At 41.9% G+C, this 99,884-nt stretch carries 82 protein-coding genes, 3 pseudogenes and 1 riboswitch (1 of these 86 only partly in view); of the genes and pseudogenes, 31 read left to right on the forward strand and 54 right to left on the reverse strand.

Features of this window, described 5'->3' with window-relative positions:
* On the forward strand, positions 1-1,350 hold the 3' portion of the coding sequence (locus tag BSCG_RS26655) for a transglycosylase domain-containing protein (RefSeq protein ID WP_008774588.1). It extends 600 nt beyond the left edge of the window; the window shows 1,350 of its 1,950 coding nt (coding positions 601-1,950); its start codon lies off the left edge, out of view; its stop codon occupies positions 1,348-1,350.
* Positions 1,351-1,380: 30 nt separating this feature from the next.
* Here BSCG_RS26655 and BSCG_RS0127055 read toward each other — a convergent pair whose 3' ends face one another.
* The 4 genes from BSCG_RS0127055 to BSCG_RS26640 all read right to left on the reverse strand — a co-directional run bounded on the left by BSCG_RS0127055 (position 1,381) and on the right by BSCG_RS26640 (position 5,078).
* On the reverse strand, positions 1,381-2,727 hold the full coding sequence (locus BSCG_RS0127055) for a hypothetical protein (RefSeq protein ID WP_032849257.1): 1,347 nt from the start codon (positions 2,725-2,727) through the stop codon (positions 1,381-1,383).
* Positions 2,728-2,741: 14 nt separating this feature from the next.
* The gene (locus BSCG_RS26650; RefSeq protein WP_004306992.1) at positions 2,742-3,425 is read right to left on the reverse strand and encodes a DUF4476 domain-containing protein; all 684 of its coding nucleotides are present in this window, start codon (positions 3,423-3,425) and stop codon (positions 2,742-2,744) included.
* A 26-nt stretch (positions 3,426-3,451) separates the two neighbouring features.
* Positions 3,452-4,123 carry a DUF4476 domain-containing protein gene (locus BSCG_RS26645; protein ID WP_008774592.1) on the reverse strand — a complete coding sequence of 224 codons (672 nt, stop codon included), beginning with the start codon at positions 4,121-4,123 and terminating at the stop codon, positions 3,452-3,454.
* A 115-nt stretch (positions 4,124-4,238) separates the two neighbouring features.
* The gene (locus BSCG_RS26640; protein ID WP_004311957.1) at positions 4,239-5,078 is read right to left on the reverse strand and encodes a S1 RNA-binding domain-containing protein; all 840 of its coding nucleotides are present in this window, start codon (positions 5,076-5,078) and stop codon (positions 4,239-4,241) included.
* Between the two features lie 185 nt (positions 5,079-5,263).
* On the opposite strand from BSCG_RS26640, the gene BSCG_RS26635 reads away from it, so the two are divergent.
* On the forward strand, positions 5,264-6,265 hold the full coding sequence (locus tag BSCG_RS26635) for a malate dehydrogenase (RefSeq protein WP_004296217.1): 1,002 nt from the start codon (positions 5,264-5,266) through the stop codon (positions 6,263-6,265).
* Positions 6,266-6,554: 289 nt separating this feature from the next.
* Here the strand turns inward: BSCG_RS26635 and BSCG_RS26630 are convergent, their stop codons facing one another.
* The 8 genes from BSCG_RS26630 to rpoN all read right to left on the reverse strand — a co-directional run bounded on the left by BSCG_RS26630 (position 6,555) and on the right by rpoN (position 16,478).
* Positions 6,555-6,977, reverse strand: a complete 423-nt coding sequence (locus BSCG_RS26630; protein WP_004296218.1) for a Fur family transcriptional regulator — start codon at positions 6,975-6,977, stop codon at positions 6,555-6,557.
* Between the two features lie 7 nt (positions 6,978-6,984).
* Positions 6,985-8,931 carry a heavy metal translocating P-type ATPase gene (locus BSCG_RS26625; RefSeq protein ID WP_004311956.1) on the reverse strand — a complete coding sequence of 649 codons (1,947 nt, stop codon included), beginning with the start codon at positions 8,929-8,931 and terminating at the stop codon, positions 6,985-6,987.
* Positions 8,932-8,997: 66 nt separating this feature from the next.
* Positions 8,998-9,633, reverse strand: a complete 636-nt coding sequence (locus BSCG_RS26620; protein ID WP_004306987.1) for a porin family protein — start codon at positions 9,631-9,633, stop codon at positions 8,998-9,000.
* A gap of 1,769 nt (positions 9,634-11,402) precedes the next feature.
* Positions 11,403-13,244: a 4-hydroxy-3-methylbut-2-en-1-yl diphosphate synthase gene (locus BSCG_RS26615; RefSeq protein WP_008774594.1), complete on the reverse strand. Its 1,842-nt coding sequence runs from the start codon at positions 13,242-13,244 to the stop codon at positions 11,403-11,405.
* Positions 13,244-13,753, reverse strand: a complete 510-nt coding sequence (purE, locus tag BSCG_RS26610) for a 5-(carboxyamino)imidazole ribonucleotide mutase (protein WP_008774595.1) — start codon at positions 13,751-13,753, stop codon at positions 13,244-13,246. The genes BSCG_RS26615 and purE overlap by 1 nt, the downstream gene beginning before the upstream one ends.
* A 91-nt stretch (positions 13,754-13,844) precedes the next feature.
* The gene (gcvH, locus tag BSCG_RS26605; protein WP_004296232.1) at positions 13,845-14,225 is read right to left on the reverse strand and encodes a glycine cleavage system protein GcvH; all 381 of its coding nucleotides are present in this window, start codon (positions 14,223-14,225) and stop codon (positions 13,845-13,847) included.
* Between the two features lie 29 nt (positions 14,226-14,254).
* Positions 14,255-14,926 carry a phosphatase PAP2 family protein gene (locus tag BSCG_RS26600; RefSeq protein WP_004296233.1) on the reverse strand — a complete coding sequence of 224 codons (672 nt, stop codon included), beginning with the start codon at positions 14,924-14,926 and terminating at the stop codon, positions 14,255-14,257.
* Positions 14,927-14,990: 64 nt separating this feature from the next.
* Positions 14,991-16,478: an RNA polymerase factor sigma-54 gene (gene rpoN, locus BSCG_RS26595; RefSeq protein ID WP_004296234.1), complete on the reverse strand. Its 1,488-nt coding sequence runs from the start codon at positions 16,476-16,478 to the stop codon at positions 14,991-14,993.
* Between the two features lie 138 nt (positions 16,479-16,616).
* Between rpoN and BSCG_RS26590 the strand changes: the two genes are divergently transcribed.
* Together BSCG_RS26590 and BSCG_RS26585 are read left to right on the forward strand one after the other, a co-directional pair.
* Positions 16,617-17,990 (forward strand): aminopeptidase P family protein, encoded by a 1,374-nt coding sequence (locus tag BSCG_RS26590; protein WP_004311953.1) that lies wholly within the window; start codon positions 16,617-16,619, stop codon positions 17,988-17,990.
* A 218-nt stretch (positions 17,991-18,208) separates the two neighbouring features.
* Complete coding sequence (locus BSCG_RS26585; protein ID WP_004311952.1) at positions 18,209-19,519, forward strand: acetylxylan esterase; 1,311 nt, start codon at positions 18,209-18,211, stop codon at positions 19,517-19,519.
* 4 nt (positions 19,520-19,523) lie between these two features.
* Here BSCG_RS26585 and BSCG_RS26580 read toward each other — a convergent pair whose 3' ends face one another.
* Both BSCG_RS26580 and BSCG_RS26575 read right to left on the reverse strand, forming a co-directional pair.
* Positions 19,524-19,925 (reverse strand): hypothetical protein, encoded by a 402-nt coding sequence (locus tag BSCG_RS26580; protein WP_004306977.1) that lies wholly within the window; start codon positions 19,923-19,925, stop codon positions 19,524-19,526.
* Positions 19,926-20,142: 217 nt separating this feature from the next.
* Positions 20,143-21,816: a nucleoside kinase gene (locus tag BSCG_RS26575; protein ID WP_004296239.1), complete on the reverse strand. Its 1,674-nt coding sequence runs from the start codon at positions 21,814-21,816 to the stop codon at positions 20,143-20,145.
* 82 nt (positions 21,817-21,898) lie between these two features.
* On the opposite strand from BSCG_RS26575, the gene BSCG_RS26570 reads away from it, so the two are divergent.
* On the forward strand, positions 21,899-23,596 hold the full coding sequence (locus BSCG_RS26570) for a Na/Pi cotransporter family protein (protein WP_004296240.1): 1,698 nt from the start codon (positions 21,899-21,901) through the stop codon (positions 23,594-23,596).
* A gap of 89 nt (positions 23,597-23,685) precedes the next feature.
* On the opposite strand, the gene BSCG_RS26565 is transcribed toward BSCG_RS26570, so the two are convergent.
* Positions 23,686-24,408 carry a hypothetical protein gene (locus BSCG_RS26565; protein ID WP_032849287.1) on the reverse strand — a complete coding sequence of 241 codons (723 nt, stop codon included), beginning with the start codon at positions 24,406-24,408 and terminating at the stop codon, positions 23,686-23,688.
* Between the two features lie 115 nt (positions 24,409-24,523).
* Positions 24,524-24,688: a rubredoxin gene (gene rd / locus BSCG_RS26560; protein WP_004306971.1), complete on the reverse strand. Its 165-nt coding sequence runs from the start codon at positions 24,686-24,688 to the stop codon at positions 24,524-24,526.
* Positions 24,689-24,910: 222 nt separating this feature from the next.
* Here rd and BSCG_RS0127065 point away from each other — a divergent pair.
* The 5 genes and pseudogenes from BSCG_RS0127065 (at position 24,911) to BSCG_RS26540 (ending at position 31,336) form a co-directional block, all read left to right on the forward strand.
* Positions 24,911-26,087: pseudogene (locus BSCG_RS0127065) on the forward strand (sensor histidine kinase).
* Between the two features lie 90 nt (positions 26,088-26,177).
* Positions 26,178-28,883: a calcium-translocating P-type ATPase, PMCA-type gene (locus BSCG_RS26555; RefSeq protein ID WP_004311947.1), complete on the forward strand. Its 2,706-nt coding sequence runs from the start codon at positions 26,178-26,180 to the stop codon at positions 28,881-28,883.
* Positions 28,873-29,496 carry an HAD family hydrolase gene (locus BSCG_RS26550; protein ID WP_004296245.1) on the forward strand — a complete coding sequence of 208 codons (624 nt, stop codon included), beginning with the start codon at positions 28,873-28,875 and terminating at the stop codon, positions 29,494-29,496. Before BSCG_RS26555 ends, BSCG_RS26550 begins: the two co-directional genes overlap by 11 nt.
* A gap of 10 nt (positions 29,497-29,506) precedes the next feature.
* On the forward strand, positions 29,507-30,454 hold the full coding sequence (locus tag BSCG_RS26545) for a bifunctional riboflavin kinase/FAD synthetase (protein WP_004311946.1): 948 nt from the start codon (positions 29,507-29,509) through the stop codon (positions 30,452-30,454).
* Positions 30,455-30,556: 102 nt separating this feature from the next.
* On the forward strand, positions 30,557-31,336 hold the full coding sequence (locus BSCG_RS26540; protein ID WP_004311945.1) for a CPBP family intramembrane glutamic endopeptidase: 780 nt from the start codon (positions 30,557-30,559) through the stop codon (positions 31,334-31,336).
* Between the two features lie 13 nt (positions 31,337-31,349).
* Here the strand turns inward: BSCG_RS26540 and BSCG_RS26535 are convergent, their stop codons facing one another.
* The 4 genes from BSCG_RS26535 to BSCG_RS26520 form a co-directional block, all read right to left on the reverse strand.
* Entirely contained in the window at positions 31,350-31,775 is a 426-nt protein-coding gene (locus tag BSCG_RS26535; protein WP_004296248.1) for a SufE family protein, read from the reverse strand.
* Positions 31,776-31,884: 109 nt separating this feature from the next.
* Positions 31,885-32,880 (reverse strand): M20 family metallopeptidase, encoded by a 996-nt coding sequence (locus tag BSCG_RS26530; protein ID WP_004311944.1) that lies wholly within the window; start codon positions 32,878-32,880, stop codon positions 31,885-31,887.
* A gap of 70 nt (positions 32,881-32,950) precedes the next feature.
* On the reverse strand, positions 32,951-33,859 hold the full coding sequence (locus BSCG_RS26525; RefSeq protein WP_004311943.1) for an LD-carboxypeptidase: 909 nt from the start codon (positions 33,857-33,859) through the stop codon (positions 32,951-32,953).
* Positions 33,860-33,867: 8 nt separating this feature from the next.
* Complete coding sequence (locus BSCG_RS26520) at positions 33,868-34,671, reverse strand: glycoside hydrolase family 16 protein (protein ID WP_004311942.1); 804 nt, start codon at positions 34,669-34,671, stop codon at positions 33,868-33,870.
* 179 nt (positions 34,672-34,850) lie between these two features.
* On the opposite strand from BSCG_RS26520, the gene BSCG_RS26515 reads away from it, so the two are divergent.
* The 3 genes from BSCG_RS26515 to BSCG_RS26505 all read left to right on the forward strand — a co-directional run bounded on the left by BSCG_RS26515 (position 34,851) and on the right by BSCG_RS26505 (position 39,596).
* Positions 34,851-35,810 (forward strand): phosphate acyltransferase, encoded by a 960-nt coding sequence (locus tag BSCG_RS26515; RefSeq protein WP_004296252.1) that lies wholly within the window; start codon positions 34,851-34,853, stop codon positions 35,808-35,810.
* A 25-nt stretch (positions 35,811-35,835) separates the two neighbouring features.
* Complete coding sequence (gene buk, locus BSCG_RS26510) at positions 35,836-36,897, forward strand: butyrate kinase (protein ID WP_004306947.1); 1,062 nt, start codon at positions 35,836-35,838, stop codon at positions 36,895-36,897.
* Positions 36,898-37,313: 416 nt separating this feature from the next.
* Positions 37,314-39,596 (forward strand): GH92 family glycosyl hydrolase, encoded by a 2,283-nt coding sequence (locus tag BSCG_RS26505; RefSeq protein WP_004311940.1) that lies wholly within the window; start codon positions 37,314-37,316, stop codon positions 39,594-39,596.
* A gap of 215 nt (positions 39,597-39,811) precedes the next feature.
* Here BSCG_RS26505 and BSCG_RS26500 read toward each other — a convergent pair whose 3' ends face one another.
* Entirely contained in the window at positions 39,812-41,569 is a 1,758-nt protein-coding gene (locus tag BSCG_RS26500; protein ID WP_008649769.1) for an ATP-binding protein, read from the reverse strand.
* A 29-nt stretch (positions 41,570-41,598) separates the two neighbouring features.
* Positions 41,599-42,072 (reverse strand): helix-turn-helix domain-containing protein, encoded by a 474-nt coding sequence (locus tag BSCG_RS26495; protein WP_004316645.1) that lies wholly within the window; start codon positions 42,070-42,072, stop codon positions 41,599-41,601.
* 219 nt (positions 42,073-42,291) lie between these two features.
* Between BSCG_RS26495 and BSCG_RS26490 the strand changes: the two genes are divergently transcribed.
* Positions 42,292-42,555, forward strand: a complete 264-nt coding sequence (locus BSCG_RS26490; RefSeq protein WP_008644935.1) for a hypothetical protein — start codon at positions 42,292-42,294, stop codon at positions 42,553-42,555.
* A 698-nt stretch (positions 42,556-43,253) separates the two neighbouring features.
* Here BSCG_RS26490 and pnp read toward each other — a convergent pair.
* The gene (gene pnp, locus BSCG_RS26485; RefSeq protein WP_008774598.1) at positions 43,254-45,380 is read right to left on the reverse strand and encodes a polyribonucleotide nucleotidyltransferase; all 2,127 of its coding nucleotides are present in this window, start codon (positions 45,378-45,380) and stop codon (positions 43,254-43,256) included.
* Positions 45,381-45,576: 196 nt separating this feature from the next.
* On the opposite strand from pnp, the gene BSCG_RS26480 reads away from it, so the two are divergent.
* The 3 genes from BSCG_RS26480 (at position 45,577) to BSCG_RS26470 (ending at position 47,818) form a co-directional block, all read left to right on the forward strand.
* Positions 45,577-46,728 (forward strand): TlpA disulfide reductase family protein, encoded by a 1,152-nt coding sequence (locus BSCG_RS26480; protein WP_004316642.1) that lies wholly within the window; start codon positions 45,577-45,579, stop codon positions 46,726-46,728.
* A 181-nt stretch (positions 46,729-46,909) separates the two neighbouring features.
* Positions 46,910-47,374 (forward strand): transcription elongation factor GreA, encoded by a 465-nt coding sequence (gene greA / locus BSCG_RS26475; RefSeq protein ID WP_032811363.1) that lies wholly within the window; start codon positions 46,910-46,912, stop codon positions 47,372-47,374.
* A 51-nt stretch (positions 47,375-47,425) separates the two neighbouring features.
* A complete protein-coding gene (locus BSCG_RS26470) occupies positions 47,426-47,818 on the forward strand; it encodes an HIT family protein (protein WP_004311936.1) in 393 nt (130 codons plus the stop codon).
* A gap of 52 nt (positions 47,819-47,870) precedes the next feature.
* Here BSCG_RS26470 and BSCG_RS26465 read toward each other — a convergent pair whose 3' ends face one another.
* Both BSCG_RS26465 and BSCG_RS26460 read right to left on the reverse strand, forming a co-directional pair.
* Positions 47,871-48,770 (reverse strand): DMT family transporter, encoded by a 900-nt coding sequence (locus tag BSCG_RS26465; protein WP_004296266.1) that lies wholly within the window; start codon positions 48,768-48,770, stop codon positions 47,871-47,873.
* A 3-nt stretch (positions 48,771-48,773) separates the two neighbouring features.
* On the reverse strand, positions 48,774-50,024 hold the full coding sequence (locus BSCG_RS26460) for an MFS transporter (RefSeq protein ID WP_004323288.1): 1,251 nt from the start codon (positions 50,022-50,024) through the stop codon (positions 48,774-48,776).
* 661 nt (positions 50,025-50,685) lie between these two features.
* On the opposite strand from BSCG_RS26460, the gene BSCG_RS26455 reads away from it, so the two are divergent.
* Both BSCG_RS26455 and glsA read left to right on the forward strand, forming a co-directional pair.
* Complete coding sequence (locus BSCG_RS26455; protein ID WP_004311934.1) at positions 50,686-52,128, forward strand: glutamate decarboxylase; 1,443 nt, start codon at positions 50,686-50,688, stop codon at positions 52,126-52,128.
* A gap of 8 nt (positions 52,129-52,136) precedes the next feature.
* Positions 52,137-53,102, forward strand: coding sequence for a glutaminase A (gene glsA / locus BSCG_RS26450; protein ID WP_008774599.1), 966 nt, complete (start codon positions 52,137-52,139; stop codon positions 53,100-53,102).
* A gap of 562 nt (positions 53,103-53,664) precedes the next feature.
* Here glsA and BSCG_RS26445 read toward each other — a convergent pair.
* From BSCG_RS26445 to BSCG_RS26400, 10 genes and pseudogenes are all read right to left on the reverse strand, one after another.
* Entirely contained in the window at positions 53,665-54,087 is a 423-nt protein-coding gene (locus BSCG_RS26445; protein ID WP_004309698.1) for a pyridoxamine 5'-phosphate oxidase family protein, read from the reverse strand.
* A 92-nt stretch (positions 54,088-54,179) separates the two neighbouring features.
* Entirely contained in the window at positions 54,180-55,058 is an 879-nt protein-coding gene (locus BSCG_RS26440) for a helix-turn-helix domain-containing protein (RefSeq protein ID WP_008648609.1), read from the reverse strand.
* A 123-nt stretch (positions 55,059-55,181) separates the two neighbouring features.
* A pseudogene (locus BSCG_RS26435) lies at positions 55,182-55,729 on the reverse strand (Crp/Fnr family transcriptional regulator).
* Between the two features lie 40 nt (positions 55,730-55,769).
* Positions 55,770-57,134, reverse strand: a complete 1,365-nt coding sequence (locus tag BSCG_RS26430; RefSeq protein WP_008648610.1) for an MATE family efflux transporter — start codon at positions 57,132-57,134, stop codon at positions 55,770-55,772.
* Between the two features lie 237 nt (positions 57,135-57,371).
* Positions 57,372-58,937 (reverse strand): STM4011 family radical SAM protein, encoded by a 1,566-nt coding sequence (locus BSCG_RS26425; RefSeq protein WP_032849288.1) that lies wholly within the window; start codon positions 58,935-58,937, stop codon positions 57,372-57,374.
* 11 nt (positions 58,938-58,948) lie between these two features.
* Positions 58,949-60,226, reverse strand: a complete 1,278-nt coding sequence (locus tag BSCG_RS26420) for an STM4012 family radical SAM protein (protein WP_008648612.1) — start codon at positions 60,224-60,226, stop codon at positions 58,949-58,951.
* Positions 60,223-61,077: an STM4013/SEN3800 family hydrolase gene (locus BSCG_RS26415; protein WP_008774602.1), complete on the reverse strand. Its 855-nt coding sequence runs from the start codon at positions 61,075-61,077 to the stop codon at positions 60,223-60,225. Before BSCG_RS26415 ends, BSCG_RS26420 begins: the two co-directional genes overlap by 4 nt.
* Positions 61,064-62,074 (reverse strand): STM4014 family protein, encoded by a 1,011-nt coding sequence (locus BSCG_RS26410; RefSeq protein ID WP_004309702.1) that lies wholly within the window; start codon positions 62,072-62,074, stop codon positions 61,064-61,066. Before BSCG_RS26410 ends, BSCG_RS26415 begins: the two co-directional genes overlap by 14 nt.
* Positions 62,075-62,077: 3 nt before the next feature.
* Complete coding sequence (locus tag BSCG_RS26405; protein ID WP_004321288.1) at positions 62,078-63,151, reverse strand: STM4015 family protein; 1,074 nt, start codon at positions 63,149-63,151, stop codon at positions 62,078-62,080.
* A gap of 201 nt (positions 63,152-63,352) precedes the next feature.
* On the reverse strand, positions 63,353-64,489 hold the full coding sequence (locus tag BSCG_RS26400) for an OmpA family protein (protein WP_008774604.1): 1,137 nt from the start codon (positions 64,487-64,489) through the stop codon (positions 63,353-63,355).
* 430 nt (positions 64,490-64,919) lie between these two features.
* Positions 64,920-65,141, forward strand: a riboswitch (cobalamin riboswitch).
* Positions 65,142-65,270: 129 nt separating this feature from the next.
* Between BSCG_RS26400 and nrdD the strand changes: the two genes are divergently transcribed.
* Both nrdD and nrdG read left to right on the forward strand, forming a co-directional pair.
* The gene (gene nrdD, locus BSCG_RS26395) at positions 65,271-67,364 is read left to right on the forward strand and encodes an anaerobic ribonucleoside-triphosphate reductase (RefSeq protein WP_008774605.1); all 2,094 of its coding nucleotides are present in this window, start codon (positions 65,271-65,273) and stop codon (positions 67,362-67,364) included.
* Entirely contained in the window at positions 67,348-67,833 is a 486-nt protein-coding gene (nrdG, locus tag BSCG_RS26390) for an anaerobic ribonucleoside-triphosphate reductase activating protein (RefSeq protein ID WP_004297064.1), read from the forward strand. Before nrdD ends, nrdG begins: the two co-directional genes overlap by 17 nt.
* Before the next feature lie 79 nt (positions 67,834-67,912).
* On the opposite strand, the gene BSCG_RS26385 is transcribed toward nrdG, so the two are convergent.
* The 6 genes from BSCG_RS26385 to BSCG_RS0127075 all read right to left on the reverse strand — a co-directional run bounded on the left by BSCG_RS26385 (position 67,913) and on the right by BSCG_RS0127075 (position 73,599).
* The gene (locus BSCG_RS26385; RefSeq protein ID WP_008774606.1) at positions 67,913-69,073 is read right to left on the reverse strand and encodes a MalY/PatB family protein; all 1,161 of its coding nucleotides are present in this window, start codon (positions 69,071-69,073) and stop codon (positions 67,913-67,915) included.
* A 3-nt stretch (positions 69,074-69,076) separates the two neighbouring features.
* Positions 69,077-69,940 carry a DUF3737 family protein gene (locus BSCG_RS26380; RefSeq protein WP_004309705.1) on the reverse strand — a complete coding sequence of 288 codons (864 nt, stop codon included), beginning with the start codon at positions 69,938-69,940 and terminating at the stop codon, positions 69,077-69,079.
* A gap of 11 nt (positions 69,941-69,951) precedes the next feature.
* Positions 69,952-70,503: a cyclophilin-like fold protein gene (locus BSCG_RS26375; protein ID WP_032844245.1), complete on the reverse strand. Its 552-nt coding sequence runs from the start codon at positions 70,501-70,503 to the stop codon at positions 69,952-69,954.
* A 17-nt stretch (positions 70,504-70,520) separates the two neighbouring features.
* Positions 70,521-71,552: an alpha/beta hydrolase gene (locus tag BSCG_RS26370; RefSeq protein WP_004326669.1), complete on the reverse strand. Its 1,032-nt coding sequence runs from the start codon at positions 71,550-71,552 to the stop codon at positions 70,521-70,523.
* A gap of 129 nt (positions 71,553-71,681) precedes the next feature.
* Positions 71,682-72,887, reverse strand: a complete 1,206-nt coding sequence (locus BSCG_RS26365; RefSeq protein WP_004309707.1) for an MFS transporter — start codon at positions 72,885-72,887, stop codon at positions 71,682-71,684.
* Between the two features lie 16 nt (positions 72,888-72,903).
* Complete coding sequence (locus tag BSCG_RS0127075; RefSeq protein WP_004309708.1) at positions 72,904-73,599, reverse strand: flavodoxin family protein; 696 nt, start codon at positions 73,597-73,599, stop codon at positions 72,904-72,906.
* A 190-nt stretch (positions 73,600-73,789) separates the two neighbouring features.
* On the opposite strand from BSCG_RS0127075, the gene BSCG_RS26360 reads away from it, so the two are divergent.
* Together BSCG_RS26360 and BSCG_RS26355 are read left to right on the forward strand one after the other, a co-directional pair.
* A complete protein-coding gene (locus tag BSCG_RS26360; RefSeq protein ID WP_004297072.1) occupies positions 73,790-74,695 on the forward strand; it encodes a helix-turn-helix domain-containing protein in 906 nt (301 codons plus the stop codon).
* Between the two features lie 141 nt (positions 74,696-74,836).
* On the forward strand, positions 74,837-76,594 hold the full coding sequence (locus BSCG_RS26355; protein ID WP_008774607.1) for a 1-deoxy-D-xylulose-5-phosphate synthase: 1,758 nt from the start codon (positions 74,837-74,839) through the stop codon (positions 76,592-76,594).
* Positions 76,595-76,768: 174 nt separating this feature from the next.
* Here the strand turns inward: BSCG_RS26355 and BSCG_RS26350 are convergent, their stop codons facing one another.
* Positions 76,769-77,659, reverse strand: coding sequence for a helix-turn-helix domain-containing protein (locus BSCG_RS26350; RefSeq protein ID WP_004304051.1), 891 nt, complete (start codon positions 77,657-77,659; stop codon positions 76,769-76,771).
* Positions 77,660-77,814: 155 nt separating this feature from the next.
* Between BSCG_RS26350 and BSCG_RS26345 the strand changes: the two genes are divergently transcribed.
* A complete protein-coding gene (locus BSCG_RS26345) occupies positions 77,815-78,486 on the forward strand; it encodes a YczE/YyaS/YitT family protein (RefSeq protein WP_008774608.1) in 672 nt (223 codons plus the stop codon).
* Positions 78,487-78,642: 156 nt separating this feature from the next.
* Here the strand turns inward: BSCG_RS26345 and BSCG_RS26340 are convergent, their stop codons facing one another.
* The 3 genes from BSCG_RS26340 to BSCG_RS26330 form a co-directional block, all read right to left on the reverse strand.
* A complete protein-coding gene (locus BSCG_RS26340) occupies positions 78,643-82,002 on the reverse strand; it encodes a S41 family peptidase (RefSeq protein ID WP_008774609.1) in 3,360 nt (1,119 codons plus the stop codon).
* A 17-nt stretch (positions 82,003-82,019) separates the two neighbouring features.
* A complete protein-coding gene (locus BSCG_RS26335; RefSeq protein ID WP_004309713.1) occupies positions 82,020-82,841 on the reverse strand; it encodes an MBL fold metallo-hydrolase in 822 nt (273 codons plus the stop codon).
* 405 nt (positions 82,842-83,246) lie between these two features.
* Complete coding sequence (locus BSCG_RS26330; protein ID WP_004297080.1) at positions 83,247-83,786, reverse strand: flavodoxin family protein; 540 nt, start codon at positions 83,784-83,786, stop codon at positions 83,247-83,249.
* Between the two features lie 194 nt (positions 83,787-83,980).
* Between BSCG_RS26330 and BSCG_RS26325 the strand changes: the two genes are divergently transcribed.
* From BSCG_RS26325 to BSCG_RS26300, 6 genes and pseudogenes are all read left to right on the forward strand, one after another.
* Positions 83,981-84,670 (forward strand): Crp/Fnr family transcriptional regulator, encoded by a 690-nt coding sequence (locus BSCG_RS26325; protein WP_004304055.1) that lies wholly within the window; start codon positions 83,981-83,983, stop codon positions 84,668-84,670.
* A gap of 136 nt (positions 84,671-84,806) precedes the next feature.
* Entirely contained in the window at positions 84,807-85,643 is an 837-nt protein-coding gene (locus BSCG_RS26320; RefSeq protein ID WP_032849259.1) for an AraC family transcriptional regulator, read from the forward strand.
* Positions 85,644-86,019: 376 nt separating this feature from the next.
* Positions 86,020-87,092, forward strand: a pseudogene (locus tag BSCG_RS26315) (alpha/beta hydrolase).
* 9 nt (positions 87,093-87,101) lie between these two features.
* Positions 87,102-88,295 carry an MFS transporter gene (locus BSCG_RS26310; protein ID WP_008774612.1) on the forward strand — a complete coding sequence of 398 codons (1,194 nt, stop codon included), beginning with the start codon at positions 87,102-87,104 and terminating at the stop codon, positions 88,293-88,295.
* The gene (locus tag BSCG_RS26305) at positions 88,292-89,131 is read left to right on the forward strand and encodes an aldo/keto reductase (protein WP_004309718.1); all 840 of its coding nucleotides are present in this window, start codon (positions 88,292-88,294) and stop codon (positions 89,129-89,131) included. Before BSCG_RS26310 ends, BSCG_RS26305 begins: the two co-directional genes overlap by 4 nt.
* 40 nt (positions 89,132-89,171) lie before the next feature.
* Entirely contained in the window at positions 89,172-89,933 is a 762-nt protein-coding gene (locus tag BSCG_RS26300; RefSeq protein WP_004297088.1) for an NADPH-dependent oxidoreductase, read from the forward strand.
* Between the two features lie 66 nt (positions 89,934-89,999).
* Here the strand turns inward: BSCG_RS26300 and BSCG_RS26295 are convergent, their stop codons facing one another.
* The 9 genes from BSCG_RS26295 to BSCG_RS26255 form a co-directional block, all read right to left on the reverse strand.
* Positions 90,000-91,280, reverse strand: a complete 1,281-nt coding sequence (locus BSCG_RS26295; protein WP_008648626.1) for an alginate export family protein — start codon at positions 91,278-91,280, stop codon at positions 90,000-90,002.
* A gap of 29 nt (positions 91,281-91,309) precedes the next feature.
* Positions 91,310-92,101, reverse strand: a complete 792-nt coding sequence (locus tag BSCG_RS26290) for a cytochrome c biogenesis protein (protein WP_004309720.1) — start codon at positions 92,099-92,101, stop codon at positions 91,310-91,312.
* Positions 92,098-93,333 (reverse strand): cytochrome c biogenesis protein ResB, encoded by a 1,236-nt coding sequence (locus tag BSCG_RS26285; RefSeq protein ID WP_004309721.1) that lies wholly within the window; start codon positions 93,331-93,333, stop codon positions 92,098-92,100. Before BSCG_RS26285 ends, BSCG_RS26290 begins: the two co-directional genes overlap by 4 nt.
* A 12-nt stretch (positions 93,334-93,345) precedes the next feature.
* On the reverse strand, positions 93,346-94,827 hold the full coding sequence (gene nrfA / locus BSCG_RS26280; RefSeq protein WP_004304071.1) for an ammonia-forming cytochrome c nitrite reductase: 1,482 nt from the start codon (positions 94,825-94,827) through the stop codon (positions 93,346-93,348).
* A gap of 39 nt (positions 94,828-94,866) precedes the next feature.
* Entirely contained in the window at positions 94,867-95,466 is a 600-nt protein-coding gene (gene nrfH / locus BSCG_RS26275) for a cytochrome c nitrite reductase small subunit (RefSeq protein WP_004309722.1), read from the reverse strand.
* Between the two features lie 162 nt (positions 95,467-95,628).
* Entirely contained in the window at positions 95,629-96,120 is a 492-nt protein-coding gene (locus tag BSCG_RS26270; RefSeq protein WP_004309723.1) for a DUF4625 domain-containing protein, read from the reverse strand.
* A complete protein-coding gene (locus tag BSCG_RS26265) occupies positions 96,117-98,276 on the reverse strand; it encodes a TonB-dependent receptor (protein WP_004304076.1) in 2,160 nt (719 codons plus the stop codon). Before BSCG_RS26265 ends, BSCG_RS26270 begins: the two co-directional genes overlap by 4 nt.
* An 87-nt stretch (positions 98,277-98,363) precedes the next feature.
* Positions 98,364-98,678, reverse strand: coding sequence for a hypothetical protein (locus tag BSCG_RS30835; protein WP_004297096.1), 315 nt, complete (start codon positions 98,676-98,678; stop codon positions 98,364-98,366).
* 145 nt (positions 98,679-98,823) lie between these two features.
* The gene (locus BSCG_RS26255) at positions 98,824-99,444 is read right to left on the reverse strand and encodes an HU family DNA-binding protein (protein WP_004309726.1); all 621 of its coding nucleotides are present in this window, start codon (positions 99,442-99,444) and stop codon (positions 98,824-98,826) included.
* Between the two features lie 320 nt (positions 99,445-99,764).
* Here BSCG_RS26255 and BSCG_RS30975 point away from each other — a divergent pair.
* On the forward strand, positions 99,765-99,884 hold a 120-nt coding region (locus BSCG_RS30975), incomplete at its 3' end, for a transposase family protein (protein WP_139016488.1).

Below are 99,884 nucleotides of genomic sequence, written 5' to 3' on the forward strand. Positions count from 1 at the left end.
GAAGATACACTGCCTCAACAACTATGGGAAGCCACCGGCGAACTAAACAGAAGAGACTATACATTAAAAGCATCTGTCTTTGCCCCGGAAAAAAGAAAAATCTCACTACCTTATATTACCCGCCGTTTTGGAGCAGAAGTCACTTTCGACACCCTATCTTATAATATGACTAAAGATAAGCGTGCATCCAATCAACTGCTCCTCAAAGGAAAAGCGAGAGTGAACGGACTTGACGTATTTCATAAAGCCCTCTCTCCTGAAGTAATTCATCTCGATCGTGGACAACTCTGTTACGAGATGAACATTAGCGGGCACTCACTCGAACTGGATAGCACGACCATCGTTGATTTCAACAAACTCCAGTTTCATCCTTATTTGCGAGCCGAGAAAGAGAAAGGAAACTGGCATTTCACTGCTGCGGTCAACAAATCCTGGTTTCCGGCAGATGATCTGTTCAGCTCTCTCCCCAAAGGATTATTCAGCAATCTGGAAGGCATAAAAACAAGTGGCGAGTTGGCCTATCATTTTCTATTAGATATTGATTTTGCACAACTAGATAGTCTCAAACTGGAATCCGAACTGAAAGAGAAAGACTTCCGCATCACAAGCTATGGAGCCACTTCACTCTCCAAAATGTCCGGCGAGTTCATTTATACAGCTTATGAGAATGGAATACCGGTGCGGACTTTTCCTATTGGTCCCTCGTGCAAACACTTTACACCATTGGATAGCATTTCACCCATCCTAAGAATGTCCGTTATGCAAAGTGAAGATGGAGCATTCTTTTACCATCGCGGTTTCCTGCCCGATGCCCTACGGGAAGCATTGATTTACGACCTGCAAGTGAAACGCTTTGCACGTGGAGGAAGCACGATCACCATGCAACTCGTAAAGAATGTATTCCTGAACCGTAATAAGAACTTTGCACGTAAATTGGAAGAGGCATTGATTGTATGGCTAATAGAAAATGAAAGATTAACTTCTAAAGAACGCATGTACGAAGTATATCTGAACATTGTTGAATGGGGACCGCTCGTTTATGGTATTCAGGAAGCTTCTGCTTATTATTTCAATAAACGCCCTTCACAACTGAACACGGAAGAAAGTATTTTCCTGGCTTCCATTATCCCGAAGCCCAAGCATTTCCGCAGCTCTTTTGCTGAAGGCGGACAGTTAAAGGAGAATATGGAAGGCTATTATAAGTTGATAGCCAAGCGGCTTGCACAGAAAGGAGTAATAAGTGAAATCGAGGCGGATAGTATCCGCCCCGATATCCAAGTTACGGGCGCTGCCCGGAATAGTCTAGCCGGTGAAAACCCAGAGTCTAGTTCTCCTTCCGCTGAGGAGTAATGAGATTGATATAAATAATAAAGGAATAGGTTATCTTCTTGAACTGCTGCTGTTTCTTTCAGAGGAACGGGAAGAACTTTGAGTGCTATTGCTTCTCGTACTTCCGGAAGAAGAGCGTCTTTCTGTTTGTCCACTAGAAACATTGCTCCGGGTAGAGCTACCGCCGCTTCGAGTAGAGCTCGAGCTACCGCTACTCCGGTTAGAAGTGGTACTGCTGCTACGACTAGTAGTACTACCGCTACTGCGACTGGAGCTACTACGACTGGAACTACCGCGACTGGAACCGGAAGAGCTATTATTTCTCTCGGAACTGTTATTTCTATTATAGGAACCACTATCGTTTCGTTTACTTGAACTTTCTCTCGAACTGCTACTTGTTTTTCCACTTTCACGATTGGAGGAACTGGAACCAGTTGAACTTCCGCTTGTTGGTCTGCGATTAGAGCTTGAAGAACCGGAACCTGTTTCCGGACGACGACCAGAATTACGATCACTTTCTACTCTATTCGTATTCCCATTTTTATCAGGAGCAACATTGTTACCAGGTCTCCCACTTCCGGACGGTGTAGATGGTCTGACAGAAGTCGAAGGCCGATCTCCTCCAGATTCCGGACGGGGACGTGTTGACGTACCAGGTCTTGTTGTCGTTCCGGGACGAGTAGAAGTATCAGGACGAGTAGAGGTACTTGGGCGAGACGTACCAGGACGCGTTGTCGATGAACCCGGACGGGAAGAATTACCCGGACGTGTCGGTGCATTATGCGGACGAGTGGAAGTATTCGGACGGAACCGGACAGAACCGAAATCCGAACGACGATAAGAGTGGAATACTCGCTGATCTCTCACCCGATGCGGTGCAGAATAATGGTTGAAATTAGTATATCTGCCCCGATAATAACTCACATGGTGAAAGTGTGGACGATAATGTGCTCCACAATAAGTACGGTAATGGTAAGGCACACCAAAATAAAACAAACTGCGATTCGGGTAATTAACATAAACCCTGAAACTCCATTTCCCTCCGGTTACATAGATTGGCCGATAGAAATACTCGGCACCGAGGAACCGGCGATACTGTGCATCACTCAATACCCAGCGAAGATCGTCGTTACGGATATCCAACGCTTCATAATAATCATCCAATGCCCATTCGTAACCACGTGCTACGTAATCCATGATATTACGGACAGAATAAATAAAGTCGTAATTAATTTCATACGCATCATTATATTGCTGTGTACTCAAGCTCAATTCATATGCCATCTTATCGGTAAGAAAACGCGTCTCCTTACGTACCTTGCTAGTGCTCATTCCAGCCATTACGGTCATATTGGCAGTCAGACCGACAGCAAAGAGTAAAAACAGTATTCGTTTCATAATTCAATCTCCTATCATTTATTATTCTGATGATATTCCTCAATAAACTTACGCATCTCATCTTTATATGCATTAGAAAATAAAATATCGATCACCTTATTAAAATTTCTTTTATCCCTTACATAAGGATACAGCTTCTTCATCATCTCCACCTGGTCAGGAGTATACGAAATCTCCTTCACTATTTTCACACATTGATTTGAAGTGACATCATACGTTCTCAACATCCGATCGACAAGCTTCTTCTGGTCTTCATTCATAACCGTTATTTTGAGCTTATTGATAAATTCATCAAACTCCGGATCAGTCATCAAACGAGCTTCTTCCACTTGTTCATGATTAGGAAAGACTTCAACGGTAGTGTTCACAGCAGGCGGTACTACAACGGAATGCATCGGTGCAGGTCTGCCATAACCTTTGAACGTATCCATACTAACCACCTCTCTATTTACAAACTGAACGATTATCGTCACAGGTTCCGAAGTAAGTACAGGCGTACCGTTATCACGATGGAATTCCCATTCTTCCATATCACCGTCAAAACGCCGGAAATCAGGTTTTCCTAAAACGGACTCTACCTGCGATTGAGTCATTCCCTGATATATACCCATCATCTGTTTGGTAGATACATAGCTGGTAAAACAGCCACTGACCAATATTCCCAATGCCAAACACAGCATAATATGTATCTTTTTCATAACCGTATCGTTTTTAGTTAATAGTATCAACGTTTACCGTACCCTATGATAAAATCCTTCATCTTTTCCTTACTGGAGCCAAATGTCAGGGTATTAATCACCGTAAAGAAAGCTTCCTTATCTACAATCCGGGGATACATGATCTTCATAATCTCCATCCGGTCATCATCGAATGTATATAGTTTGGTCAGTTGGAGACATTGGGCAGATGTGAAATCAGAACCAGCCAATGCAGCATTGAGCAACTTCATACGGTCATCTTTAAAAGGCTCATTCTTCATCTCTTTATAAAACGTTTGGAAGAGCTGATCGTTCATCACCCTGTTGTAACCATATCCCGGACGATGTTCTCCCTGTTCGGGACGGCTGGGTCTTTCCGGGCGCATGTTATCACGTCCGTCTACCCATATTTCTGTCACTCCTCTCCCATCAAAATAAACGAGATCTTTATATAATTTTTCTCCTTTCCATACTCGCTCTCCCGCACGGGTAAAGCGGGTGGCAAACACTTCAACAGTATAATGTCCGGGATTTAAATTGGCTATAAAGCAGGTAGTAGTAGGTAAACATATCTGGTTCCCTCCCAGGTAAACAAGAATCGGAGTATTCCCGCCATCGATACGGATTCCGTTAACAGACTGCGCTTGTAAGGAGAGGGCAGCGAACAGGATGCAGAAACTTATTATAATCTTACGCATAGCTTATCTAGTTTTTATTATTTATATCTTTAATCTGATAGCACAAAAATAGGGTGAGGAAACTCCCCACCCCAATGATTCTCTCTATTCGTATGTAGGGAAATCCCTATTCTGTTTAGGAATCCGCCAAAGCAATGCCATCCTCATGCAAGGTAATCAGACGTTTCTTATACAAGTCGCCCACTCCTTTCTTAAAGGTTTTCTTGCTAACACCAAACGTGTCATAAATATCTTCCGCAGGACTTTTATCATTCAAGTTGATCCGTCCTCCATGCGCTTTGATATAGTCGAGCAGCGTTTTCGAAAAATCGTCAATCTTTTCAAAACCGGGTTTCTGAAGAATCAGGTCTACCTTACCATCTTCACGCACCTGTTTCACAAAAGCTTTCATCTCCATTCCTGTTTCCAACGGACAGAATATTTCATTTTCATACAGCAAACCGCTATACTTATTATCTATAATCGCTTTAAAGCCCAAATCCGTCTTCTGCCAGATAAGGATATTCACTTCTGCTTCCGGAGTATATTCCGGCTTTTCTTTCAACAGATAACGTTCCACCTTTGCTGAAGCCACAATACGATAACTCTCTTCATCCAAATGCGCATGGACCACATATTTCCGCCCAACCTGCATTTTCATCTTCTGCTCACTGAACGGAACGAACAGGTCTTTCATCAATCCCCAGTTCAGGAAAGCTCCGTATTGATTCACCCAGGAGACTTCCAGACAGGCAAACTGACCTACCTGCACCAACGGAGTCAGCGTCGTAGCAATCAGTCTTTCATCCATATCCAGATAAAGAAACACGTTCAAAAAATCTCCTATCTTACAGTCTTCGGGCACATAGCGGGTAGGCAACAAAATCTCACCTTCTTCCCCACCATCGAGATATACGCCGAAATCTACTTCTTTCACGACTTCAAGCTGATTGAACTTTCCTAATTCGATGCTCATATTCTTATCTATTTATTGTAATAAGACACAAAGATAATCTATTTTGAATAGATCTCTCAAACAGTCAGCCATAACTTTTCGTTATCGGGCAAAACTATTTGCAATGAACAATCTGCTTTCTAATATGTTAACTTTGTAGCGACAAAAAGAAAAAGTAAATTATTCACCTTTAAACATATAAACTTATGGAATTTCTAACCAACGAGAAACTTACGATTGTAGGAGCTGCCGGAATGATCGGCTCCAATATGGCACAAACAGCCATGATGATGAGACTCACTCCGAATATTTGCCTGTATGATCCATTTGCCCCGGCTCTGGAAGGAGTAGCTGAAGAATTGTATCACTGCGGTTTTGAAGGTGTCAACCTTACATTTACTTCCGATATCAAAGAAGCGCTGACAGGAGCTTCTTACATTGTCTCTTCCGGTGGAGCTGCCCGTAAAGCAGGTATGACCCGCGAAGATTTGCTGAAGGGAAATGCAGAAATTGCCGCTCAATTCGGTAAAGATGTTCATCAATATTGCCCAAACGTAAAACATATCGTTGTGATCTTTAATCCTGCAGACATCACCGGATTGATTACTTTGTTGTATTCAGGTTTGAAACCCTCTCAAGTTTCTACACTGGCTGCCTTGGACAGCACCCGTCTGCAAAACGAACTGGTGAAATTCTTCCATATCCCGGCTTCCGACATTCAGAATTGCCGTACGTATGGTGGTCATGGCGAACAAATGGCTGTATTCGCATCTACAACCAAAATAAAAGGAGAGCCTTTGACCGATTTCATCGGCACTACCCGTCTTCCATTGGCAGATTGGGAAGCACTGAAAGTACGTGTCATCCAGGGTGGTAAGCATATTATCGACCTGCGCGGTCGTTCTTCTTTCCAAAGCCCGGCTTATCTTTCTATCGAAATGATTGCCGCTGCTATGGGTGGACAACCTTTCCGCTGGCCTGCCGGAACGTATGTTTCTAACAGTAAGTTCGACCATATCATGATGGCGATGGAAACTTCAATAACTAAAGACGGCGTCACTTATAAAGAAGTAGCCGGAACTCCTGCCGAACAGGAAGAATTGGAAAAAAGCTACGAGCATTTATGCAAACTTCGTGATGAAGTGATTGAAATGGGGATCATCCCAGCTATTAAAGACTGGCACGCATTGAATCCCAATATTGACTAATCAAACAATATTAGCAAAAAGCCGAAAAAGAGAAAATACATCTCTTTTTCGGCTTTTATTCCAATTACTTACATATCACATATACCCCCCACTTAGTCTATAAATCTTTCAAGACTCCAATTCAAATGACTATGCAAAGTTGGGGATAATTCGTCAATTAAAAAAATAGACAAAATGGGGAAAGTACCTAAACTGAAGTTACAGGTACTCAAAGTGCGAAATATAGTGATTATCCTATCCAAATTAGTGAATGGAATAAAACTGCGCATCGAAGTTTATAAAATATCTGTCATTTTTGAGAAGTACATTCGGAACAAACTCCTTTTAGTACATAGTTTATACTATGCAAAGTAAATCCTTTAGGCAAATCAATCACCGGGATATGTGTACCTTCCAGGCAGAATGTACGATGACATTTCTCACAATAAAAATGCGAATGTAAATCCTGTACCACACAATTGCAGGAGTTGTCGCAAACGGCATACTTCAACGAGCCGCTCCCATCGTCTATGCTATGTATGAGGTGATGAGACAAGAAGAGAGCGATGGTACGGGATATAGTCGATTTATCGACTGTATCGAGCAGTGTTTCCAAATCGAGCAATGACACCGCACGCTCTGCCTGCATCATCGCTTTTATCACCAGAAGCCTTATGGCAGTTGGCTTGATACCTCTTCTATCCAACTTATCCAAATAAATATCTTCTTCCATCTTTCTCCTATTTTATCATTTTCTGTATTCTGACAGCATTCATAATGGCAAGTAGCGCAACACCCACATCTGCAAAGACAGCTTCCCAAAGAGTAGCAATTCCACCGGCTCCCAAAATCAATACAAGTAATTTCACTCCAAATGCCAGTGATACATTCTGCCAAATAATTCTTCGTGTCAGTTTTCCTACTTTGATAGCTTCGGCTACCTTCGACGGCTGGTCTGTCTGTATCACGACATCGGCTGTTTCAATAGCCGCATCACTACCCAGTCCTCCCATAGCAATGCCAACATGACTTAGAGCGAGCACCGGTGCATCGTTCATTCCATCACCGACAAATGCGATCCGGTTTGCCTCATCCTGCCGCAGCTCTTCCAGATGATTCACTTTTCCTTCCGGCAACAGGTCACCATAAGCTTTCGATATACCGAGCTTTTCTGCAAAGTTAGTAACAATACTCTGTTTATCACCGGATAGTATCTGGATGTTTTCAATATTTAAAGCTTTTAAATTGTCAATAGCTACCTTTGCGTCCTCTTTCAGGGCATCAGCCAGCAGCAGATAACCTGCATAACGGTTTCCAACAGCACAGACCACGATGGTATCCGTTATTTCCAGCAGTTCTTTTGGATAGGATATATCAAACTTAGACAGTAACCGGCAATTACCGACCAGAACCATAGCCCCGTCTATCGTTGCTTCCAAACCATAGCCGGCAAATTCTTTTGTACCGGTAACAGCTACACATTCAATGTTTTGTTCTTTCGCATAATTCACAACAGCCTTGGCAATCGGATGAGTACTATCACTTTCTACCGAAGCAACCAGTTTCACTAATTCTTCTTCCGAAACCTCGCCTGCACTTTTACAGGCCTGTACTTCAAAGGTTCCTTTTGTCAGGGTTCCAGTTTTATCGAATACCACTGTATTGATCTTAGTGATAGCATCCAGATAATTACCACCCTTGAATAAAATTCCCAACCGGGATGCCGCTCCAATTCCCCCAAAGTAGCCCAACGGAATACTAACCACCAACGCACAGGGACACGAAATCACCAGAAAGACCAAAGCTCTGTATAGCCAATCATTAAATGCAAATACAAATGGAGGATTAATAAGTGAATAAACAAATGGACACAAAACAATTAACACTGCAAGCGCTATAACAATAGGTGTATAAATGCGCGCAAACTTACGAATAAACAATTCAGCCGGAGCCTTACGTTCGGAAGCATTCTGAACAAGCTCCAATATTCGGGCAAGTGCACTCTTATCAAAAGGTCTCGTTACCTCGAGCCGGATAACCTTATCGGTTACAATCATTCCGGCAAGTACTTCTTCACCTTTCCGAATATTACGAGGAACGCTTTCACCTGTTAATGCGGCTGTATTGAAGGCAGCCACTTCATTCTGCATAGTTCCATCCAATGGCACCCGTTCGCCTGCCTTTATTTCTATGATTTCACCGACTTTTATCTTTTTAGGGCTTTCAATAACAAGATTGCCTTCCCGGAGCACTAATGCTTTCTCGGGTCTTACATCCAATAAGGCTCCAATATTACGTTTGGCTTTATCTACCGCTTTATCCTGAAACAGTTCTCCTACTGTATAGAATAACATCACGGCTACTCCTTCCGGATATTCACCAATATAGAAAGCTCCCAAAGTAGCTATAATCATTAGAGTGAACTCACTGAAATAGTCTTTTTCCCTGATACTTTCCCAGGCTTCTTTCATCACTGGAATTCCTACCGGAAGATAGGCCACGATATACCATATCAAGGCAACAGATCCTTCACGGAAGAATGCTAAATCGAGAGCATTCATAATTATTCCACTTGTCAGAAGCAGGAGAGAGAATATCACTTTCCCATATTCATGGAATACCGAAACCTTTGCATCAACCTTTTTTTCTGCTGCGCATGAATGAGCGCCACAACTACAATGTCCCATAACTTTCATCATTTAGTTGATGCAAAGGTAGCAAATGATTTATGCAACAAAGTTGCAAAACCGGTTTTAGAACATATATCCCAACGAGATCATCAGGTTTCTGTTCTTCATTCCTACTTCTTTGATTACCTCAACAAGTCCGAAATCATAGCTTATGGCAACTTGATATTTCTTACTGAACTCAACCCCGGCTTTTAGTCCAAGACCGAAGTCGAATCGTTTTAGACCATCGTCTCCAAATATATCTTCGGACATCGAGTTACCTCCTAATTCCGCAATATCTGCAATATCACCGTCCACTTTCAATTTTGCTTTTCCAAACAGCCCAACAGCCATATAAGGACCTACACTACCAAATAATGAAAAATCATCATTGACGGCATATTTATACCCGACACGTACCGGCACTTCCAGATAGTATGGATTAAATTTTATGCTCGCAAGTGATCCTCCATCAATTTTAGCACCTTTCAATGTAAGCAATGCAGCGAAGTCCATATAGGCACCACTACCATTCGCATCCTGCGACAATCCCAACTCTGCTTTAACACCTGCGTGAAAACCTATCCTGCTATCAAAACCTGTAATGGTGTATTTACTAACATTCATACCTGCCATCACACCCCATTTCAGATTGTCTTGAGCATTGATACTCACCGCACTTATCGCTACTAAAGCGAATAATAATAAGGCCTTTTTCATACGAATAAATAATTTAATTATTGTTTAGAAATTATGTGAGGCAAAAATAACAATAATTCGCATAACTCCGAGAGATTTAGTAAAAATATAAAAAATAAACGATATGAATCTTATGAGGTATAGTCATAGCAAGAGAACCGGACTATTTCAAACGATTTTACGAGATATAGAACAAAAACACTCTGTACAGAGAAAAAATAAAGAATGAAAGACTGCATAACTTGATTAATTGTTATCTTTGCACAGTCAGTCGTAGCGCGACTGTATTGTTTGTTTTAAGAAAAAAAGCGTTTAGCTGATTTCTGTGCCAGTGAAAAGTCCAAATAAAATCAACGCACATGAAACAGATAAATGCTCCTTGCAATATGCGGGGAGTGTTTCCTGTTTGTGCGTTAGGGCTTGGACTCCCTCACTGGCGGATAGGCAAATGCTCTCCGCTTTTTTTGTGCCTATAAATTTGCAATAGATACAAACGACAAATTAGTAATAATCACAAAGGCAAGTCAATTCGGGTGGAGCGGCACCCGAACGACTACAGAGTCGAAAACGTAACATTTAGATGTTACTACTTGCCTTTGAAAATATAAGAGACAGAGGCTAGCTACACCTGCAAGGGGAACAAATGGATTCATCCAGGAGTTCCCCTCTATTTTTGTGAAGATGTGTACTATTGGAAAGACAGATATTAGATCTACATATAAATTTGATGATTCTTATTGTCAACCAAAGCTTTTCCCAAATAGTATAATGATTATCATCGGTTTACATGCTGACAATAAGCCATGACAATAGGCTGACAATAAAAAATTACAACTTCTATTGTCAGCCTGTTCTTTAATCCCTTTGGAGCAAGATTATAAGATTCGTTCCAATGTGTCGATATACTCTGACTTAATTCCCAGCTTGATCCATGTTATAAACTACTGAAGACTATCATTGTTTACAGTAACAATATCATCGGCATAAGGAACACATACGCTTTATAAAATGAATACGCCCTTATTAAATGAATGCTACATAGCCGGTATCTTTCACTTACCAAGCAGGTATTGTTCCATTAAAGTGTCGGTGTTGTTAACTCCCCACGGCCGTGACGAGATCTTCCCACGGCCGTGGTAGGAATTCGTCACGGCTGTGGGAAGAAGTTACCACGGCCGTGGAGAACTAAAGATACCGGTGCTTTAGTGGAACAATACTGATACCCTAGAGGAACTATACTGGCGTGTTAGCGGAACTATATAGGTATATTAATGAAAAGATATCACTTTGGAAAGCTGTTATAAAAATGCGGCATTACTTCGAAACATGTTCATAAAGCTTTTGTTTATCAGGTTATTAAAAGGATCATAAGAGATAAAAATAAGGCTGACAGTAAAAGTAGATATATTTTATTATCAGCATCTATTGTCAGGTGATATAGTATTGATATTCACATACTTAAATACCATTCTGACAGTTTGACAATAAAACAGGTACAAATCAATAGAAACGATCATAAAGTTTTTAATAGGGAAGAAGAACTAAAGGAATTAAAACGAATTCAGCAATCGGCATTTGAGTCGAAGAAGGAAAAATTTGTTGATAGAAGAATTTGGAAAAATTATGGAACCTACTTTTCTATTTTAAGCGCAATTGCGGAGGTAAAAATACAGCAACACCAGGAGAAAAAAACGTAGGTGACTATCTGAAACAGTACTTAGTCAGGCACGGATTACAGATTTTCTATGAGCTTAGTACCCCATCACCTGTATTCCGTGCCCAATATAATATCATTGTTGGTTTTCTTCCCGGTCTGTCCGGATAAACTCCAGAAGTCGTTCTACCGCTTCTTCTTCAGGAATATTTTTCTCTACGCACACCTTGCCTTTATAGAGACTGATTTTCCCCCGTCCTGCTCCTACATAGCCGTAGTCTGCATCTGCCATCTCACCGGGACCATTTACGATGCATCCCATGATGCCGATCTTCAGCCCTTTCAAATGTGAAGTGGCTGCCTTGATACGGGCAATAGTCTTTTCCAAGTCGTAAAGTGTACGGCCGCAACCGGGACAAGATATATATTCTGTTTTGGAGGTGCGGGTACGTCCGGCCTGCAAGATTCCGAAAGCAGTAGCATCAACGACGGCATGGCTCAAGTTACCCTGATTGAACAGGAAGATGCCATCACAAAGACCGTCAAAAATCAAGGCTCCCATATCGGCTGCGGACTTTATCTGCAAATTCTCCGCATCATCTTCCGAATAATGCTGGAAGAAGACAACCGGATTTTGTAAACCTTCCGTCATTAGTTGATGTACCAATGCACGGTGCTCACCCAAACGGTTCGGATGATTGCTTTGGGAAACAATCACTACCTCCGGATGATGTTTCAGACAGGCTATCACTTCATCCGTTTGTGCCATGTAGGGCATAAACAGGAATTTAAGTTCTGCATTGCATTCTCCCATTAAAGGCAGCTGTGCATGATTGAATGCAGGCCAGGTTCCGTCTTCTCCCTGCCATACATCCGCATCAAGAATATATTCTACTCCGTCTTCCCGTTGATCGGGCAAGGTTCTTCCGGCGTAAATATAGTCCGGTGTGAATTGCGGGTTTACCTCTGTCTTCCCGTCCATGCGGTCGGCAATAACCACAGGTACATGTTCACCTCCGATATTACGGACGGCTTTTGTCTTGCGACGTTCGGGAGACAGATAATTGAATTCCGGTGCTTCCAATCCCGGGATATAAGGATGATCCTGCCTCAACAGAACATAATCCACCAGTTTACGAGCCACCGGGATTTCAGCTTCAGGAGCTTCGCTCAAAGATACCCGAATAGTATCTCCCAATCCGTCACTCAACAGCGCACCGATGCCAAGGGCGGACTTGATACGTCCGTCTTCTCCATCTCCGGCTTCTGTCACCCCGAGGTGTAATGGGAAAGCCATCCCTTCTTTTTCCATGACGTCTACCAACAGGCGGACAGTTTTTACCATGACCACCGTATTAGAAGCCTTGATGGAAATCACCACATCCGTGAAGTTTTCCTCTACACAGATACGGAGAAACTCCATGCAGGACTCTACCATTCCTGCGGGGGTATCGCCATAACGGGACATGATACGATCGGACAGAGAGCCATGATTTACTCCAATCCGGATAGCCGTGTGATTCTCTTTACAGATATTCAGGAACGGGACAAACCGGTCATGGATTTTCTGTATTTCCTGCGCATACTCCTCGTCTGTATATTCCAGTTTTTTAAAAGTACGCGCAGCATCTACATAATTTCCCGGATTGATTCGCACCTTTTCTGCGTATTGAGCAGCCACGTCTGCCACTTTCGGATTGAAATGCACATCGGCAACCAACGGAACCATATATCCCTGGCTACGCAGTCCGATATTAATGTTCATCAAGTTTTCGGCTTCTTTGATGCCCTGGGTTGTGAGGCGGACATACTCTCCACCTGCATCAACAATACGTTTCGCCTGTTCCACACAAGCCTGTGTATCCTGCGTAGACGTGTTTGTCATCGACTGGACACGAATAGAATTGGGGCCGCCCAACGGCACAGCCCCAATATTTACTTCTGTGGTTTCTCTTCGAAAATAATTGAATAGATCCATTAGTTCGTTTTATATTCAAACTTCACTTCTTTCAGTTCTTCGTTTGCTTTTATGATTTTCTTTTTCAGTCCTTCCTTGTAAGCAGCAAAAGCTTCTGCCAGTTTCTCATCGCTCAATGCCAGCATCTGGATGGCAAGGATAGCGGCATTCATCGCTCCGTTGATGGCAACCGTTGCTACAGGAATGCCCGGAGGCATCTGAATGATAGAATAAAGTGCGTCCACACCATCGAGCACGGAACCTTTTACAGGTACTCCGATTACCGGCAATGTAGTGTTAGCCGCAATTACACCGGGAAGGGCGGCAGCCATTCCGGCAGCAGCGATAATTACTTTAATGCCACGGTTGCGGGCATTCTTCGCAAACTCTTCCACAGCTTCGGGCGTGCGGTGAGCAGAAAGAGCGTTCATTTCGAACGGTACATGCATATCATTCAGCAGTTGTGCAGCCTTCTCCATAACAGGAAGGTCGGACGTGCTGCCCATGATAATACTTACAATTGGAGTCATAGAATAAAAATTAAAAGCCTCTTCACAGCCCTTTCACGAAGAGAGGGGGTTCAGCTACATTCAACTTATATTAGTTATATTTCTGTTTGCACTATCCGTTTACCACGGCTTTATACGCTTCGGCATCCAGTAGATCTTCCACCGCTTTTACATCCGCCGGCTTCACTTTAATCAACCAACCTTCGCCATAGGGATCTTTATTAACCAGTTCCGGGTTTTCTTCCAATGCTTCATTTTGTTCGAGCACCTCACCTGCTATCGGCAGGAAAAGATCGGAAATAGTTTTCACTACTTCAATCGTTCCGAAAGTTTCACCGGCTTCCAACGTTTCACCAACAGTCGGGATATCTACGAACACAATATCGCCCAATTGTTCCTGTGCATAATCGGTGATACCAACGTATGCAATGTCTCCGTCAACGCGAATCCATTCGTGTTCGTTCGTGTACTTCAAATTCTGTGGAAAGTTCATAATGATTAGTTTTTAGGATTTATACTGTTTTAAAATAAAAATACTCGAAATAAGATGTTACTCACCGGATGAAGTACCAAAAGGGCACATATCAGACCGACAGCAAAACCGGAAAGCACCTCACCCAGCGTGTGATGTCCCAGAACAATGCGTGCAGAACCCAATATACCGGCAATCAAAATAAACAGGCATAGCCATCCGACCGGATTGTAACCGAACAAGGCACTGAAAGAAATCAAGCCTCCGATCACCCCGCCCATTCCTGCCATGTGTTCGCTCAACTTCCATTTCAGGTTTACTGCAATGCAAATGATAGACACTACCAGGGAAGCAAGAATGATACCAGTCATATACCACGGGATATTCAACCTACGCATCATCAGCAGGCAGAACACATACGAGATAATGGTCAGCAGAATAGGTACATAACGCTTCTTACGTTCACTCAACTCCTGACGGGCAAACCCATTGATTTTACGAAACAAGAAAATTGTAATAGTAGGTGTCAGTATGGTGAAGCAGTAAACGATTCCCAACACTATCAACTTATATTGTATCGGCATGATACGAAGATAAGAAAACAGGAATAACACCAGAAACGATAAAAACGGAATAGAAAATGGAGTAAAGACCATCGAAGTGACTCTCGCCACCTGCAACATCGTCTTATCCGCTATGATATGTTCTCTCTCTCTGTCCACTCTTCTTTGATTACTAGTTACTAATTATAAATTACAATTCTCATTCTTCATTGTCAATTATCCATTATTTCCGCAGTCTCGCCACGGGGATATTCAGTTGTTGACGGTATTTGGCTACTGTCCTGCGGGCAATGGGATAACCTTTCTCCTTTAATATATCCGCCAATTCATCATCGGTCAGGGGTTTCTTCTTGTCCTCGCCTTCAATACACTCTTTCAGGATCTTACGAATCTCACGGACAGACATCTCTTCGCCATCTTCTGTGGTATATCCGTCGCTGAAAAAGTATTTGAGCGGATAGATACCGTAATTCGTCTGTACATATTTACTGTTACTCACACGGGAGATTGTCGAAATATCCAATCCCGTACGTTCCGCCACGTCTTTCAGAATCATCGGTTTCAATAGCGATTCATCTCCTTCCAAGAAGAAAGGACGTTGCAGGTCGATAATCGCCTGCATGGTAACCATCAAGGTATTCTGACGCTGACGGACAGCATCGATAAATCCTTGTGCCGCATCCATTTTCTGTTTCAGAAACATCATCGCTTCTTTAGATTCCTTAGACTGGTTAGCCCTGTTTTTTGTATGCTCCTCCACCATTTCCGTGAAGTCACGACTCATACGGAGTTCGGGAACATTGCGGTTATTGAGACTTACATTGATGGTTCCGTCATCATACGTTTCCACAATAAAGTCAGGAACTATTTGTTGGAGATTTCTGCCAATTGCTTCTCCTAAAGAAGCACCCGGACGTGGATTCAGTTTGGTTATTTCAGTAATGGTTTCCTGGAAAGTCTCTTCATCAATATCCAGTTTCTTTATAATCTTCTCCCAATGTTTACGGGTGAATTCTTCGTAACATTCTCTGATAATCCTTTCTTCCAGATTCAAGATAGGACTGGGAGTTTTCTCTTCTTCTTTTTTCCGGCGAATCTGTATCAACAGACATTCCTGAAGACTACGCGCACCGATACCTGCCGGATCGAAGTCCTGTAAGATGTTCAATGCTTCTTCCAGTTCTTCTTCGGTCGATTCGATACCGGCATAAATCGCCAGTTCGTCGCAGATACTTTCCAAAGATTTGCGAAGCAATCCGTCATCATCCAATGAACCGATCAGGTATTCCACCAAGTCACACTGGTGCTCTGTCAGGTTGCGTTCACGCAACTGTTCTTTCAGGATTTCATAAAAAGAGGTGGAGTCGGAAAATGGAATATCCTCCGCTTGTTCATCTTTCGAACGGTTGTTCTCTTGCAATTTATAATCGGGAATATCGTCTTCTGTCAGATAGTCACTCAAAGAATCATAGTCATTGGCATCGCTATCCATGCCATCCTCTGCATTCTCGGTATCGGAATATTCATTATCCGTAGCATTCTCTTCTTTACCTTCTTCAAGTGCCGGATTTTCAAGCAGTTCAGCATGGATACGGTCTTCCAACTCTACTGCGGGAAGCTCCAACAGTTTCACGACCAGAATCTGCTGGGGCGAGAGCGTCTGTACCTGCTGTTGCGCCTGAGATTGTATTTGACGGGAACCTTGTGCCATATTCGTTTTTGCTTTCTACTGTTTCTCGCTACAAAAGTAACTTTTTAACGAGAGATTACACAGATTAGGGAGATAATTTTTAATCCTATAACACAAAATTCGTTATCTTTGTTGCACGAACTTAAAAACTAGGACAATATGTTTGCCAAAGAAACGTATATGCAGCGGAGAGCCCTGCTAAAAAAGAACTTAGGCTCCGGAGTGTTGTTATTTCTCGGAAATGACGAGTGCGGACTGAATTACGAAGATAACACATTCCGTTATCGTCAGGATTCCACTTTCCTTTATTATTTCGGACTTTCATGTGCCGGACTTTCGGCTATTATCGATATAGATGAAGACAAAGAAATTATCTTTGGTGATGAGTTGTCTATCGACGCAATCGTATGGATGGGATCACAGCCGACGTTGCACGAAAAATGCGAACGTGTAGGCGTAAAAAATCTGATGCCGTCTGCTGACATTGTAAGCGACCTCCATCAGTGTGTACAGAAAGGGAAAGCAATTCACTATCTGCCTCCTTACCGCCCTGAACATAAACTGAAACTGATGGACTGGCTGGGTATTCCTCCCGCACATCAGGAAGGTTCTGTTCCATTCATCCGTGCCGTGATCGCTCAACGCAACTATAAATCTGCAGAAGAAATCGTAGAAATAGAAAAGGCTTGCGATGTAACTGCCGATATGCATATTACAGCTATGAAAGTACTTCGTCCGGGTATGTACGAATATGAAGTGGTAGCTGAAATGAACCGGGTGGCCGAATCTAATAACTGCCAGCTATCATTCGCTACAATTGCCACTATCAACGGGCAGACTCTGCACAATCATTATCACGGAAATAAAGTGAAGCCGGGTGATTTGTTCTTAATCGATGCCGGTGCAGAAGTAGAGTCAGGTTATGCGGGTGATATGTCGTCTACCATTCCTGCCGATAAGAAGTTCACCACCCGTCAGCGTGAAGTATACGAGATTCAGAACGCCATGCATCTGGAATCCGTAAAGGCTCTCCGTCCGGGTATTCCTTATATGGACGTATACGAACTGTCAGCCCGCGTCATGGTGGACGGTATGAAGACGCTCGGATTGATGAAAGGAAATACCGAGGATGCTGTACGCGAAGGTGCCCATGCGTTGTTCTATCCGCACGGACTAGGTCACATGATGGGATTGGATGTACATGATATGGAGAATCTGGGAGAGATATGGGTAGGTTACAACGGTCAACCGAAGAGCACACAGTTCGGTCGCAAATCGCAACGCCTCGCTATTCCATTGGAACCGGGTTTTGTACACACGGTAGAACCGGGTATTTATTTTATTCCGGAACTGATCGACATGTGGAAAGCAGAAAAGAAATTTACCGATTTTATCAACTACGAGATAGTGGAGACTTATAAGGACTTCGGTGGTATCCGCAATGAGGAAGATTATCTGATTACAGAAACCGGTGCCCGCCGATTAGGCAAGAAGATTCCTTTGACACCGGAAGAGGTGGAAGCTTTAAGATAAAAAGCCTCATCAAAATAAAAGAAGAACCTTTCTTCTATTCAAAATCAATAGCGGAAGCTTTTCATCCGGATGAAAAACTTCCGCTATTTTTGTCAAAGTACCAAATAGTCCATCTAAAATCACATTTTTTCTACCCTTCTTTTCCCGAATCTTGCGTAATATTGCAACAGAATTAAAATAATTCACTTTTTAATGATATAAAAACAATGAATAACACCATGAAGAGACTACTTTTATCTGTATGGCTATTGTCACTTTCCTTACTGTCCGCCGTAGCTGAAAACTATCCTTATAAAAGCGATGTGCTTTGGGTCACCGTACCCAATCATGCCGACTGGCTTTATAAAACCGGAGAAAAAGTAACTGTAGAAGTACAATTCTATAAATACGGCATCCCCAGGGATAATGTAACCGTCACTTATGAAATTGGCGGTGATATGATGCCTGTTGCCGATACAAAAGGAAGTATAACTTTAAAGAATGGCAGGGGGGTGATTCCTGTGGGCACAATGAAAGAGCCGGGATTCCGCGACTGCCGCCTGAAAGCAACCGTAGATGGAAAGACCTATTCACATCATATCAAAGTAGGATTTTCACCGGAGAAACTTCGCCCATATACAACCATGCCTTCCGATTTCAAGGAATTTTGGGAAAAGGCTAAAGCGGAACAAAAGGAGTTTCCCCTAACGTATACCAAAGAACATGTCGAAAAATATTCCACTGATAAAATAGACTGTTATCTCGTAAAATTGCAACTGAACAAACGTGGACAATGCGTCTACGGATATTTATTCTATCCGAAAAAAGAAGGAAAGTTCCCGGTTGTCTTATGCCCTCCGGGAGCAGGAATCAAAACCATCAAAGAACCTCTACGCCATAAATATTATGCGGAACAAGGATGCATCCGTTTTGAATTCGAGATACACGGCCTCAACCCGGAAATGAGTGAAGAAGAATTCAAAGAAATCAGCAACGCTTTCAATGGCAGAGAAAACGGCTACCTGACCAATGGGCTCGACAGTCGTGATAATTATTATATGAAACGGGTATATCTGGCCTGTGTGCGTGGCATCGACTTTTTAACATCCCTACCGGAATGGGATGGCAAAAATGTAATTGCACAAGGAGGTAGCCAGGGAGGCGCCCTGGCGTTGATCGCTGCCGGACTGGATGAACGGGTGACAGCCTGTGTCGCCAATCATCCAGCATTAAGCGATATGGCAGGCTATAAAGCCGGACGTGCCGGTGGATATCCTCATTTCTTTAGAAATTCGGTGGATATGGATACCCCCGAAAAAATAAAGACAATGGCCTATTATGATGTAGTGAACTTTGCTAAATTGATAAAAGCAGACACCTATATAACATGGGGATTCAATGATGACACCTGTCCTCCGACAACCAGCTACATCGTATACAATGTACTAAACTGTCCGAAAGAAGCACTGATTACTCCCATTAATGAGCATTGGACTTCCAACGATACCGAGTATGGACATCTGCTTTGGATAAAGAAGCATTTAAAGTGAAGTTTTAATCATTCCATCTGGATGCGGGCAATTCTTTTTTCCCGTAACCTTTTTTCCAGGCATACGCTTTCCTCTTCCTGAGATAAAGCGTATCGCCACAATGTTTCATCGCCTCCCAATTAAAGATAGAATGGTGACAGATGATCTTTTCAAACCAATAAAGTATGTGATAAGTCACGAATGGTAACACCATCCACCACCATGAAAACAGTAACGATAAAATAAGTGCTGGTATCAGGGTTAAAGAAAAACATTCCCAATACTGTCTGGCATGAATTCGGAGTTCCATATCTTCCCAGACTTCCAGATATTTATAGCGGGTAAAGAAAAACCAGCCTAACATAAAATAGTGCTTCTTCCCTTTTCCTAAGAACCACTTTGCTAAAAGACTATTATAAAAAATCATATTCACATTTTTTTTGTTGCATGTAGTCCCTTCTTAACAGCAAAAGTAATTAAAGGTTCAATATTTTAAAGTTTTGCATAACAACCATAACATTCTTTCCCTAAATATCACTCAAATATTGTTTATTTTTGTGTTCCCTTGCTTCACTACAACAAAAGGTTTATTTGTATTTTCTGCAAAGGAAACACAATTCACGAATATATCCTAATTTTTCTGCTTAATATTTAAAGCTGCTTCCTCCTAAAAATTCACGCAACAAAGAAGTAGGCGGAATTTCTTTATCCTGTACCGGAACAAAATATTTGATAAACTTCAACAATCGGTAGGCTTCACAATATTCAGGACAGTTACGCGGAACACCCATCAGAATAGGCTCGGCGTGCAAACGAAGTACGGCAAACTCAAAAAGTAGCGCTGAATTAAACATGACATCAGCATTTTCCTGATAAGGGAATATCCATTTGTCTTCACCGGCACGTACACTAGGCCAGCGTGATATGGTTTCACGTGCAGAATATCCCCGATAATTAAAGTCGCGGATGATGCGGCGCAACAAACGGTTGTCAGTAGTTGGAATCCAGTTATGGTCATCCAACGAAATAGTGGTCAATGCTGAAACGTAAATCTTGAATTTCCGTTCGGCTGGTATATGCGGTGTCAGTTCCGGATTCAAGGCATGAATACCTTCCAGAATCAGAATTGTATTATCTTCTATTTTCAGTTTATCACCTTTATATTCCTTTTTGCCAAGAGAGAAATTAAAACGGGGCAATTCCACCTCCTCGCCACGAAGAAGCGCCTGCAGCTGTTGATTAAACAATTCCAGATCGAGTGCATAAAGTGATTCATAATCATAGTTTCCGTTTTCATCCAAAGGGGTTTCTTCACGGTCTACGAAATAATTATCCAAAGAGATCGGGAATGGCTTCAAGCCATTTGTCATCAGCTGAATAGAAAGCCGTTTGCTGAATGTTGTCTTTCCCGAAGAAGACGGGCCGGCAATCAATACCAGTTTTACCCGGTTGCCGTTTTCACCACGATGGAAGATAGTATCGGCTATCTGCGCTATCTTTTTCTCCTGCAATGCTTCCGCCACATTAATCAAGTCAGTGGCATGTCCTTCTTCACAGGCAAGATTAAAATCTCCGGCATTATTAAGCCCCATGATATAACTCCAGTTCAGATATTCTTTAAAGACATCCAGCATTTTTTCCTGCTTCACAACTTCTTCGAGCATACTTGGGTTTTCACGACTCGGAATCCGGAGTAGCAACCCGTCATAATACTTCACGATATCGAACAATTTAAGATATCCGGTGCTGGGAAGCAGATTACCATAATAATAATCAATTGTATCACCCAATGTATAATAATAGGTATAAAGAGAACCGGAAGTTTCAAGTAATCTCACTTTATCATTCATCCCCCGCTCGCTGAAAACCCGTACCGCTTCCGCCGTATGACATTCAATACGGTGATAAGGAATATTTTCTGCAATGATCTCCTGCATCCGTTGCTTGATACGCGTCACATCTTCGAGTTCAATGGGGCGTCCAATCCGCAAATTGCAGAAATAACCTTTTGAAACAGGATGTTCCACAAACAATTTTCCCTCGGGAAAGAGTTCCGTGACAGCCTTAAACAAGACAAAACAAAGCGAACGGACATAAGTACGCATACCGGACTGATCTCTCACATCCAGAAACTCTACATCCTTATTATTATATACTCTGAAATTAAGTCCCTCGGAGCGATTATTGACCTTGGCACTCACTACTTGATAAGGAAAATTAAGATTAAAACCGTAATAAATATCCAAAAGTGAGCTTCCGATAGGGAATTCTTTGGAATTATTGTTATTTTTGCAACATATTTGTAACATCTGTTTCATCGAGTTCGTTAAAAGGTGAATAATTTGGGACTAATATACTTATAATCAGATTGAGAACAAATAACCATTAAAAATATTATAGATGGAATATTCTTTTTATGATTTTTTAAAGCTCATAGGCTCATTGGGACTCTTCCTCTACGGAATGAAAATCATGAGCGAGGGCTTACAAAAGGTCGCGGGTGATAGATTGCGAAGTATTCTAACGGCAATGACCACCAACCGGGTAACGGGAGTTCTAACAGGAGTGTTGATTACAGCCCTTATCCAGTCTTCTTCAGCAACGACGGTGATGGTCGTTAGTTTCGTGAATGCCGGGTTACTTACACTTGCCGAATCCATCAGCGTTATTATGGGTGCCAACATCGGTACTACTGTAACTGCCTGGATCATTTCAATTTTCGGATTTAAGGTCGATATGGCTGCTTTCGCTCTTCCCCTCTTAGCCATTGCCCTCCCGCTCATCTTTTCTGGAAAAAGCAACCGCAAATCCATCGGTGAATTCATTTTTGGTTTTTCTTTCCTTTTCATGGGGCTCTCTTATCTGAAAGCAAACGCCCCCGACCTGAATGCCAATCCGGAAATGCTTGCCTTCGTACAGAACTACACGGATATGGGATTCTTTTCCATTATTCTGTTCTTGCTCATCGGTACAATATTGACCATGATTGTGCAAGCCTCTGCAGCTACCATGGCAATCACATTAATTATGTGTGCCAACGGCTGGATCAGCCTGGAACTGGGAGCAGCACTCGTATTGGGAGAAAACATCGGAACGACTATCACGGCCAATCTTGCCGCACTTACAGCCAACACACAGGCTAAGCGGGCAGCATTGGCCCATTTTGTTTTTAACGTGTTTGGGGTCATTTGGGTATTGATTGTCTTCCATCCTTTCATGGATCTAGTAAACTGGGTAGTAGACACCTTCTTTCAAAGCAGTAATCCAGAGGTTGCTATTTCCTACAAGCTATCTGCTTTCCACTCTATCTTCAATATCTGTAACGTATGTATCTTGATATGGGCAGTTAAACTGATTGAACGTACCGTATGTGCTCTTATCCACCCCAAAGAAGAGGACGAAGAGCCCCGTTTGCGGTTTATCACCGGTGGTATGCTTTCTACCGCTGAACTTTCTATCCTTCAGGCACGTAAGGAAATCCATCTTTTCGCAGAACGTACCCACCGGATGTTCGGCATGGTGCAGGATCTGTTGCATACGGAAAAGGATGACGATTTCAATAAGCTGTTCAGCCGGATAGAGAAATATGAAAATATCAGCGACAATATGGAACTTGAAATAGCCAACTACCTGAATCAGGTGTCCGAAGGCCGTTTGAGTTCTGAAAGTAAGTTACAGATACGCGCCATGTTGCGTGAAGTGACAGAAATTGAAAGTATTGGCGACAGCTGCTATAATCTGGCACGTACCATCAACCGGAAACGTCAGACTAATCAAGACTTTACCGAGAAACAATATGAGCATATTCATTTCATGATGAAGTTGACTAACGATGCACTTGCCCAAATGATTGTGGTAGTAGAAAAACCGGAGCATCAGAGCATTGACATCAACAAATCCTTCAACATCGAAAACGAAATTAATAATTATCGTAACCAACTGAAGAATCAGAATATTCTGGATGTGAACAACAAAGAATATGATTATCAGATGGGAGTTTACTACATGGATATTATCGCCGAATGCGAGAAACTTGGCGACTATGTAGTGAATGTAGTGGAAGCCAGCAGTGATGTGAAAGAGAAAAGAGCTTCTTAACAGATAAAATAAAGAATAAAAAAGGAGAATCAGTAGTATCAATACATACCTGATTCTCCTTTTTATATCTAATAGTATCTTTTATAAAATCAATTATATACGTATGATTCAGCCAAACGCCAGAACAATGTAGATTCCGGAACAGTAGTTGTACGAAGCACTTTTGCAGTCCCGCCTTCCGAGGCCGGATTTATATTGGCAAAAATATTCCATCCCTTATAAAAAGAGCAGTTACTATAATAGTATGATTTGTCACTGCCTGTCAATGTAAAAGAACGGTCGGCATACTGATAACTCACCAATGTAGCTTTTCCGGCAGAAGACCCTTTACCTGACCAGTTGGAAATAGCAATTCGCCCCACCCTTTTATCTCCATTAAAAACAAAGAAATCTCCTAACGTCGCCACAAGAGCGTCCGCATCATCTGAGGTTCCGGTCCAGTAACCACCCATACCATTACGCTGGTCTACTGTCTGAAGCTTTTCCGAAGAAAAACTAGTGGGAAGTGTCATTACTATTTGCCCGTTCTCATAAGGAAAGCTAAGAGTCTCAATCACTTGCCAATCAACACCCGTCACTTTCACCTCAACCCGGTCAAATGTGAAGTCCGCAGGTATATTCTGTATATCTTTTACTACAAGCGTGCTATAATCCGGAACATCCAGAGCAGGAGGTTGCTCTTCATTCTCATCGTCGCTACAACCAGCCATCAAAAGGCTGAATATCAATAATACAAAGATTACAGGGTATGATAGATACCTTAGATCGGTTATGACGGTTGCTCTATTATACATAACTTCCGATTTTTGCATCAAAGATATCACATTTATAATCAGCAGAATAATTTCCAACCATAAAAATAAAAAATGACCGGGTATATATTTATACACCCAGTCATTCTCCTCTTAATAATTCTCTCTCTTGGTTTTATCCTTCGTACGGTTCAAAGTCTTCTTTTCCGACTCCACATAATGGACAAGTCCAATCATCAGGAATATCTTCAAATGCTGTTCCTGGTTCAATTCCACTTTCCGGATCTCCTTGTTCGGGGTCGTAAATATATTCACAGACCGTGCAAATGTACTTTTTCATAACGTTCGTATTTTTAATTGGTTTTCTAAATAATATAACACAAATAGCAAGATATTTGTTCAACACTATTTTTAAACTAAAGAAAAAAACTATCTTTGTAGTCATATTATCAAGCTAAAACAACAATATTATACTATGCTTATAGCACTATTGTCTACCTTAATAGTTTTATGCGCAGTCCTACTAATCAGTTTTTTATTGGAACGTAGGAAATGTCTGCGGATGCAACAACGATTGTTCCGTGAATCCAGAAAGTTGGAACGCACCAGCCATATTGCCGGCGCCATCTTGAAAAATGTGCATGCCTTTATCCTATTAATAGACAATGATTTCAAGGTACTGAAGACTAACTATTACCAAAAAACCGGAACCAGAAAAGGAACAGAAGAGAAAAGAGTGGGCGACTTGTTGCAATGTCGCAATGCATTGGCAGCCGAAGGAGGTTGCGGCACACATAGTTTCTGCGGCTCTTGCCCGATACGTACCGCCATACGACAAGCCTTCGAACAGAGACGAAACTTCACGGATCTTGAAGCCACTTTATCCATAGTTACATCTGATAATACTACCGTGGAATGTGATGCAGTAATATCCGGTTCTTACTTCCTTCTGAATGAAGAAGAGAACATGGTAATCACCGTACACGATGTTACCCGCCGAAAACAAGCTGAAAAGGAGTTACGGCTAGCCAAAGAAAAAGCAGAAAAAGCCGATATTTCAAAATCTGCCTTTTTAGCCAACATGAGCCATGAAATCCGTACCCCTCTCAATGCTATTACCGGATTTGCAGAGGTATTAGGCAGTGCAACTACAGAAGAGGAAAAGGCCCAATATCAAGAAATCATAAAAATGAATGCCGACCTCCTGATGCAACTGGTCAACGACATTCTCGATATGTCAAAAATCGAAGCCGGAACATTGGAATTTGTGCAGACAACAGTTGACTGTCAATCAGTTACTTTCAGATTTACAACAACTTTTTCAAATGAGAGTCGATGACGCCGGAGGAAATATACAAATTATAGCGGAATCATCCCGTTCTTCCTGCATGATTCAAACAGATCGGAACCGGGTGGCACAAGTGCTTTCAAACTTTGCCGGCAACGCCATTAAGTTCACCCATAAAGGTAGCATCCGCCTCGGCTATGAAACTAGAGATACCGAGCTTTACTTTTATGTCAAGGATACCGGAACCGGAATTCCAGCAGAGAAATTACCGGATGTATTCGAGCGCTTCGTGAAACTGAATAAAGATAAAAAAGGAGCCGGACTGGGACTTTCCATATCTCAAACTATTGTCGCCAAACTTGGCGGTCAAATCGGAGCGGATTCCGTAGAAGGTGAAGGCTCTACATTCTGGTTTACAATTCCTTATCGGTCATGTGGTAAACCACGCTAACAAATTCGACTTCATAAAAAGTTTTAATTAAACATTCTATCACAATTTTATGTTGTATTTTTGCGGTTCAAACTAAACGCATGTATCTGCATGAGTACAAATAAAAATGACTATTATCATTTAGGACTTACTGATGACGAAGTCCTACAAAGCAGGGAGAAAAATGGTATTAACCTGTTAACGCCCCCCAAGCGTCCTTCTCTCTGGAAACTTTATCTGGAAAAATTTGAAGACCCGGTTGTCCGTGTATTATTAGTAGCAGCCGCTTTCTCATTAATTATCTCCATCATCGAAAACGAATATGCCGAAACAATCGGAATCATAGCCGCTATCTTATTGGCTACCGGAATCGGTTTCTTCTTCGAATATGATGCCAGCAAGAAGTTCGATCTGCTGAATGCAGTCAATGAAGAAACCTTGGTAAAAGTGGTCCGAAACGGACGCGTACAGGAAATCCCTCGTAAAGACATAGTGGTAGGTGATATCGTCATTCTGGAAACAGGTGAAGAAATTCCCGCTGATGGAGAGTTGCTGGAAGCTATTTCTCTGCAAGTGAACGAATCCAATCTGACCGGAGAACCTGTTATTAATAAAACTACTGTAGAAGCTGATTTTGATGAAGAAGCGACTTATGCCTCCAATCTGGTGATGCGTGGCACTACAGTGGTGGATGGACATGGTACCATGCGCGTGCTGCATGTGGGAGATGCTACTGAAATCGGAAAAGTAGCCCGGCAGAGTACAGAGGATAACCTCGAACCCACCCCGCTGAACATACAGCTCACCAAACTCGCAAATCTAATCGGAAAGATAGGTTTCACCGTTGCCGGTCTGGCTTTCCTTATTTTCTTCGTGAAGGATGTAGTGCTATATTTTGATTTCGGTTCGCTGAACGGATGGCATGAGTGGCTTCCGGTTTTCGAACGGACACTGAAATATTTTATGATGGCAGTTACGCTGATTGTAGTAGCTGTGCCTGAAGGATTGCCAATGAGTGTCACGCTTAGTCTGGCATTGAACATGCGTCGTATGCTTTCCACCAACAATCTGGTGCGGAAAATGCATGCTTGCGAAACAATGGGAGCCATCACCGTGATTTGTACGGATAAAACCGGTACACTGACTCAAAATCTGATGCAAGTGCACGAACCCAATTTCTATGGTATAAAAAATGGCAGTGACTTGTCTGATGACGATATTAGCGCACTTATCGCAGAAGGAATCAGCGCCAATTCAACAGCTTTCCTTGAAGAATCAACCAATGGAGAAAAACCCAAAGGCGTAGGAAATCCAACCGAAGTGGCTTTATTACTCTGGCTAAACAAACAGGGAAGAGATTACCTGCAACTCCGCGAACAAGCTCATGTTCTCGATCAACTCACCTTCTCTACCGAACGGAAATTCATGGCAACTCTTGTTGAATCTCCATTGATCGGCAAAAAAATACTTTATATAAAAGGAGCTCCTGAAATTGTTTTGGGTAAGTGTAAAGAAGTTGTTCTGGATGGACGGCAAGTGGATGCGGTAGAGTATCGTTCTACAGTGGAAGCACAACTGTTGAACTATCAGAATATGGCTATGCGTACACTTGGATTTGCATTCAAGATTGTCGGAGAAAATGAACCGAACGATTGCACGGAACTAGTTTCAGCCAACGACCTCAATTTCTTGGGAGTAGTTGCCATCTCCGACCCGATTCGTCCGGATGTACCTGCTGCGGTTGCAAAATGTCAGTCTGCAGGTATCGGCATCAAGATCGTGACCGGTGACACTCCGGGAACTGCCACAGAAATCGCACGCCAGATAGGTCTTTGGAACCCTGAAACTGATACGGAACGAAATCGAATCACCGGTGTCGCATTTGCCGAATTGAGCGATGAAGAAGCACTGGACAGAGTGATGGACTTAAAAATCATGTCCCGCGCCCGTCCGACAGACAAACAACGTCTGGTACAACTGCTTCAACAAAAAGGAGCAGTGGTAGCTGTAACCGGAGACGGAACGAATGACGCTCCGGCTTTGAATCATGCCCAAGTAGGTTTATCGATGGGTACAGGTACTTCTGTAGCCAAAGAGGCTAGTGATATTACATTGCTCGACGACTCTTTCAACAGTATCGGAACCGCTGTTATGTGGGGACGTTCACTGTATAAGAATATCCAGCGTTTCATCGTTTTCCAGCTAACGATTAACTTTGTGGCATTGCTTATCGTTCTGCTAGGCTCCGTAATCGGTACGGAACTTCCGCTGACTGTAACACAAATGTTATGGGTGAACCTGATTATGGATACTTTTGCCGCTTTGGCTCTTGCCTCTATTCCACCCAGCGAAACGGTGATGCTTGAGAAACCTCGTCGCAGTACCGATTTTATTATCAGTAAGGCAATGCGGTCTAATATAATAGGTGTGGGCTCTATCTTCCTCATCGTATTGCTCGGAATGATTTATTATTTCGACCACAGTACGCAAGGAATGAATGTACACAACCTGACTATTTTCTTCACCTTCTTTGTCATGCTGCAATTCTGGAATCTGTTCAATGCCCGTGTATTCGGTACTACCGATTCGGCATTCAAGGGACTTTCCAAATCGTATGGGATGGAGCTTATTGTACTGGCTATTCTTGCCGGACAATTCCTCATCGTACAATTCGGTGGAGCCGTATTCCGCACGGAACCGCTCGACTGGCAAACCTGGCTTCTTATTATAGGCGTTTCGTCCACGGTGTTATGGGTTGGAGAACTTGTTCGCCTTGTTCAACGTATTATTCACAAAAAAGACAGAAATGAAAAGTAAAGGAATAAAAAACCTTCTTATTGATTTGGGTGGTGTACTTATCAATCTCGACCGCCAACGTTGCATTGAGCACTTTCAGAAGTTAGGGCTCCAAAACGTGGATGCATTGCTGGATATCCAGAACCAGGACGGACTCCTGATGCAACAGGAAAAAGGATTGATAACACCTGCCGAATTCCGTGACGGAGTTCGTAAAATGATAGGCAAAGCAGTTAGCGACAAACAAATAGATGCAGCCTGGAATAGTTTCCTGGTAGATATACCCACACAAAAACTGGATTTATTATTAAAATTACGTGAGAAATATGTCGTCTATTTATTGAGCAATACCAACCAAATTCATTGGGAATGGACATGTGCTCATTTGTTTCCTTACCGCACCTTTAAGGTGGAAGATTATTTTGAAAAAACGTACCTCTCTTTTGAAATGAAAATGGCCAAGCCCGAACCGGAGATATTCAAGGCAATCATAGAGGATGCCGGTATCGAGCCGAAAGAAACGCTTTTTATTGATGACTCTGAAATGAACTGTAAGACAGCCCAAAATTTAGGAATTTCTACCTATACAGCGAAAGTAGGCGAAGACTGGAGCCATCTTTTCAACCTCAAATAATTTTAGAGATATGCAGATTATACGTGACACATCGGCAATTACCCCGGAACCCTGCGTAGCTACCATCGGTTTCTTTGATGGAGTACATGCAGGACATCGCTATCTGATTCAGCAAGTGAAAGAGATAGCCGCCGCCAAAGGTCTACGCTCTGCATTGGTTACTTTTCCCGTTCATCCCCGAAAAGTGATGAATGTGGAGTATCATCCGGAACTTCTGACTACCCCCGAAGAAAAAATAAGTCTGCTTGCAGACATCGGGGTAGACTACTGCCTGATGCTTGATTTCACTCCGGAAATTTCCCGGCTCACTGCCCGGGAGTTTATGACACAGTTGCTAAAAGAGCGTTATCAGGTAAAATACCTGGTTATCGGCTATGACCATCGTTTCGGACATAACCGCAGCGAAGGTTTCGAGGATTATGTACGTTATGGAAAAGAAATTGGCATAGAAGTAATTCGCGCCAAAGCGTATACCAGCAATATAGAAATAGGGAACGAACCCAACATTCCGGTGAGCTCTTCCCTGATCCGCAAACTTCTTCATGAAGGAGAAGTTAGCCTGGCCGCCCATTGTCTGAAATATGAATATTTCCTTGACGGGATCGTAGTAGGCGGCTATCAGGTAGGCAGAAAGATAGGTTTCCCAACGGCCAATTTACGGGTGGATGATCCCGATAAACTGATTCCTGCCGATGGCGTATATGCCGTATGGGTAACATTTGACGGGAAAACGTATATGGGGATGCTGAATATAGGTGTCCGCCCGACGATTGACAATGGTCCGAACCGGACGATTGAGGTGAATATCCTCCACTTCCATTCTGACATATATGATAAATTCATCCGGCTTACTTTTGTTAAACGGACACGTCCCGAACTGAAATTCTCCAGTATCGACGAGTTAATAACACAGCTCCATAAGGATGCTGAAGAGACAGAAACAATTCTTAAAAAATAGATTCTTATGCAAAAGTCATTTATGAGCATCTCTTTGGTGGTAATAGCTATATCCATGTTAGCTATGTTTATCTATAGTTTCTTTACCACTAAATAAAAAACCATGAAAACGGCTATCAAATTAGTATTAATAGACCTTCTCATTGCACAGATTGTCGCCCCTATCCTGATTATGATTCCCTGTACGATCTATTTGTTCGTCACCACGGGAAATCTGGATAAAGTCACTCTGACGCAAATGATTATGATCCCGGCACAACTAGCCGGACAGATTATGATGGGTATTTATCTATGGAAAGCCGGTTATATCAGTAAAAAGAAGACAACATGGTCACCCGTATCAGCTCCATTCCTAATTTGTAGCGGACTAGCTATTCTCACCGGTGGTTTTCTGGTATCCGCACTGATGGGACTGCTAGACTGGATACCCAACATCATGGAGCAATCTTTCGACATTCTCCAATCCGGTTGGGGCGGTATTCTTGCAATAGCTATCATCGGTCCTGTACTTGAAGAACTGTTGTTCCGCGGAGCCATTACCAAAGCTTTGCTGCAACAATACAACCCGACGAAAGGCATCCTCATTTCAGCACTTCTATTCGGTGTCTTTCACATCAATCCGGCCCAGATACTTCCGGCATTTCTGATTGGTATCCTGCTGGCATGGACATACTATAAAACCGGCAGTCTGATTCCCTGTATACTCATGCATATATTGAATAACTCCTTAGCAGTATATCTTAGTATCAAATACCCCGAAGCAGAAAATATGGACGACCTGATTAACGGTACCCCGTATCTCATCGTCCTATTCGGGTCAATCCTCCTGTTTATCGGTATCATACTGACCATGAACCACCTGACTTCCCAAAAGCAGCAATAAAAAAGGGAAGTTTTTACTTCCCCTCTTTCGCTTTGAATGCTAATGCATACATTCGTATTTGTTTTACCATCGACAGCAAACCGTTGCTACGCGTTGGCGATAGATGCTCTTTCAGTCCGATCTTGTCTATAAAATAAAGATCTGCATTTAAGATTTCATCAGGAGTATGTCCGGAAAAGACTTTAATCAACAAGGCAATAATCCCCTTTACAATCAAAGCATCGCTTTCTGCTTTAAAAACGATTTTACCATCCACATCATCCGCTTGAAGCCATACCCTGCTCTGGCATCCTTCAATCAGATTTTGTTCCGTCTTATATTTTTCTTCAAGTGGTTCCTGCTCATTCCCCAGATCAATAAGTAATTGATAACGGTCCATCCAATCGTCGAAGTCACTGAATTCCGCAATCACTTCATCTTGTAGTTCATTAATTGACATTATAGTAATTATTTAATTAGACAATATACCAATGTGCGAATAGCAGATGCCGTATTTAAAACCGGCATATCAATCTATCAACACCTTATTATATTATTTCTCAATTCTATTATTTCTCATTATAAATCACTTCCAATACCGTCTGACCGACTGCTTTCAACGTATTCTTATCAATATGTTCCATATTGTCATTGACAGTATGCCATGTCGGGGTAAAATCACCTTCCTGATTGTAGGGAATGATATCGATCGTTTTAATACGTGCCAGACGATTTATGAACAGATGGTCGTCTGTTACAAATCCTCCGTTTCCATCCATGAAAGTCTTTCCGTAACCCGCTTTCTTTGCCGCTTTCCAAACCTTCTTATTTATGTCCGGAGCAAATTCTTCCGAATACCCTTCTTTCATAAACACACTGCCTTCACCTCCTACCATATCGAGCAGGATACCAAAACGTGCATTATATCCTTGTACATGAGGATTACGTGCCCAATACTGCGATCCCAGACACCAGAATTCCTCCTTATGCTTTCCTGTATAAAACTGTGGCGCACCATAGTCCTCTGCATCCAACAGAATGATATCAATCCCCAATTCCGGTTGTTGCTGATTGACCAGACGAGCTATTTCGAGCAAAGCTCCTACCCCACTGGCACCATCATTTGCACCCAGAATCGGAGTTTTATGGTTCTTCTCGTCAGGATCGTTATCAGCCCATGGGCGTGTATCCCAATGTGCAAACAAAGCGATTCTCTTTTTACTTTCCGGCTTATAAGAACCGATAATGTTTCTCGCTTTCAACAGCGTACCGTCATAAGCAATCAAATCAGCATATTGATTAGTCACTTGAGCACCGAAAGCCTCTAATTGACTGGCAAGGTAATTGCCACAGGCAACATGTTCTTTAGTGTTAGGAACACGAGGTCCGAAATCTACCTGATTCTTTACATACAAATAAGCACTATCCGCATCAAACTGAGGTACATTCACAACTGTCTTTTCGTCTTGTTCACTCGTACTATTTGCCTTGTTACCTCCACCGCAAGAGAATGCTGATAATAACAAAAAGGCACTCATTAATACTATCATAGTTTTCTTTTTCATCGTCCTTTTATCTATTAAAGCCTCAAAATTAGTCATTTTCACCACAGCATCGTTCAGATGGAATGGATTATTAACATATAAACTTTAGTTCCACATTTTTCTTTCCCACCACAAGCTCTACTTTTGCACCGTTGATAAGCGGGAGATTATGAGTCACATGCCCCACCGGGAAATTGAAACAGACGGGATAATCATACTCTTTTACTAAATCTGCCAAAGTAGCATACAGTTCCTTGCCCAACGAACAGTCTTCTTCATATTCTGTAAATTGACCGATAATCAATCCGGACAGTTTTTCTAACACGCCCCCCAGTTTCAAATTATACATCATACGTTCGATGGCATGCGGACGTTCGCTAACATCTTCAATAAACAGTATAGTGCCTTCCGCCGGAATATCATAAGGAGTGCCACGCAAACCGTAGGCTACCGCCATGTTACCGCCATGCAAAACGCCTTGTGCCGTCCCCTGCTTGTTCAGTTTATGCTTCTCGCACATGTAAGAAGGAATATTTCCCAATAGAATATCCTTCAGATAGTTCGCACAAAGATCGTCTTCCGGTTCCACCGTAAGATGACGTGCCATCAATGAATGAAGGGAAGCATATCCATTTTTCTGAAACAAATTGTGCAAAGCGGTTATATCGCTAAAGCCCAGTAACCATTTCGGATGTTCACAAAAGGCCGTAAAATCAATTTTATCGATCAAATGTACCGCCCCGTACCCTCCACGGCTGCAAAGAATAGCCTTCACTTTAGGGTCGTCCATCGCATCCTGCAAATCTTTCAGCCGCTGCTTGATTGTCCCGGCATATCTTCCGGATGAACTTCCGGCATGCTTTCCTATAGCCACTTTCAAGCCCCATGATTCCATCCGTTTCTTGGCTCCTTTTAGGAATTGTTGGTCTATCTTACTCGAAGGTGATACAATAACCACTTTATCACCTTTCTGCAAAAAGGGAGGAAATTGAATATCCATATATGTTCTTATTTTATTGACTTTCGTTGATAAAAACGCACCCAGTCCACTTCCATTTCTACCGGAAGATCCTCGGGAGAGACTGCTCCCACCCACGAACCTCCCAACTGCATATCAATCAGCAGATAAAAGGGCTGAGTAAAAGGGAATTGTCCTTCTTCTTTCGTTTGTATGCGGGGGTAAGTAAACGTATGTACATCATTGACATAAAATGAAAGACTGTCCGGATACATTTCGACTGCAAAAATATTGTAGCGGTCAGGGTGAATCACTCCCGTAGAATGTGATACCGGATGATCCTTGATCCCCAGCGTATAAGTGTAATGGGAATGAACTGTCTGATAAGCAATAGAATCGTTATTCAAACGTTCCATGATATCAATCTCACCGCCGGATGGCCATGCCGCTCCTTCAGGCAACATCCAGATGGCAGGCCATGCTCCTCCCGCCGCATTCAACTTGGCACAAATCTCAATACGCCCGTTCGTAAAAGCCTTTTTGCCTTTTGTATACACACCGCCTGTCAAATAAGGGGCAGTGTCATTGCGTTGGGTATGATTGGCAATACCTCTCAACACCAGTTTGCCTTTACGCATGGCATAGCAGGAATCAAAGTCTGTCATATAGTTATTCCAGTCTGACTTACCTCGTGGAATCTTGCTCCAGACCTGTGAATCGAAACTCTTTTTCTGATTAAAGTTCTCTTCCCAGATCAAAGACCAACCGGAAGACGTCTTGCTGCTTTTACAGGAAACAAGCGTCCAACAAAGGAGAATTAAGCTAAGAAATAATAGATTTTTAAACTGTTTCATGGTGCTTTTATTTTATTGGGGGATTTATTTGCAAAAATACAGGAAAAAACGGTTCCATGCACATCCAACAGCCAAAACAAATAAAATATAGCAAAATGTTACATAATGGATGTAATTTTTCGGGTTATAATCATTATTTTTCCAATCATTTTTCTGATATTTGCTAAAAATCTAACGTTATGGAACCTATTCTAAATTTTGCCCAGTTAACGGCTCATCTTAAAAAACTAAACCATAGAAAACGAATTGCCGTGGTCTGTGCGAACGATCCTAACACTGAATATGCCATCTCCCGTGCTTTGGAAGAAGGGATTGCAGAATTTCTGATGATTGGAGATTCTACCATTCTGAAGAAATATCCCACGCTCAAACAATATCCTGAATACGTAAAAACCATCCACATAGAAAATCCGGATGAAGCGGCGCGCGAAGCTGTCCGCATTGTGCGTGAAGGAGGAGCGGATATTTTGATGAAAGGGATTATCAATACGGACAACTTACTGCATGCCATACTCGACAAAGAAAAAGGTTTGTTACCGAAAGGGAAAATCCTCACGCATCTGGCAGTAATGGAAATTCCTACTTACCATAAACTGCTTTTCTTCTCGGATGCCGCCGTCATTCCGCGTCCTACTTTACAGCAACGTATAGAAATGATTTGGTATGCTATCTGTACCTGCCGTCACTTTGGTATCGAACAACCGCGTGTCGCATTGATTCACTGCACAGAAAAAGTGAGTGCCAAGTTCCCTCATTCACTAGATTATGTGAATATCGTAGAACTTGCCGAAGCGGGAGAATTCGGAAATGTGATTATTGACGGCCCGCTGGATGTACGTACTGCCTGCGAACAAGCAAGTGGTGATATTAAAGGGATTGTATCTCCTATCAACGGACAGGCAGATGTCTTGATATTCCCGAACATTGAATCGGGTAATGCATTCTACAAATCCGTCTCTTTGTTTGCACAGGCAGAAATGGCAGGATTGCTGCAAGGTCCTATTTGCCCTGTAGTACTTCCATCGCGTAGTGATTCCGGCTTGTCCAAATATTACAGCATTGCAATGGCATGCTTACAAGTGTCAGGAGATTGCAAATGCAGAAAACAAGTCAGCCAAGTCACCGGCTCATCATTCTAAATTCACCACTAAAAGCCTACTATTCATGAAAATTCTGGTTATCAATCCCGGTTCTACTTCTACTAAAATAGCAGTTTACGAAAATGAAACTCCGCTGTTTGTCAGTAATATAAAACATTCTGTAGAAGAACTATCCGCTTTTCCCGAGGTGATAGACCAGTTTGAATTCCGGAAAAACCTGGTGTTACAAGAATTGGAAAACAATAAGATACCTTTTTCTTTTGATGCAATCATCGGACGCGGCGGTTTAGTGAAACCGATACCGGGCGGAGTGTATGAGGTAAATGAGGCCATGAAACGTGATACAGTGCATGCTATGCGTACCCATGCTTGTAACTTAGGAGGATTGATTGCCAGCGAACTGGCCTCCACATTACCCGACTGTCCGGCTTTCATTGCTGATCCGGGAGTGGTGGATGAACTGGAAGATATAGCACGCATTACAGGTTCTCCCTTAATGCCGAAGATCACCATCTGGCATGCATTAAACCAGAAAGCAATCGCCCGCCGCTTTGCCAAAGAGCAGGGAACCCAATACGAAAATCTGGATTTAATTATCTGCCATCTGGGAGGTGGTATCTCTGTCGCAGTCCATCACCACGGACGAGCCATTGACGCCAACAATGCATTGGACGGTGAAGGTCCTTTCTCACCGGAACGTGCCGGTACACTTCCCGCCGGTCAACTGATCGACCTATGTTTTAGCGGTCAACTCACCAAAGACGAATTGAAAAAACGTATCTCCGGACGCGCCGGACTGACCGCCCATCTAGGTACAACCGATGTTCCCGCCATTATACAATCTATCGAAGAAGGAGATAAAAAAGCGGAACTGATACTGGATGCCATGATTTACAATGTTGCAAAAGCGATAGGAGCCAGTGCCACCGTACTTTGTGGGAAGATAGATGCCATCCTTCTGACAGGAGGTATCGCCTATTCGGACTATGTGATTTCAAGACTGAAAAAAAGAATCTCTTTCCTGGCTCCCATCTATGTTTATCCCGGAGAGAATGAAATGGAGTCGTTAGCATTTAATGCCATAGGAGCACTAAAGGGGGAATTGCCGATACAAATCTATAAATAGGCGGGCGCACAAAAAGGCTATTCAGTTACCAATCACCAAGCAATCTGATAGTTTCTGTTTCTAATTGGAAACGGCTAACTGTACAGCATCATTCACAATGCCTGCTAATATAAAGTCTTGAGCACATAAATGGTTCGACCAAAAAGAACACTAATACAAATAATAACAGTAAGGTATATTTGTCTATTTCACATAGATAGTTGAATAACATAGTAAAAAAGTACTTTTGCGATAGTTTCTTTAGCGGGGTTAATAAAAAAAGCGCCTATTAGCCATCGCATTAACCACGATTTTAACCACGACCTTAACCACGAAGCTATACCTTTGCCATGTCTCAACCCGTTGGAACATTCAACATTGGCAACACATGAAAACGCTGTGATTACTTCGCAAGCTATAAACTCAAAAAGAAAATTATGAAGAAATGTTGGTTATTATTTTTAGTGCTTAGCTGCACGCTTCTTGCCCAGTCCAAAGACTGGACACAATACGTTAATCCGTTAATGGGAACACAATCATCTTTTGAATTATCAACAGGTAACACCTACCCTGCCATTGCCCGCCCTTGGGGAATGAATTTCTGGACGCCACAGACCGGAAAAATGGGAGACGGATGGCAATATGTCTATACAGCCAATAAAATCCGTGGATTCAAACAAACTCATCAGCCCAGCCCATGGATAAACGATTACGGACAGTTCTCCATTATGCCGATGGTGGGTAAACCTGAATTCGACGAAGAAAAGCGGGCTAGCTGGTTCGGACACAAAGGAGAAGAAGCAACTCCTTATTACTACAAGGTGTATCTGGCCGAATACGATATTGTCACGGAGATGTCTCCGACCGAACGTGCTGTTCTCTTCCGGTTCACTTTCCCGGAAAACGCACATTCGTATATCGCAGTCGATGCATTTGACAAAGGTTCTTTTATTCAGATTATCCCAGAAGAAAACAAAATTATCGGTTATAGTACACGCAATAGCGGAGGAGTTCCCGAAAACTTCAAGAACTATTTTATTATTCAATTCAATAAGCCTTTCACCTATAAAGCCACTGTAAATAATGGAAATATTCAAGAAAATGCAACCGAACAGACAACTGACCATGCAGGAGCCATTATAGGTTTTAAAACTCAACGTGGAGAACAAGTACATGCACGCATCGCCTCTTACTTTATCAGCTTCGAACAGGCTGCAAGAAATATGAAAGAATTAGGAAATGACAATCTGGAGCAGATAAAACAAAAGGGACAGAAAGCATGGAACCAAGTACTGGGAAAAATCGAAGTGGAAGGAGGAAACCTCGATCAATACCGCACTTTCTACTCCTGCTTATACCGTTCGTTACTTTTCCCCCGAAAATTCTACGAACTGGACGAAGCCGGAAAACCTGTTCATTACAGCCCTTATAACGGGCAAGTTCTACCGGGATATATGTTTACCGACACCGGATTTTGGGATACCTTCCGGTGTCTTTTCCCATTACTGAATCTGATGTATCCGTCGATGAATAAAGAAATGCAGGAAGGGCTCATCAATACCTACAAAGAAAGCGGATTCTTCCCCGAATGGGCCAGCCCCGGACACAGAGACTGCATGATAGGAAATAATTCGGCTTCCGTACTGGCAGATGCTTATTTAAAAGGTATTAAAGTAGAAGATGTGAAAACTTTGTACGAAGGGTTAATACACGGAACAAAGAACGTACATCCCACCGTATCTTCCACAGGAAGACGCGGATACGAATATTATAATAAGTTAGGCTATGTCCCTTATGACGTAAAAATCAATGAAAACACAGCCAGAACTTTGGAATATGCCTACAATGACTGGTGTATCTATCAATTAGCCAAAGAATTAAAGCGACCGGAAAAAGAAATACAGCTCTTTGCCAAACGGGCGATGAACTATAAGAATGTATTCGATAAAGACTCCAAGCTCATGCGAGGAAAAAATGAAGATGGAACATTCCAATCTCCATTCTCACCATTGAAATGGGGAGATGCATTTACCGAAGGAAACAGCTGGCACTACTCATGGTCTGTATTCCACGATCCACAAGGATTAATTGACTTAATGGGAGGAAAAGATATGTTTATCACTATGCTGGATTCTGTATTTTCCGTACCTCCTGTCTTTGATGAGAGTTATTACGGGCAGGTTATTCATGAGATTCGTGAAATGACAATCATGAATATGGGGAATTACGCGCATGGCAACCAACCAATCCAACACATGATCTACCTATACAACTATGCCGGTCAACCCTGGAAAGCGCAGTATTGGCTACGCCAGGTCATGGATAGAATGTACACACCGGGCCCTGACGGATATTGTGGAGATGAAGATAATGGGCAGACTTCGGCATGGTATGTTTTCTCCGCATTAGGTTTTTACCCCGTATGTCCGGGAACCGACGAATACGTCGTTGGAGCTCCTCTTTTTAAAAAAGCAACCTTACATCTTGAAAACGGTAACAGCCTCATCATCCGTGCAACCGATAACAACAAGAAGAATATGTATATTCAAACAATGAATCTGAACGGCACAGAATATAAAAAGAACTATCTACGCCATGAAGACTTATTAAAAGGAGGAAACATTAACTTCCAAATGGGAAGCCAGCCCAATTTAAACAGAGGAACGGAAGAGGAAAGCTTTCCTTACTCCTTCTCTAAAGTCCTAAAAAAGATTCGTTAAATTCATAAAAAACAAGAGACTGTTTAACTAAGTCTCATGTTGATAAGTTTGCCTCTATTATGGGAATCCATAGCAGAGGCAAATTTTATTCTTCAAGACTTATTAGGGATATTCATTAAAAGGAAAAAGTGATCTCCTTATTCATCAACGTTTCAAAAATCAGAAAAAGATAGAGGAGCCACACACCTTATAGCAACATGTATGCTACTTGTCTCTTAAGAAAGAGTTACCTCCTCCAATAAAGCAAGCTCCCAACTACGCCAAACAATAGTAATTAACTTCAACTCACCTTTCGCCCTGGCTTCTGCCACTAGTTCGTCTTCACTATAACGAAGCAACTGACCACGTGCCTCATCGGCAAGGATACGTATTTCTTTTTCCGAAGCACCGGCTTTTGCATATTTCACCTCAAGCAGATAGGTGAAAGGAGGCAGTACAGGAACCGACGGACTAGGTTTGAAGAAGAAATCTGCAAAACCCTTATTCAATTCGTATTCCGGATAGAGCTGATAATAACGATACATTCCTAAATAGGCAAGCAAGAAGCCTTTAATGTGCGCTTCACCTTCAATATATTCACGGATACGACTTTGCTCACGAACAGCATTGGCGATAAAATCGAACAAAGGTTTCCAGTCTCCCCTGAAAGCCATATTCTCAAATAAAGCACTCATCCTGTTCATGTCAATTTTAAAGATATCATGCTTGATGTAGCCTTGTATCAAGAAATTAAACAGTTGTTCTCTTACAACCAAATTCGGTACATGTAAAATGGGTCTTCCCACCATGTCCACACCTTTGATGGAAAGAAGTCCGAAATAGAATAATAAAGACTTGAAATTACTGGGGTCCGTCATCTCCAATGCAGAGAAATGAGTAACGATGTCAGTAGTGATTTCTCCTTGCTCGGCTATTTCCTTTATAACGGAAAAATTCTCTCCCAACCCGTGATCTAGCTTTATCAAGTATGCCAACTTGTTAAAGTCAGTGCGAATATTGGGATCTACGATTTCTTCAGGCTTTTCCCCATGCAAAACAAAAGACTTCATAAAATAAAGTACCATATCAGAATTAAACATACAGTCCACCAATCTACTTCTACTAAAGCAATAATTGTCATAATTAGGTTTCATCATGACAACAGTTTCATCTACAGATTGCATCAACACTCCTTGTTCTTTATAATAAGTCAGCATTTCACGCAATTCTTTCTCACTAAAACCAACTAAATCATTAAACCAAGGATCAGTCGTTATATTGGTTCCGATGTTAAAGCCACTAGTTACATCATCCATCGTCACCGGACTCACTCCGGTAATAAACAACCGTTCAAGAGCAGCTCCGGTTCCGGTAGTGGCAGATTTTATCACGTTAAAGAAGCCACGAATAAAACCTTCGCCATGCGTTGCTTTCCTGTAAAACTCCGTACCGTAAGTTGAAAGAATGGTATTGGTGAAATTATCGTATTCATCAATAAGTAAATAAATACGAATATTTTTCTTACGGGTAGCATAGGAATTAATCGCAGACAGAAAAGCACCGGGTTCTTCTTGTATTTTCTCATCAAGAACATCCCAAATTTCTTTTCCTAACAAATCTTCATACTTAAAGACAAAATCTTTAAGTTTGCTACAACAATGTAGCTTAAACGATAGTTCTACTTCGTTGACATTGGAACTCACTTCCGAAAAATTAAATCGCATGATGAGAAACTGATTGTGAAGCTTCGTCGGATGCTGACCTATGTATAGCTGACCAAACAACTCGTCAAACTGTTCAGCATGATTTACGTCATAATAGGCCTCTAACATAGCCAAAGTCAGACTCTTCCCAAATCTACGAGGACGTATCAGAAACAGATAAGGCGGTTGCATCTCTATTTTTTCAATGAACATTGTCTTATCTACATAATAATAATTCTCTTTCTGAATTCGGCTAAAATCAGTTATTCCGTAAGGTATTTGTTTCATCATATTGCGATTCCTTTCAATTTATCTGTCTCTTATTTCTGCAGACTTTTTTCAATATTCTGCAAACGGCGTTCTAATGCTGCATACTTTTCATCCTTTTCTTTTAAAAGACGCTCGTAGAGTTCAGTGATTTTGTCGATAGGATTGAAGTTGTTAACTCGACTATCATTAATACTATCTTCGGTATCAGACTTAACTATACCCATGCTGATGTTTGCCCCACCTGCACTTTGTTCTGAATTATTCACCGTATTATTTTCAAACACCACCGTCTGTGCATCCTCCTCCAAAGTCTTGAGATAATCGAAAGGGACATTCAATGCACGTGCAAAGCGTTGCAACATCTCATCATCAATCACCTTCATCTTCTCATATTTAGAAACAGCAGGTTGTGAGAGATGTACTAATTCACTCAAACCCTCCTGGTTCATATTCTTTTCAATACGGGTACGACGTATATTGCGTCCGTGATGGACTCTCCCAATTGTCAATTCTTCTGTTTCCATTTTTATTTTCTTTCTTTTTAAAATCCAACAAATATACAAATGAAAAGTTTCGCTCGAAGCAAATATACGAAAAAAACGAATAGATGTGATAATATGGATAAAAGGAATATTACAACCTGACAAATAGAATAAAATGAATACTTCAAACAGCGCATAATGTGTTAAATTATCACGAACTTTACCGCACGAAAGGGCAACAAAACAAAAGAGCAAGTGAAGATGAAAAGAATATTGACAAGCAAAGAATACAGGTTCATAAAAGGGCTCAAAGAATTGATGACTAAATACAATGCAGTGATCTCTACAGATGCACAAGGAAAAATTGAGATTGTTGTGAATGAAGACGACGAATCATTTGATTTTGAAACAGAAAGCACGATCTATTTAGGAGAATGTTTTTCGGATGATGAGCTAAATGAATTACTGGAAAAGAACTTAGCACACATAATACGAATAAAAGAGGAGTATAAAACAAACTTGTAAACGGATTTATATAATTGAAAAATCATTAATCCAAATTTCTATATAAACACCCCACCAGATTTCTTTAGAACCAACGGCCTCTTCCTTTTAAAGGAAGGGGTCGTTCCTTTAAAAGGAGTGAAGCTTTGGTTTTAAAGCAAGAAAAACGACCTTATTAACTGGTATATTTGCCTGTATCATAAACTTTTTAAATAAAAAAGCTCTTTCAAAGAAATTTTTCTCATATCTTTGCGACGTGTTAAGTTAATAAATTGATTAAGGTCGATTTTTGACTGTTTCGAATCGGGAAGTATGGGGGTACTTTCCGATTCTTTTTTGGGGAGGATATAATAAGGTGTCTTTCATCTTTTTAAAGGTTTTAATAAACTGAATAAATCTAATATATACTAACTCTATATATAAAACAGTTCAGCTCCGGATGATACTAATAAGAAATCTTATTTTTTAAGATATACAGAAATCATCTCCTGTAAAACCTAGTTTTAGGCGGAAACCTCATTCTTGTTTCATAAACGAACTATTTCACCACAGAGGACACGGAGGACATAGAGTTTTCAGAGTTCTAGTTTAGAGATAATTATAGCCTCTGCGTCCTCTGTGGTGAAAAGGCTAAAAGAAGTATGCTGATAGAAAAAAAGAAGGCTGTTTCAAAATTAAATTTGAAACAGCCTTCATTATATATAGAAGCTATCGCTTTCTTACTTCTTTTCCGGTCTTGGCAACAAAACCTTTCTTGAAAGTTTGAATTTGCCAGTTTTCGGATCGATATCAATCAGTTTTACCTCGATTTCATCACCTTCTTTGATTCCGGCTTCTTCTACTGTTTCCAGACGTTTCCAGTCAATTTCGGAGATGTGCAGCAAACCATCCTTGCCCGGCAAGAATTCGATAAATGCACCATAAGGCATAATAGAACGAACTTTACCTTTATAAACTTCGCCTACTTCAGGAACAGCAACGATTGCTTTAATCATGCGCATTGCATCATCAATACATTTCTTGTTTGTTCCGGAAACTTCGATGCGTCCCATACCATCAATTTCTTCGATAGTAATCACAGCACCAGTTTCTTCCTGCATACCTTGGATGATCTTTCCACCAGGGCCGATCACAGCACCGATGAATTCTTTAGGAATTGTCATCGTTTCGATACGTGGAGCATGTTCTTTCAGGTCGGCACGTGGTTCAGCAATTGTTTCAGTAATCTTATTAAGGATATGCATACGTCCTTCTTTAGCCTGGTTCAAAGCACGTTCCAGAATGTCATAAGACAGACCGTCTACCTTGATATCCATCTGTGTAGCAGTGATACCGTCTTTTGTTCCGGTCACCTTGAAGTCCATATCTCCCAAGTGGTCTTCGTCACCCAGGATATCAGACAATACAGCATATTTTTCTTCGCCCGGATTCTTAATCAATCCCATAGCGATACCCGATACCGGTTTCTTGATCTTCACACCTGCATCCATCAATGCCAATGTGCCGGCACATACGGTAGCCATAGAAGAAGAACCGTTAGATTCGAGGATATCTGAAACCACACGTACTACATACGGATAGTCAGCAGGAATCTGTCCTTTCAAAGCACGCCAAGCCAAGTGACCGTGACCGATTTCACGACGGCCTACACCACGTTGTGCTTTTGCTTCGCCTGTAGAGAAAGGAGGGAAGTTATAGTGTAACAAGAAACGTTCTTTTCCGTGTTCCAAAACATCGTCGATAATCTTCTCATCCAGTTTTGTACCCAGAGTAACAGAAGTCAATGACTGTGTTTCACCACGAGTAAAGATAGCAGATCCGTGAGGGCCAGGCAGAGGACCTACTTCACACCAGATCGGGCGGATTTCGGTAGTCTTACGACCATCCAGACGCTTACCTTCGTCAAGGATAGAACGGCGCATGGCCTCTTTTTCTACATCGTGGTAGTAACGATCGATCAATGCAGCCTTTTCGTCCAATTCTTCTTCAGAGAATTGAGCTTTGAATTCTTCGCGGATCGCTTCGAAAGCAGCAAAACGTTCGTGTTTGTTATTGTTTCCGGAAGCAGCAACTGCGTAAGCCTTGTCGTAACATACTTCGCGAACAGCCTTGCGCAAGTCTTCGTCGTTTACTTCGTGGTTGTATTCACGTTTTACAGTTTTTCCAACCTCTTCAGTCAACTCCATCTGCGCTTTGCAATGAATCTTGATAGCTTCGTGAGCCACTTTCATTGCTTCCAGCAATTCAGCTTCAGATACTTCATGCATTTCACCTTCTACCATCATGATGTTCTCATAAGTAGCGGCTACCATCAAGTCCATGTCAGCTTTTTCCAGTTGTTCAAAAGTAGGATTGATAACGAACTGACCGTCGATACGTGCTACACGCACTTCAGAGATCGGTCCGTTGAAAGGAATATCTGAAACGGCAAGTGCTGCAGAAGCGGCAAGTCCTGCCAATGCATCCGGCATATCCACACCATCAGCAGAAAAGAGGATGATGTTCACATATACCTCTGCGTGATAATTATCGGGGAATAAAGGACGGAGAGCACGGTCTACAAGACGGCAAGTCAGAATCTCATAATCAGAAGCTCTACCTTCTCGCTTGGTGAAACCACCAGGGAAACGGCCGAATGCCGCAAATTTTTCTTTGTACTCTACCTGTAAAGGCATAAAATCTGTTCCGGGAACTGCATCTTTAGCGGCACAAACAGTAGCTAACAACATGGTGTTGCCCATGCGAAGCATTACAGAACCGTCTGCCTGTTTTGCCAACTTTCCCGTCTCGAGTGTGATGGTTCTTCCATCAGGTAACTCGATTGTCTTAACAATTGGGTTAATCATAAAAATTGTTTTATCTATACTTTTTCTTTCAAAATTCCTGCAAAGATATACATTTATCGTGGTAATCAGGTGGAAATGAGGTAAAAAGTTAGTGGTGAACTGATTTTTTTTCAAAATTAGGATGAAGAACCCGGCAAAATGCTTTGACTAATCTCGAAAAGAAGTATATTTGCATCTCGTTAATAACACACACTATATGAAAAAGGTTACTTTTGCAGCGCTCGCCGCACTTACTATTACTGCTTGTAGTTCCGGCCCTAAATTCCAGGTGAACGGGGATGTATCAGGAGCCGACGGTAAAATGCTTTATCTCGAAGCTTCCGGTCTGGAAGGTATTGTTCCGCTCGATTCAGTGAAGCTGAAGGGGGAAGGTACATTCAGTTTCAAGCAGCCTCGTCCCGAATCACCCGAATTTTATCGTTTGCGGATTGACGACAAAATCATCAATTTTTCTGTAGATTCTATCGAAACGATTCAGATCAAAGCTCCGTATGTGGATTTCTCCACTACTTACACGGTGGAAGGTTCGGAAAACAGCAACAAGATAAAAGAGCTGACGCTGAAGCAGATCCGCCTTCAAAAAGAGGTGGACGACTTGCTGGCAGCTTTACGCAGTAACAGAATGGGGCATGATGTATTTGAAGACAGTCTGGCAACGTTGCTCAACAATTACAAGGAAGATGTCAAAGTGAACTATATTTTCGCTGCTCCCAACACGGCAGCCGCTTACTTTGCCCTGTTCCAGAAACTCAATAATTACCTGATATTCGATCCGTTGAACAATAAAGATGATGTGAAATGTTTCGCTGCTGTCGCTACGAGCCTCAACAATGCGTTCCCTCATGCCGTACGTTCCAAGAACCTTTATAATATTGTAATTAAGGGGATGAAGAACACGCGCCAGCCACAGGCGAAAGCATTGGAAATTCCTCAAGAGAAAATAGTGGAAACCGGCATTATCGACATCGCCCTGCGTGACGTGAAAGGAAATGTGCGCAAACTGACCGACCTGAAAGGAAAAGTCGTATTGCTCGATTTCTCTGTATTCCAGTCGCCTGCCGGTTCTCCTCACAACCTGATGCTTCGCGAACTATATAATGAATACGCAAAACAAGGACTGGAAATATATCAGGTATCTCTCGATGCGGACGAACACTACTGGAAAACTGCGGCAGACAACCTTCCTTGGGTTTGTGTACGCGATGGAAACGGAGTGTATTCTACCAACGTAGCTGTATATAATGTTCGTCAAGTTCCATCTATCTTTTTGATTAACCGTAACAACGAATTAAAGCTTCGCGGCGAAGATATCAAGGATTTGGAAGCAGCTGTCAAGTCATTGCTCTAAGTTGTTATAATTTAGCATATTTCATTTAAATATGTTACATAGCATCTTTTTTCACTTGACACGTATCACTTAAAAGTCTATCTTTGCAAAGAAATAATGATAAGAGGGTTCCAACATGGCTCATGTTGGAATTCTTTTTTGTTTATATGACCATTTAAAACAATTAAAGGAGGAAAACATCATGGCTTATATGTCAGAAGAAGGTTACAAGAAACTGATGGCGGAACTGAAGGAACTGGAAACAGTGGAACGCCCGAAGATCTCTGCGGCAATAGCCGAAGCCAGAGATAAAGGAGACTTGTCGGAAAATGCAGAATACGATGCCGCCAAAGAGGCGCAGGGTATGCTTGAAATGCGCATCAACAAATTGAAAGCTACCATTGCAGACGCAAAAATCATTGATGAATCTAAGCTGAAAACAGATTCTGTACAGATTTTAAATAAAGTGGAACTGAAGAATGTAAAGAACGGTATGAAGATGACTTATACCATCGTTTCCGAAAGTGAAGCTAACCTGAAGGAAGGAAAAATTTCCGTTAACACCCCGATTGCACAAGGTCTGCTTGGCAAGAAGGTGGGTGATGTAGCCGAAATCACTGTTCCACAAGGTAAAATTGCACTGGAAGTAGTAAACATATCAATTTAACGTAAAGGCAGGTCTCCATGTGAGGCTTGCCTTAATTTATCAATAAAAGTTATGGCAACAATATTCAGTAGAATCATCGCAGGAGAAATCCCCTGCTACAAGGTGGCAGAAAACGAAAAGTTTTTTGCTTTTCTCGATATCAATCCATTGGTAAAGGGACATACATTGGTAGTGCCCAAACAGGAAGTAGACTATATTTTCGATTTGAGCGATGAAGACTTGGCTGCTATGCACGTGTTTGCAAAGCAAGTAGCCTGTGCCATTAAAAAAGCATTCCCTTGCCAAAAGGTAGGCGAAGCTGTTATCGGACTGGAAGTACCCCATGCACATATTCATTTAATTCCTATTCAAAAGGAATCGGATATGTTGTTTTCGAATCCGAAACTGAAATTGTCGGATGAAGAATTCAAGTCCATAGCGCAAGCAATCAACTCCTCTCTATAAAACATGATGATGAAATAATGAAAGGCATTCCGTGATGGAATGCCTTTTTTCTTTACTTTTCTTTACTTTCGGCCACTTCAACCAGGTAAACTCCAATACAGATAAAAATGATTGCAAATGTCTGCGTCCAGCTAAAACGGTCTTGTCCGAGAGCAAGGGAAGCAATGGTCGCCACAATCAGAATCAGATAACCGTAGATAGCGACGACCGTTGTCTTCAGATATTTCAAACCGACAGGCAGCAGCATATAACTGATAGTGGTCGGGAAAATCAATACGAACATCAGAATAAGGAAAGGCGTCCAATGGAACGGCATGGAGAATACCGGGGCATCAAATCCTGTAATAAACGTGACTATAATGGCAGACACGGCAGCACCGGAAAAGGTATATCGCAACATCGTTATCGCTCCAATGGCCGTGAGGATGCGCTGACTAAGAATCAGATAGACAGCATACACCACAGAACTTAGAAGACAAAGCATATTCCCCGTAAAAGCATCAGAGGCCAAATCATCGCTTTGCTGGGTTAGGATGCAAACCAACGCTCCTATCAGACCGATAGAAATTCCTATTATTTTTTTAGCGCCCGCCTTCTCCTTATAAAAGAATATCATGATAAGAAAAACCCAAATAGGCTGGAGACTGGTAAATATGGAACTGGAGACAGGAGTTGTTTTACTCAATCCGGCCAGATAGAGAAACATAAAGCCGTAAAGTCCCAAAGCCCCCAACAGAAAGAGGAGCCATTTATCTCTGGTTGACGATTTCTCCGGAGGCATAAACCACCCGATCACCCAAAAAGCAGCTGCTGCAAATGTGCAACGGAGCGTGGCTCCTGTCAATGGACTCATCCACAAAGGCAGAAGATACTTTAAGGCATTCATATTTAAACCGCTAAATACTTTCGAGACAGCCATGCTAAGATTGGCTTCCAGTTTCTTATTCTTCATTTTCTATTTTAATTGGTCGTTAAACAAAAAGGTATTACGGCGCCGATATGCCCAGAAAAGAGTAACAATAGTTATCAGAAGATTAAAGATAAAAGGAAACTCCTGTGATTGGGTATGGAATATCCACTGGAAAAAATCGACAATAAAGGGATAAAGCAAGATAGCCAGATAATTCATCATCATCACAAACGCCAAAGCCAATGTGGTCTTTTGCGGCAGTGCGGTCTGGGTGGTCTTATCATAAAGCATAGGTTGAATAATGCCATATCCCAAACCAACCAGGATACATCCGGGAATAATCAGCCATTCGATCGGAGCTATCCAGATTAACAACAATCCCAATGCCATAGACAGGAGGCTGTATGCTTTTGTACGTCCTTTCAGCAGGGCTACAATCTTGTCCAGGCAAAAACCCGGAGCGGTGATGGCCAGAAAGAAAAGCGAAATCATCAATCCGGAATTGCCACTGGAAAAGTGATGCTTTTCCATTAAGAAAGGTAGATTGAAGATCACCACTACCACGATATATGTTATCACGCCATAGAAGAGCATCAACTCTATCAGATGTTTGATGTGAATACCGTACTTGCTGCCTCCTATATCTATGGAAGTAGATTGTTCGGAGGATTCGTTGTCTTTTGTAGTATCTGCAGAAGAAGAAGGTGTAAAAGCGACTTCTCCCGTCCGGTCTTCTTTTAAATGTCCTACCAGCAGAATGGAAATCAATGGGAGGAGATAGACCAGGAAAGGCAGATGCCAGCTGACTTCTGCAAGATAGCCCGTTACGGCAGTTGCTATCACTAATGTGAAATTAGTAATAGCGGAGCTTAATCCGAACTGTTTCACCCGATAGGTTCCTACAAAGTATCTGGAAACCAACCCGGTAGATAAAGGGATAATCAGACCGGAACCGATACCGAGCAAAGCACTTACCACAATTAATTGCCACATTCGATTGGAAATCAGATACAAAATACCGCTCGCGGCAAAAAGCCAGAGTCCGACCTTTAATACACGGACATAATCGACTTTCTCTGTCAGTTTACCACCCAGCAATATAAAAGGAATAATGAGCAGTGATGGCAGCGAAGTCAACATCTGTATGTCCAGATCCGTAGCTTTTGGAAATATCTTCGTAAGATCACCCAATATAGGTGAAACAGCCAGTCCCGGCAATGAAGTCAATGCCGAAATAGACCAGATGGCAATTAAAGTAATAAGAGGAATTGTTCCCCGTCCCGTCTGTATCTTCATAATGCTTATTCGTTAAAAGTTTAGGTTTGAAGAAAACAATAGTTGCTTTATAAAGTTCAAATATGCACCGAAATGAGCCAAATGAACATTTATTGAAACGCAGATTAACGCAGATTTTCGCAGATTATTAGAAGGCTGCGCCATGTTTGAGAACTTTTTTATTCTTTACGAAAATCTGCGTTAATCTGCGTTTCAATACTTATTTGCTAAAATATCAATTGATTCATAACCGTGTGGGAATGAACTAATCTTAGTTCTTCTAAAATTTAATTGGTAATATGCGATGATTTAATATTCATCATACATAAATTTATTCGTCTGACAGTTGTTGAACTTTCGTCTGGCAGTTGTTTCTTTTTCGTCTGACAGTTGTCAGACGAAAGAATAACAGCTGTCAGACGAATAAAATTATGTATCATTAGCCATAAACCCATTAGGCATCAAAAATAAATCTGCACAAGCTCGAAATTAGTTCAAAACTAGTACGATCATAAGCTTTTCCGCTAAATCACAAAAGCTCCGCTTCAATAAGGGCGTCCTCCTCCTTAATAAACGCCAAATAATGTAAAACCGGGAAACTTTCAAACCTATCTGCTGTTGTTGTGGGAAATTCGACGGGGAAAATCCCCATCGCCCTAAACCTTTAAAAAAACAAATTAGTATGGAAGATTTAAATTTCAGAAAAGGTGATGCAAAAACCGATGTATTTGGTTCAGACAGAATGTTACAACCCTCTCCGGTAGAGAAAATACCTGATGGACCTACTACTCCTGAAGTCGCCTATCAAATGGTGAAAGATGAAACATTTGCTCAAACTCAGCCCCGTTTGAATCTGGCTACTTTCGTTACCACTTATATGGACGAATATGCAACCAAGCTGATGAATGAGGCCATCAACATCAACTACATTGATGAAACAGAATATCCGCGTATCGCTGTGATGAACGGTAAATGTATCAACATCGTTGCCAACTTGTGGAACTCTCCTGAAAAAGATACCTGGAAAACAGGTGCTTTGGCTATCGGTTCTTCAGAAGCATGTATGTTGGGTGGTGTAGCTGCCTGGTTGCGTTGGCGTAAGAAAAGACAAGCACAGGGCAAACCATTTGATAAACCAAACTTTGTTATTTCTACAGGTTTCCAGGTTGTTTGGGAAAAGTTTGCACAGTTGTGGCAGATTGAAATGCGTGAAGTGCCTTTGACGCTTGAAAAAACCACTCTTGACCCCGAAGAAGCTTTGAAAATGTGTGATGAAAACACCATCTGTATCGTACCGATTCAAGGTGTTACATGGACTGGACTGAATGATGATGTCGAAGCATTGGATAAAGCTCTGGATGCTTACAATGCCAAGACCGGTTATGACATTCCTATCCACGTAGATGCCGCCAGTGGTGGTTTCATCCTTCCGTTCCTGTATCCGGAAAAGAAATGGGACTTCCGTTTGAAATGGGTACTTTCTATCAGCGTATCCGGCCACAAGTTTGGTTTGGTATATCCGGGACTCGGATGGGTTTGTTGGAAAGGCAAAGAATATCTGCCCGAAGAAATGTCATTCAGCGTCAACTATCTGGGCGCCAACATTACACAGGTAGGTTTGAACTTCTCTCGTCCGGCCGCACAAATTCTGGGACAATATTATCAATTCATCCGCTTAGGATTCCAGGGTTACAAAGAAGTGCAGTACAACTCCCTGCAAATTGCCAAATATATCCATAGTGAAATAGCCAAGATGGTTCCGTTCGTTAACTACTCAGAAGATGTTGTGAACCCGCTATTCATCTGGTATCTGAAACCGGAATATGCAAAGAGCGCCAAATGGACTTTGTATGATTTGCAAGACAAACTATCTCAACATGGTTGGATGGTTCCTGCTTATACATTGCCTTCTAAACTGGAAGATTATGTAGTGATGCGTGTCGTTGTTCGTCAGGGATTCAGCCGTGACATGGCAGATATGCTTCTGGGCGACATCAACAATGCCATCGCCGAACTGGAAAAACTGGAATATCCAACTCCTACCCGTATGGCTCAAGAAAAGAATCTTCCGGTAGAAGCCAAGATGTTCAACCACGGTGGTCGTCGTAAAACCGTAAAAAAATAAAATGATCTATGGATAAAAAAGTAACACTCGCTCAATTGAAAGAAGTGGTACAGGAGGCATACGATCAGGTAAAGGCCAATACCGGCGGCAAGAATGCCGACTATATTCCTTATCTGGCAAATGTCAACAAGGATCTCTTTGGAATCAGTGTCTGCCTGCTCAACGGGCAGACCATCCATGTGGGAGATACTGACTATCGCTTCGGTATAGAATCCGTATCCAAAGTACATACGGCTATCCTGGCACTGCGTCAATACGGTGCTAAAGAGATTCTGGACAAGATTGGAGCCGACGCAACAGGCTTGCCCTTCAATTCAATCATCGCTATCTTGTTGGAGAACGATCATCCGTCTACCCCACTGGTAAATGCCGGAGCCATCTCCGCCTGTAGTATGGTACAACCTATCGGTGACTCTGCCAAGAAATGGGATGCCATCGTAGGAAATGTGACAGACCTATGCGGCAGTGCCCCGCAACTGATTGATGAATTGTACAAGTCGGAATCGGACACCAACTTCAACAACCGTTCTATCGCATGGCTACTGAAGAATTACAACCGGATTTATGATGACCCGGATCTGTCATTAGACCTTTACACCCGCCAGTGTTCATTGGGAGTTACTGCATTGCAGCTTTCCATCGCAGCCGGTACAATCGCCAACGGTGGTGTGAACCCTGTGACTAAAAAAGAAGTTTTTGATGCCGTCCTGGCTCCTAAAATCACTGCCATGATTGCCGCCGTAGGTTTCTACGAACATACCGGCGACTGGATGTACACTTCCGGTATTCCTGCTAAAACAGGTGTAGGTGGCGGTGTGATGGGCGTACTGCCCGGACAGTTCGGTATTGCCGCATTTGCTCCTCCCTTGGATGGTTCGGGCAACTCCGTGAAAGCGCAGTTAGCTATTCAATACATCATGAACAAGCTGGAATTGAATGTATTTAGCAACAACCATATCACCGTTGTTGACTAAAATTCTCTCAATCTCTTTTATAAGAAAGGTAAAGGTTACTATCTATTGATAGTAACCTTTTTCTATTCCCCTTACCCTCTTGATTTCCCGCCAATGTTTCAATACAAACGGCATCATTTTTCAAATGCTACAAATTGAACTTACCCCTGAACAACTCTAGTTATTAAAATGAGATAGCTGTTATTAACCCGGATAAGGTAAAGTTTGATTCATTCAATAACGGTTATAACAGCGTCGTGTCTTGTCTCTTCTCAACAAAGATAGAAAGTAATACCTCTTTTCCACCCCTTTTCCTTCGCCGCTTATAAAGAAAAGTAATTATAGTATTAAGAAAAGTAATTCATCTTTGGTTTTCAACACTTTACCGTCATCATCACTTCATCTGTTTTTTCATCTTATCCCAGAGTGTGTCAAAACGCAGATTAACGCAAATTACCGCAGATTATTCCAATTATATTGATATATTAATCAACGACTTATAAAATTATTTCTGCGATAATTTGCGTTAATCTGCGTTTTGACACACTCCGTTATTACCATTCCAATCACCCCATCTTGCACCTTATTCGACCACAAAATCTTCCGATTTAAAATTACTATAGAAACGTCCTGAAATAGCAGTAAACTTCAATACACAGTAATCGGGATCCGTCACTCCCTCCGGATAATACATGGTATCTCCCTCCTGCCAGATCATCTCTTTACTGGCACTATCCGTCAAGACATCCATCGTACCGCGTAGCATGACACCTCTAAAGAATCTCGTATCACAGAAGTAGATACACGCATGGTTGTTCTCACGGTATTGCGCCACACGCATGGACGAAGTATTTGTTGTCAGATAAATAGTTTTTATCCCCTTTCTTTTTCTGGGTTGCAGCATTGCTTTGATGGTAGGAAATCCTTCACCGTCTATCGAACCGATAAAAGCTGTTTTCAGCTTATCAATCATGTTGCCTACTGTTTTTTCCGCGTCTCTCATCATTTTACTTTTTATTATTGGTTTATTATCTGATGCGAAAGTAGAGAAATGCCAGGAAAGCAATGCAATAAAAAGAAAGGTAGAAATAGCACTTTTTACGGTTTGTGTACTTTACGATACAATAACGGAGTTTCTCCCGTATGCTGCCGGAAGCTACGGATAAAATAAGAAACCGTTGAAAAACAGAGTTCAAATGCAATATCAGCTATAGGAAAGTCCGTATAAACAAGCAGCCTCTTAGCCTCTTCCATCACCTTGCTCTGAATATATTGTTTTGCGCTGATTCCCATGGTCGAGGTTATCATCTCATTCAGATAATTAGGAGTAATGCAGAGCTTATCCGCATAATATTGAACCGAATGTTGCTCTTTTGCATGTGTAGCAACCAAATTCATGAATTTACTTACATGATTATTGGAAACTTCCCTACTTCTGCCCTCCTCTATCGAAGTCATTTTAAGGTAAGCACGGTCCAGCAACATCAGGACTTCATAAAGCAATGCTCTCAAAACGTGTACATCGCCCTGTTGATACGAATCAATCTCCATCTTTATATCATGCAAGGTTTCAAGTATGCGTGTATAAAGCTCATCAGACAAATGTAGTAGCGATGAAGAACTTTCTATCTGAAAAAACGAAAGATGCTGTACAAACAAAGAATCTTTAAAGAGGAAAGACAAAAATTCTTCTTCGAAAATCAGAGCATACCCATTGGTGATATGATGAGTATCCCAGTTCCGGATTTCCCCCGGTTTAGAGAAAAGAACGTCACGAGGAATTGCTTCATAGGTTTGGTTATCGACTGAAAAAGCTCCCTTACCTTCTGTTATAAAAGTAATATCATAATAATTTAGAGTGTGGACAGCACTTTTAGCCAGGAACTTCTTCACATACTTCAGTTCTACTACATCGACCAAAAGTTCACTCCCATACTTATGCTTATAAAAAGTATATCGAGGTATTGAGTTTTTCATTCAGAATACAAAAATAGTATTCCTTACCAAATAATCCAAAGACTTTTCAAATTCGATTCGATTGAATAAGCCATGAACCATCTGATAAGGAATACATAGAAAAATATGTCTAGGTTATATTTCCTATTTAGAACTTCCGGCCAGATATCCCAAACTGGTCACATCTGCCCCAAGTAATGATTAATGTGCTTCAATGGCACCCTGTACAGAATATCCGGAATTTCCGCCAATAAAGAGAGGTACCTTTCCCTTACTGTCAGCTTGCGGGCATTCATATCCTCTTCCTCTTTAAAGTAAAACTGATACTCCATCAGTTGACGGACCAGATTCGCAAATGAAATTGAAGATGCACACAACTCTTCAATCTCCTCTTCACTGATGTAATAAGCAGCACATTTCGTCAGTGTCTTGATAGAATACTGACTTGAATTATAGCATAACACAGCATCACCCGCAGAGAAAAACCGATTGGTTCTCTCTTCTCCTTCATGAGTGGTATATGTATGCAAAATACCGGAAACAATAATGTACAAGCTCTGTTCTGGCAATGTGGCAGAAGCAATCGTTTCTCCTTTATCCAGATACACCATTTCCATTCGAGCCAACAGCTCTTTCACTTCTCTTTCATCCACCTGATACTCAAAACAGAGTTTCTTCAAATAAGCTTCCATACAAAATAGATTTTAGTTAATATATGTCACTTAAAAACACCTAATTCGACATAGCAGGCATCATTGTGCCTCTCAAATATAATTTCCTTTGGGTATATCGTAAATACCAGATACAAATCAATAATGAAACGACCGTTGAAATGGGTGGAGCAAATCCCATGATAAACAGCGACGAGCTATCTATCTGGCTGAACCAGTATGACAACGGTATACGGAACAGGAAAGTGGCTATCAGACTGTGAATCATCGGGAATAACGAGTTTCCTTGTCCGCTGAAATAAGAATTAATGCAGAACACGAAACTAACCACGATGCAGTCGATGCTATACCCTCGCAAATAATCTGCCGCCATTGCCACCACAGCAGCATCTTTCGTAAAGAAAGCAGTAAGAGTCTCCGGCAGGAATTGCGAATACACGCAAACCGACACACCGAAAACAAGAGCAATCCCAATCCCCGAAGCCAGACATTTATTCATTCTCTTGATAAGTCCCGCTCCATAATTCTGTGCAGTCATGGTTGCCACAGCCGATGATATAGCCATCGGAGGCAGCATAGCAAACACGATGATTTTCTCAACAACACCCAAAGAAGCAGATGCAATGACTCCCATCTGATTGACAATGACAGTGATAATCAGAAAAGAAACATTGATTAAAGCATCCTGCAAAGCAATAGGTGCTCCCAACACCAAGATCTTTTTAGACAGATTCCGGTTCAATCGAATATCTTTCCGTGAAAAGTCAAAATGGAATCCGTGCCGGTATAAGAACCAGAGCGCTATTCCAAAGCTGACTCCTTGTGCAGTTACAGTAGCGATAGCCGCTCCCGTAGCCCCCCAATGGAAATAACCGACCAATATAAAATCGAGCACTATATTTATCACACATGCCAGCCCAACAAAATAAAGTGGTGTTTTAGAATCACCCAGTCCACGCAAAATACCACATACAACATTATATCCCACTATAAACAGAATACCCAGAGAGCATACCAAAATATAGCTTTTCGTATCTGCCATAGCTTCTACGGGAGTATGCATCAGTTCTGCTATCCGACCATGAAAAAGTACCATGACCAAAGTTAGCACTACGCCGGTTATTGAAAACAACCATACGGAAGATCCGATAGTAAAAGCTACTTTCCGATTGTCTTTGGCTCCGGTAGCAATAGCAATCAGCACTGTTGTCCCGGTAGTAATACCCAGAATAATACCTGTTATTGTCTGCATCACCTGACTACCAATAGCTACGGCTGCCACACTTGCCGAATCATCATATTGTCCGACAACGAAAAGGTCAGCCCCGCCATAAAGTGCCTGAAGTACATTAGCAATTAAAAAAGGTACTGCAAACTGCAACAATACCTTCGGTACGCTTCCTTGTGTCAAATCTAACTCTTTCATAGTTTCTTCGATACTTTTCCTCTTTATCTTATTTTGTTACAACATAAAAAAAGTGCCGGACAAGCGAATGATTTGCACCATTCATCTTATCCAGCACTATAATTATTATTATAGCACCCTCCGATGAGGATTTTTATGCCTGTCCCTATTTCAGGGCTGCAAATATGGGCTTTGTTTTCATAATTACCAAATTTTAACCGGTTTTTATTTTCTTATGGAGATGTAACTAGCTATATATCAACTATTATCAGACGAGGTTTGATCTATAGGATCTCCGTTAGAAAAACGAAAGAAAGCTGCCAACCGATCCGGATTCAGCGTATAACGTGCGCGTTCTTTTAATAAGGGTTCCGCATTCATTACGGCACAAGAATGAGAAACCACGGACATCATCGGCCAGTCCTTTAACGAATTTCCTACAACTAAAGTGTGTTCAGAAGCTAAACCCAAAGCCTTACATAACTGAAGCACCCCCTCTTTTTTACTCGCTTCAGGATGAATGACTGTTATCAGCGGAGCTTTATGAAAGACCTGGCAGGGATTTTCTTTCAACCGGGTAAGAATAGATTCTCTCTGTTCTTTATCACGTACCAATATACTATACTTGTAAACCACTCCTTCATAACTATGAATAGTAACTTTTGACGATTCTCCATATACCTCCGGATATACTTTCACCGGCAAACACTTAATCTGCCGCGAATAAGATAATAAACCTCCATCTGCAAACACTCCTCCCCTGAATAAATCGAAAAGAGCCTTTCCCAGCTTTTTCTTCGCCTGCTCCATCGACAGAGAAGTGGCAAGATATAAGGAAACGGACTGTGCCATATATCGCAAAGCGTTAGCATAACTTTCAGGAACTTTTCCCTGTGAATCAGTCAGTGTTCCATCCACATCGAAGAAAACAGTCGTAATAAGTGGCTTGTCAGGTATTCGCCAGAACGCCTCTTCTCCCATGATTCGATGTAAAGGGTGATTGTTCAGGTTACTAAACGCAATATAACAATCACAAACCTTCCTCTCGCAAGATAGCGGCACAACAGCTCCATCACCTTGATAAAAATTACCAATCTTCACCCGGCTTCGGGGACAAACATACATATCCCCTTTCCAATCGATAAAACAATTATTCCTTCCTCCTGCGCAAACTTCCCATTGTGCCGGAGCATTCTTCAAGTCATACTCGAAAAGATTATCCAGTTGACTGAAAAACTGAATATCTTCCTGACTTAATGGTGTCCTTAACCCTTGCATAGCATTAATGAATAAATAAATATCCGGCAAAAGAGTATTCCGTAAATCATTGAGTACGGCCTTTGCAGAGGGATTTCCTACCGCTCCGACACATACCTGTATTCCCGCATGATGGAGTATATGAATCTGATGTGCAAATTTCTCTACCGAAGTCATCTCTGGATGAAAACTGGCCCAGAGCCTTATCTTACTTATCATAGTGGGAGTCACACGAATCTCATCAAGCCAGTGTTTAGCCGGAAAAGAAAGGTTAGTCTGACAGGAAATTCCAGCCACCTGTGGCAATGCTGCCAAATGCATCATTCCTTTCCGATAATAACGATGGATCAATGCTTCACCGTAAGGAATAATAAATAACTGCAACGGCTCCCCTTTCCATTGTTCAATAGCTGCTATAAAACGATTCCATGCCTGTTCATCCTGGGTCGTATCTGCCAGATGCGACTTCTTGCCGAAAGGGCAATAAGAACAGGTATAGTTGCAACTATTCAATTTGCCGCGATAATATATACGCCTGAAGGAAAGTAAAGAGCCTTCGTTTTCCATTTCTATTTCGTTCAATAAGAATAAGTTTCCATCAGTTCTCTTATTTCAGGAGTAATGAACAACTGACCAATATAATCGGAGTATGCCATTCCTTCGGAAGTCAGACAAACACGACCGTTATCCGTATTTTCTATCCATTGCCGTTCAGCTAACTGTCGGAACAACGTCACATTATCCGGTGATTCTCCAAAGCGACGCTTATATTCGGTCTTGTCAAGCCCCATATAATACATCAGATTCTTAATGATAAAACGTTGCCGCCGTTCTTCCTGCGAAAGAATAAATCCATTACGAGCCACTGTAAAATCAGTAGTGCCCATATAATCATCTATCTCTCCGGCAATACAACGCTGGCAAACAGTATACCGGGTGGCATAATGCAAATTACCCAGGTAACTGCGTCCCCCGGAGCCACACGACAGCATCACTTCATCCCCACATGAGATTTCCGCATCAGTAGACGGATGATGAATAAAACGTCGCATCGAAGTTTGTAGAAAACCTCTGTCTTTCAACAAATCACAAGCGGCACAATACATCTGAAAACAGACATCGTCGGATTCCCGCTCCGTGATAGCCGTTCCCGGTCGTACATATAGCGGATAGATAAAGAGTTCGTTAGGCTGAAACAGAAGAGCCTGTTCCAATGAATAAAGAAAACTGGCTACAGTTTGTCCTTTGATTCCGTAAATCAAATCAATATTAAAAAATGGGAATTGCCTCTTCCGGATAGCCTCCAGCGCCTGATTAATCATGTCTTGCCGGGGACGTCTTTTCAAAGCTGTTAATTCTTCGTCAAGGAAACTCTGTACGCCAATACTCACACGAGCTACTCCTGCTTGCTTCAACAAGTCCAAACGGGTAGGATCGGCATATTCCGGCGATGTTTCTACGGAAGTAAAGGTATGTGAAGGATGCACTCCGAATAAGGCAGCCGTATCCAATAGGTATTCCAGTTGAGGAACAGTGAGGAGCAACGGTGTGCCTCCTCCAATGGCGAAACTATCAAATGCCAGTCCGGTAGTGAGTGGAGACAACTGTTGCGCCTGCTTGTGAAGAGTTTCCAAATAAGTTGCGATATAATCCGCACGATTTGTTTGCAGAGAAAACAGGTTGCAATATCCACATTTATGACTACAAAAAGGAATATGGAAATAAAGCGATGCTTTCTGTCCTTCCACCTGTTTCAGGTAAGGAACCAGCGAAACCGGGGACGGAAAAGAACGATAAGCAGTTTTATGTGGATAACTATACATATAGTCTACATATCGTGGTAGCGGTTGATTCATTTTTTCGTTAAAATAAAGTGTTTGTAAGGGACTGTATAAACCGTTTCGTGGGATATGCAATGATATTCATATCCATCCTCTACATAGCAAGTGCCATGATCGGAAAGAGCAATCACCAGCGTATTTCCCCGCTTCTGAAAGGCCTGAAATAAACGGGGTAGCTGACTGTCGACATATTGCAGCGCGGCAGCGTGTGATTCCTTATCATCCTTCATCTTGCCTTCCACATAATGACAGTTCGGATAATGAATAGCAGAAAAATTGATATACATAAAAATCCGTTTGTCCTCCGGATAGTTTTCGAGTTTCTTCAATGCAAAATCAATTTGTTTTTCAGTACTATCGGGTGCCGTGCATCCAAAGGTCGGCAGCCAATAACTTTTAGTAAAGTAACCGGGAAACACACGCCCCAGTTCATTACGCTTGCTGAAGAAGTTCACCCCTCCTATACAAATCGTTTCATAACCTACATTGGCAAGGCTTTGCACAAAAGTTGCTTCCGTAAACGGATAACTTCCCGCAGGCGGAATACGTCCCGTACCAGCTTGCACAGGGAAAAACAACCACTTACGGCTGCGTAGCGAATGAGGTTCCGCCGGAGAAGGCAGAAATCCTGCAAAGATGGCAAAATGAGACGGGTAAGTAAAATTTCCCGGCGCATGTCTTTTTTCCCATTCTCCTCCGTGACTGTTCAGTACCGGTGTTCTTCCTGCCTCTTCTTCCTCCTTGCTGACATCATAACGCAAGGTATCAAAGCAAAGCATCAATATATCATGAGTACCCACCACCTGATTCATATCCAGATCCGGATTTTGGGTCTGTTCGCCAGCCGGCAGTTCATCTATTTGCATGGTTATATCTCTTTTTTATGTTTTTTATCTGTTGAATATAAATAGAATTATGAGCAAACATATCCTGATACACATGATCTCCCTGTCCGTTGACTTCTATTATATAAGGAATATCTGTTCCTCTCTCTATCAGTACATCCACTCCGGCATATTGCAAATCCAAAGATTGAACCGCTTCCTGACACTGAAAATAGATTTGTTGCCGCACTACTTCCGGCAAAGACAATTCGTTCCACCAATGTGCCTTATTGTTCAGATGCAGATTGGTTATGCTTCCTTTACTGCATCTCACAACGATATAATCAATTTCAGATTCCCGACACACTACACGAAGATCATAATTCTCTCCCTGCAACTGCTCTTTAGGAATCCATTCTTCTAAAATAGCTTCTGTTTGCATCACAGCTTCCGCCAACGGGATCATCTCTTTTTCCGTACTCAAACGGTTGATACGTTTAGTGTTATGAATGACTCCATCCACTTGTTGCAAGGTAGTATAGACTACCCATTTATTCCGGTTGGGTTGATAGCGAACAGCCATAATACCTCCCGCCCCCGAACCGTAACGGGGTTTCAAAAAGCATCCTCTACCGCAATCGGCAAGAAGCTCTCTCAACTCATCAAAAGAACGGGGAGAAGGTAACATCGGAGTCACTTTCAACCCTCTGTCCATCAACACTTGTTTAGTTTCCTTTTTATCAAGAGCACGTAATAAAGCATGGGGAGTATTCAAAAAGCACACGTCATCAGATAACCTCATCTCGCCTAAACGTTGCAGTGTCTCCTTATATGCCTGATTCAACAGCGCATATTTCAGGAAATTCGTTTCATCGCTTACACAAGGTTCCAGTTTGATAACTGCCTGCCGTAGTTGCGGCAAGCAGTTAAAAAGTTCCCCGTAAGTCATAAAACGAACTTCCACCTGCAAGTGTTTGCCTGCTTCAATAAAGTATTCTATACGTTTGGACAGAGAGTTGCTGACAACGATTATCTGCATCTCCTATTCTGTAATCATCGGGTAATACCACAATTCACCATCATATTCATCTGCCTCTTCAGTTTCAGCAATATCTATTTTCATAGGGAGACTCTGCAACTGTTTCTTCATCTCCTTGCTCAAATAATTATAGCGCATATTGATAAACTTCAAATGAGCGATCTTATCCATATTATCCAGCAATAATTGGGCACCTTCATCTTTGAGAGTACCAGCCGAAACATCCATTGTTTCAAGTTGGGGAAGAATATCCGACTCCAGGAACATTTCTACAATCTTGTCCTGTTCTTCAGAGTTGACGATCCCCAGATAAGTCAGCTTCGGGAAACGTTCTTTGGAGAACAACGGACGGAATATCTCAATATCAGCTTCAAATCCATAATCTTCCACACCAACATATAGAATCAGTTTTTCCAGATTGGGGAAATCAGAACCAAGAATATCTTCTACCACTTCGGTAGGCAGGCCACCACTGATAATTTCGAGTGACCGCAACTCCGGCCGTGAAGTCTTTCCCAAACGCAGATTATTGGTTCCTTTGATTTTCAGATCTTTCAATTTAGGCATGGCATCGAGCAGCGGACTAATATCAGCTTGTTCAATCCATGAAATCTCCTGTTCTTCCTGCTCAATATCTCCCCAGAACAAGCCTTCTATTTGTGCGAACTTCTCCTTATTTTCAATCATTCCCTGCAATAAGGCAGAACAGTCGCCACCCTCATAATCCCAACAACCGATTGTTATTTGTTTATATTCAGAGAGATGTTTATCTTTCAATATCTTATCCAGAAGATTCACATTGTTTTCATACTCATCATAACTCAAAGTATATTTCTTGGCTTCCACTTTCATTTCACGTGCAGTTTCTTCAGCAGTTTCTACATACCCTTTTTTGGTCTTTTCCGCAATCAGTTTGCTGGCTGCTTTTTCAGCTTCTTCAGTCGTTGCGTAGTTTTTCACTTGTGTTTGTCCGTCGGTCCCCAACTTACCATAATTTACAGTAACATCTGTTCCGACTACCTCTATGCTCCAGAATTTCTGCGATTTAAAATCTTGAAAAACGAATACTCTCTTCATAATACAGTTTTTAATGGTTGATATTTGCACACTCAACACAGAACGCGCATGAACAATACCTGCAAAAATAACCATTTTATGTAATGTACAAAGAAATCTGTTTACTAAACTTTCAGAGTATTCAAAAATACAACCCAAGATATGCAACAAAGGCTGCCTTTTGGGGCAGCCTTCATTATTCTATTTCTGTAATATATCAGTTTAATCTTCAATAGTACATATACTTACACGGTTCCAATCCGGTTCAGTAAACATATCGCCTACACCCTGACCTTCAGCAGTGATACGAGATGCACTGATTTTATACTTGTTGACCAAGATCGTTTTTACAGCTTCTGCACGTGCTGCGGCAATTCTGGCATTCACTTCAACACTACCTTCCGGAGAAGCGTATCCCTTAATAACCACTTTAGAATCAGCATATTTCTTCAGGTAAGAAGCTACACGTTCCACATTAGGAAGTTGTGAAGCGTCAACTGACGATTTACCTTGTCTGAAAGTAATGATAGATTCGGGTACACGGGCGGTTTTCACTACAGTCTCCACCGGAACCACTTTTGTGCGGCATGCTTCAAGTTCTTCCTGCAATCCGTTGATACGTTGGTTTGCATTGCTGATCTCACCATCTTTGTTGTTTACATCTGCACGAAGTGCATTGATTGAAGAGTTCAGTCCGTCAATTTCGGCTTGATTATATACTCTCACTTTGGCAAAATGATGTGTTCCGTTACTTGTCTTAAAGTGATATGTCAATCCGGCTGTCAACTCAAAACCTGCGTTATTAGCATTGAAACGGCTCTTTGTTTCAGGGTAAGTACCTTGCATATCATACACAATGGCAGGTTTGATTCCTAATGTCCATGCTTTACTTTCACCCAAGTTGAAATTGAAATTCAATCCCAAACGCGTAGACCAGGAGTTCTGATCGCCATCGCCATTCACATAATAATGTAACCAACCCATTCCGGCCACAGCTTCCACTTCAAACAAACGAGGTTCGCCCGTGTAACTTGCAAATAGATTCATCAAATTGACTTTACCCAATACGCTGACATCCGAAGCATCGAAAGCCGTTTTACTGGATGTGGTATTGATATATCCCATTCCTTGGAATCCCAAACCGAAGATAGGAGTTAATTGCTTTGAGACTCCCACTCCAAAAGTGGGACGCATACCTTTAAAGAAAGCACTGTGAGTAAGGGGAGTAACTCCACCGGCATTTACTCCGACAGACCAATTATCTGTAAGTTTGGTACCTTCTACAACTGATTGGGCATTTGCTACTGTAAAGCCACCCAATATAAAAGCTAATAAAATAATAGATTTTCTCATATTCATAAGTTTTAAATGTAATGTTTTATCTGCTAAATCATTAGAAATGTATTGTTTGTTCATGTCTAACTTTCTAGTTCATTTTTTAATTCGTTATTCACTTTAAACAACATATCATATCAAAAATTAGTTCGCAAGCCATGAGCTCTATTAACATCTATTATGCTTTCGAAAAATCTAAAATATGGAAACATCAATGCAAACGCCTCATTCCCTGAAGAGAAAGGGATCCCAACATCGCTAACCATTATGCATCTTGTTTCATTATTCTACACTTTCATTCATCCATCAGGCAGGAAATACATAAACCGGACTCTACTAAAATACGAAGAATAGAACATAAACGGAAAGTTATCAGGTTGTTAATGCCATATATCGTTCTGATAAAGAGCGAATATTTTTCTTCCTTTTCAATTGGAATCTTGATTTAATTTCTAACTTTGCCGCCAACATCGGTTTCCGGAATGGCATTATCACCAGACGGAATTAAAAGGGAATCCAGTGAAAATCCAGAACTATCCCCGTAGCTGTAAGTTTTATCTCTCTCATAAAAAAGAGAAATGTTATGGCATTCATTTGCCACTGATTCATGAAACGGATCGGGAAGGCGCCACAACAAAAACAAGTCAGAAGACCTGCCGATAAAATTTCCGTTATTCCAGGCTTTCGGGTGAAAGGCAATAGAACGAATCGTACAGGTCCATTTTATTACAAGTCTCCAGAAATTGTCGTGCATGAATAACTATGTAGGCACTAAATCTATTTTGTTAATTCTTAAAATATAGGTATGATTAGTTCGGAGATATTCATTATCAAAAGAGACGGAAAAAAAGAAGCTTTTTCCCTCGACAAAATCAAAAATGCCATATCCAAGGCATTTTTATCAGTAGGTAGTTTTGCTACGCAAGATGTGATAACCAATGTGTTAAGCCGTGTCAGTATCAGTGACGGAACAAACGTAGAGGAAATCCAAAACCAGGTGGAAGTCGCCTTGATGGCAGAACATTATTACAGCGTGGCCAAAGCGTATATGCTGTATCGTCAAAAACATTTGGAAGACCGTGAAGTCAGAGACAAACTTAAATTCCTCATGGATTATTGCGATGCTTCCAACCCTGCCAGCGGTAGCAAGTACGATGCCAACGCCAATGTGGAAAACAAGAATATCGCCACGCTGATAGGAGAACTGCCCAAATCCAATTTCATCCGCCTCAACCGCCGCCTGCTGACAGACCGTTTGAGGGATATGTATGGTAAAGAGGCTTCCGACCGTTATTTGGAACTCCTGAATCATCACTTCATCTACAAAAATGATGAAACCAATCTGGCAAACTACTGTGCCAGTATTACTATGTATCCCTGGCTGATAGCAGGAACAACAGCAGTAGGAGGCAATTCTACCGCCCCGACCAATCTGAAATCCTTCTGCGGAGGATTTATCAACATGGTATTTATCGTATCCAGTATGCTAAGCGGCGCATGTGCCACTCCTGAATTCCTGATGTACATGAACTATTTCATAGGTTTGGAATACGGACAGGACTATTATAAACACCCTGATAAACTGGCAGACTTGTCTCTGAAACAAAGATCGATCGATAAAATCATCACAGACTGTTTCGAGCAAATCGTATATTCCATCAACCAGCCTACGGGTGCCCGCAATTTCCAAGCAGTTTTCTGGAATGTGGCTTATTATGACAAGTATTATTTCAATAGCCTTTTCGAGCACTTTGTTTTCCCCGACGGAAGCAAACCCGACTGGGGTTCGCTTAGCTGGTTGCAGAAGCGTTTTATGAAATGGTTTAATGAGGAGCGTACACGCACCGTTCTGACATTCCCTGTAGAGACAATGGCACTCCTGACCAAAGACGGCGATGTACTGGATAAGGAATATGGCGACTTCACCGCTGAAATGTATGCCGAAGGACATTCATTCTTCACCTATATGAGTGACAATGCCGACTCTTTGAGTAGCTGCTGCCGTCTGCGTAATGAAATACAGGACAATGGCTTTAGCTATACATTGGGAGCCGGAGGAGTCTCTACCGGTTCGAAGAGCGTGTTGACCATCAATCTGAACCGTTGTATACAGCATGCTGTAAAATCAGGTATTCTCTACCCTTTCTTCCTGGAAGAAGTAGTAGACTTGGTTCACAAAGTACAGCTTGCCTATAATGAGAACCTGAAATTATTGCAGGCAAAGGGTATGTTACCTTTGTTTGATGCGGGTTATATCAATATGAGCCGCCAATATCTGACTATCGGCGTGAACGGACTGGTGGAAGCAGCCCAATTTATGGGAATCGACATCAACGACAATCCGAAATACGAGGCTTTTGTGCAGGAGATTCTCGGCATGATTGAGAAATACAATAAGAAATATCGTACCAAAGAAGTACTTTTCAACTGCGAAATGATTCCTGCCGAAAATGTGGGTGTGAAACACGCGAAATGGGACAAGGAAGCCGGATTCCAGACTTACCGCGAATGTTACAACAGCTATTTCTATATTGTAGAAGACAAATCGCTGAACATTGTCGATAAATTCCGCCTGCACGGGCATCGTTATATCGAGCATCTGACGGGTGGTTCGGCTTTGCACATGAATCTGGAAGAGCATCTTAGCAAAGAGCAATACCGGCAGTTGCTTCGTGTTGCCGCTACCGAAGGTTGCAACTACTTCACATTCAATATTCCGAATACAGTATGTAACAAATGCCATCATATCGACAAACGATATTTGCATGAATGTCCCGAATGTCACAGCGAGAATGTGGATTATCTGACCCGCGTCATCGGATATATGAAACGTATCAGCAATTTCTCCCAAGCACGGCAAAAGGAGGCCGATTTAAGATATTATGCTTCGGTACGCTGATTATGATATTGTTTTTCAGGAGATACCGGATGAGGTAACATTAGCCATCAACCTCTCCAACTGCCCCAACCATTGTAAAGGGTGCCACAGTGCATATCTAATGGAGGACGTAGGAGAACCGTTGACGGAAGAAAGTCTTTCTACCCTGCTCGGTAAATATGGAAAAGCAATTACCTGTGTCTGTTTCATGGGCGGTGATGCTTCACCCGCAGAAGTGGAACAATTAGCTGCTTTTTTACACAAGCAGACCATCACTCCGGTAAAAGTCGGATGGTACTCCGGGAAGAGCAAGCTGCCGGAGCACTTTGATGTATCTCATTTCCAATATATAAAGTTGGGACCTTACATCGAGTCTCTGGGAGGATTAAAATCTGAAACGACCAATCAACGGTTGTACCACATAGAAAATGGAATAATGGAGGATATAACTTATCGTTTTCTCCCCCATCATTCCAAAAAGATTTCTTAATAAGAGAAACGCTCAAACGGAGTATGTTATATTTACCGTTTGAGCGTTCTTTTTTCTAACTACTTCTTTTCATTCGTATTTATGATTTCAGTACCCGCTTCAATCTGTTTAATCCTTCTATCAACCGCTGTCGCGGACACGCAATATTGATACGGATAAACCCTTCACCAGTCTCTCCATACAGACTGCCTTCGTTCACCCAAAGTTTTTCTTTCTTCAACAAGTCTTTTACTATTTCTGCTGACGTTTGATTCAAGACCGAGCAATCCACCCAAACCAGATATGTACCTTCCAACATCATTACGGGAAATTCCGGAAGATATTCATCAAAATAACCTTTTAAATAGATGTAATTCGCAAACAAATAGATTTTAAGTTCTTCCAGCCATTCTTCGCCCTCATTGTAAGCAGCCATCAACGCCTCCACTCCGAAAGGATTCACATCACAAACTTCATTTATATTAATCGCTTTATCTATTCTCACCCGTACATTTGCATCTGCAGAAATAATATTGGCTATCTGAAGCCCTGCCAGATTAAAAGCCTTGCTAGGCGAAACAAAGGTTACCGAATTCATAAGAAACTCTTCTGATATAGAAGCAAAAGGAGTATATTCATGCCCCAGAAATACCAATTCACAATGAATCTCATCCGCAACCACAAAGACATTATTTCGAATACAAATCTCACCTATCCGCCTTAACTCTTGTTTGCTCCACACTCTTCCGGCAGGATTGTGCGGATTACATAACAACAGAAGTTTGACCTTCGGGTCTGAAACTTTCCGCTCCAAATCATCAAAGTCAATCTGATAGCCCCTGTTTCTATATACCAAAGGATTGGCAATCATCTCGCATCCGTTATTACGGATAGAGGAGAAAAAACAGTTATATACAGGTGTCTGCACCATTACTTTATCTCCAGGCACTGTCAATGCTTTAATCACAGCAGATATTGCCGACACAACACCGGTGGTATAAATAATCCACTCTTTTTCCATCCGCCAGGCATGTCGTCGAGCAAACCAATTTACAACTGCCTCGTAGTATGCATCAAGTACACATACATATCCGAAAATTCCATGTTCCACCCGTTTCTTCAGTGCCTCCACGACAGGGGGAGCCGTACGAAAATCCATATCAGCTACCCACATCGGCAATACATCCGCATCTTCAGCCGAATCCCATTTATAAGAATTCGTTCCTCTGCGTGGAATAATTTCATCGAATTTATACTTCATATTTCAATTAAAACAGGTTAGATCATCCCAAAGTTTCAATTCGCAATTTGCTGGTGATTTAATATTTTCGTCCAAAATGATTGCTCCGAAACTTTCGGCAACAATACTTCCCGTACGAGGATTTTTTACGCTATGAACGGGACTTTTAATCGTTGCCTTCACACTACTGTGTTCAAAAGCAAGGTCAGCATCTTCTGCCATCGTACAATTTTCCATCACCAGATCATGTGCGTAGCAAAGCGGTTGAGTCCCCGAAATCCTGCAATTTACCAAACGTAAGTTTTTAGAATGCCATCCCAGATATTCTCCGTTCAACTCGGAATCATAGACTGTTACATTTTCCGTATTCCAGAAAGCATCTTTGGAGTTGATAACTGCATTATGGATTTCTACATTCTTGCAATATTGGAACGAATAGTTCCCGTTTTGGGCATAGTTTTGTATCTTAATATTCTCACTGTGTATAAAAAGGTAATCCGCTTTATCAATCTGTACGTTCTTCAGCTCTATATTACGACAATACCAAAACGTTTCCAAAGCATTAGGCAACTGCACGTTTTCGAGTTTTATTCCGTCCATTTCACGGAACATCTTCGGTGCTTCTACCAAGGTATCTGCCATTTGCAGACTTTGAGAGTACCATAGAGCAGCACGGGCTCCCTCTGTAAAGAGACAGTTTTTCACAATGAATCCGTTGGTATGCCAAAAAGGATATTTTCCTTCAAAGCGACAGTTGATTGCTATAATATTACTACATTCTTTCAATGCAGATTCACCGGCGTGAATTGTTACATCTTCCAGTTGAAGGTCGTGGGTCGCGAACAGAGGACGTTCGCCTCCATATTCTTTATTTCTTATTTGTTCCATTAGTTTATTCTTTAATCTGTTATTTCAAAAGTTACATTTACGCCTCCTGAACCAAGGGCGGAGGCCAGTCCTGAAGGATTTGTTATACGTCCTAAACGGGTATAAGTATATGAAGTGGAAAAGGTTTCATAAAATAGGACCACACAAGTGGAACCGTAAAGCATCAAGTCACCTGTCCGAATAGTCCCGGGATTGGACGACGCTGTCGGCAAACCATTCGACAGATAATAATATTTTTCATTACCATGCAGTTCAGACATATCCACTGTCATAGGGAGTAGTCTCTTAAATGCTTTCGCAGTCTCATTATTTTCCAATGTGGCATTGAATGAAACAGGTCCGATTGTTATTTTAAGATTATTGCTCACTGGGGTATCATCGTTATTGTCGTCATTATCATCGGGATTATTGCCATTATTGTTACTGCCATTATCACCGGAACCAGAACCATTACCCGGAATCACTTGTTGACCTGTTCCCTGTATGGGTTCATCTTCGCTACATGATGCGGAACCGATCGATAATGTCAGCATAGTAAGAATTGCTATTATATAGTATCTCATATTTATAGTATTAAAACTTATTTCTTTAGATATTCCTTAAAGAAGGATTCCAGTTTATTAAATGGAATAAGGCTCACACGATCGTAAAGATCTACGTGTCCGGCACCGGGTACTATATACAATTCTTTAGGTTCGGCAGCCAATCGGTAGGCGTCTTCACTAAATTCACGTGAGTGGGCATTTTCACCGGTAATGAAAAGCATAGGGCGGGGTGAAATAGTCTCAATATCTTCGAAAGGATAGAAATTCATAAATTTCACATTACTTGAAAGTGTAGGATGAGTGGTGGTCATAGGAGTTGCTCCGTCGGGGGTAAATTCTCCTCTTTGTGTACGGTAGAACTCATAAAACTCCCGTTCAATCGGACTGGACTTTTCTGTCAGTTGATGTACAGTACCACCTGTATATTTAGTTTCTCCACCTAAAAATTCAGCATAACGCTGTTCTGCCGCTTCAGCCATTATTTGCTTTCTCTGTTCCAATGTCAATGAGTGTTTTAACCCATTACGGCTAGCCGTACCCATATTGTACATACTGATTGTCGCAATGGCTTTAAGGCGAGGGTCTATTTTCGCTGCACTGATAGCAAAACTTCCACTGCCGCAAATACCGATTACTCCAATTAGATTCCGGTCAACAAACGGACGGGTACCTAAAAAATCAACTGCGGCACTAAAGTCTTCCGCATAAACTTCCGGCAGAACAGCATTGCGCGGCTCGCCTTCACTCCCACCCCAAAAAGACAGGTCTATGGAGAGTGTTACAAAACCCCGTTCGGCCATTTTCGTTGCGTAAAGATTCGCGCTCTGTTCCTTGACAGCTCCCATTGGATGTCCGACAATGATTGCAGGGTATTTGTCCCCTTCTTTCATATTCTTAGGCAGAAACAAATTTCCGGCTACCTTCATTTTATACTGGTTGGAAAAAGAAACTTTCTCCACACTTACCAAATCACTTTTATAAAAGTTATCTGCATCTGTCTGTGCAGAAGAAAAACTAGTTCCAAGCATCATCATAAATACAGTTGTTAATAATAAAATCCGTTTCATATCTCTTATTTTTAATTATTAAAGAATTGATTGTCTACTTTCTACATTACAAAAATACGATGAAAGAAAGAGACCGTTTGTAGATGAATTACTGACATAATAACCCCAATTACGGATTATATTTTTTTATTATTCTGTTACAATATTGATATTAACCTGCTTCCGGATATGCGCTACGCGAACCCGCAGATAAACGAATACAATACTCGCAATCAGGAAAAGCAACGAGCCGAAAACAGAATATCGTGTGCCCATTTCCGTAATAAAAGTTCCGCATATACCTGTACCAATCGTTGTTCCTAAATTGGCTGAAGTCAGAAACATTCCATTGGCAAAGTCTGGAGCTTCGGGAGCGGCATCTGTTATCATATATTGCATATTATTACTTGCTATACCCGCCAATACGCCTAAAATAAGGATGACAATTACCATAGCTCCAATCCATTCTCCAACAATGAACAGACAGATATATGAAACCAATAACGCAAAAGGCATGAGGATAATTGAACGCCTGGCGTTTATTGATAGCAGTTTTCCCGCCATCACATTACCCACAATATTTGCCAAACCATATACGAGCAACACTGCACTTATCACATTATATGAGACCTCCGTTACTTTTTTCAGGTAATCCGACATATAGCTAAAGAATCCGAACATAGCTCCATTAATCAAGGTAACAGCAATAATTGAATACCACATCGTTGTTTTCTTCAATACGCTAAGCTGTGCACCATAAGATACTTTTTCTTTTACAGGCATGGAAGGGATAAACAGAATCGTAGCAACAAAGACTAATGCGTTTACAACAGTGAAAAACAACATCGCCATGGAGAACGAAACTTCGCTGGCAATATAACTGGTCACCGGAACGCCCAGCACCATGCCGGCGGACACACCGACAAAGACTTTAGAAACAGCCTTGGGAGCCTGTTCCTTGCTGACAGACGCCGCGGCTACCGTAAAAGCCATAGAGACATATACCGGATGCAGGAAAGCGGGAAGTATCCGTGCAATCAACAATACTGTGAAATTAGAGGTGAACATGGATATTACATTACTTATTGTAAACAATCCCAATGCCAGCAACATTACTTTCTTCCGGTTAATCCCCGAAAATAATAAAGGTGTCGCAGGGGCTGACGCAGCCACCACCAATGCGAAAACACTTACCGTCCAGCCGGCTTGAGGTACGGAAACATTAAAAGTTGTGGCTATCAAGGGCAGGATCCCCACTACTCCCATTTCGGTGTTTATAATTCCAAATACACCGACCGTAAGGATAAAGACGAGCAAACCGCCCGAATTGAGTTTTAATTTATTTTTTTGTTCCATAGTTACTATATGCTATTTATAATTCCAATCCCATTTTATAGGCGTTTTCAAGATGTACTTTATCAATCTGCCGTGCCAGTTTCTCGCATCCGGTACAACCGCCGGCACAATATAATCCCACTTCATTCCAACCTAACGCCTGATTGAGAAGACGAAAATATCGTATGGGCTGTTCGAAGGTCGTATCATTATCATCACCGGCTGTCATCAGTAATACCGAATCTTTTTGAGGATATTTATCATCGACAGAAATGGCATAAAGTCTATCAATGAACGATTTCAGCTTTGCCGTGATTGTCCAAAAGTAAAGAGGAGAAGCCATAACCACTGTATCACATTCCGCAAACAAAGGATATATATCCTGCATGTCGTCGCGAACAGTACACTGATGTGCAAGACGCTGACAAACTCCACATCCCCGGCACCCTTCTATCCGCATACTACCCAGATAAACCTTCGTCACAGAATGTCCGCGCTCTACCAATCCTTTAATGTATGCATCGGTCAGTCGGTCTGTATTGCCGCGTTTTGTGCCTGCACTCATTATTACAAGTATCTTTTTCATATTTCCCTGATGTGTTTTATCGATTAGCGAAGGAAGTGAAGTGTCTGTCGTTTCTTTACTATTCAAACACCGATAAATAGTCGTACCACCTAATAGTACGCCTCCGGTTGTTAGTAACACGCTTTTCAAAAAATGCTTTCTATCCATATTCTCTCTTTTATTAATTTCCTCTGATTCATCAAGTTTTATTTAACATGGCAAAGGTCAGAAGAATATAAAGAAGCCGTTGTAGACGGATTACGGGTATGATAACCCCAATTACAGATTAGTCATTTCCCTACTATGAAAACAGAACATTTATCTGTATCTTTGTTACCGATTCCAAATACCAAAAGCCATGGATAAAGTTATAAAACTAGAGAATGTAAATCAGTATAACGAACTGTACGGACTGGAAACATTGCATCCTTTGGTTAGTGTCATCGACTTGACCAAAGCAACGAAAACAGTTAACCATATCCAGATGAACTATGGTCTTTATGCTCTTTTCCTAAAAGAGAGCAAGAGCTGTGACATTAAATATGGTCGTCAGTATTATGATTACCAAGAAGGAACCATTGTCTGTTTTGCCCCAGGTCAGACAGCCGGTGTGAGTACCATTGAAGATGAAATCAATCCGGCTGTTTATGGTATTATTTTCCATCCGGACCTGATTCGCGGCACCTCACTTGGAAAAGATATTAAGAAATATACTTTCTTCTCTTATGCAGTAAACGAGGCTTTACATCTTTCAGATCAGGAAAAGGAAATAGTCATGGATTGCCTGAAGAAAATCAGTATCGAACTTGAGCATGGTATCGATAAACATAGCAAAGCATTAATCGCCATGAATATCGAACTGTTACTGAACTACTGTATGCGTTTTTATGAACGGCAGTTTATCACCCGGAACAGTGCCAATAAAGATGCTCTTACAAAGTTTGAACAACTTCTGGATGAATATTTCCAAGATCAACTTCCCATACAAAACGGGTTACCTTCCGTGAAGTACTTTGCTGATAAAGTCTATCTCTCCCCCAACTACTTTGGTGATATGGTAAAAAAAGAAACAGGAAAAACTCCACAGGAACATATTCAGACCAAAGTAATCGAACTAGCCAAAGAACGTATTGTCGATACGGAAGAAACCGTCAGCCAGATAGCTTATTCGTTAGGATTCCAATACCCGCAACATCTCTGCAGATTATTCAAAAGACGCGTCGGATGCACGCCTAATGAATACAGAAATCAGGCTTTAGCATAAAAATATAGTCCCTCAAATAAGGGAACTGTAATATAGGTAAAACAATCCGTAATTCATATACAAACAGATTTCAAGTCCTGCTGTATCTTTGCAGTGTCATAAAGAAATAAGTAAAAACATTATTTAGAAAAACTGTTTGATATGTACTTAGAAAATATTTATTCTCCGGCAGATGTAAAGAAGCTGCCGGTAAAAGAGCTAAACGAGCTAAGTGATGAAATCCGTGTGTCACTCCTACAAAAGTTAAGCGAACATGGCGGGCATTTCGGACCCAACTTCGGAATGGTGGAAGCAACTATTGCCTTGCACTATGTATTCAATTCTCCAAAAGATAAAATCGTATTCGATGTATCGCACCAAAGTTATGTACACAAGATGCTGACTGGCCGTAAAAACGCTTTTCTTCATCCGGAAGAATACAATCTCGTGTCCGGTTATACCGAACCACAAGAAAGCGAACATGATTTTTTTGTTATCGGTCATACTTCCACTTCTGTCAGTCTGGCCAGCGGATTGGCTAAAGGACGCGACCTCACAGGCGGCAATGAAAATATCATAGCTGTCATAGGCGACGGCTCCTTAAGCGGAGGGGAAGCTTTTGAAGGATTGGATTATGCAGCAGAGCTTGGCACCAACATGATTATTATCGTCAATGATAACCAAATGTCTATCGCTGAAAATCATGGAGGTTTATACAGAAATCTAAAAGAATTGCGTGACAGCAACGGTCAGTGCGAATGTAATTTCTTCAAGGCGATGGGGCTGGATTATATATATGTAAATGACGGTAACGATGTACAGGCGTTGATTGAAGCATTCTCCAAAGTGAAAGATATTCAGCATCCGATAGTAGTACACATCAACACTTTGAAAGGTAAAGGTTATGAACGTGCCGAACAGGATAAAGAGACTTATCACTGGCGCACTCCATTCAATCCGGAAACCGGAGAAGCAAAAGTCAGTTATGAGGAAGAAGATTACAGCGAAGTAACCGCTCAATATCTGCTGAAAAAGATGAAAGAAGATTCTCGTGTGGTAACAATCACTTCAGGTACTCCTGCCGTTCTCGGATTCACTCCGGACCGCCGCAAGGAAGCTGGCAAACAGTTTGTAGATGTCGGCATTGCAGAAGAACACGCAGTAGCTCTTGCTTCGGGCATCGCAGCCAATGGCGGAAAACCTGTTTACGGAGTGTATAGTACATTTATCCAACGTTCATACGATCAACTTTCGCAAGACCTCTGTATCAATAATAACCCGGCTGTTTTGTTGGTATTCTGGGGTACACTGTCCGGAATGAATGATGTAACTCACCTCTGCTTCTTCGATATTCCGCTCATCAGCAATACTCCTAATATGGTTTATCTGGCACCGACTTGCAAAGAGGAATATCTTGCTATGCTAGAATGGAGTATCCGCCAAAATGAACACCCGGTTGCAATCCGTGTGCCGGCAACAGATGTAATTACTTGTGGGGAACCGGTGGAGACTGATTATAGTGTTCTCAATCGCTATAAAGTGACGCATCGTGGATCGAAAGTAGCCATTCTTGCTTTAGGTTCGTTCTATGGATTGGGACAGTCGGTTGCATCACTTCTGAAAGAAAAAGCCAATATTGACGCAACACTCATCAATCCGCGTTACATCACCGGTGTAGACAACGAACTGATGGATGAACTGAAAGCAGATCACGAATTAGTGATTACGTTAGAAGACGGTGTATTGGATGGCGGTTTCGGTGAAAAGATTGCCCGTTATTATGGTGCTACAAACATGAAAGTTCTGAACTTTGGAGCTAAAAAAGAATTTGTTGACCGATATGATATACAGGAGTTTCTCCATGCCAATCATCTGACGGATGAACAGATTGTAGAAGATATCACAGCAGTGATCGGTTAAAATCAAACCCATTCACTATATATTCAGGTAGGTTGATGTATACGGTCTTTAAGGACAGTTGAGTTGCATCAACCTACTTCCATTTTTATTCAAATCAGCCAACTTATTATTTAAATTCATTATATTCTCTATTCAGTTCAGTAATTCCCCATTCAGTTCAGCAATCCTTTCCGTTCAAATCAATAATCCTTTCCGATAATTCAACGGAGTCTGTCCCGCATTTCTTTTAAAGAACTTACAAAAACCGGCTGCATCACTAAACCCCAGTTTAGCAGCAATCTCGCCAACCGTAAATTTGGTAGAACTCAATAAAGTACGCGCTTCCATTACTAACAATTCATTAATAAGGCTATTGATAGTCTTACCTGTTCCAAGACGTACAATGCGTGCCAGGTACTGTTCACTAATAGCCAGTTTATCCGCATAAAAGCTCACGAAATGTTCTTCCCTGAAATTACGGGTAACGAGTGCATGAAATTCTTGCAGAACGTGATCTTTACGACTGATCTCTTTTTTGATAACGGTCTTTCGGGAAAGAAAATCTGCTATATCCAAAAACAGAGAATTGCACGCTGCCTGTATACGCCGGAAAAGGAAATGATGTTCAATATTCATCAGATGCATCAATACTTCCAGCTCCTTATGGATGATTTGAGCTTCATACTCTGTCAACTGAATCGTATATTGCTTATTCCGCCTCATGGTTGCCAACAGGATTGCCGTGATTTGTGTCAGATATGAATCGTCCGTCCGCATAGATTCGGAAAGGGCGAGAGTGATAAATTTAATATCCCGGCTTGAATAAAGATGTTCCGTGAGATAATTTGCTCCGTGAATAAGTAACATATTCGGTTCTATCGCAATAAACTCTCCATTCAGTAGAATTTCCGAACGGCCTTCAAGAACGAATATCATATAAAGCTCCCGATTGAAATAACATTCATTTGCCGGATAACTTCTATCTTTATATTCACTCCGGAAACAGACTACCTCCTCTTTATAATGAGGAAGTTCAGGATGCTCCTTCAATAGTTGCGTATTATCAAATATACGAGATTTTACCATTTACACCTTTATTTTATGACGTAAAAATACGATTTATTTCGGATATGACAAAAACTGTATGGAATTAGATAATCTATTTCAGAGTAAAAAACAAGACCTTTGCATATCCTTTTCAATACATGAGAAAGGAATCAATAGAAAGAGGTTAAAAAGACATGGAAATGAAAGAGATTTTTAAGAGGTATTTAGTGTTTGTTATCGGACTCTATTTTTTAGCGGCAGGTATCGTGTTGATTATACGCTCGGCATTGGGAACTACTCCCATATCGAGCATCAATTATGTATTAAGCCTGAATAGTCCTTTATCGTTGGGTACTTGCACATTTATCATCAACATGTTGCTTATCCTGGGACAGTTCTGGTTAATCCGAAAGAATAGAACCCGACAGGATATTATTGAAATTTTTCTTCAACTACCGTTCTCTTTTATCTTTTCGGCATTCATTGATTTCAATATGATGCTGACAAGCGAACTGCATCCCGCTAATTATGGTATGTCGATTGCTTTATTACTTACAGGATGCATGGTGCAGTCTATCGGAGTAGTGCTTGAACTGAAACCAAAAGTAGCCATGATGAGCGCAGAAGCATTTGTGAAATATGCATCCCGCCATTATAACAAGGAATTTGGAAAGTTCAAAGTTTATTTTGATATTACTTTGGTTACATTAGCCGTGATTCTCTCGCTGCTGCTGAATCAAGGTATTCAGGGAGTACGAGAAGGATCACTCATTGCCGCTTGTATAACGGGGTATATCGTCAGCTTCCTGAATCAGAAGATAATGACTAGAAAAACCCTCCATAAATTACTGCCGGTCTGGAAGTAAGCCCTATATCTATTTAAAATAAACGCCTTATAAAAGGAGTCATATAAAAAGGTCAATATAAGAAAATCACTATAAAAGAAAGTCGCTTCTCTGTTAGAATCTAATTGATTCTTTCAAAGAAGCGACTCTTTATTTTAGATGTAATCACACTCGTATTTACTTCTTTTGACTATCTATCTCTTTCAGAAGTTCATCCACAGCCACCTTTAGTTGGGTATCCTCTCCTTTGACTACTGTTTCCGGATTATTGGCAACCTTTACATCCGGTTCCAATTGGGTATTTTCCAAATAACTGCCGTCAGGCAAACGATAACCGACGATAGGAATACCAAAAACCAGTGAAGGATCTTGTAAAGTTTCCCAAGACACACTTGTCATAGTACCCGGAACAGGCATACCGACAAGTTTGCCAATCTTTTGATGTTTATATACCCACGGAGTTCCGTGTGCATTCGAGTAGTTGGCCTCACATTGCAACATAATGGAAGGTTTGTTCCAACGACGACTCGGCATATCACAGGCTTCACGTCCGCGTACCACCTGTGTGAAGTATTTCTGACCGCTGAACAGTATTTCAATATCTTCATGCAGACGGCCACCACCGTTGAAACGGGTATCAATCACAATGCCTTCGCAGTTGTTATATTTTCCCAGAATGTCCGAGTATACAGTACGGAAGCTGTCATCTCCCATCGACTGAATATGAACATATCCCAAACGTCCTTTCGACCATTTTTCAACATCTGCCGCACGTTGTTTTACCCAACGTTTGTATAACAATCCATTCAGTTGCCCGTTGGTGACCGGCATCACCACTTCTTCCCAACGCTCTTTATTTTGTGGATTGTAGATTGAAATCAATGTTTTCTTCCCTGCTTTATTATTCAGCAAGCAGGTTATGTCATTATCGAGAGTTATCTCTTCTCCATTAATCTTTTCAATGATGCAACCAGCCTTTACTTTGGTACGTGAATGATCGAACGGACCTTTTTCTATTACTTCGGCAATCTGCATTCCTTTTCCCTGATAATTCCAGTCGAACAAGAGTCCGAGATTAGAAGTGACATCTCCTTTTCCTTTGGGAGAATAACGTCCTCCGGTATGTGAAACATTCAGCTCACCCAACCACTCACTCAATAATTCTGCAAAGTCATAATTGTTATCAATATGAGGCAAGAACTTACGATAAGCATTAGTCATAGCATCCCAGTCAACCCCGTGCATATTGACATTGTAGAAGCGTTTTTGATGCTGTTTGTACACATGGTCAAACATCGTTTCACGTTCGGCAGCCAAATCCATTTTCATTTCAGCCTGATAGCTGATGGACTTCAACGCATCCGACTTGGCATCCATCTTTTGCATAATCCGGCTTCCCAACAAAAAGATATCTCCTTTTTTGTCCAACATCAACGATGCCCAACCGGTATTGAGTTTGTGCAGACGCTTCGTATCTTTTTCACGGAGATTCATTTTCCAAAGGTCATATCCACCTTCGAACGCGGAGAAATAGTAAAGATCTTCCCCGTCTTTTGAAAGTATGGCACTACCCAAGTCGGAAGAATTGGGAGTCAAACGTACGATACGGTCTTCAATGCCGTTCAGCTCGACAAGTATCTCTTTTTGATCTGCCTTATCATCAGCAGACTCATCCTGATTACTGTCTTTGCTGCTATCTACTTTGCTCTTTTCCTTGTCGGCCTTGCTTTTATCAGTCTTTCCCTTGTTAGCATTTCCTTTATCTGCTTTTTCCGCCTTAGACTTCTTTCCGTCTTTCGTCTTCTCATCGTCTTTCTCCTTTGCCTTCTTCTGTTCCTTTTCAAATTCCTTGAGTAATTCGAAATCTTCCTTACTCAAACGGTAACGATCATAAGCATCCTGATTGAGAAACACCAACATCACATCTTGCTGCGATCCCCAGGAAGCGTGCGCACGCATACCATAGCGCTCGGTTTGGAAAAGAATAGCATTCCCATCGAGTACCCAACGCGGAGCACCACTGATATATCCACTATTTGTCAGATTAGTAATTGCACCTCCCTGTGCGCTGACAATGCCTACATCCGAATAAGGATCGTGGCGGTTGCCTATAAATTCAAGAGTGAACCATTTACCGTCAGGCGACCATTCGTAATCGAATCCACCTCCGGTGTTATACCATGTAGAACCATCCGTTACCTGACGTACCTTTTTTGTTTTCAAATTGAGTACCATCAAACGATTACGGTCTTCGATAAAAGCCAATTCTTTACCGTCCGGTGAATATTGCGGATAAGTACGTTCTACCGTTTTAGACGGTAATAATACTTCCTCTTCAATAAGAGTGGCATTAGGGAAATTCGGGTCTTCCTTACGACTTATTTTGGCGGTATAAAGTTGCCAGTTACCGGTTCGCTCGCTGGCATAAACCAGTGTCCGGTTGTCCGGAGCAAAAGAAACGGCAGCTTCTTTTGCCGGAGTATTTGTGATTTGCTTGGTGGTAGCATAATCAGTTGAAGTCACAAACACATCACCACGTACAATAAAAGCAATTTGTTTACCGTCCGGAGATACAGAAGCGGAAGTTGCTCCCTGCGAGAACTTAAGTGTAGCAAGCTGCTGCTCATCATCACGGACAAGTTCTACTTTTACTTTTTCCGGACGTGCACCAGACTTCTGTGTGTATAACTCACCATCATAGGTATAACATAAGGTACCTTTATCGCTGACAGACAAAAAACGTACCGGGTGAGTTTTGAAAGTAGTCACAGCTTTCACTTCCTGTGGGGTATTCAAAGGGAAAGTATACACATTGAAAGAACCTCCATCACGCTCACTTAAAAAATAGACAGCATTACCATCAGGTGCATACACAGGATTACGGTCCTCGCCTTCCCGGTTTGTCAGGTTCGTATGTTTTCCCGTTTGGGTGTTATATAACCAAATATCTCTCGTAATGGAAGAAGTATGATGCTTTCTCCATTCATCCTCAAACCCTTTACGATCCTGATAAAGAAAATTCTTCCCTGTTTTATCAAAACAGACCAGTTCTGCAGGAGTGCCCAGCACTTGCTCGGTACGTCCGCCGGCAACAGGAACTTTATATAATTCCGTCATTGCTCCTGTAGGAAACAGGGCACTGCCTACCGGATCCTGTATAGAGGCAGAGAAAAAGATATACTTTCCATCCGGAGTAAAAGCCGACGGTATTTCAGATGCAGAATGATAGGTCAATCGCCGAGCGGCACCTCCGTCAGCAGGCATAATGAACAAATCAAAATTTCCATTCCGGTCACTGGCAAACGCAATTTGCTTGCCATCGGGCGACCAAACCGGATTGGCTTCATAAGAGGTTTGTGTGGTGAGTTGAACAGCTGTTCCTCCTTGTGCAGGGACTTTATAAATGTCACCCTTGTAACAAAAAACAATTTCTGATCCATCCGGTGAAATACGTGCATCACGCATCCACAAAGGAGTAATTGCATAGCTGGATAATGCTGATAATACCAGCGCTAAAGAAGTTATTAGTTTCTTCATATCAAATTATTATAAATTTATTCCGATAAATCGGTTTGAATTAGTTTTCCCGTGTAATTATAAAATGTGCTGTCACCAAAATCTTTATAAAAGAAGGCATATTTATCCACTCCCGTACAATGACAAACGCCAATCTGTCGGGGAAGATATTCCTGTAAATAATCTGCAATGACCTGATATTTTTGTTTTTCCGCGTTATGGATATGAAAACCTCCCAGAAGTAACTTACAAGGAGATTCGGGAAAGACAGCCTGAACCGTACGCAAAATATTGGTTATTCCCCGATGAGAACAGGCACTTAATACGGAAAATCCTTCCGGTTCCACCAATACCACCGCCAATTCATCCTGAAAAGTATCCGGTATTTTGCATCCATCTTCTTGCTGAACCCAAAAACGTTCAAAATGGGTATCTTCCTGATTTATAATATCAATAGAGGGAAAAAGGAAAACTCCGGGAAGCAGTTCGGTCTGCTCTGTAATAAAGCGGAAACGGGAACGATCGAGGTTTTGTGTATGCATCATCCCGTTCTCACGTTCATCCTTGAATTTAGGAGAAAAAATCTCACTCTTACAGACAACGGTTGCCTGCGTATTCAATTCCAAAAAATAACGTAGTCCGCCCGTATGATCGTTATGACCATGAGATAATATCAAATAATCGACTTTTTGCAAGTCAATATGCAACAAGCAGGCGTTACGGATAAACAAGTCGGATGCTCCCGTATCGAAAAGTAATCTATGTTCTTGAGTCTCGATATATAGAGAAAGACCATGTTCTGCCTGCAATTTACGTCCATAGACACAATTCTCCACAAGAGTCGTTATTTTATAGCCCATGATACTTAGTTAGTTATCAAACGAATTATACAAAATAAAAAGTTCTGCCACAAAATTATAATAATTCTGTGGCAGAACAAGCAATCCAGTCAATTAAGTAATCGTAAAAAGGGGAAAAGGTGAGGGTAGTGAGGGAAGAATTGCAACCTTTTTATTTTTATATTTTATTTTCTCCTATCTATATTTTCTCTAAAAAAAACACGAATGTTAGAAATCCACCCTCACTACCCTCACCTTTTCCCCTCTTCTTATAAAAAAAGACGGCGGAAAATCTGGAAAACATAACCGTCTTTTCCAGATTTCCCGTCAGGTTTTAAAAGTTAAGTTCAAAACTATATCTCAAATATTCGAACAAATCCATTTATCATATTCTTTATGAATATCTTTAATATGGAAAACAAACAGTTACACCATCTTTCCCATATTATATGCTTCCTGCATGTAGGGAGTATCTTTAATCTCTCCTACTTTCCATGCACCGATTCCATAGACCGTCCCTTTTTCCTGTGGTCCTTCCAAGCAATCGAGGAAGCCACGGAAGCCGTCGATAGTACGCTCCATCATTGCTTTATCGTTTTCTGCTGCCGCAATAATGAAATAAAATTCCTTATTAGTTATTTCCGTATAACGTGCGCAACAGCGGTCAATCATTATCTTCATCTGCCCGCACATGGTGTAAAAATAGACCGGGGTTGCCATTACAATCACATCGGCAGCAATCATCTTCTCCACGATTTCCGCTGCATCATCCTTCTGTGGACAGGGTTTACCGTACATACTGCAAACACTACATCCCGTACAAGGATGAACCGTTTTGTCTTTCAGAAAAATCTTCTCTACTTCATTGCCCGCCTCGATAGCACCTTTCATAAATTCATCACAAAGCAAATCCGAATTACCACCTTTACGTGGACTGGACGAAATGATCAAAACTTTTTTAGCCATAACTTTCTTTTATTACTTTCATCTTTCAGAATTAATCAGTCTTTTCACTCTGCAAAAATAGACTATTTATAACATAGCGAATGTATATAAATTACAGAGAAATATACCCAGATTACAGATTCAAACATAACAAAAGATTTTTTCTACCAATATTTAATTTATATCTTTGTCCACAATACGAACAACATGATACAATGAAAAAAATACAACTGACCGACACACATAAAGAAAAGCTGTTTCAAATCCCCCTTTTCCGGAATTTGCCCTTAAACATTAAAGAATCCCTATTGGAGAAACTAGATTTCGTAGTCTATATAGCAAACAAGAAAGAGATAGTTGTTACGCAGGGAACGCCTTGCAACAAACTGTATGTGTTGTTGGAAGGGAAATTGCGCACGGATATTATCGACGGACTGGGAAATGAAGTGATGATTGAATATATCATTGCGCCACGCACTTTTGCCACTCCACATCTTTTTAGCTCGGACAACACATTGCCGGCTACTTTCACTGCCCTTGAGGACAGTGTGATACTTATGGCAACAAAGGATTCTACCTTTAAAGTTATCAGCCAGGACCCGCAAGTATTGCACAATTTTCTCTGCATTGCAGGCAATTGCAATATCTGTACCGTATCACGTCTGAAACCACTCTCCCGCAAGACTGTCCGGGAAAGATTTATCGTTTATCTGTTCGAGCACAAGAAGAAAGATTCCCTGATAGTGGAGATTACACATACGCAATCCCAACTTGCCGAATACCTGAATGTATCACGTCCCGCCTTATCGAAAGAAATTAATAAGATTATCAAGGAAGGGCTTATCACTATGGAAGGGAAACGGGTGGAAATTTTGAATAAGGCCGCTTTAGAGAAATTCATATAATAAAGAAACAGGGGCAGGGTTGAAACTAAGGAATAATTTGGCTCTTATATCGAAAACAAGTTAAATATATAAATGAGCCGAAGAGAAATAAAACTGTTTTTGCTATATTTGCAATCAGAAAGAAAAGCAAAAAAATATGACAGATGAACAATTAGGGCAAATGAAGCTTATCTTCAATTACAACGATGTATTCTACAGCTTCTTCTATGATGACCTCAGCGGCTGCGTACATCGCTCCCGCGAATATGCCATCAATTACGTCTATTCGGGTGAGATGATTCTCGACAATGGCAATGAGCAAATTCATGTCGGAAAAGGCGAATGCGTCTTCATACCGCGCGACCATCACATTACGATGTACAAGAAGACGAAAGATGGTGAACGCTACTGCGGTATCTTCCTGATGTTCACACGTCGTTTCTTACGTGAAATGTACGGTAAGTTGGAACAACGTAAAGTACCGACCAATACCGCGAAACTCAATTCCGGAGTGATAAAACTTCCGAAAACGGCCGAACTCGCCAGTCTGTTCGCTTCGATGACGCCCTACTTCGATCCGAAGGTGAAACCTGCGGATGACCTGATGCAACTGAAATTGCAGGAAGGTCTGCTCGCATTATTACATATCGACAAAAAGTTCGCGCCGACGCTTTTCGACTTCAATGAACCGTGGAAAATAGATATTCTGGAATTTATGAACGAGAACTACATATACGAGCTCACGATGGAAGAGATGGCACACTACACGGGACGCAGCCTTGCCACATTCAAACGGGATTTCAAGAAAATCAGCGACCTCACTCCCGAAAAATGGCTTATCCGTAAACGACTCGAAGTAGCTTACGCCCTGATGAAAGAGGGCGGCAAAAAGGTCGTGGATATTTATGCCGAAGTCGGTTTCAAGAACCCGTCTCACTTCTCAACCGCCTTCAAAAAACAGTACGGTATGCCGCCGACCGCCACATTCGTGTAAATCGGAGCAAAATATATTGAGTTTTTTAATTAAATTATTTAAGCCTCACTGCGACATCGCAGTGAGGCTTAAATATCAACTTACAGCTTGTTCCTTACAGTAACCTTACGGTAAGGGCAGCCCTGATAATTTACCGGAAAATATAGAGCATACAATCTTCATAGCAATGTGTATGCTGATGCCATATTGTCCACCGCCAAACTTGATTATCATAAATTCAGAACTACTTTTCCAGCCATTTGCATGGAGCTTTTAAGAAAATAGATAGTTGAGCTTTTGAGTAACTCCTTTTGAGCCCGACAATAATGTGCCGCTTATTTTATAGCCGTACCTTTGCAATATGAAATAGAACAATAACCATTTAAATAATAGAATGATGAGAACAGCGAATTTTAAATCCGCAGCTATCGCAGCCTTGTTAAGTATGGGGTTGCTTACCGGCTGCACGAACGGTATTACAAATCAAAAAACAAGTAATCATATGGACACATTGAATCTTACACAGGAATGGGACAAAAAGTTCCCACAGAGCAACAAGGTTAATCATCGTAAAGTAACCTTCAAAAACCGCTATGGCATCACACTTGCCGCCGACTTGTACGAACCCAAGAATATCGAAAGAAAGTCCCTGCCATTGCCGTTAGCGGCCCTTTCGGGGCTGTGAAGGAACAGTCATCGGGACTTTATGCGCAGACAATGGCCGAATGCGGATTCCTCACCCTTGCGTTCGACCCCTCTTATACGGGTGAGAGCGGTGGCGAACCCCGTAATGTGGCATCGCCCGACATCAACACCGAAGATTTTAGCGCGGCAGTGGATTTCCTGATTGCACACCCCAATGTAGATGCCAAACGCATCGGTATCATCGGCATCTGCGGATTCGGTGGTATGGGACTGAATGCCGCGGCAATGGACACGCGCATCAAAGCAACAGTAGCTTCTACAATGTACGATATGAGCCGCGTGAATGCCAACGGCTATTTCGATGCCGAGGACAGTGCCGAAGTACGCCGCAACAAACGCGAGGCGATGAATGCTATCCGGACCCGTGATGCACAGAACGGCACGGCCACTCCCGGTACGCCCGGTCTGCCCACTAGCATCAAGGGCGACGAGCCGCAATTCGTCAAAGACTACTTCGATTATTACAAGACTGAACGTGCTTTTCACGCCCGTGCCATCAATTCTAATGGTGCATGGAACCCCACGATGGCTCTTTCGTTCATCAATATGCCATTGTTAACCTATATCCACGAGATTGACAATGCTGTATTGCTCATTCACGGCGAAAATGCCCATTCGCGTTATTTCAGCGAGGATGCCTTCAAACGCCTCAAGGGCAACAACAAGGAGTTACTAATCGTTCCCGGAGCCAACCACACCGACCTTTACGACCGGAAGATTCCGTTTGACAAACTGGAAACATTTTTCAAGTCAAACCTCAAATAAAATAAAAACATGAGTATATCAACTAAAAATAAGCATAACCACTTGTTGATGTTCATCCTCACACTCGGAGTATTCGGAATATTGAATACTGAAATGGGAGTAGTGGGCATCATCCCTATCATTGCCGAAACCTTCGGTGTTACGGTGCCGGATGCGGGTTGGACGGTCAGCCTCTTTGCGCTGATCATTGCCTTCTCTGCTCCCGTCGTACCGTTACTTTTTTCACGGGTAAACCGTAAAACGGTCATGGTGCTCGCCTTGTCCGTGTTCGTGATTTCCAACCTCGTTTCGGTCTTCACGACGAACTTTACCGTACTGTTGATAACCCGTGCGATTCCGGCATTCTTTCATCCGCTCTATGTATCCATCGCTTTCTCAACCGCAGCCTCTTCCGTTAGTCGGGAGGATGCTCCGAAAGCCGTTTCCAAAATCTTTGCCGGAGTATCGGCAGGAATGGTGCTCGGAGTGCCCGTGACGAGCTACATCGCCAGTGAATTTTCATTCTCTGCAGCAATGGTATTTTTTACCGTTGTTAATGCATTTGTACTGCTCGCCACTATTTTCCTCATACCGTCCATGCCCGTTAAGGAACGGTTATCGTATGGCACACAACTCAGCGTTTTGAAAAAACCCGTATTGTGGAACTCCTTCCTTGCGGCATTACTGATGAATGCAGCCATGTTCGGATTTTACAGCTACTTGTCCGATTACCTGATAACGGTTACAGATGTCTCCTTCAAGGTAATCAGCCTTCTGCTGTTTGTTTACGGCATGGCAAATATCGTCGGAAATATCGCAGCCGGAAAATTGTTGGCACAACGTCCTTTCGCCACGTTGAAATACGTACCTGCCATCATGGCGATACTTTATCTCGTACTTTACGGACTAGGGAAACTGACCGTACCAACGTCAATCGTCATTCTGATATTGGGAATATTCGCAGGTATTGCAAATAACGGGAATCAATTCATGGTATCTACGTCGGCAACCGAAGCACCCGATTTTGCCAACGGATTGTTCCTGACCGCCGCAAATCTCGGAACAACGTTGGGAACGGCAATATGTGGCATGTTCATAACCGTATGGGGAACACAATCATCTCCGTTGGGAGCTGTGGCATTCCTGCTTGTCGGAGTGGCAAGCATTATTATCAGGAATAGCTTAATGAGCCGCAATAAACACATAATGGCAGTGACAATATGAAGAAAACAGAACGACCAATAATCACTTTCCCGAATGGACAAACTGTTTGTCCGTTGGGACAAGGCACATGGAAAATGGGACAATCCGCCGCACGGCGGCATGAAGAAATACGGGCATTACAACATGGCATCGAGCTGGGAATGAACCTTGTCGATACTGCCGAGATGTACGACAACGAGGAACTGGTAGGCGAAGCTGTCCGCGACTGTAGAGAGAAAGTGCTTCTCGTGAGCAAAGTTTTACCGAGTAATGCAAGCTATCGTGGAACGAAACTCGCCTGTGAACGAAGTTTGCTGAAGCTCGGAACGGAGTATATCGACCTCTACCTGTTGCACTGGAAAGGACGCCATCCTTATGAAGAAACCGTTCGGGCGATGACCGAATTGCAACAAGAGGGAAAAATCCGTTTATGGGGTGTCAGTAATATGGACACAGCCGACATGGAACGTATTGTTTCACTGTCCGGTGGAAGCGGCTGCGCCACCGATCAGGTACTCTATAACCTCGGCGACCGGGGCATAGAGTTCGACCTCATGCCGTGGTGCGCTGCCCGTAGAATGCCGCTTATGGCTTATTCGCCCATCGGAGAAGGACGACTTCTGCACCACCATACATTGGTGGAAATCGCCCGGCGACACGATGTATCGCCTGCACAAATCGCATTGTCGTGGACGATGCGTCAGCCCGGTATCATTGCCATACCCAAAGCCGGTAATGTAACCCATGTGGAAGATAATTTCCGAAGCCTTTCCATTCATCTGACAGAGGAAGATTTGCATGATTTGGATACCGCGTTTCCCGCACCGGCACGGAAAATACCATTGGCAGGTTGGTAATAACATGAAATGCTATAAATTATGAACTATAATAAGAAAAATGAATAAAGTCATAGATAGTATGCTGGCACATCGTTCCATCCGTTCATACACCGACAGAACGGTAAGTGATGAAGATTTAAACTCCATCATCCGTGCCGTACAAGCCGCACCGAACTGGGTAAACCTGCAACTCGTTTCCATAATTGCAGTAAAGAATACCGACCATAGAAGACGTTTAGCCGAATTATGCGGAAATCAGGTACACATTGCCGAAGCTCCCGTATTCCTCGTGTTCTGTACTGATTACCATAGGGTGGCTCTTGCCTGCCATAAGAAAGAGCAAACGCTCGATGAAGTAATGCAGGACATTGACACATTGCTCGTGGGAGCTCATGAAGTCGGTATCGCTCTCGAAGCGGCTGTCGTGGCTGCCGAATCATTGGGATTGGGAACAGTCCCTATTGGAGATGTACGTAAAAATGCGCTGGAAATTGTCCATGAATTGCAACTTCCGGAATATGTCTTTCCTATGTTGGGATTATGTATCGGCTACCCCGCAGAAGAACCGGGATTAAAGCCTCGTTTTCCACAACAGGCTGTCTTTTTCGAAGAGACATATAAGACTGATTTAAAAGATAAACTCGCTGAATATGACGTTATCTACGCCCATTATCTTAAAGAACGTCCATGGAATAATCGTGTAGGCAACTGGACAGACCTGGCAGCTGATTTCTACCGACATCCGTTTCATTACAAAGGAGTTGCGGATGCCTTAAGTCAACAGGGATTTACCTCGGCTAAAAGCAGATATTCGGTATAGAGATCAAAGTCCTAAAATCCCGGTCAACATAAGTCAACCGGGATTCTCATCATTCTGTTTATTTCTCTACCATTTAGTGAAAAATACTTTCGGATTGATATTCAACGATACCCATCCCCAATCCTGCCAGCTTTTATGATTGCCGGTTTTCACAGCGTCCATCGTCTTCGTACCACGCATAAAAGAATATCCGGCAGAGAGTTTCACATCTTTCATGATCGACCAGTTTATCTGATAATCGACTTCCGAACCTAAATATTTCTTCAAGTCCTGAACCTTTACAGCTGTACTAAAATAATGGTAATTAAGTTCCATATCTACCTTGCCAGATAGACGGAAACGACCTCCGATACGAGCATCCATCAATCCCGGTGCATAACCGTTTGCAAATGTAGAAGCATAAAAATAATCCATTGCTCCATAGAATTTATGATGGGTCCCATAAAGAGGATCAAAAGCCTTATACTTACCGCCATTTCCTTTATCACCGCTTAAATAATCAAAACTAGCCACGGCTCCCCATGTCTGATTAAACGTATAGGCGGCTTGTATGCTACCCATCAAAGCTGAAACTTTCTCCGCAGCTTTATTCTTACCCATCTGATAGTAGAAAGCACCATCCAGATTCCAGTTACTATTCTTATAAGTGAGGTAAGTACCCATTGTTTGTAAATAGCGGGTATGAGAATCATCCGTGGCTTTATCACCCGTTTCCAATCCCAGATTCATAAACAACAAAGAAGCTCCGAACGGAACATTATCCGCTTTATAATGATACCAGACGGTTTGCATATTCTTATAAGGCTGTCCGGTAGAAGAATCATAGTAAGTACCTCCACTTGTTCTATTGTCATTATTCTGGTTAAAAGCAAGAATCAGATGGACTTCATTATTTTTGTTGGCATATCCCAGCTTCAATGCATCGTGGTAACGGCCCGCTACATTCCAATCCAGTCCTCCCAAAATACGTTCATCATCATAAATCAATGACTGACGTCCCAGTTGAGCAAAGAACCCTTCACCAAAGTTCAGTTTCGCCCAAGCCTCATTCAACATAAAACGCCCATTCTTCTCAATCTGCGGGTCTTGTCCCCAAACACCGACATGCTGTGCCGACATCTTTAGTTCCAGATCCGAACGTTTATAATCCATCGAGAGGCGTGCACGGTTATTGATGAAAGATGTAGGAGCTACCCCTTCATCCCGTGGAGTCAGTGCACCATTCCGATACTCCGCACGAGGTCTGATTTGCATAGACATCGTAAATTCATTCTCTTTCTCCGTGTTTTGTGTATATGCCATGCTTGGCAATAGCATAAGCAAGAATGACCAATAAAGTGTTTTCATTGATATTGAAGTTTAAGTGATTCGATATTTCAATTTAAATTATAAGTATGCACACTGACTCCTTGCGCGGCCGGAAGGTAATTGATTCCATACCAGCACATTTGCAACAGGACAAATGATACTAACAGAATAATCAACGCAGGACGTGCCTTCAATGGCTTGCCCAATCTGAAATGGATATACACCAGATAAGCGAACCAGGTAGCTGCCGCCCAAGTCTCTTTCGGGTCCCAAGCCCAGTAATGTCCCCAGGCTTCTTTTGCCCAGATAGCTCCGGTAAGCATACCTAATGTCATAAATGCCAGACCTACATAGGTGAGGTTGTCACACAAATCCATTTCTTTCCGTTCAATCTCCTTCTTTTTGAACCAAAGCAGATAGACGGCCATCACCGTCGCCGCTCCCAACATAGCATAAGCAAACATATACACAATGACATGAGGGGCAAACCACGGGCTTTGCAAAGCAGGCATCAACGTCTTATTATGAATCTCCGGTTTGAAGATATTGATACAAATAAAGACCAATGAAAGGATACAACTGAAACTTAAAATCCATTTATACTTCCAGCGTGCATAGGTTATCAATCCCGCCAACGGAAGGAAGAAAGAATACCACAGCCGTGTCTCTCCCATTGTCCGCATCGGAGGACGTTCTAATGAAATCCACATTCCGATAATGAAACTGAAGAAAATAGCCAGACCTAAGAAAGTAAATCCATAAGCCCATCCCGTTTTTGTACCTTTCCAGGCAGTAAAAGCTCCCAAAGCCCAACAAACCAGTGCGGCTATTGCAAATAGTATAAAATATTCCCAACTCATGCTTTGTCCTCCTCTTTCCTCTTTTGTGCGCTGACAAACAGACAGATGGCTCCTGCCATCATCATTATTATTCCTGTGTAAACAACCGGCAACCACGGATCGCGAACCAACTCGAAGACACTGATATCGCTCCATCGTCCCTTTGTTTCATCGTAACTAAGTTGATAAATTTTCCAACCTTCTATCTCCATCGGGCGGTTCACTTCAATGGTTCCTCCCGTGATCGTTCCTTCTTGTGTGTAAATCTTCACTTCCGATGCAAATCGCTGCGGTTCCCGTTCCGGCATTACAATACTGGTTAAAGAATCCAGCCGGATTGCCTTATAGGGAAAAAGAAAACTACCGCAACTTACCCATCCCTCTTTGGTTGTTTGATTCTTCTGATTGACTGCTTTCAGATAGACAGCATAAGTCGCTCCCATCGAATGAAATTCAGTAAACTTCAAAGTATCTTCGGTAGCCACAGAAGCAGCCATCGGAATAGATTGCTCAATAGTTAGCTGCCAGTCCTGCAAGCTGCCATTTGTCACTCCCTCTTCCAACAATACATGTACAGGAGATTTTTCGGGAAGCGTACGGCCGGTTTCATTATCAATCAACATCAGTTTCGGAGGATATTCGTCGATAGTGAAATCCTTCAGTTCGATAGCCAGCGGAAGTTCAATCAGTTGACCTTTATCATCCGTAGCCCGCCATTCGGCACTTCCCATCCGGGTTGTCATTTTCAACCTTTGCATATCGGCATTTCCCAAAGTGGCTGTTATCAGTGCAATAAACAATCCGATATGATTCAGTAGGAAAGAAATCCTGCTGATCTTCAAAGAGAAACCGGTGCGAAGGATTGTCAGCCCCAAGGCGGTGACCATCCAAAAGTAGAGCAGGACAAAAGGCCAGGAAGAAATCATCTGCGAAAATCCCAGCAGATCAGCCGGAGCATGACCGGAAGGAGCCTGCCGGATCAGTCCCATCACTACCGTCATGCCGACCACCCACAATAGAGACGAGACAGCAGCGGAATAATGACTCAACCATCCGAATAAATAGACACGTTTGCGAAGAAGGTGCATGGCTACCAAAGCAATGATATAAACCACTAACACAATCACATTGACCGGACAGGCAAACAGGTCCCAATGTATGGCTCCCACTGTCATTTGCAGCAATAGCCCTATCACCAGTAATCCTGCGCCAATCACCAGCCCTTCTTTATAACTCCATGGTTTGCTCCACATATATAAATTCTCTTATTTCTGTGCCAGACGGCCGTTTTCTTTCGCTTTCTCCAACCATGCCGGAACAGTTGTTTTCAGGAATTTCTCCTTAGCCGCTCTTTCAGCATCCATATCCAAGCCGATATATTCCTGTGCTTTTGCCTTTGTTGAAATGTCCGGCATCGGAACATCTCCCGTATATCCATTCTTTGCCAATACTTTGGATACAGCCAGACGGGCTTGCATGGCACGATCCAATCCATGAGAAAGAATTCTCTGAATTTCCTGCGGTGCGTGGAAAGAACCTCCGTGTGAAGCTACTCCGAAATCCCAACGCCATTGTGCCTGACGAATCAGTGCGAGCACATCTTTCATCTGTGTTTCTGTAGCACCCTTGTCCCAGGCAAATTTAGCTTCGATATGTGCTTTTGCCAATTCCTGTTCCAGACGGTTACGGATTTCATTCGCTTTACGTTGGCGTTCGTACACATTATTACGTAAAGTCTCTTCACTTTCGCGGTGACAAACCTGACAGGTGCGGTCAATCATAGCCAACGGGCTTTGGATATGGTGATCGCTGAATTTCACACCACCTTCACTCTTATACGGCATGTGACAATCGGCACAAGAAACACCTCTCTGTCCGTGGATACCCATCTGACAAATCTCATAGTCAGGATGCTGCGCTTTCAGAATCGGAGTACGGCTCAATTTATGAATATAATCATAGAAACCGGCCTCATCATAATAAGCCTCCATATCTTCTACCGTAAAACCTTTGTCCCAGGGGAAAGTCAGATACTTACCATCCCCTTTGAAATAATATTCCACATGACATTGTGCACATACCAATGAACGCATCTCCTGCGGAGTAGCTTTAGTGATGTCTTTACCCTGACGTTGGAAAGCCTCTATCAAAGCGGGACGACTGATATGAAGATTCATTGTTTCGGGATCATGACAATCGGAGCATCCGATAGGATTCACAATTTCGGCGCCCATAGCCCCCCATTTATTGTTATAGAAAGAATCGACACCTAATGCCTCCATCATACGGGGAACATCCGGACTCTTACAAGTCCAGCAGGTAGACGGTTGAGGACCTTCAGTCGGGCTCATGGGCGAACCGGTACGCAAAGATGCCGTAATATCCTCAATGGCATGCATGTGTCCCCGTGGAGTGGAATAATCTTTTGAGAAAGCATATCCCGCCCATAGAATCACCATTTCAGGACGTTTTTCCAAAGCATCTACAGCAATATTCCCATTAAATTCACTCTCAAAGTCAGTCTTTGCAGTCTCCGTCCAAGTCTGGTATTCACGGGGAAAGTCATCCTTAAACAGTTCATTTCGTGCTTCAATCCCTTTGATAACGTTTTTACGGTTATTGAAAATGCTGGCAACTTCCGCCCTCCGTTCCATCAACGCAGAAACGCATAATCCCAAAACAAATACAACGACCATTGAACCTCCGAACAACAGCCATCCTTGCCATGATTTTAATTTCTTTTCCATTGTATATCGGTTTTATTATTTTATTACGTATTTCATTTCTTATTTATCTTTCTGATTCACCATCTTCCGGAGCCATTCGGGAACAGGCGATTCCGGAAGAGGAACAATCGCTCCCGGAGTACCGGACAGGGAATTCTTTCCACCATGAGGAACATCACGATGGCAATCCCAGCAAGCCTTCCCCTCTCCTACCTGTGACATCATATAATCAATCTTCCCCGTCTTCACAAATTCCGTATTGAGTTGTGTATGACAGCGGATGCAATTATTCATAATCACTTCGGAACTGGCTTTATGAGCCTGAATGACCTGCGGCTCGCTTTTGGTAAGAAATGCAGCCACGTGTTTCATACCGTCCATACCTTTAAAGGTCCATTTCTTCACAGCATTTTCATGCGGCACATGACAATCATTGCAAGTGGCATTCCGGGCATGTGAACTATGGAACCAGGTTGCATAGTAAGGAGTCATAATGTGACAATTCACGCATGCAGCCGGGTCATCTCCAAGATAGGTATGCGCCCGGAGCATATACATAAACAGTGCTCCTCCACCCACAATAACACCGCCAATGATGACAGCCGCTACCTTCCATTTATAAGAAGGAAAGAGTCGATTTATTATTGGAAACTTCATCATACGAAAAAGTATTTTTCACAAAAGTAAAGGATTGGAAACAAAAAAGGTGTAATAGATATTACACCTTTCGAAAGAAAAAATACTCATTACGTAAAAAAACAGAATGGGAATGTGTCAAACGTCCCTTTTTGACCTCACCTCATTCTTTCTCTATGTATTGTCTTATTCATCATGGTGATGGTCTTCGTCTTCCACCTCATTACTTAATTTGATATTGCGTGCGATATAAGATTCGTTACCTGCGGCATCCGTGCAATAAACCATCAAATGATAATCTCCTGCAGTAGCATTGGCCGGTATTACAATATCGTGATGATGAATATGGGCGGTTTTCTGTCCGGACACATCGTAGGATCTGTTGAAACTAAAATCTACTGTTTCCTGTGCAGCCCTGCTATTACCTCCGTGTGAATGGTGGTCGAAATTACTATGAATTTCAATCTTATAGGATTTCAGCATGACATCATCCGACAAATCCATTTCAAAATGAACCCCATGTTCGTTTCCTATCTCCAAAGCCTGACCTTCTTCCGGTTCGTGAAGTTCAATCAGAGGTTTGGTCGTATCACTGGAGTCATCATTATCACAAGAGGAAAACATGAAAGTAACTGTTGCCAAAAGGCTAATCATTGGGAGATAAAATTTATTTTTCATTTCAGTAATTTTTTAAATGGAACTTTGATTAATATCTGGAAGTTACGTCCCGGTTCGGGGATTTCAACTTTCCTGTAAAAACTAAGATGATTGTAATATCGGGTATCGAATATATTCCGGGCGGTCAGGGTTATTTCAATCTCATTATTTCCACCTATCGGAATATTCAATGAACCACCCAGATGAAAGAGATTTGCTCCGGCTGTACGGTCTTCGTTACGGTCCACTCTATTTTGCCGGGCAATGCTCTGCCATTCTGCATACAACATATACCGATTCTTTTGCCAGGTTAATGTATTGCGCATAACAGGAGGTGGCGAGAAACTCAATGGAATATGTTCATCACAATTATAGGTGTAAACGTATTCAGCGGAAATCCGATAATTGAAGTTGCGCAGAAAATCAACATCTACGGTAGCTTCAGTTCCTGCAAATAGCGCTTCTGCTCCGGTATAGCGATAGATTTGTCCGGCATGAGGCAATACAGACCACTCTCCGGTAGGACGCAGAAAGATGTAATTGCTGAACCAACTGACAAATGGAGAGACGGAGAAAGAAATTCCCCGGTACTTCAGATGATAAGAAGCGTCTAGTTGCCAGCCTTGTTCGGACTTTAGGTTTGCATCTCCCTGTTCATGGCGGAAAGTGCCGTGATGTACACCGTTGGCAGCCAACTCATTCGCACCGGGCAGGCGGAAACTACGCCCGATATTCACCTTTACCAGATGTTTGTCGGAGGGAGTCCATACCAATCCCAGAGAAAGAGAATAATCACCGTAGTGCTTATTCACAGAGTGACTGTTCCACTTGTAGAAGTCTATCTGTTCCGGATCATAGCCCTGTTTCCGAAGATAATCGGCAAGGTAAGTATCTTCATGCGAAGAGATATTCATATATCCGTAGTCATATCGCACTCCTCCGCTGACTGAAAACACATTGTTGGGTCTGTATGTCGTAAGCCAAAGCATTCCGGTAGTGGAACGGCGATATTCAGGCAGTAAAAACGAATAGCCGGAAATGTCGTTCCGTTGATGTTGTCCATCCCACCCCAATGTATGTTCCCACGAAGAAGAACCAATAAAACGAGCTTTCACCGAAGCACTGAAAGTGTTCAGATTAAAAGCAAGTTCCTTGTCGGGGTCTTTCTCCGGTGCGGGTTGCGAACCATAGTGAGTATGGAAAGCACTCCACTCTTCACGGTGATTGTTCTGGAAACCTAAATCGCCTGACAAGATCAGTTTCTCCCATGCATATTGCTGGTGGGTGGTCACTTTCAGGTGATTCACTTTACTGAATGGCAATTCAATATTACGGCTGTCTCCATCATCTTCCACACGTGACGCATCGGGTATGCCATGTGCCCCCGGAAAGAATCCCGTCTTTTGATATACATTACTCACAGCATAATTCGCTTTATAGGCTCTTCGTTGATATTGGGTAAAAAGTCCGATATTGCGTTCAATGCCTGCCGTATTCTTGAGTTTACGCCCATATATGGGAATTCTTTGTGTCAGGTAGACAATAGAATCCGTCGGAATACGATAGTCACCGAAATGTTGTTCCGAATAACGAATATGGGAGTACCAGGCATTCTTCCTGATTCCCAGCATCAGTGATCCTCCGATGGTTCCATTGACTGATTTACCCAGCAGTGTGACATCTCCGAATACACGATTATCAGCAGGAACAGCCGACGGAACAACATCAATCACTCCTCCCATTGCATCACTGCCATAGAGCAGTGAAGAGGGTCCTTTCAATACATTGACTGCTCCGATATTGAAAGCATCCAGTTCTAGTCCGTGATCGGCTCCCCATTGTTGTCCTTCCTGTTTGATTCCGTTTTCCAATACAGCAATCCGGTTGAATCCCATTCCGCGAATCATCGGTTTGGAGAAGCCCGAACCAATATCCATTGCCTGTACTCCGGGAATATTCTCCATCGCCTGCATGAAGTTTCCTGTAAAATGTTTGCGCAAAAAATCCTGATCGGCTACATCAACCGTAAGGGCAGACTTTTTCGCTTGACGTTGCTGGTACGTTTCGGTTACCACAACATCAGGCAAAAGCATGCTCTTGATTGAATCGGATTTCTGTGCATGGACGGATAAGGTTACAAATAGCCCTATTACGCCCGAAATAATTCCGATACGCATCAATTACAATCTTTTATTTAATGTGTAAAATGAATGTAAGGATAGATTGAAAGCCAATCTATCTCCATTGAAAATATGAGTATGTAATCATGCGACCGGAGGCCCGCGTAAATGATGCGAATAAGTTCGTTTGCAAACAACCTTATCCTGGTAAATAATCGGCTCGTAGGGCACGAGCGTCAGTGTGCAATGAAATTCTATCGGTTGAGGTTCAGTAAAGAAAGAAAGGGAGTATTGGCAGATCGCACAATCATCAGATGATTGGTGAGAATGCTTTGCATGGGAACACGACTTTTCATCCTCACTTCCATGATAGTGAAAGGTCTTCACTACAAAGAAGGGAATGAATGTCATGAATAACATCCATGCTATATATACCCTTATATTTTTCTTTTGATACATTCTCCCTCTATTGATTAATAGAATAGCGGGACAAATATAACAGTATGAAAAATAATCAGCAAGTTATACATCTTAATATGTGTTACCGTGAATGACAAAAAACACAAAGCTGTCAGTAACAGCACGAGGATTTTTTAGTTGATTATCATTCTTCCTGTTGCCAGACATAAAACACGGTTCTTCCAGCTCCACGTTTACGAAGAATCCCTTTCTCAATGAAAGTATTCAAATCATCTATTGCTTTCAGTCGGGAAAGTCCGGTCAGGCTACTATATTCCAATCGGGTAATACCACCATTTTTCTTTAGAAATTCCTGTAAAAGCTGTTGGCGTTGCTCCATAGAAAATTCCACTTTTTGAGAAGAGTGTTTGGATTTATCCACACGTTCCAACTCTATTTCACGCTTAATCTTCCTTTTGAACTCTTTGGAAGTGCGCAAATGCACATTATCAAAACAGATTGATTCGGCACGAATCTCACGTTTAGTCATTACTTTATGCGTACATTTCAAAGAGATGCTAAAATGCCCGAGTTCGCCAAGTTCTACGATATATCCCTCTGCTAACGTTTCGGCTAGTTCATCCAATACAACTCCTACTACCGCATCTATCACGTTATAGTTAAAAGTCTGGGAAGAACGAGATACACGTTCCATGAATTCTTTCTTCGAGTAAGTTCCATTTGGAACGATACGGGCATGCAAAGGCTTTTGTTCTCCGGTACAATCAGGATCCGGTGTTTCATACAAATCATATTGAGCACTCATAAGTATATCTTTTTATTAGTTCATACATTTATTACTTTCACTACGTATATTTAATCGCCTGTTCATTGAACTTTAATCTTCAGTTCATATAAAAATAATCGTCTGACAGTTGTATCTTTTTCGTCTGACAGTTGTCAGACGGAAAGATAACAGTTGTCAGACGAAAGTTCAACAGCTGTCAGCAGGGCAGACGCATTATATTTTTTACTATATTCTCGTTTGTAATTTCCTTACTATATTGTTGGTTATCAACATATTATCATTTGCTAATGTCGATTATTTTCCTTATCTTTATAAGATATATTAAAACATAAACTAACATGAAAATTGGCATAATTGACCTTTGTAAACAAATAGAAGATCCTAGGATGAACCGCAAAAAAGTACATAAAATGGAAACTATTATCTATATATCCATTGCTGCTGTAATCTGTGGCGCT

The organism is Bacteroides sp. 2_2_4 (genome assembly GCF_000157055.1).
Taxonomy (GTDB): Bacteria; Bacteroidota; Bacteroidia; order Bacteroidales; family Bacteroidaceae; genus Bacteroides; species Bacteroides ovatus.

Bases quoted from the DNA above. Each gene is read 5' to 3' on its own strand.
- BSCG_RS0127055 (WP_032849257.1), bottom strand. From the start codon at position 2,727: ATGAAACGAATACTGTTTTTACTCTTTGCTGTCGGTCTGACTGCCAAT.
- BSCG_RS26650 (WP_004306992.1), bottom strand. From the start codon at position 3,425: ATGAAAAAGATACATATTATGCTGTGTTTGGCATTGGGAATATTGGTC.
- BSCG_RS26645 (WP_008774592.1), bottom strand. From the start codon at position 4,123: ATGCGTAAGATTATAATAAGTTTCTGCATCCTGTTCGCTGCCCTCTCC.
- BSCG_RS26640 (WP_004311957.1), bottom strand. From the start codon at position 5,078: ATGAGCATCGAATTAGGAAAGTTCAATCAGCTTGAAGTCGTGAAAGAA.
- BSCG_RS26635 (WP_004296217.1), top strand. From the start codon at position 5,264: ATGGAATTTCTAACCAACGAGAAACTTACGATTGTAGGAGCTGCCGGA.
- BSCG_RS26630 (WP_004296218.1), bottom strand. From the start codon at position 6,977: ATGGAAGAAGATATTTATTTGGATAAGTTGGATAGAAGAGGTATCAAG.
- BSCG_RS26625 (WP_004311956.1), bottom strand. From the start codon at position 8,931: ATGGGACATTGTAGTTGTGGCGCTCATTCATGCGCAGCAGAAAAAAAG.
- BSCG_RS26620 (WP_004306987.1), bottom strand. From the start codon at position 9,633: ATGAAAAAGGCCTTATTATTATTCGCTTTAGTAGCGATAAGTGCGGTG.
- BSCG_RS26615 (WP_008774594.1), bottom strand. From the start codon at position 13,244: ATGGATCTATTCAATTATTTTCGAAGAGAAACCACAGAAGTAAATATT.
- purE (WP_008774595.1), bottom strand. From the start codon at position 13,753: ATGACTCCAATTGTAAGTATTATCATGGGCAGCACGTCCGACCTTCCT.
- gcvH (WP_004296232.1), bottom strand. From the start codon at position 14,225: ATGAACTTTCCACAGAATTTGAAGTACACGAACGAACACGAATGGATT.
- rpoN (WP_004296234.1), bottom strand. From the start codon at position 16,478: ATGGCACAAGGTTCCCGTCAAATACAATCTCAGGCGCAACAGCAGGTA.
- BSCG_RS26590 (WP_004311953.1), top strand. From the start codon at position 16,617: ATGTTTGCCAAAGAAACGTATATGCAGCGGAGAGCCCTGCTAAAAAAG.
- BSCG_RS26585 (WP_004311952.1), top strand. From the start codon at position 18,209: ATGAAGAGACTACTTTTATCTGTATGGCTATTGTCACTTTCCTTACTG.
- BSCG_RS26580 (WP_004306977.1), bottom strand. From the start codon at position 19,925: ATGATTTTTTATAATAGTCTTTTAGCAAAGTGGTTCTTAGGAAAAGGG.
- BSCG_RS26575 (WP_004296239.1), bottom strand. From the start codon at position 21,816: ATGAAACAGATGTTACAAATATGTTGCAAAAATAACAATAATTCCAAA.
- BSCG_RS26570 (WP_004296240.1), top strand. From the start codon at position 21,899: ATGGAATATTCTTTTTATGATTTTTTAAAGCTCATAGGCTCATTGGGA.
- BSCG_RS26565 (WP_032849287.1), bottom strand. From the start codon at position 24,408: ATGCAAAAATCGGAAGTTATGTATAATAGAGCAACCGTCATAACCGAT.
- rd (WP_004306971.1), bottom strand. From the start codon at position 24,688: ATGAAAAAGTACATTTGCACGGTCTGTGAATATATTTACGACCCCGAA.
- BSCG_RS26555 (WP_004311947.1), top strand. From the start codon at position 26,178: ATGAGTACAAATAAAAATGACTATTATCATTTAGGACTTACTGATGAC.
- BSCG_RS26550 (WP_004296245.1), top strand. From the start codon at position 28,873: ATGAAAAGTAAAGGAATAAAAAACCTTCTTATTGATTTGGGTGGTGTA.
- BSCG_RS26545 (WP_004311946.1), top strand. From the start codon at position 29,507: ATGCAGATTATACGTGACACATCGGCAATTACCCCGGAACCCTGCGTA.
- BSCG_RS26540 (WP_004311945.1), top strand. From the start codon at position 30,557: ATGAAAACGGCTATCAAATTAGTATTAATAGACCTTCTCATTGCACAG.
- BSCG_RS26535 (WP_004296248.1), bottom strand. From the start codon at position 31,775: ATGTCAATTAATGAACTACAAGATGAAGTGATTGCGGAATTCAGTGAC.
- BSCG_RS26530 (WP_004311944.1), bottom strand. From the start codon at position 32,880: ATGAAAAAGAAAACTATGATAGTATTAATGAGTGCCTTTTTGTTATTA.
- BSCG_RS26525 (WP_004311943.1), bottom strand. From the start codon at position 33,859: ATGGATATTCAATTTCCTCCCTTTTTGCAGAAAGGTGATAAAGTGGTT.
- BSCG_RS26520 (WP_004311942.1), bottom strand. From the start codon at position 34,671: ATGAAACAGTTTAAAAATCTATTATTTCTTAGCTTAATTCTCCTTTGT.
- BSCG_RS26515 (WP_004296252.1), top strand. From the start codon at position 34,851: ATGGAACCTATTCTAAATTTTGCCCAGTTAACGGCTCATCTTAAAAAA.
- buk (WP_004306947.1), top strand. From the start codon at position 35,836: ATGAAAATTCTGGTTATCAATCCCGGTTCTACTTCTACTAAAATAGCA.
- BSCG_RS26505 (WP_004311940.1), top strand. From the start codon at position 37,314: ATGAAGAAATGTTGGTTATTATTTTTAGTGCTTAGCTGCACGCTTCTT.
- BSCG_RS26500 (WP_008649769.1), bottom strand. From the start codon at position 41,569: ATGATGAAACAAATACCTTACGGAATAACTGATTTTAGCCGAATTCAG.
- BSCG_RS26495 (WP_004316645.1), bottom strand. From the start codon at position 42,072: ATGGAAACAGAAGAATTGACAATTGGGAGAGTCCATCACGGACGCAAT.
- BSCG_RS26490 (WP_008644935.1), top strand. From the start codon at position 42,292: ATGAAAAGAATATTGACAAGCAAAGAATACAGGTTCATAAAAGGGCTC.
- pnp (WP_008774598.1), bottom strand. From the start codon at position 45,380: ATGATTAACCCAATTGTTAAGACAATCGAGTTACCTGATGGAAGAACC.
- BSCG_RS26480 (WP_004316642.1), top strand. From the start codon at position 45,577: ATGAAAAAGGTTACTTTTGCAGCGCTCGCCGCACTTACTATTACTGCT.
- greA (WP_032811363.1), top strand. From the start codon at position 46,910: ATGGCTTATATGTCAGAAGAAGGTTACAAGAAACTGATGGCGGAACTG.
- BSCG_RS26470 (WP_004311936.1), top strand. From the start codon at position 47,426: ATGGCAACAATATTCAGTAGAATCATCGCAGGAGAAATCCCCTGCTAC.
- BSCG_RS26465 (WP_004296266.1), bottom strand. From the start codon at position 48,770: ATGAAGAATAAGAAACTGGAAGCCAATCTTAGCATGGCTGTCTCGAAA.
- BSCG_RS26460 (WP_004323288.1), bottom strand. From the start codon at position 50,024: ATGAAGATACAGACGGGACGGGGAACAATTCCTCTTATTACTTTAATT.
- BSCG_RS26455 (WP_004311934.1), top strand. From the start codon at position 50,686: ATGGAAGATTTAAATTTCAGAAAAGGTGATGCAAAAACCGATGTATTT.
- glsA (WP_008774599.1), top strand. From the start codon at position 52,137: ATGGATAAAAAAGTAACACTCGCTCAATTGAAAGAAGTGGTACAGGAG.
- BSCG_RS26445 (WP_004309698.1), bottom strand. From the start codon at position 54,087: ATGATGAGAGACGCGGAAAAAACAGTAGGCAACATGATTGATAAGCTG.
- BSCG_RS26440 (WP_008648609.1), bottom strand. From the start codon at position 55,058: ATGAAAAACTCAATACCTCGATATACTTTTTATAAGCATAAGTATGGG.
- BSCG_RS26430 (WP_008648610.1), bottom strand. From the start codon at position 57,134: ATGAAAGAGTTAGATTTGACACAAGGAAGCGTACCGAAGGTATTGTTG.
- BSCG_RS26425 (WP_032849288.1), bottom strand. From the start codon at position 58,937: ATGGAAAACGAAGGCTCTTTACTTTCCTTCAGGCGTATATATTATCGC.
- BSCG_RS26420 (WP_008648612.1), bottom strand. From the start codon at position 60,226: ATGAATCAACCGCTACCACGATATGTAGACTATATGTATAGTTATCCA.
- BSCG_RS26415 (WP_008774602.1), bottom strand. From the start codon at position 61,077: ATGCAAATAGATGAACTGCCGGCTGGCGAACAGACCCAAAATCCGGAT.
- BSCG_RS26410 (WP_004309702.1), bottom strand. From the start codon at position 62,074: ATGCAGATAATCGTTGTCAGCAACTCTCTGTCCAAACGTATAGAATAC.
- BSCG_RS26405 (WP_004321288.1), bottom strand. From the start codon at position 63,151: ATGAAGAGAGTATTCGTTTTTCAAGATTTTAAATCGCAGAAATTCTGG.
- BSCG_RS26400 (WP_008774604.1), bottom strand. From the start codon at position 64,489: ATGAATATGAGAAAATCTATTATTTTATTAGCTTTTATATTGGGTGGC.
- nrdD (WP_008774605.1), top strand. From the start codon at position 65,271: ATGATTAGTTCGGAGATATTCATTATCAAAAGAGACGGAAAAAAAGAA.
- nrdG (WP_004297064.1), top strand. From the start codon at position 67,348: ATGCTTCGGTACGCTGATTATGATATTGTTTTTCAGGAGATACCGGAT.
- BSCG_RS26385 (WP_008774606.1), bottom strand. From the start codon at position 69,073: ATGAAGTATAAATTCGATGAAATTATTCCACGCAGAGGAACGAATTCT.
- BSCG_RS26380 (WP_004309705.1), bottom strand. From the start codon at position 69,940: ATGGAACAAATAAGAAATAAAGAATATGGAGGCGAACGTCCTCTGTTC.
- BSCG_RS26375 (WP_032844245.1), bottom strand. From the start codon at position 70,503: ATGAGATACTATATAATAGCAATTCTTACTATGCTGACATTATCGATC.
- BSCG_RS26370 (WP_004326669.1), bottom strand. From the start codon at position 71,552: ATGAAACGGATTTTATTATTAACAACTGTATTTATGATGATGCTTGGA.
- BSCG_RS26365 (WP_004309707.1), bottom strand. From the start codon at position 72,887: ATGGAACAAAAAAATAAATTAAAACTCAATTCGGGCGGTTTGCTCGTC.
- BSCG_RS0127075 (WP_004309708.1), bottom strand. From the start codon at position 73,599: ATGGATAGAAAGCATTTTTTGAAAAGCGTGTTACTAACAACCGGAGGC.
- BSCG_RS26360 (WP_004297072.1), top strand. From the start codon at position 73,790: ATGGATAAAGTTATAAAACTAGAGAATGTAAATCAGTATAACGAACTG.
- BSCG_RS26355 (WP_008774607.1), top strand. From the start codon at position 74,837: ATGTACTTAGAAAATATTTATTCTCCGGCAGATGTAAAGAAGCTGCCG.
- BSCG_RS26350 (WP_004304051.1), bottom strand. From the start codon at position 77,659: ATGGTAAAATCTCGTATATTTGATAATACGCAACTATTGAAGGAGCAT.
- BSCG_RS26345 (WP_008774608.1), top strand. From the start codon at position 77,815: ATGGAAATGAAAGAGATTTTTAAGAGGTATTTAGTGTTTGTTATCGGA.
- BSCG_RS26340 (WP_008774609.1), bottom strand. From the start codon at position 82,002: ATGAAGAAACTAATAACTTCTTTAGCGCTGGTATTATCAGCATTATCC.
- BSCG_RS26335 (WP_004309713.1), bottom strand. From the start codon at position 82,841: ATGGGCTATAAAATAACGACTCTTGTGGAGAATTGTGTCTATGGACGT.
- BSCG_RS26330 (WP_004297080.1), bottom strand. From the start codon at position 83,786: ATGGCTAAAAAAGTTTTGATCATTTCGTCCAGTCCACGTAAAGGTGGT.
- BSCG_RS26325 (WP_004304055.1), top strand. From the start codon at position 83,981: ATGAAAAAAATACAACTGACCGACACACATAAAGAAAAGCTGTTTCAA.
- BSCG_RS26320 (WP_032849259.1), top strand. From the start codon at position 84,807: ATGACAGATGAACAATTAGGGCAAATGAAGCTTATCTTCAATTACAAC.
- BSCG_RS26310 (WP_008774612.1), top strand. From the start codon at position 87,102: ATGAGTATATCAACTAAAAATAAGCATAACCACTTGTTGATGTTCATC.
- BSCG_RS26305 (WP_004309718.1), top strand. From the start codon at position 88,292: ATGAAGAAAACAGAACGACCAATAATCACTTTCCCGAATGGACAAACT.
- BSCG_RS26300 (WP_004297088.1), top strand. From the start codon at position 89,172: ATGAATAAAGTCATAGATAGTATGCTGGCACATCGTTCCATCCGTTCA.
- BSCG_RS26295 (WP_008648626.1), bottom strand. From the start codon at position 91,280: ATGAAAACACTTTATTGGTCATTCTTGCTTATGCTATTGCCAAGCATG.
- BSCG_RS26290 (WP_004309720.1), bottom strand. From the start codon at position 92,101: ATGAGTTGGGAATATTTTATACTATTTGCAATAGCCGCACTGGTTTGT.
- BSCG_RS26285 (WP_004309721.1), bottom strand. From the start codon at position 93,333: ATGTGGAGCAAACCATGGAGTTATAAAGAAGGGCTGGTGATTGGCGCA.
- nrfA (WP_004304071.1), bottom strand. From the start codon at position 94,827: ATGGAAAAGAAATTAAAATCATGGCAAGGATGGCTGTTGTTCGGAGGT.
- nrfH (WP_004309722.1), bottom strand. From the start codon at position 95,466: ATGATGAAGTTTCCAATAATAAATCGACTCTTTCCTTCTTATAAATGG.
- BSCG_RS26270 (WP_004309723.1), bottom strand. From the start codon at position 96,120: ATGAAAAATAAATTTTATCTCCCAATGATTAGCCTTTTGGCAACAGTT.
- BSCG_RS26265 (WP_004304076.1), bottom strand. From the start codon at position 98,276: ATGCGTATCGGAATTATTTCGGGCGTAATAGGGCTATTTGTAACCTTA.
- BSCG_RS30835 (WP_004297096.1), bottom strand. From the start codon at position 98,678: ATGTATCAAAAGAAAAATATAAGGGTATATATAGCATGGATGTTATTC.
- BSCG_RS26255 (WP_004309726.1), bottom strand. From the start codon at position 99,444: ATGAGTGCTCAATATGATTTGTATGAAACACCGGATCCTGATTGTACC.